Annotated in this window: 101 protein-coding genes, 2 tRNA genes, 4 pseudogenes and 1 CRISPR repeat array (1 of these 108 running past the window's edge); of the genes and pseudogenes, 53 read left to right on the top strand and 54 right to left on the bottom strand. The window is 41.0% G+C overall.

Annotated elements, in window-relative coordinates; translation table 11 throughout:
• From C3007_RS04070 to C3007_RS04055, 4 genes are all read right to left on the bottom strand, one after another.
• On the bottom strand, nt 1-471 hold the 5' portion of the coding sequence (locus tag C3007_RS04070) for a DUF4198 domain-containing protein (protein ID WP_103853222.1). Its footprint begins 324 nt before the window's first position; only the first 471 of its 795 coding nucleotides appear in the window; the start codon lies at nt 469-471; its stop codon lies beyond the left edge, outside the window.
• Between the two features lie 87 nt (nt 472-558).
• Nucleotides 559-2,472 (bottom strand): Fe(3+)-hydroxamate ABC transporter permease FhuB, encoded by a 1,914-nt coding sequence (gene fhuB, locus C3007_RS04065; RefSeq protein WP_103853221.1) that lies wholly within the window; start codon nt 2,470-2,472, stop codon nt 559-561.
• On the bottom strand, nt 2,466-3,332 hold the full coding sequence (locus tag C3007_RS04060; protein ID WP_103853220.1) for an ABC transporter substrate-binding protein: 867 nt from the start codon (nt 3,330-3,332) through the stop codon (nt 2,466-2,468). Before C3007_RS04060 ends, fhuB begins: the two co-directional genes overlap by 7 nt.
• Nucleotides 3,333-3,341: 9 nt before the next feature.
• Nucleotides 3,342-4,106 (bottom strand): ABC transporter ATP-binding protein, encoded by a 765-nt coding sequence (locus C3007_RS04055; protein ID WP_103853219.1) that lies wholly within the window; start codon nt 4,104-4,106, stop codon nt 3,342-3,344.
• A 191-nt stretch (nt 4,107-4,297) separates the two neighbouring features.
• Between C3007_RS04055 and C3007_RS04050 the strand changes: the two genes are divergently transcribed.
• Nucleotides 4,298-5,242: a sigma 54-interacting transcriptional regulator gene (locus tag C3007_RS04050; protein ID WP_370445377.1), complete on the top strand. Its 945-nt coding sequence runs from the start codon at nt 4,298-4,300 to the stop codon at nt 5,240-5,242.
• Nucleotides 5,243-5,263: 21 nt separating this feature from the next.
• Here C3007_RS04050 and hflX read toward each other — a convergent pair whose 3' ends face one another.
• The 11 genes from hflX to tyrS form a co-directional block, all read right to left on the bottom strand.
• Nucleotides 5,264-6,655: a ribosome rescue GTPase HflX gene (hflX, locus tag C3007_RS04045; protein WP_243397661.1), complete on the bottom strand. Its 1,392-nt coding sequence runs from the start codon at nt 6,653-6,655 to the stop codon at nt 5,264-5,266.
• A gap of 2 nt (nt 6,656-6,657) precedes the next feature.
• On the bottom strand, nt 6,658-6,951 hold the full coding sequence (hfq, locus tag C3007_RS04040) for an RNA chaperone Hfq (RefSeq protein WP_103853217.1): 294 nt from the start codon (nt 6,949-6,951) through the stop codon (nt 6,658-6,660).
• A 103-nt stretch (nt 6,952-7,054) separates the two neighbouring features.
• Nucleotides 7,055-7,981 carry a tRNA (adenosine(37)-N6)-dimethylallyltransferase MiaA gene (gene miaA / locus C3007_RS04035; protein WP_103853216.1) on the bottom strand — a complete coding sequence of 309 codons (927 nt, stop codon included), beginning with the start codon at nt 7,979-7,981 and terminating at the stop codon, nt 7,055-7,057.
• The gene (mutL, locus tag C3007_RS04030) at nt 7,981-9,954 is read right to left on the bottom strand and encodes a DNA mismatch repair endonuclease MutL (RefSeq protein WP_103853215.1); all 1,974 of its coding nucleotides are present in this window, start codon (nt 9,952-9,954) and stop codon (nt 7,981-7,983) included. Before mutL ends, miaA begins: the two co-directional genes overlap by 1 nt.
• Nucleotides 9,955-9,962: 8 nt before the next feature.
• On the bottom strand, nt 9,963-11,294 hold the full coding sequence (locus C3007_RS04025) for an N-acetylmuramoyl-L-alanine amidase (RefSeq protein WP_103853214.1): 1,332 nt from the start codon (nt 11,292-11,294) through the stop codon (nt 9,963-9,965).
• A gap of 51 nt (nt 11,295-11,345) precedes the next feature.
• Nucleotides 11,346-11,822, bottom strand: a complete 477-nt coding sequence (tsaE, locus tag C3007_RS04020; RefSeq protein ID WP_103853213.1) for a tRNA (adenosine(37)-N6)-threonylcarbamoyltransferase complex ATPase subunit type 1 TsaE — start codon at nt 11,820-11,822, stop codon at nt 11,346-11,348.
• A gap of 94 nt (nt 11,823-11,916) precedes the next feature.
• On the bottom strand, nt 11,917-12,258 hold the full coding sequence (locus C3007_RS04015) for a type II toxin-antitoxin system HicB family antitoxin (protein WP_103853212.1): 342 nt from the start codon (nt 12,256-12,258) through the stop codon (nt 11,917-11,919).
• Nucleotides 12,255-12,503, bottom strand: a complete 249-nt coding sequence (locus tag C3007_RS04010; protein ID WP_103853211.1) for a type II toxin-antitoxin system HicA family toxin — start codon at nt 12,501-12,503, stop codon at nt 12,255-12,257. Before C3007_RS04010 ends, C3007_RS04015 begins: the two co-directional genes overlap by 4 nt.
• A gap of 56 nt (nt 12,504-12,559) precedes the next feature.
• Nucleotides 12,560-14,011: a glycoside hydrolase family 32 protein gene (locus C3007_RS04005; RefSeq protein ID WP_103853210.1), complete on the bottom strand. Its 1,452-nt coding sequence runs from the start codon at nt 14,009-14,011 to the stop codon at nt 12,560-12,562.
• Nucleotides 14,012-14,029: 18 nt separating this feature from the next.
• On the bottom strand, nt 14,030-14,959 hold the full coding sequence (locus C3007_RS04000; protein WP_103853209.1) for an aminoimidazole riboside kinase: 930 nt from the start codon (nt 14,957-14,959) through the stop codon (nt 14,030-14,032).
• Nucleotides 14,960-15,134: 175 nt separating this feature from the next.
• Nucleotides 15,135-16,334 (bottom strand): tyrosine--tRNA ligase, encoded by a 1,200-nt coding sequence (gene tyrS, locus C3007_RS03995; protein WP_103853208.1) that lies wholly within the window; start codon nt 16,332-16,334, stop codon nt 15,135-15,137.
• Between the two features lie 346 nt (nt 16,335-16,680).
• Here tyrS and C3007_RS03990 point away from each other — a divergent pair, with 346 nt between their 5' ends.
• From C3007_RS03990 to C3007_RS03980, 4 genes are all read left to right on the top strand, one after another.
• Nucleotides 16,681-18,309 carry a sulfatase family protein gene (locus C3007_RS03990; RefSeq protein WP_103853207.1) on the top strand — a complete coding sequence of 543 codons (1,629 nt, stop codon included), beginning with the start codon at nt 16,681-16,683 and terminating at the stop codon, nt 18,307-18,309.
• Between the two features lie 284 nt (nt 18,310-18,593).
• Nucleotides 18,594-18,977 (top strand): GNAT family N-acetyltransferase, encoded by a 384-nt coding sequence (locus C3007_RS11710; protein WP_243397660.1) that lies wholly within the window; start codon nt 18,594-18,596, stop codon nt 18,975-18,977.
• Complete coding sequence (locus tag C3007_RS11705) at nt 18,955-19,290, top strand: GNAT family N-acetyltransferase (RefSeq protein WP_243397659.1); 336 nt, start codon at nt 18,955-18,957, stop codon at nt 19,288-19,290. Before C3007_RS11710 ends, C3007_RS11705 begins: the two co-directional genes overlap by 23 nt.
• A 157-nt stretch (nt 19,291-19,447) precedes the next feature.
• The gene (locus C3007_RS03980; protein ID WP_103853206.1) at nt 19,448-20,134 is read left to right on the top strand and encodes an alpha/beta hydrolase; all 687 of its coding nucleotides are present in this window, start codon (nt 19,448-19,450) and stop codon (nt 20,132-20,134) included.
• A gap of 119 nt (nt 20,135-20,253) precedes the next feature.
• On the opposite strand, the gene C3007_RS03975 is transcribed toward C3007_RS03980, so the two are convergent.
• Together C3007_RS03975 and C3007_RS03970 are read right to left on the bottom strand one after the other, a co-directional pair.
• A complete protein-coding gene (locus C3007_RS03975; protein ID WP_207763689.1) occupies nt 20,254-20,481 on the bottom strand; it encodes a hypothetical protein in 228 nt (75 codons plus the stop codon).
• A gap of 196 nt (nt 20,482-20,677) precedes the next feature.
• The gene (locus C3007_RS03970) at nt 20,678-21,532 is read right to left on the bottom strand and encodes an MBL fold metallo-hydrolase (protein ID WP_103853205.1); all 855 of its coding nucleotides are present in this window, start codon (nt 21,530-21,532) and stop codon (nt 20,678-20,680) included.
• A 108-nt stretch (nt 21,533-21,640) separates the two neighbouring features.
• Here C3007_RS03970 and C3007_RS03965 point away from each other — a divergent pair, with 108 nt between their 5' ends.
• Nucleotides 21,641-22,594, top strand: coding sequence for a GlxA family transcriptional regulator (locus tag C3007_RS03965; protein WP_103853204.1), 954 nt, complete (start codon nt 21,641-21,643; stop codon nt 22,592-22,594).
• Nucleotides 22,595-22,761: 167 nt separating this feature from the next.
• On the opposite strand, the gene sfsA is transcribed toward C3007_RS03965, so the two are convergent.
• The gene (gene sfsA, locus C3007_RS03960; protein WP_103853203.1) at nt 22,762-23,478 is read right to left on the bottom strand and encodes a DNA/RNA nuclease SfsA; all 717 of its coding nucleotides are present in this window, start codon (nt 23,476-23,478) and stop codon (nt 22,762-22,764) included.
• Between the two features lie 286 nt (nt 23,479-23,764).
• Between sfsA and pntA the strand changes: the two genes are divergently transcribed.
• Together pntA and pntB are read left to right on the top strand one after the other, a co-directional pair.
• Nucleotides 23,765-25,294, top strand: coding sequence for a Re/Si-specific NAD(P)(+) transhydrogenase subunit alpha (gene pntA / locus C3007_RS03955; protein WP_103853202.1), 1,530 nt, complete (start codon nt 23,765-23,767; stop codon nt 25,292-25,294).
• 12 nt (nt 25,295-25,306) lie between these two features.
• Complete coding sequence (gene pntB, locus C3007_RS03950) at nt 25,307-26,758, top strand: Re/Si-specific NAD(P)(+) transhydrogenase subunit beta (RefSeq protein WP_103853201.1); 1,452 nt, start codon at nt 25,307-25,309, stop codon at nt 26,756-26,758.
• An 807-nt stretch (nt 26,759-27,565) separates the two neighbouring features.
• Here pntB and C3007_RS11700 read toward each other — a convergent pair.
• From C3007_RS11700 to C3007_RS03905, 8 genes are all read right to left on the bottom strand, one after another.
• The gene (locus tag C3007_RS11700; protein ID WP_243397658.1) at nt 27,566-28,006 is read right to left on the bottom strand and encodes a stealth conserved region 3 domain-containing protein; all 441 of its coding nucleotides are present in this window, start codon (nt 28,004-28,006) and stop codon (nt 27,566-27,568) included.
• Complete coding sequence (locus C3007_RS11695) at nt 28,003-28,626, bottom strand: stealth family protein (protein ID WP_243397657.1); 624 nt, start codon at nt 28,624-28,626, stop codon at nt 28,003-28,005. Before C3007_RS11695 ends, C3007_RS11700 begins: the two co-directional genes overlap by 4 nt.
• The gene (gene wzy, locus C3007_RS03935) at nt 28,616-29,998 is read right to left on the bottom strand and encodes an O-antigen polysaccharide polymerase Wzy (protein WP_103853199.1); all 1,383 of its coding nucleotides are present in this window, start codon (nt 29,996-29,998) and stop codon (nt 28,616-28,618) included. The genes C3007_RS11695 and wzy overlap by 11 nt, the downstream gene beginning before the upstream one ends.
• 558 nt (nt 29,999-30,556) lie before the next feature.
• On the bottom strand, nt 30,557-31,264 hold the full coding sequence (locus C3007_RS03925; protein WP_165779951.1) for an oligosaccharide flippase family protein: 708 nt from the start codon (nt 31,262-31,264) through the stop codon (nt 30,557-30,559).
• Nucleotides 31,265-31,400: 136 nt separating this feature from the next.
• The gene (locus C3007_RS03920) at nt 31,401-32,411 is read right to left on the bottom strand and encodes a glycosyltransferase (RefSeq protein WP_103853196.1); all 1,011 of its coding nucleotides are present in this window, start codon (nt 32,409-32,411) and stop codon (nt 31,401-31,403) included.
• A 181-nt stretch (nt 32,412-32,592) separates the two neighbouring features.
• A complete protein-coding gene (locus C3007_RS03915) occupies nt 32,593-33,279 on the bottom strand; it encodes a sugar transferase (protein WP_103853195.1) in 687 nt (228 codons plus the stop codon).
• A 1-nt stretch (nt 33,280) separates the two neighbouring features.
• A complete protein-coding gene (locus C3007_RS03910; protein ID WP_103853194.1) occupies nt 33,281-34,477 on the bottom strand; it encodes a DegT/DnrJ/EryC1/StrS family aminotransferase in 1,197 nt (398 codons plus the stop codon).
• A gap of 24 nt (nt 34,478-34,501) precedes the next feature.
• Complete coding sequence (locus C3007_RS03905; protein WP_103853193.1) at nt 34,502-36,382, bottom strand: polysaccharide biosynthesis protein; 1,881 nt, start codon at nt 36,380-36,382, stop codon at nt 34,502-34,504.
• Nucleotides 36,383-36,614: 232 nt separating this feature from the next.
• Between C3007_RS03905 and C3007_RS11690 the strand changes: the two genes are divergently transcribed.
• From C3007_RS11690 to glyA, 9 genes and pseudogenes are all read left to right on the top strand, one after another.
• Nucleotides 36,615-37,301 (top strand): hypothetical protein, encoded by a 687-nt coding sequence (locus C3007_RS11690; RefSeq protein ID WP_243397656.1) that lies wholly within the window; start codon nt 36,615-36,617, stop codon nt 37,299-37,301.
• Nucleotides 37,274-37,855: an O-antigen ligase family protein gene (locus C3007_RS11685; protein WP_243397655.1), complete on the top strand. Its 582-nt coding sequence runs from the start codon at nt 37,274-37,276 to the stop codon at nt 37,853-37,855. Before C3007_RS11690 ends, C3007_RS11685 begins: the two co-directional genes overlap by 28 nt.
• Nucleotides 37,852-38,592, top strand: coding sequence for a glycosyltransferase family 25 protein (locus C3007_RS03895; RefSeq protein ID WP_103853192.1), 741 nt, complete (start codon nt 37,852-37,854; stop codon nt 38,590-38,592). Before C3007_RS11685 ends, C3007_RS03895 begins: the two co-directional genes overlap by 4 nt.
• 7 nt (nt 38,593-38,599) lie before the next feature.
• A complete protein-coding gene (locus C3007_RS03890; protein ID WP_103853191.1) occupies nt 38,600-40,249 on the top strand; it encodes an LTA synthase family protein in 1,650 nt (549 codons plus the stop codon).
• On the top strand, nt 40,250-40,837 hold the full coding sequence (locus tag C3007_RS03885; protein ID WP_103853190.1) for a DNA glycosylase: 588 nt from the start codon (nt 40,250-40,252) through the stop codon (nt 40,835-40,837). It begins immediately after the preceding gene.
• A 158-nt stretch (nt 40,838-40,995) separates the two neighbouring features.
• Nucleotides 40,996-41,403 (top strand): annotated as a pseudogene (locus C3007_RS03880) (DoxX family protein).
• Between the two features lie 231 nt (nt 41,404-41,634).
• A complete protein-coding gene (gene purH / locus C3007_RS03875) occupies nt 41,635-43,239 on the top strand; it encodes a bifunctional phosphoribosylaminoimidazolecarboxamide formyltransferase/IMP cyclohydrolase (protein ID WP_103853189.1) in 1,605 nt (534 codons plus the stop codon).
• 20 nt (nt 43,240-43,259) lie between these two features.
• Nucleotides 43,260-44,567 (top strand): phosphoribosylamine--glycine ligase, encoded by a 1,308-nt coding sequence (gene purD / locus C3007_RS03870; RefSeq protein WP_103853188.1) that lies wholly within the window; start codon nt 43,260-43,262, stop codon nt 44,565-44,567.
• 112 nt (nt 44,568-44,679) lie between these two features.
• On the top strand, nt 44,680-45,945 hold the full coding sequence (gene glyA, locus C3007_RS03865; RefSeq protein WP_103853187.1) for a serine hydroxymethyltransferase: 1,266 nt from the start codon (nt 44,680-44,682) through the stop codon (nt 45,943-45,945).
• A gap of 134 nt (nt 45,946-46,079) precedes the next feature.
• Here the strand turns inward: glyA and C3007_RS03860 are convergent, their stop codons facing one another.
• The 5 genes from C3007_RS03860 to C3007_RS03840 are packed head-to-tail and all read right to left on the bottom strand — an operon-like array spanning nt 46,080 to nt 51,493.
• Entirely contained in the window at nt 46,080-46,880 is an 801-nt protein-coding gene (locus C3007_RS03860) for a peptide ABC transporter ATP-binding protein (protein WP_103853186.1), read from the bottom strand.
• Nucleotides 46,881-46,889: 9 nt separating this feature from the next.
• Nucleotides 46,890-47,948, bottom strand: coding sequence for a peptide ABC transporter ATP-binding protein (locus C3007_RS03855; protein ID WP_103853185.1), 1,059 nt, complete (start codon nt 47,946-47,948; stop codon nt 46,890-46,892).
• Nucleotides 47,949-47,956: 8 nt separating this feature from the next.
• The gene (locus C3007_RS03850; protein WP_103853184.1) at nt 47,957-48,844 is read right to left on the bottom strand and encodes an ABC transporter permease subunit; all 888 of its coding nucleotides are present in this window, start codon (nt 48,842-48,844) and stop codon (nt 47,957-47,959) included.
• The gene (locus C3007_RS03845; RefSeq protein WP_103853183.1) at nt 48,834-49,799 is read right to left on the bottom strand and encodes an ABC transporter permease; all 966 of its coding nucleotides are present in this window, start codon (nt 49,797-49,799) and stop codon (nt 48,834-48,836) included. Before C3007_RS03845 ends, C3007_RS03850 begins: the two co-directional genes overlap by 11 nt.
• The gene (locus C3007_RS03840; protein ID WP_103853182.1) at nt 49,796-51,493 is read right to left on the bottom strand and encodes an ABC transporter substrate-binding protein; all 1,698 of its coding nucleotides are present in this window, start codon (nt 51,491-51,493) and stop codon (nt 49,796-49,798) included. The genes C3007_RS03845 and C3007_RS03840 overlap by 4 nt, the downstream gene beginning before the upstream one ends.
• 65 nt (nt 51,494-51,558) lie before the next feature.
• Here C3007_RS03840 and C3007_RS03835 point away from each other — a divergent pair, with 65 nt between their 5' ends.
• Nucleotides 51,559-52,962, top strand: a complete 1,404-nt coding sequence (locus C3007_RS03835) for a YcjX family GTP-binding protein (RefSeq protein WP_103853181.1) — start codon at nt 51,559-51,561, stop codon at nt 52,960-52,962.
• Between the two features lie 32 nt (nt 52,963-52,994).
• The gene (locus C3007_RS03830) at nt 52,995-54,071 is read left to right on the top strand and encodes a TIGR01620 family protein (protein WP_103853180.1); all 1,077 of its coding nucleotides are present in this window, start codon (nt 52,995-52,997) and stop codon (nt 54,069-54,071) included.
• A 63-nt stretch (nt 54,072-54,134) separates the two neighbouring features.
• On the opposite strand, the gene C3007_RS03825 is transcribed toward C3007_RS03830, so the two are convergent.
• From C3007_RS03825 to C3007_RS03805, 5 genes are all read right to left on the bottom strand, one after another.
• The gene (locus tag C3007_RS03825; RefSeq protein WP_103853179.1) at nt 54,135-55,445 is read right to left on the bottom strand and encodes a nucleobase:cation symporter-2 family protein; all 1,311 of its coding nucleotides are present in this window, start codon (nt 55,443-55,445) and stop codon (nt 54,135-54,137) included.
• Nucleotides 55,446-55,803: 358 nt separating this feature from the next.
• Entirely contained in the window at nt 55,804-56,895 is a 1,092-nt protein-coding gene (gene ychF / locus C3007_RS03820) for a redox-regulated ATPase YchF (protein WP_103853178.1), read from the bottom strand.
• A gap of 22 nt (nt 56,896-56,917) precedes the next feature.
• Nucleotides 56,918-57,541: a Link domain-containing protein gene (locus C3007_RS03815; protein WP_123772522.1), complete on the bottom strand. Its 624-nt coding sequence runs from the start codon at nt 57,539-57,541 to the stop codon at nt 56,918-56,920.
• Between the two features lie 21 nt (nt 57,542-57,562).
• The gene (gene pth / locus C3007_RS03810) at nt 57,563-58,147 is read right to left on the bottom strand and encodes an aminoacyl-tRNA hydrolase (RefSeq protein WP_103853176.1); all 585 of its coding nucleotides are present in this window, start codon (nt 58,145-58,147) and stop codon (nt 57,563-57,565) included.
• 50 nt (nt 58,148-58,197) lie between these two features.
• Nucleotides 58,198-58,614, bottom strand: a complete 417-nt coding sequence (locus C3007_RS03805; protein ID WP_103853175.1) for an EamA family transporter — start codon at nt 58,612-58,614, stop codon at nt 58,198-58,200.
• A 100-nt stretch (nt 58,615-58,714) separates the two neighbouring features.
• Between C3007_RS03805 and C3007_RS03800 the strand changes: the two genes are divergently transcribed.
• From C3007_RS03800 to xseA, 4 genes and pseudogenes are all read left to right on the top strand, one after another.
• Complete coding sequence (locus C3007_RS03800; RefSeq protein WP_103853174.1) at nt 58,715-59,146, top strand: type II toxin-antitoxin system RatA family toxin; 432 nt, start codon at nt 58,715-58,717, stop codon at nt 59,144-59,146.
• Nucleotides 59,146-59,421, top strand: a pseudogene (locus C3007_RS03795) (RnfH family protein); the annotation flags it as partial. The gene C3007_RS03800 and the pseudogene C3007_RS03795, both read left to right, overlap by 1 nt.
• A 127-nt stretch (nt 59,422-59,548) precedes the next feature.
• On the top strand, nt 59,549-60,745 hold the full coding sequence (locus C3007_RS03790; RefSeq protein ID WP_103853173.1) for a ribosomal protein uL16 3-hydroxylase: 1,197 nt from the start codon (nt 59,549-59,551) through the stop codon (nt 60,743-60,745).
• A 2-nt stretch (nt 60,746-60,747) separates the two neighbouring features.
• A complete protein-coding gene (xseA, locus tag C3007_RS03785) occupies nt 60,748-62,301 on the top strand; it encodes an exodeoxyribonuclease VII large subunit (RefSeq protein ID WP_103853172.1) in 1,554 nt (517 codons plus the stop codon).
• A 1,247-nt stretch (nt 62,302-63,548) separates the two neighbouring features.
• Here xseA and trpA read toward each other — a convergent pair.
• The 8 genes and pseudogenes from trpA to fumC form a co-directional block, all read right to left on the bottom strand.
• Nucleotides 63,549-64,355, bottom strand: coding sequence for a tryptophan synthase subunit alpha (gene trpA, locus C3007_RS03780; RefSeq protein WP_103853171.1), 807 nt, complete (start codon nt 64,353-64,355; stop codon nt 63,549-63,551).
• Entirely contained in the window at nt 64,355-65,551 is a 1,197-nt protein-coding gene (gene trpB, locus C3007_RS03775) for a tryptophan synthase subunit beta (protein WP_103853170.1), read from the bottom strand. Before trpB ends, trpA begins: the two co-directional genes overlap by 1 nt.
• A 21-nt stretch (nt 65,552-65,572) precedes the next feature.
• A pseudogene (gene trpCF / locus C3007_RS03770) lies at nt 65,573-66,996 on the bottom strand (bifunctional indole-3-glycerol-phosphate synthase TrpC/phosphoribosylanthranilate isomerase TrpF).
• 15 nt (nt 66,997-67,011) lie between these two features.
• Nucleotides 67,012-68,016: an anthranilate phosphoribosyltransferase gene (gene trpD / locus C3007_RS03765; RefSeq protein ID WP_103853169.1), complete on the bottom strand. Its 1,005-nt coding sequence runs from the start codon at nt 68,014-68,016 to the stop codon at nt 67,012-67,014.
• A gap of 54 nt (nt 68,017-68,070) precedes the next feature.
• A complete protein-coding gene (locus C3007_RS03760; protein ID WP_103853168.1) occupies nt 68,071-68,457 on the bottom strand; it encodes a tautomerase family protein in 387 nt (128 codons plus the stop codon).
• A gap of 10 nt (nt 68,458-68,467) precedes the next feature.
• The gene (locus tag C3007_RS03755; RefSeq protein WP_103853167.1) at nt 68,468-69,049 is read right to left on the bottom strand and encodes an aminodeoxychorismate/anthranilate synthase component II; all 582 of its coding nucleotides are present in this window, start codon (nt 69,047-69,049) and stop codon (nt 68,468-68,470) included.
• Between the two features lie 9 nt (nt 69,050-69,058).
• The gene (trpE, locus tag C3007_RS03750; protein WP_103853166.1) at nt 69,059-70,603 is read right to left on the bottom strand and encodes an anthranilate synthase component I; all 1,545 of its coding nucleotides are present in this window, start codon (nt 70,601-70,603) and stop codon (nt 69,059-69,061) included.
• Nucleotides 70,604-70,802: 199 nt separating this feature from the next.
• A complete protein-coding gene (gene fumC, locus C3007_RS03745; RefSeq protein ID WP_103853165.1) occupies nt 70,803-72,197 on the bottom strand; it encodes a class II fumarate hydratase in 1,395 nt (464 codons plus the stop codon).
• A 242-nt stretch (nt 72,198-72,439) separates the two neighbouring features.
• On the opposite strand from fumC, the gene C3007_RS03740 reads away from it, so the two are divergent.
• The 15 genes from C3007_RS03740 (at nt 72,440) to cas2 (ending at nt 85,912) form a co-directional block, all read left to right on the top strand.
• Nucleotides 72,440-72,883: a DNA polymerase III subunit chi gene (locus tag C3007_RS03740; protein WP_103853164.1), complete on the top strand. Its 444-nt coding sequence runs from the start codon at nt 72,440-72,442 to the stop codon at nt 72,881-72,883.
• Entirely contained in the window at nt 72,883-73,317 is a 435-nt protein-coding gene (locus tag C3007_RS03735) for a GNAT family N-acetyltransferase (protein WP_103853163.1), read from the top strand. The genes C3007_RS03740 and C3007_RS03735 overlap by 1 nt, the downstream gene beginning before the upstream one ends.
• A 17-nt stretch (nt 73,318-73,334) precedes the next feature.
• Nucleotides 73,335-73,511, top strand: a complete 177-nt coding sequence (locus C3007_RS11530; RefSeq protein ID WP_165779949.1) for a hypothetical protein — start codon at nt 73,335-73,337, stop codon at nt 73,509-73,511.
• 37 nt (nt 73,512-73,548) lie between these two features.
• Nucleotides 73,549-74,118: a DUF5358 family protein gene (locus C3007_RS03730; protein ID WP_103853162.1), complete on the top strand. Its 570-nt coding sequence runs from the start codon at nt 73,549-73,551 to the stop codon at nt 74,116-74,118.
• A 20-nt stretch (nt 74,119-74,138) separates the two neighbouring features.
• On the top strand, nt 74,139-77,003 hold the full coding sequence (locus C3007_RS03725; protein WP_103853161.1) for a valine--tRNA ligase: 2,865 nt from the start codon (nt 74,139-74,141) through the stop codon (nt 77,001-77,003).
• 118 nt (nt 77,004-77,121) lie between these two features.
• A complete protein-coding gene (gene pgsA, locus C3007_RS03720) occupies nt 77,122-77,670 on the top strand; it encodes a CDP-diacylglycerol--glycerol-3-phosphate 3-phosphatidyltransferase (protein WP_103853160.1) in 549 nt (182 codons plus the stop codon).
• A gap of 263 nt (nt 77,671-77,933) precedes the next feature.
• Nucleotides 77,934-78,009, top strand: a tRNA-Gly gene (locus tag C3007_RS03715).
• A gap of 2 nt (nt 78,010-78,011) precedes the next feature.
• Nucleotides 78,012-78,098: transfer RNA gene (locus tag C3007_RS03710), tRNA-Leu, on the top strand.
• A gap of 222 nt (nt 78,099-78,320) precedes the next feature.
• Complete coding sequence (locus C3007_RS03705; RefSeq protein WP_103853159.1) at nt 78,321-80,540, top strand: CRISPR-associated helicase/endonuclease Cas3; 2,220 nt, start codon at nt 78,321-78,323, stop codon at nt 80,538-80,540.
• Between the two features lie 38 nt (nt 80,541-80,578).
• Nucleotides 80,579-81,256, top strand: a complete 678-nt coding sequence (cas5c, locus tag C3007_RS03700; RefSeq protein WP_103853158.1) for a type I-C CRISPR-associated protein Cas5c — start codon at nt 80,579-80,581, stop codon at nt 81,254-81,256.
• Complete coding sequence (gene cas8c, locus C3007_RS03695) at nt 81,253-83,055, top strand: type I-C CRISPR-associated protein Cas8c/Csd1 (RefSeq protein ID WP_103853157.1); 1,803 nt, start codon at nt 81,253-81,255, stop codon at nt 83,053-83,055. The genes cas5c and cas8c overlap by 4 nt, the downstream gene beginning before the upstream one ends.
• Nucleotides 83,056-83,058: 3 nt before the next feature.
• Nucleotides 83,059-83,922, top strand: a complete 864-nt coding sequence (gene cas7c / locus C3007_RS03690; RefSeq protein ID WP_103853156.1) for a type I-C CRISPR-associated protein Cas7/Csd2 — start codon at nt 83,059-83,061, stop codon at nt 83,920-83,922.
• A gap of 3 nt (nt 83,923-83,925) precedes the next feature.
• Nucleotides 83,926-84,537 (top strand): CRISPR-associated protein Cas4, encoded by a 612-nt coding sequence (cas4, locus tag C3007_RS03685; RefSeq protein ID WP_103853155.1) that lies wholly within the window; start codon nt 83,926-83,928, stop codon nt 84,535-84,537.
• 58 nt (nt 84,538-84,595) lie between these two features.
• Nucleotides 84,596-85,609 carry a type I-C CRISPR-associated endonuclease Cas1c gene (gene cas1c / locus C3007_RS03680; RefSeq protein ID WP_103853154.1) on the top strand — a complete coding sequence of 338 codons (1,014 nt, stop codon included), beginning with the start codon at nt 84,596-84,598 and terminating at the stop codon, nt 85,607-85,609.
• 9 nt (nt 85,610-85,618) lie between these two features.
• A complete protein-coding gene (cas2, locus tag C3007_RS03675) occupies nt 85,619-85,912 on the top strand; it encodes a CRISPR-associated endonuclease Cas2 (protein ID WP_103853153.1) in 294 nt (97 codons plus the stop codon).
• 189 nt (nt 85,913-86,101) lie between these two features.
• A CRISPR array of direct repeats spans nt 86,102-88,971; the repeat unit is 32 nt; unit sequence CGGCCATCTCCCAGATGGCCGTGAATTGAAAC.
• Nucleotides 88,972-89,104: 133 nt separating this feature from the next.
• On the opposite strand, the gene prfC is transcribed toward cas2, so the two are convergent.
• Nucleotides 89,105-90,694: a peptide chain release factor 3 gene (prfC, locus tag C3007_RS03670; RefSeq protein WP_103853152.1), complete on the bottom strand. Its 1,590-nt coding sequence runs from the start codon at nt 90,692-90,694 to the stop codon at nt 89,105-89,107.
• A gap of 187 nt (nt 90,695-90,881) precedes the next feature.
• Between prfC and C3007_RS03665 the strand changes: the two genes are divergently transcribed.
• The 4 genes from C3007_RS03665 (at nt 90,882) to C3007_RS03650 (ending at nt 95,070) form a co-directional block, all read left to right on the top strand.
• Nucleotides 90,882-91,742 carry a phosphoribosylaminoimidazolesuccinocarboxamide synthase gene (locus C3007_RS03665; protein ID WP_103853151.1) on the top strand — a complete coding sequence of 287 codons (861 nt, stop codon included), beginning with the start codon at nt 90,882-90,884 and terminating at the stop codon, nt 91,740-91,742.
• A gap of 82 nt (nt 91,743-91,824) precedes the next feature.
• Nucleotides 91,825-92,664 carry an SDR family oxidoreductase gene (locus C3007_RS03660; protein ID WP_103853150.1) on the top strand — a complete coding sequence of 280 codons (840 nt, stop codon included), beginning with the start codon at nt 91,825-91,827 and terminating at the stop codon, nt 92,662-92,664.
• Nucleotides 92,665-92,755: 91 nt separating this feature from the next.
• Nucleotides 92,756-94,096, top strand: coding sequence for an argininosuccinate synthase (gene argG, locus C3007_RS03655; RefSeq protein WP_103853149.1), 1,341 nt, complete (start codon nt 92,756-92,758; stop codon nt 94,094-94,096).
• Between the two features lie 101 nt (nt 94,097-94,197).
• Nucleotides 94,198-95,070 carry a VirK/YbjX family protein gene (locus tag C3007_RS03650; RefSeq protein WP_103853148.1) on the top strand — a complete coding sequence of 291 codons (873 nt, stop codon included), beginning with the start codon at nt 94,198-94,200 and terminating at the stop codon, nt 95,068-95,070.
• 50 nt (nt 95,071-95,120) lie between these two features.
• On the opposite strand, the gene C3007_RS03645 is transcribed toward C3007_RS03650, so the two are convergent.
• From C3007_RS03645 to C3007_RS03630, 4 genes are all read right to left on the bottom strand, one after another.
• Nucleotides 95,121-95,588: an Lrp/AsnC family transcriptional regulator gene (locus tag C3007_RS03645; protein ID WP_103853147.1), complete on the bottom strand. Its 468-nt coding sequence runs from the start codon at nt 95,586-95,588 to the stop codon at nt 95,121-95,123.
• 139 nt (nt 95,589-95,727) lie between these two features.
• The gene (locus C3007_RS03640; protein WP_103853146.1) at nt 95,728-97,251 is read right to left on the bottom strand and encodes a YfcC family protein; all 1,524 of its coding nucleotides are present in this window, start codon (nt 97,249-97,251) and stop codon (nt 95,728-95,730) included.
• Between the two features lie 75 nt (nt 97,252-97,326).
• Nucleotides 97,327-98,256, bottom strand: a complete 930-nt coding sequence (gene arcC / locus C3007_RS03635) for a carbamate kinase (protein WP_103853145.1) — start codon at nt 98,254-98,256, stop codon at nt 97,327-97,329.
• Nucleotides 98,257-98,275: 19 nt separating this feature from the next.
• Nucleotides 98,276-99,280 (bottom strand): ornithine carbamoyltransferase, encoded by a 1,005-nt coding sequence (locus C3007_RS03630; protein ID WP_103853144.1) that lies wholly within the window; start codon nt 99,278-99,280, stop codon nt 98,276-98,278.
• Between the two features lie 327 nt (nt 99,281-99,607).
• Here C3007_RS03630 and cmk point away from each other — a divergent pair, with 327 nt between their 5' ends.
• The 7 genes from cmk (at nt 99,608) to yciH (ending at nt 104,980) form a co-directional block, all read left to right on the top strand.
• Entirely contained in the window at nt 99,608-100,285 is a 678-nt protein-coding gene (cmk, locus tag C3007_RS03625) for a (d)CMP kinase (RefSeq protein ID WP_103853143.1), read from the top strand.
• 110 nt (nt 100,286-100,395) lie between these two features.
• Entirely contained in the window at nt 100,396-102,039 is a 1,644-nt protein-coding gene (rpsA, locus tag C3007_RS03620) for a 30S ribosomal protein S1 (RefSeq protein ID WP_103853142.1), read from the top strand.
• Between the two features lie 66 nt (nt 102,040-102,105).
• On the top strand, nt 102,106-102,390 hold the full coding sequence (locus C3007_RS03615) for an integration host factor subunit beta (protein WP_103853141.1): 285 nt from the start codon (nt 102,106-102,108) through the stop codon (nt 102,388-102,390).
• A gap of 68 nt (nt 102,391-102,458) precedes the next feature.
• Nucleotides 102,459-102,755: a LapA family protein gene (locus tag C3007_RS03610; protein ID WP_103853140.1), complete on the top strand. Its 297-nt coding sequence runs from the start codon at nt 102,459-102,461 to the stop codon at nt 102,753-102,755.
• Complete coding sequence (gene lapB / locus C3007_RS03605) at nt 102,755-103,945, top strand: lipopolysaccharide assembly protein LapB (protein ID WP_103853139.1); 1,191 nt, start codon at nt 102,755-102,757, stop codon at nt 103,943-103,945. The genes C3007_RS03610 and lapB overlap by 1 nt, the downstream gene beginning before the upstream one ends.
• A gap of 17 nt (nt 103,946-103,962) precedes the next feature.
• Entirely contained in the window at nt 103,963-104,658 is a 696-nt protein-coding gene (gene pyrF / locus C3007_RS03600) for an orotidine-5'-phosphate decarboxylase (protein ID WP_103853138.1), read from the top strand.
• A gap of 1 nt (nt 104,659) precedes the next feature.
• A complete protein-coding gene (gene yciH / locus C3007_RS03595; RefSeq protein ID WP_103853137.1) occupies nt 104,660-104,980 on the top strand; it encodes a stress response translation initiation inhibitor YciH in 321 nt (106 codons plus the stop codon).
• 47 nt (nt 104,981-105,027) lie between these two features.
• On the opposite strand, the gene C3007_RS03590 is transcribed toward yciH, so the two are convergent.
• Both C3007_RS03590 and C3007_RS03585 read right to left on the bottom strand, forming a co-directional pair.
• Entirely contained in the window at nt 105,028-106,329 is a 1,302-nt protein-coding gene (locus C3007_RS03590; RefSeq protein ID WP_103853136.1) for an L-cysteine desulfidase family protein, read from the bottom strand.
• 27 nt (nt 106,330-106,356) lie between these two features.
• On the bottom strand, nt 106,357-107,475 hold the full coding sequence (locus C3007_RS03585; RefSeq protein ID WP_103853135.1) for a pyridoxal phosphate-dependent aminotransferase: 1,119 nt from the start codon (nt 107,473-107,475) through the stop codon (nt 106,357-106,359).
• A 99-nt stretch (nt 107,476-107,574) separates the two neighbouring features.
• Between C3007_RS03585 and C3007_RS03580 the strand changes: the two genes are divergently transcribed.
• From C3007_RS03580 to qseC, 4 genes are all read left to right on the top strand, one after another.
• Nucleotides 107,575-108,105, top strand: coding sequence for a YgiW/YdeI family stress tolerance OB fold protein (locus tag C3007_RS03580; protein ID WP_103853134.1), 531 nt, complete (start codon nt 107,575-107,577; stop codon nt 108,103-108,105).
• 126 nt (nt 108,106-108,231) lie between these two features.
• Complete coding sequence (gene tenA, locus C3007_RS03575; RefSeq protein ID WP_103853133.1) at nt 108,232-108,882, top strand: thiaminase II; 651 nt, start codon at nt 108,232-108,234, stop codon at nt 108,880-108,882.
• 19 nt (nt 108,883-108,901) lie between these two features.
• Nucleotides 108,902-109,567: a response regulator gene (locus C3007_RS03570; RefSeq protein WP_103853132.1), complete on the top strand. Its 666-nt coding sequence runs from the start codon at nt 108,902-108,904 to the stop codon at nt 109,565-109,567.
• 1 nt (nt 109,568) lies between these two features.
• Nucleotides 109,569-110,954, top strand: coding sequence for a quorum sensing histidine kinase QseC (qseC, locus tag C3007_RS03565; protein ID WP_103853131.1), 1,386 nt, complete (start codon nt 109,569-109,571; stop codon nt 110,952-110,954).
• Between the two features lie 35 nt (nt 110,955-110,989).
• Here qseC and C3007_RS03560 read toward each other — a convergent pair.
• From C3007_RS03560 to gyrA, 3 genes and pseudogenes are all read right to left on the bottom strand, one after another.
• Nucleotides 110,990-111,484: pseudogene (locus C3007_RS03560) on the bottom strand (hemerythrin domain-containing protein); the annotation flags it as partial.
• Nucleotides 111,485-111,732: 248 nt separating this feature from the next.
• Nucleotides 111,733-112,080, bottom strand: a complete 348-nt coding sequence (locus C3007_RS03555; RefSeq protein WP_103853130.1) for a SirB2 family protein — start codon at nt 112,078-112,080, stop codon at nt 111,733-111,735.
• A gap of 102 nt (nt 112,081-112,182) precedes the next feature.
• The gene (gyrA, locus tag C3007_RS03550; protein ID WP_103853129.1) at nt 112,183-114,831 is read right to left on the bottom strand and encodes a DNA topoisomerase (ATP-hydrolyzing) subunit A; all 2,649 of its coding nucleotides are present in this window, start codon (nt 114,829-114,831) and stop codon (nt 112,183-112,185) included.
• Nucleotides 114,832-115,343 lie beyond the last annotated feature (512 nt).

The raw sequence follows: 115,343 nt of genomic DNA, 5'->3' as shown, positions 1-115,343 counted from the left end.
CAGTGGCAAGCCCACAGGGGCAATGGCGAAATCGCTTACTTCAACCCCGTTGTTCACATAGGTTGTGGCGAACATACTGGATTCTTCACAGTAATTGGCGTCTGTCATTTGAGTGAGATTTTCACGTTTCCAGCCCTTTTCATTTTTTGACCAGAAAGTTGGTTTGTAGCTTCCTGAAATTTTGAATTCGCCCTTACCCAATGGGGTTTTGGTGACATAATGATAATTTTCTCCTTGCTGAGTGAGCGTGGTATTTTTGCCGTCAGCTTGGTGTAACACCAATGGATTGAGGATATTTAAACGGCCTTCCGCAATTTTTTCGCCTAATGGGAATTTATCCCCATAGCCTAATACGGCAAGCAACGGCTTGTCTGCTTCTGCGTGTTGTGCATAAGCCCATAAATCGTGTGCTTGGCTGGTGAAAGGTAAAGCTAATCCGCAAAGCAAGGTGAGTTTAGTCAGTTTTTTCATTTGATTTCTCCTATTTGTTGATAAAAAATTTACGTTTTTTGCACCGCACTTTGCTGAACAGCTAGCCGAAAGTGCGGTGTAAATTTGTTACATTTTTCGCATTAACCATAAAAAATAAGTTCCGCCAAGCAGGGTTGCTACTAAACCTGCAGGGATTTCATAAGGGAACAATAATTGCCGTCCGAGCCAATCTGCCATTATCATCACCGTGCCACCTAATATGCCTGCGGCAAGTAGCTGGGTTTTGCTTTGACGAAAGCCTAAGCTGTATGCCAAATGTGGCGCAAGCAAGCCGATAAAACTGAGCGATCCCACAATTAAAGTGGCAAGCAAGGTGAGTAAGATGGCAAATAAAAACAAAATGCTACGCGACTGTACGAGGTTCACCCCAAGGGATTGAGCCACTACGCTATTTAAGCTGAGTAAATCTAGCCAGCGAATAAAAATAAAGCTCAAGGCGAAAAGTGCCGCCACGATAATCAGCATAGGGATTGCTACCTCATTGTTGGCGTAATAGGTTGAACCCGAACCCCAGCTTAATAATTGCCACGCTCGGGGATCGCCGCTAGCGATAAGTATGCGTTGCACGGCGTCAAATAAGGCGGAAATGCTGATTCCTGTGAGCAACACTTGATCAGGTTGCAAGCCGTTGCGGCGATTGATAAGCCAGATTAATCCTAAGATCAATAATGCTCCCAACGCCCCCCATAATACATATTGGCTAAGTACGCTCGCCCCTGCAACAAAAATCGCTAATAACACGCCAAAGCTCACGCCGGAAGTAATACCCAGTAATTCAGGGCTTGCCATTGGATTGCGGCTTAAGCGTTGTAAGATCGTTCCCGCCAAAGCGAGCATTATGCCTGCACAAAGGGCATAGGCAAGGCGTGGGAAACGCAAGTTGAACAGGCCTTGATCTAAGTAAACTTGCCAGCCGTTTACGCCTTGAGCTAAAAATAAAGAACAGCCTAACGCGGCAGCCAAAAACAGCGGTAAATAAAGTGCGGTGCTTTTTTTGTCAGAATTTTTCCACGCACTTTGGCTTTCTTGTACGCGTCCATATTGCTGACGATGTTTGAACACGAGCCATAATAACAAAGGCGTGCCGAATAATGCGGTAATTGAGCCTGTTGGCAAGGAAATGCCTTGCCATTGTTCAATCAGTTGCAGACAGAGATCGGCAATCAACAATAAAATGCTAGCAAAATAGGCACTTCGCCATAATAAAATTTTAAAGCGATAATCAGGATATTGCCGCGCGAGCGTGGTAGCGGCTAAGCCAATAAAGGCGATCATTCCTACGCGGCTGACAATAATGGCGACTAAATAAGCGGCAAGCAACACACCGAGCAGGCGGATTCTTTTCACATTTACGCCTAAACTTTGTGCGTTACTTTCTTGTAATTGCAGAATTTGCAACGCAGGGCTAAGTAGCACGATGCCGACAATGGCAGGGGCGAGTAACGGCAGCAGGGTTAGGCTGTCATACCAGCTTTCTTGTACCAGTGAGCCGCTGCCCCAAACGAGCAAGCCACGGCTTTCTTCAGGGTAAAACAGCATTAAAAGGGAAGAAAACGCCCCAAGATAAAAACTCACCACCAGCCCTGCAAGCACGATCAACAACGGCGAAAGCATTTGCCGCCACGCCAGTAATAGCACTAAGCCTAAGGCGAATAATGCCCCAATAAAGGCTATCGGCGTGGTGCCGAATTGCAATAAATTTGGCAAAAACAGGGTAGCCAGAAACAGGGCGAATTGTGCGCCACCGCTTACGGCAAGGGTGCTGTCGGAAGCCAGCGAATTATTCATAATTTGTTGTAATAATAGCGAAGCCACACCTAGGCTTGCCCCTGCCAAAATTGCCATTAGCACGCGCGGCAAGGTAAAATTGAAAATCAGCAGTTGGCTGGTTTCACTTTGTTCGGGCTGTTGCCAAAGTAGCAACGCAAATAATGCCAGTGCAATCAGCCCAAGGCTTGGCATTAAACGAATTTTCACCATTGGCTTTCCCCTTGTGGCTGACGTAATCCTTGGCTTAAGGCAAGGGCTAAACGCTGAGCGGAGGGCAGAGCGCCGAATGTCCAAATGGCAGGTAAAATCAAGGGATCTTTCGCTAAAGGCAAAGCTTGCCATAGGCTATTACTTGCCAGTTCTTGTGGCACATTTTGCGGATAAGGCTTGATGATCACTAATTTTGCGTGAGGGAATTGTGCGAGCTGATTTAGGCTAATTTGGCTAAATCCCCATAAATTTACTGCTTCTTGCCACGCATTTTGTAGTCCAAGTTGGGTTAGCACCACACCGGGCAGACTTTGTTTGCCGTAAACACGCAAATGACGACCATCAATAAATTGCACAATTAACAACGGGCGTGCTTGAAATGGGGTGAGCAAGGCTTTTTGTGCGGCAAAAAGGGTTTCGGTTTGATGAATTAACGGCGTGGAATCCGCCCCCACCACATTGGCAAGTTGGCGTGTTGCTTGAAGTTGATTTTGCCAAAAATCGCCTGCTTGGTAGAAATTAACGAGATCCAAGGTTTTTACGTTGGACAAATAAGGCAAATTGGCTTGTGCGGTGGAGAAATACATATCGCTATTGGGGAAAATTTCAATATCAAGTTGTGCCAATAATTCTTTATTAGGTTGTAATCTTGTACCTAAATCCACCGCACTTTGTGGTAACGCAGGTTCGCTCACCCAGTTCTGATAACTTTGTTTATCCCCTACGGCAACAGGCGTTACGCCTAGTCCGAGCAAGGTTTCGGCGATCGTCCAATCTAAGGTGGCAACCTTTGGTGTCGCTAATGCGGGCAAAGTAACAATAAGCCAAAGGGCGTGCAATAAGTAAGCATATTTTTTCATTATTGCCCCCTAAAAGAACGCCACTGGAACCTGATCCACAGGGTGGGATAGCACTTGCAGATCAATATGATAAATTTGCTCAAGGGCTTGTGGAGTCATAATCTCTTGTGGCGTGCCTTGCATTAATAATTTGCCTGATTGTAAGGCGATGAGTTCATCACAAAAACGTGCGGCAAGATTGATGTCGTGGATCACAATGATCACGCCTAAATTGAGCTGCTTCACCAGCTTTTGGATAAGTTGCATTACTTCCACTTGATGAGCAATATCCAACGCTGCCAAGGGTTCATCTAATAATAAAAAACGGCTTTGCTGTACCAATAACATTGCCAGCCACACACGAGAACGTTCGCCGCCTGAAAGGGTATCCACAAATTGATCGGCATAGGCTTGCATATTCGTCCATTGCAACGCATTTTGAATGGCTTGCTCATCTTGTTTAGGATTACGCCCTAACAGCCCATTCCACGCATAACGCCCCATTTGTAGCAGCCCTTTTACCGTTAAATTTTGTGCGTTCGGCAAATATTGTGGTAAATATGCCACTTCACGGGCAAAGGCTTTGTTTTTCCATTGTTGAATAGGTTGATTAGCGAAATGCAACGTACCGCTCGAAGGAAATTGCTGACGTGCCAAGAGTTTAATCAGGGTGGATTTACCCGAACCATTTGGCCCAATAATGCCATAGATTTTTCCCGTGCCGAATTGCAGCGAAATAGGCTGCAACAACACTTTTTCAGGTAACGCAAAAGACACTGAATCTAATTCAAACACAAGATTTCCTACGGCGAATAAAATAAAGGTGGTGGATTTTAATTGATAACCGTTATCATTTCAATAGATGTATTCTTAAAAATAAATGGGTATCTTAAAAGACGATTAAAATTGTAAATTTTTCTTTCCATTTTTACGGAAAAGTTTACAATACTTGCCAGTTTCATCAAAAAATGGCGTGGAGGCAAGCAATGTCAGCAGAAAAAGATCTTTTTTCACAAGTGGTTACGCAAAGCCACAAAATGCAAGAATTAGTGGAAAAAGCCAAAAAATTTGCCCTGCTAGACGCGCCTTTGCTGATTCAAGGTGAAACGGGAACAGGCAAGGATCTCATTGCGAAAGCCTGTCATTTTTATAGTCCGCGGCGAAAAAATCAATTTATTGCGGTGAATTGCGCAGGGCTGCCAAGTGAAGATGCTGAAAGCGAAATGTTTGGACGCGCCAATGCACAAGCGGAAAGCCAAGGCTTTTTTGAATACGCCAACGGTGGCACGGTGTTGCTTGATAGCGTGGCTGAATTGCCGTTGAGCTTACAAGCAAAATTATTGCGTTTTCTAAATGATGGCACGTTTCGCCGCGTAGGCGAGGAAAAAGAGCATTATGCTGATGTGCGCGTGATTTGCACTTCGCAAATTCCCCTTAGCCATTATGTGGAAAAAGGCAAAATGCGCGAAGATTTATTTCATCGCTTGAATGTGCTGAGTTTAACCATTCCCCCATTGCGCGAGCGTAAAGAAGATATTCCACAGCTAACAGAAATGTTTGTTCAGCAAATCAGCCAAGAATTGGGTATTTCTGCACCGCACTTTGATGAAGCCTTTCTTAATTATCTTACCCATTACACTTGGGCAGGCAACGTGCGAGAGTTGCACAACGCCTTGTACCGCGCTTGTTCATTGGCTGAAAATAATCAACTGGCTATTGCCGATTTACACTTGGTGGAACAAGAAATTCCGTTGCCAAGCATTGAACAATTTGGCAATCAAACCCTTGATGAAATTATGAATAATTTTGAAGCAATGGTATTGCAGAAATTTTATGAAGAGTATCCAAGCACTAGAAAACTGGCTTCCAGATTGGGTGTTTCACATACCGCCATTGCCAATAAATTAAAACAATACGGCATTGGGAAATAGCAAGCAACAGAAAGGCTTTGTTTATTTGCTTACATAGTCCGATAAGTGCGGTTGTTTTTTCAGTAATTTTTGCCATTCGCTTTGTTCAATATTCACCTTCAGCAAAAATTCCCCTTGCTCACTGATTTTTTCTTCACGGATACAATCCATTTCATACAACCAATGGCGAATTTTGCCCGCTTGCGGCGGCAAGCAAAGCTGTAGTTGCACAATGCTTTTGCTTAATTTTTGTCGAATGGCATCGAATAATAGGGCAATGCCTTGTTGCAAATGGGCGGAAATATACACCGCAACAGGGCGATTTTGTTCATCATATTCAATATGCGGAGCAAGGTTTTCCACTTGATCAATTTTGTTATAAACCAGCAAGGTTGGCACTTGAACCGCATTGATTTCTTGCAAAACTTCGTTCACCGCGTGGATATTTTCTTCTTTTCGCACATCGGCACAATCTACAATGTGCAACAACAAACTGGCTTCCGTGGTTTCTTGTAGTGTGGATTTAAAGGCAGAAACCAAATCGTGCGGCAGATCTCGGATAAAGCCCACGGTGTCTGCCAAAATCGTTGTGCCAATATCGGGAATGCTTAGGCGGCGTAATGTGGGATCAAGGGTGGCGAAAAGCTGATCCGCCGCATAAACCTCTGCATTGGTGAGCAAATTAAACAGCGTGGATTTGCCTGCATTGGTATAGCCCACCAAGGAAATGGTTGGAATATCCGCTTTCTTTCTGGTTTGACGATTTTGATTGCGCTGTTTTTCCACTTTATTCAAGCGATTTTGTAACTGAGCAATGCGAACTTTGATCAAACGGCGATCGCTTTCCAGCTGCGTTTCACCCGGGCCACGTAAGCCTACCGCGCCTTTTTGCTGATCTAAGCCTGTTTTACGCCGTACTAAACGAGTGGCAAGATGTTTTAACTGAGCCAACTCGACTTGTAATTTCCCTTCGTGAGATCGTGCACGCTGAGCAAAAATATCTAAAATCAGCCCCGTGCGATCCACTACGCGACATTCACAAAGGCTTTCTAAATTTCGCGTTTGCGCTGGTGTAAGGCAATGATTCACCAAAATCACATTGGAGTTGTGATCTTTTACCGCTTGGGCAATTTCTTCCGCCTTGCCCTGACCGATAAAATACTTCGCTTGCGGTGTGGCACGGCTGGTGGTGATAATGGTTGCAATCTCCACCTGAGCGGATTCTGCTAAAAGCTGAAATTCAGCTAAATCGTCCAGATTTTTATCCGCAGAAAAAAACGCTTGCACAATAATGCCGCGATCTTGAAGTGGATTCGGTGATGAGAGAGATTGTGAAAAAGGCGAAAGTGCGGTAGAAATTTCGTCTAAATTTTCTACCGCACTTTTTTCTATTGTGCTTTGTTCTAATAAGCTTGAAATGGTTGGATTATCCAAAATTATTCAGCTTGTGCGTCTGCGGCAGCTTCTGCAACAACTTCTTGGTTTGCATTGTGCTGTTGTTGGTGAGCTTGGTTATTGTGATGAGAAACCGCACGCGCAGGCACAACCGTAGAAATTGCGTGTTTGTAAACCATTTGGTTTACGGTGTTTTTCAATAAGATCACAAATTGATCGAAGGATTCAATTTGTCCTTGTAATTTAATGCCGTTGACTAAATAAATGGATACAGGAATACGCTCGCGGCGTAACGCGTTTAAATAAGGATCTTGTAATGATTGTCCTTTTGCCATCTTTTTTTCCTTCTTATATTAGTTATAGGGTATTATGGGAACAAAATTGTCTCCGATGTTCAATATAGCAATAATCTTTATTAATGTCATCATTGCACAAGAATTATTTTAACGTTTGCGTCATCTGGTCGAAGGACTTATCGGGTTGTAAGCTATCAAGCCAAGTGAGCGGACTTTTCCAGCCTCGTAGCCAAGTAATTTGCCGTTTCGCCAACTGCCGTGTCGCACAAATGCCACGAAAAACCATTTCATCGTGATCATAATCGCCTTGCAAATATTCCCACATTTGACGATAGCCCACACAGCGAATGGACGGCAAATCCGCGTGCAAATCGCCTCGCTGATAGAGTTTTTCCACTTCTTGTTGAAAGCCTTGCTCGATCATTTTATGAAAACGCTGTTCAATGCGTTGGTGCAAAATTTGGCGATCTTGCGGAGCAATGGCAAATTGCGTGATCTCATAAGGCAGTGCTTCGCCTTTTTGCTCGGTGAGTTCGGTGAGTGATTTGCCTGTGAGATAAAACACTTCTAAGGCGCGGTTGATACGCTGGCTATCGTTCGGATTAATGCGTTGCGCAGAAATAGGATCAATTTTCGCCAGTTCTTGATGCAAGCCATTCCAACCGATTTGTGCGGCTTTTTGCTCAATTTCTTGACGCAAATTTTCATCTGCCGATGGCAACGGTGAAAGTCCTTCAAGCAGGGCTTTGTAATAGAGCATTGTACCGCCCACTAACAAAGGAATTTTGCCTTGCGCCGTGATGTCCGCCATTTCACGCAGCGCATCTTGGCGAAAATTTGCCGCAGAATAGCTTTCGCTGGGATCTTTAATATCAATCAAACGGTGCGGGGCGAGTGTTAGTTCTTCAGCATTGGGTTTTGCCGTGCCAATATCCATTCCACGATAAATTAATGCAGAATCCACGCTGATCACTTCCACCGGGAAATGTTGGCGTAATTTGATCGCTAAGTCTGTTTTGCCTGAGGCCGTTGGCCCCATTAAGAAAATCGCGCGAGGTTTGGCTGACATTATTGTTCCTGCTCTAAATAGATTTGCCAATTAATGGCGATAAATAACTGGGATAAATGAAATTCTGCCTGTTGCTGAGCCAGTTGTTCCGTTTCACTGAGCAAATTTACCGCATCGCTGAAAATCTCAATTTCCGCATAATCCAGTTGCTGACAAAGTGTGGTTAAAAATTGCGTGAAATTATCCACGTTTTGATTGAGCAGATTGCCCACACATTGCTGTAAATTTTGCTGACGCAAACAGTTCGGCACTTTGGTTAAACTGATGCGATGCAGGGCAAGATTTTCATTAAAATCAAAACCTGCTTGCACAAAGAACGCTTTTTGTTGCTGCCAATGGGCTTGTTGTTCCGTGTCCAAGCGAAACATTATGGGAATCAGCAGCGCTTGCTGCGGCACATTATTTTGCTGCAGGCTTAATTGAATATGCGTTTGTTGTAATTTTTTAATTGGCAACAGATAAAATTGCTGATTTTGTTGTAATAACAAGGCCTTATTTTCCACTAAGGCTAAGGCGCGTAGTATATGGTTAGATTGTGCAAGGGGCATTTCAGGCGCAGACTGAATATTGCTCGGTGCAGCTGTTTGCGTGGTTTTTTGCAATTCCCCTGTTCGTAGTAATTCACCATAGGCTTGGCGTTCTTTTTTGGATACCGCAGGCGTTTTGGCGTAATGCTCAAAGTGCGGTGTAAATTTTGCTGATTTTTCTACCGTACTTTCTACCGTACTTTCTTTTGACGCTTTTGGCATATTTTTTTCAGCTGTGCTTTTCCCTGCGGTGTTCTGCTCATTCCGTTCTGAATAATCAGGCATTGGCTGAAAAATATTGCGTCCTGCTGCCGCACGGTTTGCCGAACCCTGATTAGGCTGCCATAAGCCTTGTGGCTCTTGTACTTGGAAAGTCTTTTCTTCTCGTTGTGTGGCGGTTTCTGAGGGCGACATTTGTTGCGCAGTAATCTCATTACGCCCTAATTCAAAGCTCGTTTGTAAGGCATTTTGTACACCCTGATAAATAAAATCGTGTACCAAACGGGCTTGCTGAAAACGCACTTCGTGCTTGGTAGGGTGAACGTTCACGTCCACTTCGTTAGGGTTGAGATCAATAAACAGAATATAAGCAGGGTATTCTTCCGCGCCTAAATAATCGGCATAGGCCTGACGAATAGCGTGGGTGATCACTTTATCACGTACCATTCGCCCATTCACATAGCAATAAGTGAGATCGTTTTGCGACCGCTTAAAATGCGGTTCAGCTACCCAACCAGAAAGGTGCAAATCATCGTGCTTCCAATCAATATGCAGGGCGTGAGCAATAAACTCATCGCCGCAAATGGCAGCAATGCGCTTTAATTTTTGCGAAAAATCCACCGCACTTTTGTATTGACGCACGATTCTGCCATTATGCGTAAGCGTGAAAGCAATATGCGGTTTGGCAAGCGCGATGCGGCGAATCACTTCATCAATATGGGAAAATTCCGTTTTATCGGTGCGTAAAAATTTACGTCTGGCAGGCGTATTAAAAAATAAATTGGCGACTTCAACGGTGGTGCCAACAGGGTGAGAGGCGGGCTTGATGGTGGTTTCCATTTCTCGCCCTTGAGCGTAAACCTGCCAAGCTTCTTTTTGCTTTTCCGTGCGCGAGGTGAGTGTAAGGCGTGAAACTGAGCTAATACTTGCTAATGCCTCGCCACGAAAGCCTAAACTTAGAATGGTTTCTAAATCTTCAATGCTCGCAATTTTGCTGGTGGCGTGGCGTGCAAGGGCAAGGGAAAGTTCGTCTTTCGGAATACCTGTGCCGTTGTCGCGAATACGGATAAGGCTTGCGCCACCATTTTCAATATCCACTTGGATTTTATTCGCACCTGCATCTAGGCTGTTTTCCACTAATTCTTTCACCACAGACGCAGGACGTTCCACCACCTCGCCGGCAGCGATTTGGTTAGCAAGTTGCGGTGGCAGAATTTGAATTGGCATTGGCGTTCCTACTTTTGTAATTGGATTTTTTGCCCTGTTTGCACTTTGCCGTCTTTCAATTTAGGGTTGAGCTTCAACAGCGTTGGAACAGGGATGTTATATTGACGCGAAATCGCATACAGTGTTTGATCTTTTTGTACAGTATGGAATTTCGGCGTTGTTTTATCTTTTCCGTTATTCTCGCTTTTTATCTTTTTATTCGCTGTTTTATCCGCTTTTTTGTTGCCGGTTTTTGACTTATCTGTCTTTTTATTATCTGCTTTTTTGTTTTCTGTTTTGCTTGTTGCTTTACTATTTTTCGGCTCGGCTTTACTTGTTGCAGCTTTGCTATTTTTACCATTGTCAGGAATTTTAATGGTTTCACCAATCCATAATTCACGGCGTTTGAGCTTGTTTAAGGCGATAATATCGCTCATTTTTACATCATATTTTGCCGCTAATCCACCAAGGCTTTCACCATTTTTAACTTTATGACGAAGTCCGCTATCTTTAATTTGCGTTTGTGATTTTTCGTTTGAGTTTTTGACCGCACTTTCTTTCACCGTAGGCGTCTTGGCTACATTAATGTCACTTTTCACATAACGGCGGCGGAAATCCACAAGGCTTTCATAAATCACCTGAGCCAGTTTTTTACGATAAGCAGGGGAGTTGAGCTTCTTTTCTTCATCGGGATTGGACAAAAATCCTGTTTCCACCAAAATAGACGGAATATCGGGCGAACGTAGCACCCCAAGGCTGGCGTGTTGTGGTGTGCTGCGGCTTAAGGTGGTGATTTTGGCAAAACGGCGCAATACAATCGAACCAAGCTCATAGCCCACACGTTGGCTATGGCCAAATTGTAAATCTAGCACTGTTTGATCTAAATATTTCTCTTTATGTGAAGCTAGCACCGAACCTGCGCCGCCTAATAACTCAGAACGCTTTTCATGATCTTCCAACCATTGCCCCATTTCGCTGTTGGCGCGGCGGTTGGATAGCACCCACACGGACGCACCGCGTAAATCAGGGGAAACAGACGAATCGGCGTGAATGGAAACCAGATAATTCGCTTTATATTTGCGTGCAATCTCTGAGCGTTCTGGCACAGAAATATAATAATCGCCTTTGCGCGTTAGTACCGCGCGGAAATTGGGATCTTTATCCAACAAGGCTTTAAGTTCTCGCGCAATAGAAAGCGTTACATTTTTTTCATAAATGTGTTGGGTACGGCTAATTGCACCGGGATCTTTTCCGCCGTGTCCGGGGTCAATGGCGATCGTCCAAACATTGGCGAAAGCGTTTGAAACGGCGACAAATCCGCATAAGAAAAAAAGGTAAATAAATCGGTAAAGGTTTCTCATTCTAAAACTTCACAAAAAAATAGCTTAGGTTAAATGGTATTATCAATCAGTTTATGCGATGAGCTGTTGAATAATCTGCTCGCCTTGCTTGCTTTTGGCGTGCAAAGTGAGATTGCGTGCATCATCAACATAATCAATTTGAATGATCAAATCAGGCTCAGCAAGTAAACCACGCCCTTTTTCAGACCATTCAATTAGGCAAATACTTTGCGCATTAAAATAATCACGAATGCCCATAAATTCTAATTCTTCGGGATCACTTAAACGATATAAATCAAAATGATAAATGGATTTTCCCGCTAAATGATATTCTTCCACCAAGGTGTAAGTTGGGCTTTTCACCTTACCTTCATAGCCTAACCCTTGGATCATTCCACGGCTTAGGGTGGTTTTCCCTGCGCCAAGATCACCGTTTAAATAAATCACAATGCCTTTTTCTGTCGCCATTTGGCTAACAATTTGCATTAATTTCGCTCCAAAGCGACACATTGTGATTTCATCAGGAATATATTGATTAAACTGTTCCATATTTTCTCGGTGATTGGCTAATTTTAGATAAAAATAGTGCGGAATTGTACCGCACTTTTATTGTATTTTGTAGGGGAAATGATACGAGATTGTATTAATTTGTAATGCCAGCACGCTCTACTTTTTCTTTAATTGCTTCGGCAACAAAGGCATTCAAGCTCAGATCGCCCGCAGCCAACACGGCATTACGGTGAAGTTCTTCGCTAATTCTCACATTAAATACGCCTTTGAAAGGTTTGTCAGGCGTTCGCCCAAGTTCTTGGCAATCTTGTAAATACAGATCCACAGAAGTTTGAAATTCTTTCTCTAATTGTGGCAAGGTTTCTGCTTCGTAGGTAACCACATCTCGGATATATGCCAATTTGCCAAATAGCACATTATTTTCTAAATCTGCTTCTATAGTGCCGACATAGCCTTTGTATTTGAGTAATGTCATAGTAATCCCACTCCTTTTAATCCCTCTTTAACTGATTTTAACGCCCCACCTTTGATGTAATTTTCAGGGTGCGGTTTATGTAACAAGATTAAGTGATCAAGCTCTGCGTTGTAAAATCTAACGCGCGAGCCAGCCATTTCACGTTTTTCATAGCCTAACCGAGCTAATAAGGTGAGTAAATCTGTCCAAATAAAGGTATTTTTAGCGTTAGCTAATTTTTCTAATAATTTTTCAGATTTTCCCATATCCACCTTATTGATACTAATTATAGTTACATAAATTAAAAAAACAGATCTATTTGCTATTTTGTATAATCAACCTCAATTTTCTTTGGATACCCCACCTGCAATGTAAGTGGCTTATCTGTACAAAGTTGATTTTCTCTTGCGCAGATGAAAAAGCGTGAAGTCATTGCTTTTTCGCCTTGGTTGAGAAAAATTTCAGCCACCGAACGATCGAAGAAAATTTCCACTTGGCGTAAATCTTCAATGCGGCAATAACGCTTGTCGCCAAAGGATTTCATTGAATCCGTTTGTTCCGTTTGGCTGCGATCTAAGCACAGCATTTCCCCATCATAGCTCAGTATCAAACGCTGATTTTGTGCATTATTAAAGAATTTCAGGCTGAACGGCTGGGCGTTTGCATCAAATTTGAGATAAGCGCGATCTAAATCAGCAATCTCTGCCTCTTTTTCAACCGTAATAGATTGCAGTGCGGTGAGATTTTTATAAATATTTTCAATCGGTTGCTGATAGATTTTGCCATCTTGTAAGCGTAATTGACGTGGCATTGAAAGCATTGAATGCCATTTGTAGAGATCCGTAGGGTAGCTTAAATCAGGCAACCCCACCCAGCCTAACAGCATTGTTTGCGTGCCTGAAAAGGTTTGTGGGGCATAGAAATCAAAGCCTTGATCCAGTTCTGCAATCTGTTCTGCGTGGAATTGGCGATCGGCAAGCTCTCCCAGAGCATAGACCGCGTGGTAATTATTTTGATATTGCTCGAGCTCACGCGCTTTGCCCTGTGGCGACCAAATAAAGAGCGATTTATCGCCCATTTGCGATAAGTCAGGGCATTCCCACATAAACACGCCTTGATTATCAAAAGCGGGTAGGGCAAGTTCACCTAATAAACGTGGGGTGTCGGCTAAATTATCCATTTCAAACACGAGTGCCGTACCGGTGAGATTTTCCCGTTGCGCACCGCAGATAAAGCGGATTTTGCCGTCTTTAGTGAGAAACGGTTTGGGATCGCGAACGTGTTCGGTGTAGCCTTGGGGGGCTTGTTCGATAAGCGGACGCTTGCTTAATAATTTTCCGTCTTTGCTGAAAATCGCCAGATTTTGATAAGGCACGCGCTGATTATCGCTTGGACGCCTAGTGTTGCCCGTGTAGAAAACAGCGATTTGATCGCCAATTTTCACTGCACCGCCTGAATAGCAGCCGTGGCTTTCATATAATTCGCAAGGCACAAGCAAATCTGCTTGGCTAAATTGTTTGAAATCTTGCGTGATGAAATGCTGCCAATGTTTCATTCCGTGTAGGGCATCAAAGGGATACCATTGATAGAAAAGATGATATTTTTCGCCATCAAAAATCAAACCGTTCGGATCGTTAAGCAGGCCCGTTGGTGGTGCAAGATGATAAACAGGGCGAAAATCCTGATCTTGCGCCACGGTTTGAGCGATTTTTTCTAACTCGCCTTGCTCGGCAGCGTAAAGGCTTTTATATTTCCCTTCATTGAAAATGATCATTGGCGTTCTCCTTATTCGCTATTCGCTTAAAAACGCGTGTAATTGTTCGTGGTTCGGTAGGGCAGACATCGCGCCTTTTGCCGTGGTGGCTAATGCACCGCAGGCATTGGCTTGGCGTAAGATTTTCACGAGCGTTTCGTGATTGCTTTGCCAATCAGGATTTTGCGAAAGCCCTGCTAATAAACCGCCCACAAAGGCATCACCTGCGCCTGTGGTATCCACAGGTTGTAACGCTTTGCCTGCCACAATTTCTTTTGTGCCGTTGAAATGGTAAAGCGCCCCTTCTTTGCCTAGGGTCACGATAATCAGTTTTTGCGGATAAAGTGCGGTGATTTTTTCAAAGGCTTTTTCAAGGCTGTCAGTTTGGGTTAGGAAAGTGAGTTCTTCTTCCGAAAATTTCAGCACATCGGCTAAAGCGACCGCTTGCATCACCACTTCACGCATTTCATCAAGGCTTTGCCATAGGCTTTCACGCAAATTGGGATCGAAAGACACATAACCTTGTGCCTGACGAATATTTTTCATCGCAGTGAAGGTTGCCGTGCGGGAAGGATCGTTGATTAATGCAATGGAACAGCAGTGCAGCCATTGCCCTTGCGAAAAGGCAGGTAATTCAGAAACTTGCAAAAATTGATCCGCACTTGGATTAACCATAAAGGTAAAACTGCGTTCACCTTGATCTAATCCCACCACCACGGTAGAAGTGCGTTGCGCGGGATCTAAGGTCATAAAAGTGGTATCCACTTTTTCTTGCTGCAAGGTTTGTTGCATAAATTCGCCTAAGGGATCTTTGCCCACTTTGCCGATAAAACCGCTTTCACCGCCGAGCCGTGCTACTCCCACTGACACATTGGCTGGCGCGCCACCGGCACAGCGTAAATAATGCTGTTCGCCATCGGGGATTAAATCCACCACCGCATCGCCTAATACCCAAATTTTTTCTGACATAATTCCACCTATTGATAATATTAAAAATGGCTAATTTTTTTACCGCACTTTTATTTTACGTTTTATTACACTGTATTTTTATATGGAAATGTTGCTGATCTTTCAATGACTTGCAAAATCCATTTAGCTTGCTGGTAAAAAGAAGGCGTATTTTCATACGCCTAACATTCAACTTTTATTTCACGGTAACGCGTGCAAATTTGCGTTTGCCCACTTGATACACCGCAGTGGATGCTGAAATCACAGCTTTCGCATCTTCAACTTTTTCACCGTCAATTTTCACCCCACCTTGGTTTACCATACGAATGGCTTCTGAAGTTGAGCTCACTAAGCCTGCTTCTTTTAACAGGTTTGCCAAGCCGATTTCCCCTTCAAAAGTAAATTCTGGTATTTCATCTGGGATCGCCCCTTTTTGGAAACGGTTAATGAACGCCTGTTCTGCGGCGTCTGCCTCGGCTTCGGAGTGGAAGCGAGCAGTGATTTCTTTCGCTAATAACACCTTAATATCACGCGGGTTGCGTCCTTCTGCTACTTCTTGTTTGAACTGAGCAATTTCGCTGAGTGGACGGAAAGAAAGCAAGTCGTACCAATCCCACATTAATTCATCAGAAATCGACATAATTTTGCCGAACATTTCATTAGGTGCTTCCGTTACGCCGATGTAGTTGCCGAGAGATTTCGACATTTTTTTCTCGCCGTCTAAGCCCACAAGCAGTGGCAAGGTGATGGCGACTTGCGGTTTTTGACCGTCTGATTTTTGCAGTTCACGCCCGATCAGCAAATTGAACGTTTGGTCTGTGCCACCTAATTCCACATCGGCTTTCAAATGCACGGAATCGTGGCCTTGTAATAATGGATAGATAAATTCGTGAATTGCAATCGGCTGATTATTGCTAAAACGCTTTTTGAAATCATCACGCTCAAGCATACGCGCCACGGTGTAATTGGAGGCAAGGCGGATCATTCCTACCGTGCCTAATTGTCCTAACCAATCAGAGTTGAACACGATTTCTGTTTTTTCAGGATCAAGGATTTTGAAAATTTGCTCTTTATAGGTTTCCGCATTGCGTAACACATCTTCGCGAGAAAGTGGCGGGCGGGTTGCGTTTTTACCCGATGGATCGCCCACGGTGGCCGTGAAATCACCAATCAAAAACATCACGTGATGCCCAAAATTTTGGAATTGGCGTAATTTATTCAACACCACAGTATGTCCTAAGTGAATGTCGGGTGCGGTTGGATCAGCACCTAATTTAATGCGTAACGGACGGTTTTCTTTAAGTTTTTCGATTAAATCTTGTTCTGAAAAAAGTTGATCTGTGCCGCGTTTAAGTTCAGCAAGCTGCTCGGCAAGCAAAGGTGAGAGATCAGTCATTGAGGTATCCTATATGTGTAAATTATTTTCTTGAATTTCATTATTATAGATAGGAAAAAACAATATTCAAATGAAATCTATGAAATAAAGACGCGTAGGTGGAATCTTTCTCGCCTAAAGTATAGCTATAGTGCCATTAAAAGAAGACGATGATACATTGTATCAAAGTATTATTTCTAACACTCTTTACTTTGTTTCATTTTTACTAATGCAATGATATTTATTGAAATGCTTTTTCAAAAAAAATAATCATATATTTTATATTATGTGAGCTATTTCACAGTTTTAAAATGAAAAGTGTCATATCATTTTCTACAGGGTTTCACTTAAATATCTTGGAGGAACGATGAGTATTACACGTAGAAAATTTATTCGTAATGTCGCATTAGGTTCTGCTGGTATGGTGGTAATGCCAGAAACTATGGCTAAGGATACCTGTAGTAATGAAGGCGAAAAATTATTAAATGCTAAAAATATTGTCATTATTACCGCTGATCAGCTAGCTAAACGTGCGGTTGGGGGATATGGAAATAAGGTCGTAAAAACGCCGAATATTGATGCGTTAATGGCTCAAGGTGTCAGTTTTGAGAATGCTTATTGTAGTTATCCGCTATGTGCGCCTTCGCGATCGAGCTTTTGGACAGGATGTTTACCTCATCATACGGGAGTTGTTGCCAATGATAATGCGGATATTCCTGAAACATTGGCAACCGTGGGATCCATTTTTAGTGAGGCGGGCTATGAATGCTACCATTTTGGAAAACGCCATGATCACGGTGCGTTGAGAGGTTTTATTAGTGCGGAACAAATTGAAAAAGATTTTCCCGCTGAACCCGCTTTTCCTGTGAATTATGACACTAAAGAAGATGTATATTGCTTAGAGGAAAGCTTAAAATTTATTAATCGATTGAATCAACGAAAAGAGAAAAAACCATTTTTATTAGCGGTTGAATTCAATAATCCGCACAATATTAACGGCTGGGTAGGCAAATTTGCAGGAGAACACGGCGATATTGAAGGGATCGGCGAATTGCCTGAGCTTTTAGATAATTTTGATACAAAATCAGATTTAATTAATCGACCAAAAGCGGTTCAATATGCTTGCTGTACTCATACAAGAGTCAAACAGGCAGGTAAATGGAATGAAAAGAATTTTCAACAATATCTTAAAGCTTATTATTACTATACAGAACTTGCGGATAATTATATTGGGCAAGTCATTAATGCATTGAAAGAAAACGGGCTTTATGATGATACGCTCATTGTCTTTTTCTCTGATCATGGCGATGCAATGGGGGCGCATCGGCTTGTTACAAAAATGAATTGGTTTTATGAAGAAGCGATGAATGTACCTTTTACCTTCCTCGGGCCAGATATTCAAAAAAATCAGCATAAAAAAGAGCTGGTATCCTTATGTGATTTATTGCCAACACTTTGTGATTATGTAGGGTTAACCGTTCCTAATCCGATTTATGGGCGTTCCTTGTTACCGTTATTACAAAATAAACCGACCGAAGAGTGGCGAGAATATGTTGTTGCCCACTGGAATACGGATCGAAATCTTGATCTTCAACCAGCACGAATGTTAAGAACGAATGAGTTTAAATATGTGCTTTACAAAGAGGACGAGGAAGAAGAACTCTATGATATGGTCAATGATCGCGGTGAAACACGTAATTTAGCAAATGATCCAAATTATCGAGAGATTAAGCGGGAATTACGTGCGAAATTAGACAAACATATCCAAAATAATTCTGATCCTTTTTATTCTCAAGATGTGTTAATTGATCCTCAACGTTGGCGTAGCCATCCATTGGGGTACGAACATCATACAGGGGAAACAAGTACCGAAATTTATTTACGGGAAATTCGCCCATTATTAACGAAGAAAGATTGGGAGAAAGCACATAAGGTAACGCTTGAATTACAGAAACAATTACGTTTGAGTAAAAGTGTGCTTGTTGTGGATAAGTAATATCACAATGCTGTATGGCTGAGTGTTGTTTTGACATTCCACAGTTATACAAAAAAGGCTAAAAAAACACCGCACTTTTTAAAAGTGCGGTATTAATTGAAAGATTTTTTAACTGGCTTAATTGAAAGTTTTCAGGCTATCGACAGTATTATCACAACCAGAGGTTGTGCAATAAAACAAGTCATTATGCAGTACAACAGCTGTATTGAAATTAGCATTTAAAGCTTTAACATCAAGTATATCAATTATTACAGGTGTTACGCCTATTTTTATGAGGGAGTACAATGCCAATTAACCATCTCGGTCAGCCTATCGGTGAACTTATTGCAGATTTTACAGTGGGAGAGTTGCCGAATATTCAAACGTTAGAAGGGCAATATTGCCGTTTGGAACGGCTTTGTGTATCTCGTCATTTTAGCGATATTTATGATTTTTTTGGGCCAAATAGCCCTGAAAGCCAATGGACTTATTTGTCTATTGATGCGCAACCTAACGAACAAGCCGCACGGCAACTTTTGCAACAATGGGAAAGCCTGTCAGATCCCTATTATTTGGCGATTATTGATAAGGCGAGCAAAAAAGTGGTAGGGACATTTTCTCTAATGCGTATTGATACGAAAAATCGTACTATCGAAATGGGGCTGGGTGATTTATTCAGAAAGCCTTAAACATTCCCGTGTTGCAACCGAAGCCCAATTTTTAGCAATGCAATATGTGTTTGAAACCTTACATTATCGCCGTTACGAATGGAAATGCGATAGTCTAAATCAGCCGTCTTTCAATGCGGCGAAGCGCCTTGGCTTTCAATTTGAGGGGATTTTTAGGCGTGCGCTGGTGTATAAAGGGCGTAACCGTGATACCGCGTGGTTTTCAATGTTGCAAGAAGAATGGCAGGCAATGAAACCTAAGTTCCAACGCTGGCTTTCGGCTGATAATTTTGATGCCACAGGCAATCAATTACGCGCATTAAATGACTGCTAAAAATTTGCCAAATTTTGACCGCACTTTGTTATTTCTTATTGGTAAAGCCTATTGAATTTAGAGAGATGACCCTATTTTTACCTATTGTTTTTGCTTATGATGAGCGTATGATTGCACAAAATTTATCATAAACTTTATGTAAACTTAGGAGTAAAAAATGGAAAAACCTGCAATTGTTTTAGTACACGGTTTTTGGGGCGGTGCAAGCCATTGGAATAACGTGATTAACGCGTTGAAAGCACAGGGGTATTTTGATGTGTATGCGGTAGAAAATCCGCTCACTTCATTAGCTGATGATGCAGCGCGTACACGCAAAATGGTGGCACAAATTCAGAAGCCAGTGGTGTTGGTAGGGCATTCTTATGGGGGTAAAGTGATCACAGAAATGGGCGATTTACCTAATGTGAAAGCTTTAGTTTATATCGCCGCCTTTGCTCCTGAAGTGGGTGAAAGTGCGGGCGGAATTAGTCAACAAAATCCACCTGAAGCATTTTCTGCCATTGTTGGCGATAGTGATGGTTATTTATGGATTGACCGCAGTCGTTATCAGCAAAGTTTTTGCCAAGATGTGAGCGAGGACGAAGCGTACCCAATGGCGATTACACAAAAAGCCCCATTAGCTTCCACTTTTGCGGATACCGTCAGCCAAGCCGCTTGGAAAGTGAAACCAAGTTTCTATCAAATTTCTACGCAAGATAGAATGATCTCTCCGGCTAACCAAAAAATGATGGCGGAACGCATTTCCCCACGTAAAATTATCAGCCTTGATGCAAGCCACGCTTCGCTAATGTCGCAAGCCGAAGCGGTAACGAAACTGATTTTAGATGCTGCGACAATGGCATAAAATAAAGAAAAAAGCACCGCACTTTGAATTTTTAAAATCACATCAAAGTGCGGTAATTTTTTCAAAAAAATACCGCCTAAAATTAGACGGTATAAAATAAAAAGACACTCATTAAAAGTTTATTTTTCAGAATCTAAAACTTCGTGGTTTTTCTCAACTTCACGGGCTTTTTGATAGCTTTCGATTAATAGTTGATATTCAGGGAAAACGGCTTGATAAGCCTCTGCCCATTTTTCTGCATCAGGACGATTCCAAGTTTGTTGGATTTCAGCGCATAGCCTTATATTTCCGTACGCAAAGAAATACAACATAACCAACTCAAGATTGCCCTTGCCGATCCTTATCATTTACCGAGTGGAATGATCCACGCAGTTTATCCGTCAAGAAAAAGCCTATTACCCACCGCAGCCGCCTTGCTAGAATATTTAGCGCAATGGTTTAAAGAAAGTGATGTGGAATAGGGGGAAAATTTGTGAAATTTTGACCGCACTTTGAATGGCTTATCAAGGTAGATCAAAGTGCGGTGATTTTTTTCAATATTTTTTAGAATGCGATGTTCTCGCCATCATTTGGCACACTAACGCGATCGGTTAATTTTTCTTTAGCGATAAATTCGCGTAAATCTTTACGGCTTACCGCAGTGTGATTGACTGAATCCATATGTACCGCAATGATTTTGGCATTTGGCACGGCTTGGTAAGCGTGAGCCACGTCTTCTTTGCTCATAATAATGCCGTTATTTGGAAAGGCATTAACGCGCGCATCACCTGTATTCATCACTAACACATCAGGGTTGTAATTGATTAAGGCTTTGTTTACATCTGCCGTCCACAGTGTATCGCCCAAAATATAGAGAGTTTTGTGATCTTTGGCGGTGAATACCACACCCATTGCATCGCCTAAGAGCTTACCCAATGGGGCAACGGCATACATTTCAGGCGTGCCGTGTGCGCCCCCTGTTTTGTGTAGCGTTACTTTGCCGATTTTTAGGCTTTCATCTAGCACGCGAACATCTTTAAACCCTTGATCTTTAATGAGTTTTGCATCGGCTTGATTTTGTACGATGATAGGCAAATTTTTCGGTAAGATTTGTTGTGCCACAGGATCCCAGTGATCTAAATGGGTATGAGTAACCACCACCGCAGACACGCCTTTGAACACGTCTTCAGCAGGCATAGGTAACTCAATCAATGGATTACGCTTTTGGCTGTTGAGCGTGCCTTCAAAACCTTCATAAGTGCCTTTTTTGGCAAGCATTGGGTCGATTAAAAAGGTTTCGCCCGCATAAGTGAGCTTAGCGGTGGCATTGCGAATATGTTGATAGACATCTTGCGCCAAAGCGTTAGTTGCCAATACGGCGCTAAGTAAAAAGCTAGAAAATAAGTGTTTAATCTTCATAAAATTTCCTTTGTTGATGAAAAATGCCATTATCGCTATTTTGCTAAATCAAAAATATTGGCTTATTATTCATATAACGAAAAGATTGACTCAAAAATCGAGAAAAATATGACCGCACCTGTTGTTGCTTTGGTTTTATACCCTAACTTTAATCCCTTTCAATTTGCCATTCCGAATATGGTTTTTTCGCTAAATATTGGCGAAGCTCCCTTATTCAAAGTGAAAATCGTGGCAGAAAATACCCAAAGTTGCTATGGCGAAAAGGGCATTTTTGTGCCTGCTGATGGGGATTTATCCTTGTTGGAAACAGCTGATGTTATCGTTCATTTTGGTTGGCACGATTTAACCCAACCGCCTAGCTTAGCAATGCAGAACGCCTTGCAAAGTGCCTTGGAGCGTGGCGCGTTATTAGTGGGGCTATGTTACGGTGCGTTTCCATTGGCATACAGTGGCGTGTTAAACGGCAAACGTGCCACAACCCATTGGCTAGGGGAGGCGGCTTTTCGTCAGCGTTTTCCAAACGTAAATTTGGATATTCAAGCGATTTATGTGGAAGACGGTAAGGTGATGACTTCAGCAGGCACGGCGGCAGGGCTAGATTGCTGTTTAGCCATTGTGCGGCGGATTTATGGGGTGAAAATAGCCAATCAGTTGGCTCGAATGTTGGTGATCTCACCACACCGAGAAGGTGGGCAGGCACAGTTTATCGAACGCCCTGTGGCAAGAAAATCTGCCAGTGAAAATATCAATGAATTATTGCAGCATATTCAGCAAAATTTGACGCAGGATTATTGCATTAATGATCTTGCTCAGCGTTTAAATATGAGCCGTAGCACCTTTACCCGTCATTTTCGCCAAGCCACAGGAATGGCGTTTACAGAATGGTTGATTGAAATTCGCTTGCAACAAGCACGCATTTTATTAGAAAGCACAGATTTAGAAATTGAACGCCTTGCGGCTCAAGTGGGATTTCATTCTGCCACCGCCTTTCGCCAACATTTCAAGAAAAAACATCAAATTAGCCCAAGCCTTTGGCGGAGAAGATTTAAGGAAAAATTGTGAAAAAAGTACCGCACTTGTCAATTTCACACACAAAAAAAGTGCCTCTTTCTGTGGGGGGAGAGGCACTAAAGTGTTGGAGTGATTATCTATTATTGTTTGAATGGTTAGATGATAATAGTTCTCAAATACAAAGTCAATAGATAAATGAAAATAATTCTCAATATTTTTTATTCGATGTAAGGCACGCAATGGGTCAAAGAAAGTGCGGTAGGAATTTGACCCGAAAATTCAAATTCGCCTGCATAGGCATACACCTCAACCCCTTCTTTTATCGCTTGGCTGAGCAATTTGGCGTACTCAGGATCGATGTATTCTGCCACTTTGAAATGATCAAAACCGTTGTGCAAGCCCGCGAAAAAAATCACCGCACGATGCCCGAGCTTTTTCATCGCCATTAATTCACGCAAATGTTTTTGCCCTCGTGTGGTTACGGCATCGGGGAACATTCCAAGATTGCCTTTTACCAGCGTGACGGATTTCACTTCAACATAGCAATCGGGCAAGCCTTCGCCTTTGAGCAGAAAATCAATGCGGCTGTTTTCTTCGCCATATTTCATTTCAGGCAGAATTTCGCTGTATGCGGCTAATTCTTTGATTTGCTTATTTTGCAAGGCTTCAAAGGTGAGCTGATTGGAGCGGTGCGTGTTAATGCACACCATTTGTCCATTTTTAAGCTGGGTGAGTTCCCACGAATGGGGATATTTACGGGTTTTGCTGTCGGAGGTGGAATACCAAATGGTATCGCCTTTTTCGCCACAGCCTGTCATTGCGCCCGTGTTGGCGCAGTGAATGGTAAGGATTTCACCGTTCGCCAGTTCTACATCGGCTAAAAAACGTTTGTAACGGCGTATCAGCGTGGCGGATTGAAGTGCGGGTAATTGCATTTTGTGTTCCTGTTTTGATTAAAAAGGGAAGTGTATCATTTTGTAAAATTGTGAAAAAGTAAAGTGCGGTGCTTTTTTATTCGTTTTTAATTATTGATTCTATGGCTTTTTTAGATGATTTTTAAAAATTTGATTTATAGGTAAATTTTTTCAATGAAATTTGCAAAATCTTTTTGTATCTTTTTTGCAATAAATGGTACAGTTAGGGCAGTTTGACTTTTGTCATTTATGGGCTGGAAAGCGTGGTTTTCCAGATTGTATCATCAACCAATTTGAAGGAAACATTATGTTAATTGGTGTACCTAGAGAACGGCTTGATAATGAAACTCGCGTGGCGGCAACGCCAAAAACGGTGCAGCAAATTTTGAAGCTTGGCTTTGAAATTATTGTTGAACACGACGCGGGCTTTAAAGCCAGTTTTGAAGATCAGGCATTCATTGAAGCGGGTGCGAAAGTTGGCACTGAGCAAGAGGTTTGGAATGCCGATGTGATTATGAAAGTGAATCCGCCAACTGATGAGGAAATTGCCTTAATTAAAGAGGGGGCAACTTTAATTAGCTTTATTTGGCCAGCCCAAAATGAAGCCTTAATGCAAAAATTATCGGCTAAGAAAATCAATGTGTTAGCAATGGACGCCGTGCCGCGTATTTCCCGTGCGCAATCCTTAGATGCCCTTTCGTCAATGGCGAATATTTCAGGCTATCGTGCGGTGGTGGAAGCCGCCAATGCGTTTGGTAGCTTCTTCACTGGGCAAATTACAGCTGCAGGTAAAGTGCCACCTGCGAAAGTGTTGGTGATTGGTGCGGGTGTGGCAGGTTTGGCGGCGATTGGTACCGCAAATAGCCTTGGTGCGATTGTGCGAGCCTTTGACTCTCGTCCAGAAGTGAAAGAGCAAGTGAAATCAATGGGCGCAGACTTCTTAGAAATTGATTTTGAAGAAGAAGGTGGCTCAGGTGATGGCTATGCGAAAGTGATGTCGGAAGAATTTAACCGCCGAGCAATGGAACTTTACGCTGCACAAGCTAAAGAAGTGGATATTATCATCACCACCGCTGCGATCCCGGGTAAACCAGCTCCGCGTTTGATCACCAAAGAAATGGTGGATTCAATGAAACCGGGTTCGGTGATTGTGGATTTAGCGGCATTAACAGGCGGTAACTGCGAATATACCAAACCGGGTGAAGTGTTCGTTACGCCTAACCAAGTGAAAATTATCGGCTATACGGATTTCCCTGCACGCTTGCCAACGCAATCTTCCCAACTTTACGGTACTAACTTGGTGAACTTGCTCAAGTTATTATGTAAAGAGAAAGACGGCACAATCAATATTGATTTTGATGATGTGGTATTGCGTGGTGTAACGGTTATTCGTGATGGTGAAATCACTTGGCCTGCGCCACCAATTCAAGTTTCAGCCCAGCCGCAGCAAAAAGTGGAAGTAGTGGTTGAGAAAAAAGAAGAAAAACCGCAAGACCCACGCGTGAAATACGGCATTATGGGCGCAATTGGTGTGTTGTTCCTATGGTTAGGTTCAGTGATGCCAGCGGCATTCTTATCACACTTTACCGTATTCGTACTTGCTTGTGTGGTGGGGTACTATGTGGTTTGGAATGTGAGCCACGCCTTACATACGCCATTAATGGCGGTAACCAATGCTATTTCAGGCATCATCATTGTGGGGGCGCTATTGCAAATTGCTCAAGGCAGTTTCTTTATTAGCCTGCTCGCGTTTATTGCAATTTTAGTAGCAAGTATCAATATTTTTGGTGGCTTTAAAGTTACCCAACGTATGCTTGCAATGTTTAGAAAAGGTTAAGGAGAAAAAGCAATGTCAGAAGGTTTAGTACAGGCTGCATATATTGTAGCGGCATTACTTTTCATTATGAGCTTAGCAGGGCTTTCTAAACACGAAACTGCTAAAGCAGGTTGTTGGTATGGCATTGTGGGTATGACCATCGCCCTTATCGCAACCATTTTTGGCCCACAAACTTCAGGGCAAATTTGGATCTTAATCGCTATGGCGATTGGCGCGGTGATTGGTATCCAACGTGCATTAAAAGTAGAAATGACCGAAATGCCAGAACTTGTTGCAATCCTACATAGCTTTGTGGGTTTAGCTGCGGTGTTAGTAGGCTTTAACAGCTTCGGTTTACACGTTACCCCTGAATTTGTTGCACCAGAAGGTACCGCATTTATTAGCGAAGCCGCATTAGAAAACGCGAAAGCCGCCTTTGATGCAGAACAAGCAACCCTTGCTACAATCCACAATGTGGAAGTGTTCTTAGGGATCTTTATCGGTGCGGTAACCTTTACAGGATCTGTGGTCGCATTCGGTAAATTACGCGGCATTATTAACTCTAAAGCGCTAATGTTACCGCATCGCCATAAATTAAATTTAGCGGCGTTAGTGGTGTCTGCCTTATTAATGATTGCGTTTTTAAGCTCACCAGAAAATATTTTCCCAGTGTTATTGATGACGGTCATCGCACTTGCTTTCGGTTGGCACTTGGTTGCCTCAATCGGCGGGGCGGATATGCCAGTGGTGGTGTCAATGCTGAACTCTTATTCTGGTTGGGCAGCGGCAGCGGCAGGCTTTATGCTGAATAACGATCTCTTGATCGTAACGGGTGCATTAGTTGGTTCATCGGGTGCGATTCTTTCTTACATTATGTGTAAAGCGATGAACCGTTCATTTATCAGCGTTATCGCTGGCGGCTTTGGTAATGACGTGGTTGCAAGTGGTGATGAAGAACAAGGCGAACACCGCGAAACAACGGCAGAAGAAGTGGCGGAAATGCTGAAAAATGCAAGCTCTGTGATCATCACTCCAGGATATGGAATGGCGGTGGCGCAAGCGCAATATCCAGTGGCTGAAATCACACAAAAATTGCGTGATCGTGGTGTGAACGTGCGTTTTGGTATTCACCCAGTAGCAGGACGTTTACCGGGCCATATGAACGTGTTGCTCGCTGAAGCCAAAGTGCCTTATGACGTGGTATTAGAAATGGACGAAATCAACGATGATTTCGCAGATACGGACGTCGTATTGGTGATCGGTGCAAACGACACTGTAAACCCAGCGGCGATGGACGATCCAAACAGCCCAATCGCAGGAATGCCAGTACTAGAAGTGTGGAAAGCCGCTAACGTGGTGGTCTTCAAACGCTCAATGGCAGTGGGCTACGCAGGCGTACAAAATCCATTATTCTTCAAAGAAAACACCCAAATGCTCTTCGGCGATGCGAAAGAGCGTGTTGATGATATTTTGAAGGCGTTGTAGGGATTGCTGAAAATACGTTAAAAATAGACCGCACTTTTGGTAAAGTGCGGTTTTTTCTAGGCATAGTAATAAGTGTGGAATATCTAGATTCAATATTGTTACTTTTAGATTAAGCAAGTAGGATATAAAACTATGATGCAATGTTTTCCCATCAATCGCAATTAACTCCTTGCTCTTATCTCATTGATAAAATCAATAAAAATCTCGTTAAAAGCTTTTGGAACGATGTGTTTGATAATACGAGCAATAGTATCATAGACATGAATGCCATGTTCGAGAGGACGATATCTGCTCAACTAATCCTGATGCTATTCTCCGAAAAGTTTAATGCCCGCCAAGCTATTAGCACCAGAAAACACTGCGGTAATGACAAGAAAAACAATATCGAGAAAGTCATATTTTTTGGGGTAAGGTCTGGGGGGAAGTCATTGCGAAAACTGAAGACATTCATATAGCCTCAATAGGTTTTGTAGGCTGAGACTATATGACTATATTGGATCATAAAATTGGAGAAAATGCGATCTTACCCTGTGAATTAGGATATTTACTCTTGAATAAAAATGTACAAGATTTAACTACGCAAGTTTTATTCGTGAGTTAGGGGCCGTAATAATAATCTCCGTTTTTGGGATACCAGAAGTTTTCATCTTCTAATAAATAGTTTAACGATATTTTAACATTATACCTTTCACATTCAAAATAAATAAAAGCTTATAATAGGGTAGTGTTAGTAGTATTATTCAATAAACTTAACTCATTTCTTATTTAATAAAAGATAATCTTTTTACTAAAAATTTAGCAAAGATTTTATATTTCAAAACTTGCCTTTTCAGGAAAAACTTTTTCCAATTCATTTAATAATCGTTCTTTTACTAGATAAAATTCTTGCTCAGTTAAGTCAGGACTATCATTAAAGCATACAAAATTAATATGTGGATCTTTTTTAAGTTTTTCGAAAATTTCATTGACATCTTTCACTGAGGAAATATTTTTATCACCTATTCCATCATTAAATTTTAGTGGATAAAACTCACCACTTAACAGATGCCAATATCGATATAAATACGGTGTTAGATCAGTTTTATCCCTAAATTTATTTTTAGATACTCTCTCTAGTTGTAGCTTAAAAATTTCTCTTACTTTTTCTAAAGTATTTATTAAGTAGGGTTGAGGATGGTGCCAATGTTTTAGACTAATGGCTTTTCTATATAAATTTTTCATTAAGAAGTTATTTAATTTTTCGGTCATAGAATAACTAGCATGATATATAAGATCTTTAGAAATAGTTTGAATATTTTTTTACTATTTACTAAAGTTATATCATTCAATAATGAATAACTCCAGGAATCAGTTATCCCCCGTAATTTTAATAAAAACTTAGATCTTGGAATTAATGTATGACACAAAAAGTCAACTGGAAGATTATTTATAAAAAACCTAGAGGCATCAACCTTTCGGAATATTAGCATATCATCATTTAAATATATAAATTTTTCAGTAAGCCCTAAGTTTTTTAAGGAGGATAAATTGCATTCTATAGAATTACTATTAAAAGTAGGTAGATCTGTTTTATCATAAAATAGTTCTTCATGGCTAATTAGGCGTATTTTATGGTGTTTTATATTTAGCCATTTTGGATAATGGCCTTCTGTTATTAAAAATATATTATTGTACCAGCTGCAATTCTTTTCAATTGAACGTAAAACGTATTTTAATATTTCCATATCCCGATATCTAGCAGATGTATTAGAACCTAAGTCGACGTTTCTCTCATTACTAAAATGCTCTTTTTTTTCTTGCCATAATTCGTCTGATGGGTCAACCCAAGGTAATACAAAATCAATCTTATCAAGGTTATTATTGTTCATATCCACTCCTTAATCTATGAGATACTATATTTAAAAAATACCATACTAATGAAAATAATATAAATTCATAAAAATACTCAAAAAACTCTCCTCTAGGTAAAAATAATAGTGTCATAACAAAAAGCAAGGATAGGTATTTAATATATGGAGTATTTTTTCTTATTTCAATAAAAATGACTAACATTCCTAGAAAAGCCATTCCTAGAAAAACAGAAGCTTTCCCACCTTCATATAATTCTACAATATAACTTGCTCCTACTCCTTCTCCATTTAAATAGGCTTCATGGGAAATCGCATAGGTAAGTTCATAAGACAAGTAATTTGTATTATTTATTACTCTCATACTTGCTCCTCCTCTATGCATCCTATCGATAATTGGTGCCATTATATAAGGATAACTATCTCTATTAATTATATCTTTATATTCTATGTAGTAAGGTAAAACAATACCGCTAACACCTTGGGAGGCTAAAAAATTTATTATTGAGATATCTTTGGTGCTTTTATTAGTCTCTGAATCAGTTCTATAATAATTTATATATTGAAAAATAAAGGAGAAAGAAATTAAACCAACTAATATTAGTAGTGATAATTTTATATTTATTTTTCTCTCTCTATGCAAATAAGAAAACCAATACCATATAAGAAATATAGTTGAAATTCCAAACTCTGCTCTTTTTCCTAGAGAAAGATATACCCCGGATATAACCACCATTAATATTGCTAAAAAATAAAATTGTTTTTTATTAAGATTACAAGATAATAATAGACTTATTCCTAAAAGATACAATTTATAACTGGTAAATTCAATAGTTCTAATTAAATCTGATGGATTATCTATTTTATATAAAGAAAGGTAACCAAGTTCATTGACCATACTAATTAGTAAATACATTTTATAAATTAATCCTGGAGCAGATAAAATTAAAAATAATATGCCTATTTTATATATAAATTTTTCATTTGCTAATTTTTTTTTGAGCGTTTTTTTATTATTTGAATCCATGATTAAAAATCCACTCATTAGTCCCATTATTGAAATAATATAAATTATAATAGTTTCACTTATAGTTTTATCCTCAAAATAATTATGAACAAATCGAGTCTGAGATCTTATATCATAAGGTAATAAATTCCATAAGTCCAAGATAAATCTAGAGTAAATAAAAAGCCCAAATAAGGCTGTTATAATAAATGCAAGTGGATACTTATTTATGTTGAATATTGTCCAAATAATACAAACTCCATAAAGTAAAAATAAAAATAATTCAAGTAAAAAAATAGAAATATCTGAGTTGATACTTATATATAATGATAATATTAAGTATGGTAAAAAAATAAAGTAATGTGATGTGAGTTTTTTTAGTTTCATATTAAATAATATATCCAATTAAATTTTTATTTTTGCAAACATATATTCTATATATAAGTTCAACTAAAACACTAGCATTGTATGCGATAATTAAGGACTCTATAGAAAATATTTTCGTAATATATAAAAACAAAATTAAGAAAAAATAACTTATGGAAGTAATCAATAAACTTTTTAAATATAATTTTTCTAGATTATTTGTAATCAAAACAAATTGTCCTATGCAAGAACTAAAAGTGGCTAGGAAAAGATAGATTCCCATCAAATGGATAAAAGAATTAATAAAGAGCATATTTTCATCTCTAGATATAAAATAAATTATTTTATCTGAGAATAAATATAAAATAGCATATAGAAAGCAACTGCATAAAAATATAGCCCAAATAATTTTTCTTACTTTTCCTTTAATATTATTCTTCACTACGTATGGGAAAAATACTACATTCATATTATATAATATAGATCTAAAGGCCCATATTATCTTTTCAGCTAGATCATAATATGTAACATATGACATACCTAAGAACATTCCTATTATAGTAATATTTCCTTTATCTTTTATAATTGATGAAAAATCAGAAAATAAAAAACATATCCTTCTTTAATTCTCTCTATAATATTTTTCTTTTCAACAAATATCAAACGTACATTTTCTTTCTTGATAGCAATATAGAGTGAAATTATAGAGCCTACTAAATTTCCAATAAAGTATAAAAAAGGTATAAATATATAATCATATTCATTTCTTACTATTAATATTATAAATATTGCTCCCAGTATTCTTGATAATACATTAACTATGGTTATATATTTCATTTTTTCAATTCCCTGAAAAAACCATATTGGTAATAAAGCATCAGAAAAACAAATAAAGAGAGAAGCTATATAAAGAACCATATCATTCTGGTTTATACCAGATATAATACAGAATAAGATAGTAATTAATAATGAAATAAAAAATAAGATTAATTTAGCGTATATTGTTGAAGAAAAAATAATGTTGGTTTTCTCTTGGTTATCCTTATTTAGACTAATAGATTTTGTGCTAGAAATGTTAAATCCGAAATTGGTGAATACTAGAAAATAATTGGCTATTGTTTGTGCAAAAATAATTTTCCCATACAAGCCTTCTCCTAATCTGTGTAATAAAAAAGGAAACAGAACTAGAGGTAAAAAAATATTTACTCCATAAACAATAGACAGGTACAAAAAGTTATTGATCTGAGTTTTGTATTCTATATATATTTTAATCATTAAAATTTTCAATTTAAATATTAATTAGTTATCATAAAAAAATAATAGTATAACTAAATGCAGATTCTATAATGAATATCTACATTTATACAAGTAAGAATAATATTTCTAATATATGTCAGTATTGAGTTTTGCAAGCTTTAACTTTTTATTCCTTTTTCAAATATACTACGTGACGCCATCTTGGCATACTGATTAGTCCCCAAATGGTACCTATCCCATAAGAAAAATGTAAAAGTATAAAGATGATTGGAAGAAAGATATCCCCTATCCAGAAATTTTTTTTAAAAATAGATGTTATTGTCATTATGATATTAGCTATACCGTATAGCACTGTTAATAATATAATGAAAATAGGGCAACCTATAGTCGCTAAGATTAATGAAGCCAAAATAGATAATACGAATATTGCAGGTACAAAATGAAAAATAGAAAAACATTTAGGACAAATTCCTATTGTCCGTCCGATCCAAAATCCATTTCCATACTTTTGTTTCAGCATGGCTTTTAAAGAGCTTCTTGTATGGTGATATGAAATGCAGGAAGGCTCAAAACAAATTCGATATCCAGATTTCCTAATACGATAGTGCATTTCATTATCTTCTGTTCGTCCGAGTTTTTCATTGAATCCCCCAGTTTTATCAAAGACTTCTCTACGATAGATTCCGTGTGAAATCGATTTTACATATGTTCGAGTTGAATTTCTTCTGTAAGGAGCTATACCACTACCGAACATTGAAGATTCCGCTGTCGAAAGCGTTTCTTTCCATTTTGTTTGTTCATCGACAATTCTATGACAGGGCCCTCCTGCAACGTATTCCCCATCTTTGATAACTCTGACTCGACGACTTACAAAATCAGGAGGAGCACAGCCATGAGCATCAAATCTAATTATAACATCTCCACTAGCATTTTGAATTGCTATATTCCAACCGGGGGCTTGTTTTATCTTTTCATTTTCAATCACTTTCGAGTTATAGAATCCTCTTGCTTTTGCTACAAATTCATCCATATATTTTTTTGTTTTATCTGTAGACATTGAATCCACAAAAATAATCTCAATTTTTTCATGAGGATAATCTTGGGCCATGATCATATCAAAAATGGCAGGCATATTTTTTTCTTCATTGTGTGCAACAATACAAAAAGATACAATCATTGTTTAGTCTCTCTTAATTGTAACTAAAAAATTATTAATAATATCAATATCCTACATATATAATGGTTAATTCGTCTTAAGATATTGTATTTCTTATTATAATAAAATATCTAAATAAAAGTTGAGTTTTTATATTAAATAATACTGTCTAATTTAGAAAATTATTTTAGATATATCTCTATTACTTAATTACCGCTAATACTGTTTTTATCATTGTAAATAGATCTCTACTAAACGAATAATTTCGAATACTCTCTAAATTCCATTTCATTTTTTCGGGAAGTACTTTTTCAATGTATTCTTTATCTGAATCTTCAGCATTAGATAAAAGTCTATCTTCATTTTTATATTCAATACTCGCTTCACTTGTAATGCCTGCTGGCAAGAGTAATGTTGACATCATTTCCGCAGTATAGTTATTTACGTATTTGGCTACTTCAGGTCTAGTACCAACAAAACTCATTTCTCCTTTGAGAACATTGATTAATTGAGGGAGTTCATCTAAACGAGTTTTTCTGAGCTTTTCTCCAATAGTTGTAATCCGTTTGTCATTATCCACTGTGACTTGTGAACCTAAAGACTCCGCATTTGCTACCATTGTGCGAAATTTATAAATTTTAAACTCTCTGCCATATTGAGTTATTCTTGTTTGTCTGAAGAATATCTCGCCTGGACTATCCTTATTAATTTTATAAGCTATATATAAAAATAAGGGAGATAGTAAAATCAATAAAATAGTAGCTAAACATCTATCAAGAGCAAATTTAAACAGTAGGCTAATTTTCTTTTTCTTCAAGTAGTCATAATACGGCTTCACTGATTCATTTTTTATTTGTGAAGGTAAATCATTCCAATTTCTCAAAATCATATTAATCACTCAAAATTCGCTTGAAGTTTTCAATAACATAATCAATTTCCTCATCAGTTAGCTGGGTATGTAAAGGTAATGTTACCTCATTACAATATTGTTGATAAGCATTAGGGAATTGCTCTATTGAAAAGCCGAGTGATTTATATGCTGTATGCATAGGTAAAGGCTTGTAATGAACATTAGTCGCGATACCAGCTTCTGCCATTTTTTCGATAAATTGGTTACGGGATACTTCATCTTTATTTAATAGGCGTGTCAAAAATAAATGTCCACTACTTGAATATTCACTCGTAAAATGAGGAAGAATATCAATATTAGAATTTTTTAATCCAGAAATATATTTCTTAATAATTTCTTTTCGTTTTTCTAATAGGCTAGGATAACGGTTGAATTGCGCTAGTCCAATAGCAGCACTAATATCTGTCATATTACATTTATAGTAGCAGCCTTGGATATCATATTCCCAAGCACCTAACTTAGTTTTAGCTAACGCATCTTTGCTTTGACCATGCAAAGATAGTAATTGAAACTGGCGGTAAAGATCCTGATTATCTATACCATCAATATTTTTCCAAGTAGCACATCCACCTTCAGCTGTAGTAAAATTTTTAACTGCATGAAAAGAGAAACTGCTAAAATCAGCAATATTTCCCGCCATTTTATTCTTCCATATACTACCTAAAGAATGTGCGCAGTCAGCAACAACCGCAATGCGACCTATTTTCTGCTGTAAATCATTAGAAGGTTTAAATAGGGATTTTTTGCGTTCTACTATTTCGAAAATTTTATCGTAATCGCAAGGAACTCCAGCTATATCAATGGGAATAATTGCTTTTGTTTTATCGGTAATGGCATTTTCTAATGCCTCGTAATCCATTTGATAGGAGTTTGGGCTTGTATCTATTAGCACAAGTTTTGCTCCAATATGGATAACTGGGCTTGCGCTGGCCGTATAGGTATAGGCACAGGTGATGACTTCATCACCTTCTTTAATACCTAATATTCTAAGGATAAGTTCTAAAGCTGCTGTTGCTGAATTTAAACAAACTACTTTCTCTGTACCTATGTAGGAGGCAAGTTTATTTTCTAATTCTTTTGTTTTAGGGCCTGTAGTTATCCAACCGCTCTTTAAGGCAGAAATTACTTCGTTAATTTCTAAATCTGTAATATCAGGAGGAGAGAAGCTAATTTTCACCGTTTATTCCTTAATGTAAATATATTATTGAGATAAATTTTGATATACCATATCACAATTTTCTGTTGCTGGGCTAAAAGCTGTAGATGAAGAAATCAATAAATCCCTAATCTCATCAATCTTGTACTCTGAACATAATATGTCTAATCGCTGCAAGATGTTATTCAAGTCATTCCAATCAAGCATTGTTTCGATAGCTGTCATAATTCTTGGATGTTGTGTTCCCTGTACGTTATCACCGATAAGTAGTTCTTCATATAATTTCTCACCAGGTCTTAATCCTGTAATTGAGATCTCAATATCTCCGTTCGGATTTTTCTCATTTCTTAATGTTAGACCGCTTAAATGAATCATTCTTACGGCTAAATCATAAATTTTTACTGGTTTACCCATATCTAAAACAAAAACATCTCCACCTTTTCCCATTGCACCAGCTTGGATAACTAGTGAGGCGGCCTCAGGGATTGTCATAAAAAAGCGCGTGATTTTTTGATGTGTTAATGTTATTGGGCCACCTTCTTGAATCTGTTTATTAAATAATGGAACCACAGAACCCGAAGAACCTAAAACATTTCCAAAACGAACCATACAAAAACGCGTTGTATTTTGCGTTTTGGCCAATGCTTGTAGAATTAATTCAGCCATACGCTTTGTTGTACCCATTATATTGGTTGGACGAACCGCTTTGTCAGTAGAAATCAAGACAAAAGTAGAAACTCCTGCTTCAATAGCTGCTTGGGCACAATATAAGGTTCCAAAAATGTTATTACGAATCCCTTCAACAACATTGTATTCAACTAAAGGAACATGTTTATATGCCGCAGCATGATAAACCGTATCTACTTTGAACGAACGCATAATAATATCTAGCCTATGCTTTCTTTGTACCGAACCCAATAGTGGAATCAATTCAACGTGTTGAAAATCAGCATTCTTTAATAATTCTTGGTGTATTTGATATAACGAAAATTCATTTAACTCAAATAGAATTAATTTTTTAGGTGATTGCTTAATAATCTGACGGCATAACTCAGAACCGATAGAACCACCAGCACCAGTCACCATAACAATTTTATTTTCTATATCCTGCTTCAATAAGGACTCAATGGGAGTTACTGGATCACGCCCTAAGAGATCAGAAATTGAAACTTGATTTAAACTAGTTAAATGTGCTTTACCGCTGACAATATCTTCCATTCCTGGTATTGTAAGTACTTCACATTTATATTTACTAATTCGATTAATAATCGCTTTACGCTGACTTTGCCTTGCACTAGGCATTGCTAATAGGATTTTTTTAATGTTTTTATTGTCTATTAATTGGCCTAATGATTTAGAGCTATAAACAGTAATGCCATGTAATATGGTTTTATGCAGAGCTTTATTATCATCAATAAAGCCAACGACTGAATAATGAGAACCTTGATTTAAGGCTGTTAGTAGTTGTCGGCCTGAATAACCAGCTCCATAGATCAAAACTTTAGTTCTAGAATCTTTATTATGACTAAGTAACATTCTCCATAAAAAACGAGTATATGTAATAAAAATAGATATAAAGATAAAATAGAGAAAAGGAATTGATCTAGGTAAATTAAATTGAAATATAAATACAACAGCTAATAGCGTGGCTGTTGATAAAATTGAAGCAAGAATAGCAACTTGAGTAAATTTTATTGTAACAAAACGAATAATAGCCCGATATAATCCTAATCGCATAAAAAATAGAATAGAAATACATCCAACTAATAAGATAATATACCAATTTTGGGTCAGTTTGAGTTCTTCACCAAGCTCAAGGCGAACTCCTAGTGCCAAAAAGTACGAAAATATAATAAGGAAGACATCAATAGTTATTGATATAAATCTTTTTATACTGCGTGGCAAGGATAAAATGTAATCAAGCATAAATTTATGAACTCTCGCGACAGATTTTGGTCCGTTTGTTATTGAAAAAATTGGTCTTGTGAGAATTGAATTTTAACTAATAAGCAGTGAGTTGTCAAAGTTAGAAGACTATGTAAGGGAGCTATTAGCAGAGTGAGATTCTATCTATGCATTATGCAAAATAGTCTTAACAGTAGAGGTTTTATAAAAAAAAGTGTATCATATGTAGATATGTTCTTTAAAGGAAGTGTTTATGATCAGAAAAAGTTTTTTCTTATATAGCATTAATGTATTGGTTCTATGTTTCTTTTTGGCGCTTTTATCAATAAAAAGATCTTATTATGTTGCGCCTGCTATCTTGGTGCTTTTTTCATTTATTTATATTTTTTATACTTATAAAAGTATAGAGTATGAATATGATGCTAAGAAGTATGTGAAATTTTCTTTACTTTATTATATTGTTGGATTGTTTGTTGCTACTCTTAATGGTGATGCGATTCCAAGTTCTTTTAAGGCAGATCATTTTTTATTATTGTCAATTCCTATTCTTTTCCTTCTTATTAGATATAGACCAAACTTTAAGTTTTTGACAATTGTTTTTGGTGTTAGTTGCCTCTTCTTCGGTATTCAGGCTTTATATAATAAGTTTTATCTTGGAATCGATAGAGCATTTGATCCTGATATTATAAATCCTATACCTGCTGCTGCAATTATAATGACGGTTACATTATATTGTATAGCATTAGGATTCCATTATTTAGAAAAAAAAGAAGTTAAAATAGGAGTATTTTTACTTTTTTCTTCTTGTATAGGTCTTTTGGGAAATATTGCAACAGGAAGTAGAGGAAGCTGGATTGTCTTTCCCTTTGTACTTTTTTTCTATTTTTTAAATATAAAAAGTCTCTCAAAAGAGTGGTCTACTCATTTTTTATGTTACTAATCTCAATTATTATAGTTGTAAGTATTATACCTCAGTTTGGCGTTAGCAAAAGATATCAAGCTGCCCTGGATAACATTACTCAGTATGTAGATGATTCTAATGCTCATAGCTCTGTTGGTGTCAGATTTGATTTATATAAAGGTGCTTGGTACGCAATTCAAGAAAAGCCTATCTTAGGATGGGGACGAGATGGCATGTTGCACAAACGTCATGAGCAGGCAGAATCTGGCGTAATTCCAAACTACACTAAAGATTATACCCATTCTCATAACCAATTTATTGAACAAACTTATCATAGGGGTATTATTGGGTTATTTGTATTATTATTGCTAATATATACTTTCTTAAAATACTTTATTGATGTTTATAAAAATTCGAGTGTGGAAGATAGAAAGATTATAGCATTATTAGGAGTAATAAATATTTTTGGATTAATATTCTTTAATCTAACGGATTCTTTATTAATAAATAAAGAATATGCAATGTTCTTTTATATGTGTAATGTTATTTTTTATGCAATGACAATTGACAATAATTGGAGATTAACCGAATGATACCTATTTATGTGATTCATATTGAATCAGCAAAAGAGAGAGAAAAACTCATCAAAGAGCAATTTGAAAATTTAGGTATTGAGTTTCAATTTTTTACAGCGATTAATGCAAGAGAGAATCCTGAACATCCTTTATTTTATCATTATAATGCGAAGAAACATTTTCAAAGAAAAGGAAGAACTCTTTCCTTGGGCGAATTAGGATGCTTTGCTAGTCATTATTCTTTGTGGAAAGAATGTGCAAATAACAATACACCTATTATTGTATTAGAGGATGATATAAGTATTCTTGATAACTTTAAATCTGTTTATAGTAATTTAGATGAGATTTTAGAAAGTTATCCTTTTTTATGGTTACATAAAAATTATCGTAATGCTGAAAGAGTTGAAGTAGAAAAATTTGGTGATTTTTCAGTAATGAAGTTTTATAAAGATTATTTTTGTGCCCAAGGTTATGCCGTAACACCTGAAGTTGCTAGGAAATTGCTTGATTATTGTAAAGTTTGGATTTTTCCTGTGGATGATCAGATGGCGCGCTTTTATGAAAACAAAATTGAGAATTTTGCAATTTATCCCCCTTGTATCGATCGAATTGAAGGAATTGATTCTCTTATAGGAGAGGATAAACGAGGCGAAAAGAATCTGTCTCTGTTTTCGAAAATCAGACGTGAATACTTTAACTTAAAAGATCGTATTAATCGGTTTATACATAATTTTTTATTTAGGCTAAAACATTAATTTCACTATGCAATACCTCCTACTCTCCCTTTTCACCCTCGCTGCGGTGATTTTTGTGATTAACTCGCATTATCGCTGGACGTATTTCTTTGCGATTGCACAGTTTGTGTTGTTTTTCAGTTTAATGTTTAGCCTTACGGGGCAGTGGCAGCGTGGGCTGAATTTTGCTGCGGTGCTGTTTGTGGTGCTGATGCTTTTTCATCGTCTGAAAATACATTTTTATAAACAACCGCTCTTAGTGTCTGATTTCTTTTTAGTTCTGGACTGGCGAAATTGGGAAACTTTGCTGCATTATCGTTCGGCGATTTTCGCCATTGCAGGCTTGATCGGATTGGTAGTTTATGCCGTGATGGGCTGGTCATCAGCAGAGGTGGCAAGCATTGAATGGCGAATTTTGGCAAGTGCGGTGCTTTTTCTCACGATTTTTGCCATTTGCCATTACAGCAAAAATAAATCTGCTATTAAGCAATGGCTTGATTCCTTGCCTGATGATGGGCGAGATGTATTTTTAAACCTACCAATGTCTTGCCGAGGTGTGTTTTTTAAACCGCCTGTTTTTGATGGTGATGCGGATTATTTTCTTAAACAAAAACAACAGGTTGCTGATTATCCACTGACTGCGCAGGCTGAGAAACCAGATATTGTGGTATGGCTTCAGGAATCTACCCTAAACCCGCACAGCTTTGTATTTGAAAGCGCCGATATTCCGCCAATTACAATGTATGAAAATCAGGCTGATACCAAGTTTAACAGCCATTTGCGTGTGCATACTTTAGGTGGAGCAACCTGGAAATCGGAGTTTGCGTTCCTGTCTGGACTGCCCTCAACGGATTTTGGCGCAATGGCAAATGCCGTGTTTTATTCTGTTGTGCCGCATTTGCAATACAGCTTTATCCAAAATCTGAAAGCACAGGGCTATTATTGCGTGGCTTTATCGCCGTTCACGAAAGGCAATTACAACGCCAAGCCAGCTTATGATCATCTTGGTTTTGATCTAATGTTACAGCCGCAAGAGTTAGGCTATCCCGCACCATTAAGCAAAAATTTATGGACGATTGGCAGTGATGAAATGAGCCAATATGTGCAGAAAATTTTGCAAAAAGAAGGTATTCCTGCACTTGAAAAGGTGAATCAGCCTTTATTTGTTTATGTTCTTACAATGCGTGAGCACGGGCCTTATCATGATGTTGGGAATGTATTTAATTTGCAAAATCAAGGGTTTACTGCTAAAGGAACGGGCGAGTTAAACGATTATATCCAGCGAATTGTGAAGCTCAATGATGTTATCGAAGATTTCAATCGCTATATGCAAAATCGTCATAAACCTTATGTGCTGGCTTATTTTGGGGATCACCAAATTTCTATTAGTGGTGCGCAGCCAGCTTATCAATTTGATTATCCAAATCCAGATTACATTACTCAATTTGTGGTGCGTAGTAATATGCAAACTGACTTTGAGCAACAACAGGATTTCCTTGATTTAGCGCAGGCTGGCGGTTTGATTTTAGAAATTGCTGGATTGCCAGCTGATGAATTTATGCAAGCCAATATTGCAATGCGCAAACTGAGCGGTGGAAAATTGCAAGATTGCCAAGATGAGCAATTATTGGCAGGCTATCGTCACTATTTGTATCAACAATTAAAGGTGGCGAAATAGATGAGCAAGCAAATCGAAACCCACCCATTTCCTGCGATATTGCCACCGCACGCCACAGTGATGATGATGGGAAGTTTTCCCCCTAAGGCGGAAAAACGCTGTATGGAATTTCATTATCCCAATTTTCAAAATGATATGTGGCGTGTGTATGGCGAAGTGTTTTTCGGGCGTGCAGATTATTTTCAAGTGCCAAATGAAAAACGCTTTGATCCCGCACGAATTAAGGATTTTTTATGGCAAAAGGGCATTGCATTATGTCCAACGGTGCGCAAAGCCATTCGGGAGCAAGATAATGCTTCAGATAAATTTTTGAAAGTGGTGGAAAGCGTAAATCTTAGCGAAGAGCTGCCCCAAGTGCCGCAATGCCACTGGATTTTCACCACAGGGGGCAAAGCCACTGAGATTTTGCTTTCTCTATTGCCTGAAAAGGTCAAAGCACCGAAAACCAACAGCTTTATCTCTTACCCTTATCCCGATTTTTCGCTCAATTTATATCGTCTGCCGTCCACTTCAAGGGCTTATCCACTTGCCTTTGACAAAAAAGTGGCGGCCTATCGGGCGTTTTTTGAAATGATGGGATTGGTTTAATAAAATACTTTGATCGATTATATATGAATAATTGTTTCATTATTAACAAATAAGAAAAAGTGATTTTCATTATTATGAATTGTATCGATAATGCAATTCCGTTATGATACGCGCTCTTTCGCTCCTACTGGAGTAAGATTATTTTTAAAGGAAACATTATGAATTCATTAAATAAAATTAGCCCTTACGCACTCGGATTATTACGCATTATTGCAGGCTATATGTTTTTATTACACGGCACTTAAAAATTCTTTGAATACCCAGTTTCAATGACGGGTGGCAACGGTGCAGTGGAACTCTTTTCAATGATGGGCATCGGCGGTGTGTTAGAAATCGTTGGTGGCGCATTATTGATTTTAGGGTTATTTACCCGCCCGGTGGCATTCATTCTTTCTGGTATGATGGCTGTGGCATATTTCCAAATTCACGCATCTTTGGATAACGTGTTATTGCCAATCGTTAATAAAGGCGAGCTTGCTGCATTATATTCTTTAGTTTTCTTAAACTTTGTTTTCTTAGGTGCAGGGGCATTTGCATTAGATAACAAAGTTTGTAAGAAGAGCTAATAAAACTAATTTGTCTTTTTTAGAGTTGTTGATTTTAACCCGCATTAGCGGGTTTTTTTGTATTTTAAGAAAAATAAGTCAAAAATGCACCGCATTTTTGGCACGCCTTGCCTATGGAAATCTTGAATTGTTGGTTTTTTGTTAAGAAATTTGATTTCGTGCTACATAAAAGCAAACGATTGCGTTATAATGCGGGCGTTTTTTCATTTCATTAAATTAAAGGAAATCTCAATGCAACCAAATCGCCCAATTCGTCAGGCTTTACTTAGCGTTTCAGACAAAACTGGTATTGTGGAATTTGCTCAAGGCTTAGTACAACGTGGAGTGAAACTGCTTTCCACTGGTGGCACGGCAAAATTATTAATGGAAAAAGGTTTGCCCGTTATCGAAGTATCCGATTACACAGGCTTTCCAGAAATGATGGACGGGCGAGTGAAAACCCTGCACCCGAAAGTTCACGGCGGTATTTTAGGACGCCGTGGGGTTGATGATGAAGTAATGGCGCAGCACCAGATTGCTCCTATTGATATGGTGGTGGTGAATCTTTATCCTTTTGCACAAACCGTGGCAAAACCAGATTGCACCCTTGAAGATGCAGTAGAAAATATTGATATTGGCGGCCCAACAATGGTGCGATCTGCAGCGAAAAATCATAAAGATGTGGCGATTGTGGTGAATAATCAGGATTTTTCTGCGATTTTGGCAGAAATGGATCAAAATCAAAATAGCTTAACCTTAGAAACACGTTTTGATTTAGCTATCAAAGCCTTCGAGCATACCGCACAATATGATGCGATGATCGCCAACTATTTTGGTAAGTTGGTGAAACCTTATTTTGCTGCAGATGAAGAAGAGCAAAATGCCCTGTGCGGCCAATTCCCACGCACTTTGAATTTGAATTTTATCCGCAAACAAACAATGCGTTATGGGGAAAATGGTCATCAAAATGCCGCATTTTATGTGGAAAAAGAACAAAAAGAAGCCAGCGTATCCACCGCAAAACAGCTACAAGGCAAAGCCCTTTCTTATAACAATATTGCCGATACGGACGCCGCACTGGAATGTGTGAAAAGTTTTAATGAACCTGCTTGTGTGATCGTGAAACACGCAAACCCTTGCGGTGTTGCTTTAGGCGAGGATATTTTAGACGCCTACAACCGCGCCTATCAAACCGATCCAACTTCTGCTTTCGGCGGCATTATTGCCTTTAACCGTCCTTTAGACGAAGCCACCGCACAAGCCATTGTTGATCGTCAATTTGTTGAAGTGATTATTGCTCCAGTGGTGCAAGAAGGGGCGAAAGCGGTATTGAAAGCGAAGAAAAATGTGCGTGTTTTAGAATGTGGTGAATGGCATAGCGAGCCACAGCAACGCTTAGATTTTAAACGAGTTAATGGCGGATTATTAGTGCAAGATAGCGATTTAGGAATGGTCGATCTTGCTGATTTACAAGTGGTGAGCAAACGTAAGCCAACAGAAAAAGAACTGCAAGATTTACTATTTTGCTGGAAAGTGGCGAAATTTGTGAAATCGAATGCCATTGTGTATGCCAAAGATAATCAAACCATCGGCATTGGCGCAGGACAAATGAGCCGTGTTTATTCCGCCAAAATTGCGGGCATTAAAGCACAAGATGAAGGCTTGGAAGTGAAAGGTTGCGTAATGGCGTCCGATGCGTTCTTCCCATTCCGTGATGGCATTGATGCCGCTGCTAAAGTCGGCATTGAATGTGTGATTCACCCAGGCGGTTCAATGCGTGATCAAGAAGTGATTGATGCCGCAGATGAACACAATATGGTGATGGTGCTAACGGGAATGCGTCATTTCCGTCATTAATTAAAAGTGGGGTAGAAAAAATGAATATTTTAATTATTGGAAATGGTGGGCGTGAACACGCCCTTGCGTGGAAAGCTGCACAATCCCCTTTAGCCAGTAAAGTGTTTGTTGCCCCAGGCAACGCAGGCACTGCGAGAGAAAAGGGCTTCGGCAAAAGTGCGGTGGAAAATGTGGCAATTTCTGCGACAGATATTCCAGCATTAGTGAAATTTGCCCAAGAAAATCAAGTGGGCTTAACCATTGTTGGGCCAGAAGCCCCGTTGGTAGCAGGCGTTGTCGATGCTTTTGAAAAAGCAGGTTTAACCATTTTTGGCCCAAGCCAAGCCGCTGCACAGCTGGAAGGCTCAAAAGCATTTACCAAAGATTTCTTAGCACGTCATCAAATTCCAACGGCAGAATATCAAAACTTCACAGACGTGGAACAAGCCCTTGCTTATGTTCGCCAAAAAGGCGCACCGATTGTGATTAAAGCAGACGGCTTAGCGGCAGGTAAAGGTGTGATTGTGGCAATGACGTTAGCGGAAGCAGAAGAAGCCATTAAAGATATGCTTTCAGGCAACGCCTTTGGTGATGCAGGTTCACGCGTGGTGATTGAAGAGTTTTTAGATGGCGAAGAAGCCAGTTTTATCGTGATGGTGGACGGCAAAAATGTTGAGCCAATGGCAACCAGCCAAGATCACAAGCGTGTGGGGGAGGGCGACAAAGGCTTAAATACGGGCGGAATGGGCGCTTATTCGCCAGCCCCTGTGGTTACCCCTGAAATTCATCAGCGTGTGATGGAGCAAATTATTTATCCAACCGTGCAAGGAATGGCGGCCGAAGGCAATGTATATAAAGGCTTTTTATATGCAGGGCTAATGATCGATAAAAATGGTCAGCCAAAAGTGATTGAATTTAACTGCCGTTTTGGTGATCCTGAAACGCAGCCTATTATGATGCGAATGGATTCTGATTTGGTGGAACTTTGCTTAAAAGCCTGTGAAGGGAAACTAGATCAAGTTAAATCGCAATGGAAAAAACAAGCTGCGTTAGGTATTGTGCTTGCTGCAGAAGGCTATCCTGCGGATTATCGCAAAGGTGATGAAATCCAAGGGTTACCAACTACTGAGCAGGCAGATGAAAAAGTTTTCCTTGCTGGCGTGAGTGAAGAAAACGGCAAATTAGTGACCAACGGCGGCCGCGTTCTTTGTGCCACCGCATTAGGTGATTCCGTGCTTGATGCTCAACAGAAAGCCTTAAAACTCGCCGAACAGATTCAATGGCAAGGACGTTTCTTCCGCCGTGATATTGGCTGGAGAGCTATTGCGCGTGAGAAGTCATCGTCATAGATGAAAAAAATTCATTAAGATGATGAGAAATTAACAATTAAATTTTCATTAAAAAGTGTAACAGAACAGGGTAAACTATCCCCTATATTTTGAAACAAAGAGGACAAACACAATGTTAAAAAGAAGTATGAACATCGCTGATTACGATCCCGTATTATGGCAGGCGATCCAAGATGAAAATCGCCGTCAAGAAGAACATATTGAATTAATCGCATCAGAAAACTATGCCAGCCCACGCGTAATGGAAGCGCAAGGTTCTCAATTTACCAATAAATATGCGGAAGGTTACCCCGGCAAACGCTATTACGGCGGTTGTGAATATGCAGACATTGTTGAACAACTTGCGATTGACCGTGCGAAAGAATTATTTGATGCAGATTATGCCAATGTGCAACCGCATTCTGGTTCGCAAGCTAATGCGGCAGTATATATGGCATTGTTAAATCCGGGTGATACTATTTTAGGTATGAGCTTGGCACACGGCGGACACTTAACTCACGGGGCATCAGTGAGCTTTTCAGGCAAAATTTATCACGCAGAACAATATGGCATCACCGATGAAGGCGTAATTGATTATGACGCATTGCGTGAACAAGCGTTACGCGTTAAGCCAAAAATGATCGTGGGAGGCTTTTCTGCCTATTCTCAAGTAGTTGATTGGGCGAAAATGCGTGAGATTGCTGACGAAGTGGGCGCTTATTTATTCGTGGATATGGCGCACGTTGCAGGCTTAATCGCTGCAGGTGTTTATCCAAACCCATTACCGCACGCGCACGTTGTAACAACCACAACACACAAAACATTGGGCGGCCCGCGTGGTGGCTTGATTTTAGCAAAAGGCGGTGATGAAGAGCTTTACAAAAAATTAAACAGCGCTGTTTTCCCAGCTGGTCAAGGTGGTCCATTGGTTCACGTTATTGCAGCCAAAGCAGTATGTTTTAAAGAAGCCCTCGAGCCAGAGTTTAAAGCTTATCAGCAACAAGTGGTGAAAAACGCAAAAGCGATGGTGGAAGTGTTTAAACAGCGTGGTTATAACGTGGTGTCTAACGGCACAGAAAACCATTTATTCTTAGTGGATTTAGTGAGCCACGGTTTAACAGGAAAAGCCGCCGATGCCGCATTAGGCAAAGCGAACATTACGGTAAACAAAAATGCCGTACCAAATGATCCACAAAAACCGTTTATCACTTCAGGGATTCGTGTAGGCACACCTTCTGTGACTCGCCGTGGTTTTAAAGAAGCGGAAGTGAAAGAGCTAGCAGGCTGGATGTGCGATGTGCTTGATGCCGTGGGTAAAGAAAACGAAGCAGAAGTTATCGCAGCAACAAAAGCGAAAGTGCTAGATATTTGTAAGCGCTTGCCGGTTTATCCTGCGTAATTTTTTAGTATCGTGCGAAACAGGCTGGATAGGGTATCCAGCCTGTTTTTTATTGGGAGATAAAATGAGGTAATAAATAGTTCTTTAATTACAAAAACTTTGCAAAAAAAACACCGCACTTTATTTTATAAGGGTTATCTGATTCGCCAAGATTCATCGGTTAGTAGTCGGCCAAAATGGCTTTCAACTAAACGTTTGGTAATATCATTTTGTGGATGAGTGAAGACATCACGGGTTGTGCCGTATTCGATCATTTTGCCTTCGTCCATCACCAACACATCATCAGAAATATGCTTAATAATGCCCAAATGTTGCCCCACATAAATATAAGAAATACCTAGTTTTTCTTGGATTTCGAGCATTAAATTCATTAGCTGGGTTTTCACCGTGGCATCGAGTGAGCCAAGGGCATCATCGGTGATGATGATTTCAGGCTCAAGGATTAAAGCACGAGCAAGGGCAACACGTTGTTTTTGGCTTACGGACATCGTGTTGATTTTTATGCTAGCGTGATCGGGATAAAGTCCAACTAGCTTAAGTGTAGAAAAGATTTTTTCATCACGCTCTCTTTCAGTTAAATCGGTGGCAAGGCGTAGTGGGGTATCCAAAATTTGCCCGACATTGAGTTTTGGATTGAAAGAACTGTTCGGATCTTGGAAAACCATTCGAATATGCTGCGAACGGTAGTGATAATCGCCAAACTGTAAAGGATTATTTTTAAACAAAATTTCCCCCGCACTTGGTGCGATAATCCCCACGATCATTTTTACTAAAGTGGATTTCCCCGAACCATTTTTACCAATAATTGCTAAAGTTTTTTTACGCTCTAACTGGAAGCTGACATTTTCCACAGCAACGAACTGGCTAGATGAAAAAATGCCGACATTATCATCAAAGGATTTGGATAAATTTTCAATTTCTAATAAGGCACTCATTCGCTTTTCCTATTCTTCGTTATTTTCATCCGTATTAATGATAAGTGGTGTTGCGACATCTTCTCTTTCTTTTCGCTGATTTTCACGTAAATTCAGTGGAAAATGGCAGGCAAATTCGTGATGTTTTATGCGTCTTGTTGGCGGTTTATTAATACATTTTTTCTGCGCAAATGGACAACGTGGGCCAAGGCGACAGCCAATAGGCAGCTGATCCAACAGGGGAACACTTCCACGCAATGTACCTAAACGGCTTTTGAGTGGCAACGGCTGTTTAAAATCAGGAATAGAATGCAGCAGCGCATTGGTGTAAGGGTGATGTGGTGTGCTGAGTACACTTTCTTTCGGCCCAGATTCCGCATTTTGCCCACAATAAAGCACGCTGAAACTGTCGCACCATTCACGGATACTATTAATATCATTGCTGGCTAGCAAGATAGATGTGCCTTGGTTTTGATTCATACTCAACAGCAGGCGGAAAATTTGCACCTTAGTGATGGATTCCAACGCATTGGTCGGCTCATCAGCAATTAATAAGCGTGGCTGATTGGCAACGGCAGCGGCGATCATCACTTTTTGCCCTTCCCCTTCGGTGATTTCATCGGGGTAGCTGTTCATTATGTCTTTATGATCTTTAATCCCCACACGGTGCAATAATTCAATGGCGCGGCGTTTTTTCCAGCCAAACCATTGCCACCAGCGGCCTTTGAATGTCCAAGAGGGAATATTTTGGATCAACTGTTTACCAATTTTGCTGCTGGGATCTAAATTCGTCAGCGGCTCTTGGAAGATCATTGAAATTTCTTTGCCCACCAATTTCCGCCTTTTATGTGGGCTAAGTTTGAGCAGTTCCACATCATTAAACCGAAAGCGATCAGCGGTAACAACCCACGAATCCTTAATGGTGTTACAAATCACTTTTGCAATCAGACTTTTTCCTGAACCCGATTCCCCGACTAAACCGCAAATTTCCCCTTCATTCAAGGTGAGATTGACGTTATCGATGATTTTTACTCGACCATTTGGCGTTTTTATTTCTATGCAAAGATTACGAATATCAAGTAGTGCCATAGGAATCCCTATTCATAATATTTTTCAATGGCTTTATTAATGCCGTTGCCGAGTAATAGCGCAACTAAGATCACCGCCATAATGGCAAGCCCTGGTAGGATTACCGTCCAAGGTGCAAGGTAAATCAATTCGAGAGAATCCTTAATCATCACGCCCCATTCTGGCATTGGGCTTTGCGCACCGAGAGAAATAAAACTTAATGCACTAATATCCAAAATGGCGATGGTAAAAGCGCGGGTGATTTCTTGGATATATTTCACCCAAATATTGGGGAAAATGGCGTCTTTTAATAAAATCCAATTTGATGCCCCTTCAAGGCGGAGCATTAAAATGTATTCTTTTTTCAGCTCTTTTTGAATGGCTTGGTAAATCTCGTGAATAAAATGTGGTAATAATGCCAAGGTAATGGCAAGCATTGCGTTAATCAGGCTAGGCTGCATTAAGGTGGCAATAATAATGGCAATCAACAAAATGGGGGTAGAAAGGAAAGCATCAAGAAAATGCCCAAGTACACGCGATTTAATCCCTTGCGACATTCCAGCCCAAACGCCCATAATGCCGCCTAAAATAGCGGTGAAAATCACCACGATTAAGGCAGAACCCAAGGTGTAGGTTGTTCCTGTAATTAAGCGGCTTAGCACATCACGTCCAATGTCGTCTGTGCCGAAGAAGTAGGCGATTTTTCCGCCATTTACCCAAGAGGGGGGCATTAGCTCAAAACCGATAAACTGCGTTTCAGCGGGATAAGGGGCAATGAATCCGCTAAAAAGTGCGGTCAAAATAAACAGCAAAAATAGATAAAAACTGGCAAGTGCCACTTTATCTTGGCGGAATAATTTCCAAATGGTGGTTAATGTTGCTGTGTGGCGAAATTCTGCCGGATCTTTATCTTGCATACCAACCTTTCTTATTTAACGGATCTAACACAAAGGTGAGCGTTTCTACCAATAAATTCACCACAATAATACATAATCCAATCACGATAATGCCTGCGGAAATACTGTTGTAATCTTGCTGGGCAACGGCATTAATCAGCCAATGCCCAATGCCAGACCAACCAAAGGTGCCTTCAACCAACATACATTGTGCAATCACAAGGGTGAATAATCGCGTCATTTGTGGCACTAATAATGGTAGGGTGTTGCGTAAAATATGCGTACGCAAAATCTTGCACATTGACCAGCCTCTTGTCATTGAAATTTTGATGTAAGGCTGCTCAAACAAATAGGCGGCACGCTCTTGTACGATACGAATAATTTCCATTGTTGGCCAAATGGTTAGCACTAAGGTCGGTAAAATCAGGTGTTGCAGCACATTTTGGATCACCTTAATGCGATAGGGCTCATCAATAAACCAAACGTCAATAATGGGAAATCCCGTGATGGGCTGAATTTCATAAAGCAAATTATATTGCCCAATGGCAGCAATCTCCCAGCCATAAATAGCGGCCGCATAAAGCAACAGAGGCGCAAGCCAAAACACGGGCAGAGAAAGCCCTATGACAGACAAAGTGCGGATGATTTTTCCGAAGAATTTTTTACGATAAATTGCCCCAATTAGCCCTAAAGGAATGCCAAAGAGCAACGCCAGTAAAATGGCGGTAAAGCAAAGTTCAAGGGTAGGGGGGAGCACGGTGAGAACCAAATCACTTAAGGAATCACCGCCGTTATAGCTAATCCCCAAATCCCCATTGAGTAAATTTTGCACATAGAAAAAATAGCCCGAATAAAAATGCGGTGTTGCCAGCACTTCATTGAGTGGATCGCGCATTAGCACCGCATAGCTAATGATAGAAAGAATCACTAAGGTGATCACCAACAAGATAAGATGTCTGAAAAACGACAAAATCATTTTTTCTCTCCTTGTTGATAGGATAGCGTCGTAAAGTTAATGCTGCCAAAAGGCGCAAGCTCCAAGCCTTTCACCCGTGAATTAGCAATTAACATTCGTTTTACATTCGCCACAGGAATGATGGGTAATTCTGACAAAATAATTTCTTGCGCAATATTATAATAATTGGCGCGCGAACGTAAATGTGTGGTATTTAAAGCACGGTTCATTGCATCTTCAAAAGGCGCATAGCACCAGTTGGAAAGATTTGTGATGTCATTGACCGTGCCGCAGCTTAAAATCGGGCGCATAAAGCTATCGGGATCTAAATTCCCCGCAAGCCAACCAGTGAGAATCAAATCGTAATCTTCCGAGCCATTTCGCAGCTGCTCAATTAAATAAGTGCGAGTTATAGGGCGAATGGCTAATTCCACGCCCACTTGCGCCAAATCCCATTTGATTAATTCTGCCATTTTAATTGGCGAAGGGTTATACACCTGCTCTTCGTTTAGCACCCACATTGTGAGCTTGAGCTGTTTATCTTGTAAAAAGGCCTTGGCGGCTTTTGGGTTGTAGTCATAGGCAAAATCAGGCGTGTTTACCGTTGCCGCCCAAGAAATATTAGGAATAATATTATTCGCTACACTTGCCGTATTATGATAAATCCGATGAATAATGCGTTCCCGATCAATACCTTGTGAGATGGCACGGCGCAAATCCAGATCTTTCATCGTAGGTTTCAGGAAATTAAAGGCCAAATAGGATAAATTCATTCCTTCCGTGGACTTCAAATAATAGCGCTCATCAAACTGTTTTAAAATCCCCAGTTGGCTCACATCAGGGCTAGAGGTGATCTGACATTCGCCATTTAAGAATTTAATCAAACGCCCCGTTCTGTCTGTGGAAAGATCAATAATAATATGCTCAATTTTCCCTTTTTTACGCCAATAATCTTCATTCCTTGCTAAGCGAACATATTGATTTCGCACGAAATTTTGCACTTTATAAGGGCCTGTTCCCACCGGCAAGGTGTCTAGCTGAGAAAGGTTGTCGTCAGCGTTAAGCTGCAAAGCATATTCTTGCGAGAAAATAATGGCGTATTGACTGGCAAGGTGAGAAAGAATGGACGCATCAGGCTGAAAAAGCTGGATTCGCACTTGATAGGGCGAAGTGGCAACCACAGACTCAATTTTTTCGCTCAATTTAATGCTTTCAAAATAAGGAAAACGCACTTTGCGCGCTTGCTCGTGGAAAATACGGTATTGCGGATTTTTGTAGTCCACTAGGGTTTCTAAAGTAGGCAAATCCGTGTTATGTCCTAGCACGCGATTGAGCGAAAACACCACATCTTCCGCATTAAAATTACGCGTTGGGGTAAACCAATCTGTTTGATGAAATTTAATGCCTTTGCGTAAATTAATGGTGATGGTTTTGCCGTCTGCGGACAGGCTATAACTCTGTGCCAGCACTGGCTCAACGGTTGCGCTGTTATTTTTGATTTCAAATAATTTATTGTAAATCTGCTCGGTTACCACATTCATACTGGTTCCCGCATCGCTCGTTTGCGGATTGAAGGATAAACCGTTTGCCTGCGTGCAATAAATTAATCCATTTTGCGTGAGAATTTTTGGCACTTTAGGGGCGCTAAAACTTGGCAAACTGATTAGGCTTGTACTCAGCAAAATAGCAGAAACAACGATTTTTCTTATAAACATAACAGGCATATTTGTGATAAATTATGACGAAATTTTAAAGTATATTAGCGAAATTTAGAAATAAAATGTTTGATTATATTCAAAAAGAACTGGATAACCTAATTGACCGTGGGTTTGACCGCACGTTACGTTTAGCCGTAACAGGGCTAAGTCGTAGCGGCAAAACGGCCTTTATTACCAGCCTTGTGAACCAACTTTTGCATATTAATGCGGTGGATAATGCCCATTTACCCTTATTTGATGCGGCGCGCGATAAACGGATTTTAGCCGTAAAACGCATTGAACAGCGCACAATGCACATTCCCCGTTTTGAATATGAAAATAATTTGAAATGTTTAACAGACGAGCCACCGCACTGGCCTGATTTCACCCGTGGCGTGAGTGAAACGCGCTTGGCCATTCGTTACCAACAGCGTGGCTTATGGCGTCATTTAAAAGAAACTAGCACCCTTTATCTCGATATTTTTGATTATCCGGGGGAATGGCTATTAGATTTACCCTTGCTCGAATTAGATTTTCAACAATGGAGCGAACAACAGCGTCAGCTTATGCAGGGGCAACGCCTTGAGTTAGCACAAAAATGGTGCGAAAAACTCGAGAAAATCGACTTATTTGCGAAAGCCGATGAAGAAGTGCTAGCGCAACTGGCAAAGGATTACACGGAATACTTACTTGCTTGTAAAGCGCAGGGCTTGCACTTTATTCAACCGGGGCGTTTTGTGTTAATGGGCGAGCTGGAAGGCTCGCCTGCGGTGCAGTTTTTTCCCTTGGTTCATCTTAATGCGGAACAATGGCAAGCCTTGAAAAAAGCCGATAGCAATAGCTATTTTGCTTTTTTAACAAAGCGTTACGATTATTATTGCCAACATATCGTCAAAGGTTTTTATCGAGATTATTTTTCCACCTTTGATCGTCAAGTGATCTTGGCAGATTGTCTTACCCCGCTTAATCATAGCCAACGTGCTTTTTTAGATATGCAAGAAGGTTTGCAAGCATTGTTTAAGAGCTTTCATTATGGCAAACGCACCTTGCTTAACCGTTTGTTTTCACCAAAAATTGATAAATTAATGTTCCTTGCCACTAAAGCGGATCACATTACCAAAGATCAACGCCATAATTTGGTTAGCTTGTTACGCCAGCTCGTACAAGAAGGCGGCCGTTATGTGGAATACGAAGGCATTGAAACCGCATACAGCGCCATTGCTGCCATTCGCGCCACGCAACAGGTTACGGTAAATCAAAATGGCAAGTTTTATCCTGCGATCCAAGGTGTTCGACAAAAAGATCAGCAAAAAATCACCCTTTACCCTGGGGAAGTGCCAAACCGCTTACCAAATGCACAATTTTGGCAAACTCAACATTTTGAATTTGATCAATTTGAACCCCAGCCCCTTGAACAAGGCAACCCTATTCCCCATTTACGAATGGACGCCGTACTGCAATTTTTGCTCGCGGATAAACTGGATTGATCGCACCGCATTGATCGTAACGGAGATAAGCAATGAAAAAACAAATTTTTCACACCGCACTTGAAGATCAAGAACAACAAGCCTTTGCGCCGAAACAAACTTTTTCGCAAGAGAATTTAATTATTGAAGCGGAAGTGGAAGATGAACTGGGCGATCTCGCGCCACAGCTTGAGCAAGCGATACAGCCGAAACCCCGTTGGTGGAAAAAATGGCTGGCAGGTTCTGCGCTCTTTTTTGGCGGTGCTGTGATTGCGCAGTCGGTGCAATGGTTGATTGATAGCTGGCAAAATCACCAATGGATTTATTTCTCTTTTGCCGTGGCAAGTTGTTCCTTGGTGGCATTGGGAATCAGTGCCATCGTCAGCGAATGGCGTAAGCTGGTGAAGTTAAAAAAACGAATGATCTTGCAAGAGCAAAGCCAAACCTTGCTTAACCGCCAATCTGTACGCCAGCAAAGTGCGGTGGATTTTCAGCAAGATTTTTCCCCACAAGAAAGTGAAAAAGTCCAACAGCTCTGTCAAGATATTGTGAAAGCAATGGATATTTCGCCACAATCGCCAGAATTTATCCAGTGGCAAAAACAGGCTAATGAAGGGCATTCCGCCAGTGAAACCGCCTATTTATTCAGCCAAACGGTGCTAAAACCCATTGATAAACAAGCCCAAAAATTAATTAGCAAAAATGCCATCGAAGCTGCGGCCATTGTTGCAGTTAGCCCTTTGGAGGTGGTCGATGTGTTTTTTATTGCGTGGCGAAATATTCGCCTAATCAATCAGTTAGCCAAACTTTATCATATTGAGCTGGGCTATTTCAGCCGCCTGCGTTTATTGCGAATGGTGCTATTAAATATGGCGTTTGCCGGAGCAACAGAAGTGATCCAAGATATTGGAATGGATTGGCTTTCACAAGATGTTACGGCGAAATTTTCCGCCCGCATTGCCCAAGGTGTCGGCGTGGGGCTGCTTACCGCAAGGCTTGGCATTAAAGCAATGGAATTCTGCCGTCCGCTTGCCTTTAAGCAAGAAGAACGCCCACGCTTAAAGCATATTCAAAAAGAAGTGTTATCGAATTTAAAGGGCTTATTGTTGCCAAGTAAAAAAGCAGATTAATCGATAAAAATTGCCCCTAGCGTTGATAACTAGGGGCAATTTTTTTATTCATAAAATGAACCTTTAAGCATTCTCTTTTGGTTTTTTATCTTGTGGCAGCACTAAGTTCAAAATCAACGCTAATAAGGATCCCACAGTAATGCCTGAACCGAGCACCTCTTTGAAAAAGTGCGGTAGTTTTTCGAGCAATTCTGGACGAGTGGTTACGGCTAAGCCACAACCAATGGAAATGGCGATGATTAAGCCGTTACGTTTGCTACGTTCAATGCTATCGAGCATTTGGATTCCTGCGGCAATAATCATTGCGAACATTATCAGCCCTGCGCCGCCAAGCACTGGTAGTGGAATTGATACGATTAACGCACCAAATACTGGGAATAAGCCTGCTAACACCAATAATGCCCCAGTTAAGGCAACAACATAGCGGCTTGCCACGCCAGTGAGAGAAATTACACCGATATTTTGTGAGAAAGAAGAAAATGGCGTGGTGGACATAATCGCCGCAAGGGCTGAACCTAAGCCATCACACAACACGCCGCCGCGTAAATGTTTCCCTGTTATTTCCGTTTTCGTGGCGTTCCCCAAGGCTAAGAAGTTACCGCTTGATTCCACAATGGTTACCAAATAGGCGATGGACATACCAATAATTCCCGCAATAGGGAAAGATAAACCAAAGTGCAGCGGTTGTGGCACGGCGAAAATTTGCGCTTGTTTCACCCCATCAAAATTCACCCAACCTAGGGCGAGTGCCACCACATAGCCTGTCATCATTCCAATCACAATGGCTGCGGCGGAAAAAATGCCTTTACCCCATTGTACTAAAATCACCACGATGACTAATACGAAACTTGCCATCATCAGGTTTTCTGGCGTGGCATAATTCGGATCGTTGCGTTGTCCACCTGCGAACCAGTCCACTGCCACAGGAATAAGGCTAAGGCCGATCATCATCACCACGGTTCCTGTTACCACAGGCGGGAATAATTTACGGATATAAGGCATAAAGAAACTACCGATGATCATCACCAACGATCCCACCAGCGAAGCCCCTAAAATCCCCGCAACGCCATCTTCACTAAAGCCAATGGCAAGAGCAGCGGCCACAAAGGTGAAACTGGTTCCCATTACGCTTGGCAAGCGGATACCGATTGGGCCTAAACCACGGCATTGAATAATGGTTACCACACCTGAAATAAGTAGCGCGGCATTTACTAAGGTGATGGTGTCTTCGGTGGGTAATTTTAATACATTCCCGATCACCAACGGCACAGCAATAATCCCCCCTAAGGCGGCAAGCAAATGCTGAGCGGCTAATAATAGACTTAACCCGAAAGGCGGTTTGTCTTCAACGGAATAGAGTAGGTTGTTGTTCATAAGCTTTCCTGAGTAATAAAAAATAGCGCGCATTATACTTGAAAATGGATTTTAAGCAATCGTTTGCTTTTGCATAGCTAAAACTTAGTAAAATCGCACCGTACTTTGTTTTTCTATCTTTTATATAAATTAAGCTTTAAGCCGTTGTATCAGTTTGTTCATTGGGCGAGTAAGGGGGCAAGATAATGTAAAGGGCAGCTAACTGGAGTGAAATAAATGACCTAACGCCAGAGAATAAAAAATCTATAAGTTGTATAAGGGGATTATTCAGGGGACGAAAAAAATCTCACTACATTTTAAAAAGTGCGGTGAGATTTTTCATTATTTTTTCGATTAAAAAGCGTTATTTAGCAGAAAATTACACATTAAAACGGAAGTGCATGACATCGCCATCTTGCACGATATAATCTTTTCCTTCTAAACGCCATTTACCCGCTTCTTTTGCGCCGTTTTCGCCTTTGTATTGAATAAAATCATCATAAGAAATCACTTCAGCGCGGATAAAGCCTTTTTCAAAATCCGTGTGAATGACAGCAGCGGCTTTTGGTGCGGTTGCGCCTACGGAAACTGTCCACGCACGCACTTCTTTTACACCAGCAGTGAAGTAGGTTTGAAGATTTAATAAGGCATAACCTGCGCGGATTACGCGGTTTAAACCTGGTTCTTCAATGCCAAGATCTTGCAAAAACTCCACTTTTTCTTCATCGTCAAGCTCAGCGATTTCCGATTCAATGGCGGCACACACAGGCACAACCACTGCGCCTTCTTTTTCTGCAATTTCACGCACGCGATCCAAATAAGGGTTATTTTCAAAACCGTCTTCGTTTACGTTAGCGATATACATTGTCGGTTTTAAGGTTAAGAAGTTATAGCTTTTAATGGCGTGTAATTCGTCTTTGTCTAAATCTACTGAGCGAATCATTCCTGCATTTTCTAACACAGGCAGAATTTTTTCCATTACGCTTAATTCAAATTTGGCTTCTTTATCGCCACTTTTAGCGCGTTTTTGTAAGCGTTGAATAGCACGCTCACAACTGTCTAAATCAGCCAGTGCAAGCTCGGTGTTGATGGTATCGATGTCTTCAGCAGGATCGATTTTCCCTGCAACGTGAACGATGTCATCATTTTCGAAACAACGCACAACGTGGCCGATAGCGTCCGTTTCACGAATATTCGCAAGGAATTTGTTGCCCAAGCCTTCGCCTTTACTTGCGCCAGCCACAAGGCCTGCAATATCCACAAATTCCATTGTGGTAGGCAATACACGTTCAGGTTTAACGATTTCCGCTAATGCGTCCAAACGCGGATCAGGCATTGGCACAACGCCCGTGTTTGGTTCAATGGTACAAAACGGATAATTCGCCGCTTCAATACCAGCTTTTGTTAATGCGTTAAAAAGGGTGGATTTACCCACGTTTGGTAAGCCCACGATACCACATTTGAATCCCATAATGTTTTCCTATATTTTTTAATTAATTAAGTGTGCAACGTTGGTATTTAATCTCATTAGCTCTTTCCGCTTGCACGCCATCTTCTCTTGCTACCTTTAATGACGCTAATTCATAAATAAATAGTCTGCATCCTTCATTGGAATGACTAAATCCAACTTCATAATCTTTGCCTGCTTTAGGAATAAATTCACCAATTATTCTACAACTCATAGACTGAGTGCTATTCATTCCTTCATTAGTAAAGTGAAAACCTGCTTGTATAGTAACAGGTTTATTGGCGGTAATGACTTGTTCTCTGAATGAATCTGTATCTGTATAGCTATCCCTTTTTAGGGCAGAAACACTTCTTTCCGTCGCAGGAATGCCAATGGTTACATTGCTAAGTGTTCGTTTAGGTAGACCAATATACATATTTTCACGGCTAAATGGATTTCGGCTCCGTTTTTTTCTTGGATCTTGAGCCAAGTCTTGACAACTTGTTTCATTTCTTACTTTTGTTGTCGAGTTGCCATTGGAATTATAAACACGAACCCGAGCTTCTTGTGTTGGATCGTAGTTTACTTTTTTATGAACTAGTACGGCTCTAGCAGAACATCCGCTAAGAATGATTGCAAAAAGGATAATACCTATTGATTTTTTCATCATTTTTTCCTTCTGATGGTTTATTTACGCTTTAAAGCTATTGAGTCGATTTGTTGCTTTTGTAATGCCTTCTTTGATGAGAATTTCCACGCACGCAGCGGCTTCATCTAAGGCTTTGTCAATCAGTTGCCAATCGCTTGGCGAAGGTTTGCCTAGCACATAGGCAGAAACCAGATTTTTATCACCAGGGTGTCCAATTCCTACACGCAGACGGTAGAAATTTTTATTATTACCCAACTGAGCAATGCTATCACGCAAACCGTTATGTCCACCGTGTCCGCCCCCTTGTTTAATTTTGGCAACACCAGGTGGGAGATCAAGCTCATCGTGAATAATCAGAATTTCTTCAGGTTTAATACGGTAAAAATTGGCTAATGCACTCACCGCTTTACCGCTTAAATTCATAAAGGTAGTAGGAACGAGAAAACGAATTTCTTCGCCAAAAATCACCGCTCTTGCCGTTTTACCGAAAAATTTACTTTCTTCTTTTAGTTGAAAATTAAATTGGCGAGCAAGGCGATCAATCACCCATTCCCCTGCATTATGGCGCGTGTCGGCATATTTATCGCCGGGGTTAGCCAGCCCAACAATGAGTTTAATTTCTGACATACTTTCTTTAACTGGACAAAAAATAGTGGGCTATTGTAGCGAAAAAACGGCTACAACGCCAACACCAATACACCGCTCAAAATTAAAATTGATCCGATGATGAGTTTTAAGCTGATTGGTTCGCCTAATAGCACCACGCCTAGCACAATGGCGATGACGACACTCAGTTTATCAATCGGGGCAACCCAAGAAGCAGGGGCGAGTTGTAGGGCGCGGTAGTAACAGAGCCAAGAAAGCCCAGTGGCAACGCCAGATAATAGCAGGAAAATAAAGGGTTTGGTGGCGATATGTTGGGGCAGTTGCCATTCGTTGCGCAGAGTAATAATGCCGCCAGCGACCGCAAGTACCACAATGGTGCGGATAAAGGTCGCAAGGTTGCTGTTAATGCCTTCCACGCCGAGCTTGCCTAAAATGGCAGTTAGCCCAGCGAAAAATGCTGATCCAATGGCGAAAATGACCCAATTCATCGTTTTCCCTTATTTTTTCGTGCGTTTATCACCGCACTTTTGTTTGATATTCGCTATAATAGCAAAGTTTTTTTACAGAAAAATACTAAGTATAAATAAAATGCCAAGTGTTAATCAAAGCGCCTTAGTGCCTTACAGTGCCAAACAAATGTATGATTTGGTGAATAATTATGAACGCTATCCTGAGTTTGTGCCGGGCTGCGTGGAAAGCCGAACCCTAAGCCGTCAGCAAAATCAGCTCACGGCAGAATTGGTAATCAGCAAGGCAGGCATTCGCCAGCGTTTTACCACGCAAAATACCATGGTGGAAAATCAGCAAATTCAAATGCAGTTGGTGGAAGGGCCTTTCAAGTTTTTACAAGGGGAATGGCAGTTTGTGGAAATTGATGAGCAGTGCTGCAAAATTGCTTTAAAACTGGATTTTGAATTTTCTAATCCAATTATTGCAATGGCATTCGGGCAGATTTTTACCCATCTTACCAGCAAAATGATCGATGCGTTCAAGCAACGCGCTAAGGAGGTTTACGCCTAATGTCTAAATTAAAAATTGAAATTGCTTATGCCTTGCCTGATCGTTATTTTTTGAAAACCTTGCATATGGAGCAAGGCACAACGGTGCAAACGGCGATTTTACAATCGGGTATTTTGCATCAATTTAGTGAAATTGATTTACGTGAAAATAAAATTGGCATTTTCAGCCGCCCTGCGAAGCTCACCGATGTGCTAGAAAATGGCGATCGCATTGAGATTTATCGCCCTTTATTGGCTGATCCTAAAGAGATCCGCCGTAAGCGTGCGGCACAGCAGCTGCAAGAACAGCAAGCGCAAAAGCAAGCTGAAAAAGAAGCGAAAAAACGCGCAAAACAATTAGCCCAAGATCAACAATCTGTACCCCAATTGGCAACCCCATCTTCAACTCAAGAGGAACAAGGCAATGATTAAATTTTGCTTACCCGATCACATTAGCCCAGAACAATTTTTGCAAGAATATTGGCAAAAGAAACCCTTATTAATTCGCAACGGTCTGCCACAAATTGTGGGGCAGTTTGAGCCAGAAGATATTATTGAATTGGCACAAGGTGAAGAGGTTACCGCTCGCCTCATCAAACAGCATAGTGATGAAAATTGGGAACTCAAAGTTAGCCCGCTGGCAGAGCAAGATTTTGCTGATGTGCCAACACAATGGACGGTGCTGGTGCAAAATATGGAACAATGGTCGCCAGAATTAGGCCAGCTTTGGAACGCTTTTGGCTTTATTCCGCAATGGCAACGGGACGATATTATGGTGTCTTACGCGCCACAAGATGGCTCGGTAGGGCGACATTATGATGAATATGATGTGTTCCTTGTGCAAGGTTATGGACATCGCCGTTGGCAGCTTGGCAAATGGTGCGATCCAACCACCGAGTTCAAACCGAACCAGCCGATTCGTATTTTTGATGATATGGGCGAATTGGTGCTTGATGAAGTGCTTGCACCCGGCGATGTGCTTTATGTGCCTTCGCGTTTATCCCATTATGGCGTGGCGCAAGATGATTGCCTGACGTTCTCTTTCGGCTTACGTTATCCTAATTTGGCGGATATTTTTGAAAATGTGGGCAAAGCCTTTAATCAACCGAATTTAGAATTGGATCTAAGCGAATTTTTAATTCCACTGCGCCTTAGCCCAGATCTTCAACCCACAGGTTTATTGGCACAGCAAAATATTGCTACCATTAAGCAACAATTTCTTGCCAGCCTTGCGGAAAGCCCGCAATTTGACGCGTTATTTAAACAAGCCTTAGCAAGCACAGTAAGTAGCAGACGTTATGAATTATTGCCAACAGAAGGGGAGTACGACCCTGACGAAGTGCGGTCGCTTTTGGAAGAAGATTGTTTGCTTTCACAAGATAATAATTGCAAATTGCTTTACACCGAGCATCCGTTACGCATTTATGCCAACGGCGAATGGCTTGATGAACTCAATCCCCTTGAAGCACAAATTTTAAAACGCTTAGCAGATGGTGAAAGCCTTGGCTTAGGCGATTTACAAGCCTTAATGCTTGACGTGCAAGATAAAGAAAGCGTAATGGAATTATTGTTAGACAGCCTATGCAACTGGCTCGATGATGGCTGGGTATTGTTGGATTAAAAATGGAAAATAGTGCGATTTATTCCGTTTCACAGCTCAACCAGCAGGCTCGCCAATTATTGGAAGGGCAGCTTGGGCTAGTGTGGCTCACGGGGGAAATTTCCAATTTCACCCAACCTGTTTCGGGGCATTGGTATCTCACCTTGAAAGATGAAAATGCCCAAGTGCGTTGCGCAATGTTTCGAATGAAAAATCTGCGCGTGCCGTTTCGTCCGCAAAATGGAATGCAAGTGTTGGTGCGTGCCAGTGTGAGTTTATATGAGCCGCGCGGTGATTATCAGCTGATTATCGACAGTATGCACCCTGCAGGTGAGGGCTTGTTGCAGCAGCAATTTGAAGCCTTGAAAATGAAATTGGCAGCGGAAGGATTGTTTGCGCAAAATTTGAAAAAAAATCTACCGCACTTTAGCCGCAAAGTGGGCGTGATCACTTCACCAACAGGGGCGGCGTTGCAAGATATTTTGCATATTTTACAGCGGCGCGATCCTAGCCTGAACGTGGTGATTTATCCCACCGCCGTGCAAGGCAAAGAAGCCACCGATGAAATTGTACAAATGATCGAACTGGCCAACCGCCGTCAAGAAGTGGACGTGCTTATTGTGGGGCGCGGTGGCGGTTCGCTAGAAGATTTATGGTGTTTCAATGAAGAAGCGGTGGCGCGCGCGATTTTTAATTCTGTGATCCCTGTGATCAGCGCGGTGGGACACGAAACTGATGTTACCATTGCGGATTTTGTGGCCGATGTGCGTGCGCCTACGCCCTCTGCTGCAGCAGAATTAGTGAGCCGTGATCAGCAAGAATTATTGCAACAGCTTAACTATAAACGTCAGCGTTTAGAAATGGCGTTAGATCGTCTTTTTAATGAAAAAAGCCAAGCCTTAAATCAGCTTGTATGGCGTTTGCAAAATCGTCATCCACAAATTCAGCTGAATCAACAAAAAGCCCAACTAGAACAGCTTGCTTACCGTTTGCAGTTTGCAATGCAACGGGCAGTGGAAAAATCGCAACAGCAAATTACCACACAGCACCAGCGTTTGCATTTGGCAATGGAACGCCGCCTTTCTGCGAAAAAACAAAAATTACAGCAACTTAGCCAACGCTTGCAAAATCGCCATCCGCAAAAACAGCTTAATCAGCAAAAAGCCCAGATCCAACAGCTAGGCTATGACTTAAGGCTGGCGATGCAGCATTATTTGGCAAAAAAACAGCAAAATTTCACCGCACTTAATGAGCGGCTGAATAATAATCCGTTGCCGTACCGCCTACAAAAACAAGCACAACATTTGCAACAATTAAAAGTGCGGTTAGATTTTAGCGCAGAAAAACTGCTGACAAATAAACAAGGGCGTTTTGCCACCTTGTGCCAACGCTTGGACGGATTAAGCCCGCTGAAAATTCTTTCCCGTGGTTATTCTATTTCTGAAAATGAACAAGGCATTGCGATTACTGATTCTCATCAAGTGCAAGTAGGGGAGCGGGTGAAAACACAGCTAATGAATGGCGTGATTTATAGCCGTGTTGAGCAAATCGAAAAACAAATCATCACTGAAAAATAAGGATTCTGAGAATTTTTCTTGATGGGGAAGAAAAGCTATTTTGGTGGTTTTCGCAGAGGGGTAAACCTGTGCGCAGTATAAGTATAATTGGTGAAAAAACGTCGTGTTTGGCTTTTTGAGCGAAATAACAAGGTTTATACCGTTGCGATGCTGATTCCCGAGTGTCAATGATCCACAAAACACGATGAAGGTTGTTTACATAATCGTTCATAGTTCACTTCTAAACAAAATGACTTATTGTATATGGGGTGATTAGCAATAAATTTCAAGCTAATTTGACACTTGATTTATGGTTTTTGGTAAAACGCAATTTTCTCTGATAGTATTTTTTATCATCTTAAAGAACATTCCATAGTGTATTTATTGTATTGGAAACAAGACAATATTACGAAAAAACAAAAGGGAAGTCCCCCAAGGGATTTTTGGGGCTTTTCAAGAGGAAAGGGCTTATCCGAAAAGGTCAAAGGGTTAAATGGCCATTTTTTATTCGCTATATTTTTTGCTAGATACCTTAATATTTAGATCACTGACTTGCTAGCTTTCATTAAGCTTTCACCTGCTTCAATAAGTACTCCAAGCAGTGTTCGCTGCTACCATTGTATTTGGTATCGCCTGCATCACAGGGATATATTTAGCGCAATGGTGAAGCCTTTTTGCTCCATAGTATGTTTGTAATGAGTTTCGTATTTATCGTTTGCTGTAAGCACATCGACTTTTTAGATCCAATATTCACACTGCAATCCAGCGAAGAAACGGCACTTGCCTGTTGTTGGTAATAAATACGCCAAACACTATCTGCATGAGGAATAAAGGCAACCAGTTCATTAGCCAAGACTTGCGTCAGGTAATATGTCTCATCAAGCCACTTAGCCTCACCACTCCCTTTTATCTTACGAAGTTCTGTATTACCATAACGTAAGGCTCAATTTTATCCGTATAAACATGAGTTCAAGGCAGATAAAGTGCAGCGGGTGTTTTTCTTCCAATCCCTTCATGTGAAGGATAGTTGTTGTAGCCTTGACGAAATTTATTTAGCACGCTTTGCTATCAAGTCAAATGCAATTTGAGTAATATTCGCCTTTAAACTACTATACATCCACTCGTGCCGACCATTTTGTTCAGACGCACAGGCTTAAGCCGTTCAGGATAAATCCCTAAGTCAATCCCACCATTTAGATAAGCAACTTATGCCGCCTAGTGCAATGAAGCGGAAGGTGCACCGTTATCGGAGTGGATAACAAAATATTCTACAAACTGGCACCTTTCATCGCTTTCACAAACTGAGCCAGTTCGCTTAAGCATTTTGCGTGGTTGTCTAAATTGCGTTCGATGATTTTAACCGTGGCAGAGCCAGAAATTGCGCCGGCTGCGCCAAGTTGTAAGGCTTCTTTCACCTGTTGGGGTTGGGCGATGCCGAAACCTTGTAGGATTGGCGGTGCTTGGTGGGCTTTAAGCTGTTCTACTAGCGTATCCAAATTCGCTGCGTGGCTTTGGTTTTCGGCACTGGTTACGCCTGCGCGGGAAACTAAATAGGTGTAGCCTTCGCTGTGTTGTGCCACGCCTTTGATTGTGGCTTCGTCTGCATTGGGTGGGCAGATAAACACAGGTTGCACGCCGTGTTTTTTCGCTGCTTGAATATAAGGTTCAGCCGCAAGCAAAGGAATATCCGCTACAAGCACGGCATCTACGCCCACTTCAGCACAGCGTTGATAGAAATGATCTAGCCCCTGTGCATAAATTAAATTAGCGCATAATAATAAACTGATGGGAATTTCAGGATATTTCGACCGCACTTTTGCCAGCAATTCAAAACTTTCCGCTGTGCTGCAACCTGCTTGCAAGGCGCGGTTGTTGGCCGCTTGGATCACAGGCCCATCTAATAAGGGATCAGAAAAAGGAAAACCGAGTTCCAACGCGTCTGCACCGTTATCCACAAGGGTACAAATAATCTCGAAAGAACGGTTTAAATCAGGATCGCATAGGGTTACGAATGGCACAAATGCACCTTGGTTTTTAGCATTCAGTTGGGTGAATAAGGTTTCAAAACGGCTCATTAGATTTTCCCCTTTTCAGTCAAGATTTTGTCCACGGTGAAAATATCTTTATCGCCACGGCCGGATAAATTCACGACGATTAATTGTTCTTTGTCTGGATTTTGTTGGATTAATTTTAACGCATAAGCCAAGGCGTGCGAGCTTTCGAGCGCAGGGATAATGCCCTCGTGTTTGGCGAGAGCTTGGAACGCGTCAAGGGCTTCATCGTCTGTAATGCTTTCGTATTCAGCACGTCCAATAGCGTGTAAATGGGCGTGTTGTGGCCCAACAGAGGGGAAGTCTAAGCCCGCAGAAATGCTGTAAGATTCTTCGATTTGCCCATCTTCTGTTTGCATAATTGGCGATTTCATTCCGAAATAAATGCCCACTTTGCCGTGGCGCAGCGGCGCGCCGTGTTGCCCTGTGGCGATGCCTTTGCCCGCAGGCTCAATGCCGATTAAGCGCACTTGGGGTTCGTCAATAAAATCGGCAAACATTCCAATGGCGTTAGAACCACCGCCCACGGCCGCGATAATCACATCAGGCAAACGTCCTTCTTTTTCTAAAATTTGGCGTTTGGTTTCTTCCCCGATCATTTTTTGGAATTCTCGCACAATGGTAGGGAAAGGGTGAGGGCCTGCCGCCGTGCCAAGCAAATAATGGGTGTTGTCATAATTGGCTGACCAATCACGCATTGCTTCACAACAAGCATCTTTGAGCGAGCAAGATCCTTTTTCCACTGGCACGACTTCCGCGCCCATTAAACGCATACGGAAGACGTTCGGCGATTGGCGCTCCACATCTTTCGCCCCCATATAAATACGACAAGGCATATCCAACATTGCACAGGCAAGGGCAGTGGCAACACCGTGCTGACCTGCCCCTGTTTCGGCGATAATGCGCGTTTTGCCCATTCGTTTGGCGAGCAAAATTTGCCCTAAAACTTGGTTGGTTTTGTGCGCACCGCCGTGCAATAAATCTTCCCGTTTTAGGTAAAGTTTGGTTTTTGTGCCTTTGGTAAGATTACGGCACAGTGTCAATGCCGTAGGGCGACCTGCGTAGTTTTTCAGTAAATCTTGAAATTCTGCCTGAAATTCGGGATCGGCTTGTGCTTCCACAAAGGCCTGTTCCAGCTGTTTTAGCACAGGGACTAAAATTTCTGGCACATACATTCCGCCAAATTCGCCGAAATAAGGATTAAGTTGCGTTTCTGACATAATCGTTATCGTTCCTTTTACTTAATAATCTAAAATTTGTTTAAATAATTGCGCTAATTTAGTGGCATCTTTCACGCCTGCGCTGCTTTCTGCCCCTGAATTAATATCCAACCCTAAGCAATGTTGCGATAGGGCAAGGGCTAAATTTTCCTGATTAATGCCGCCAGCGAGCATTGCGTTGTTTTTGATTTTCGCAGGAATGAGCGACCAGTCAAAGGCTTGTCCCGTTCCGCCTTGTTGCTGGGCGAGCTGGCTGTCTAATACATAGCGATCAACCTGAGAAATTGGCTCAATTTGCACCGCACTTTGTTCTTCCTTCTGATGTTTTTCCACCTGAATGGAAATGGCTTTCCAAATTTGACATTGTTCAGGCAGTTGTTGGCGGAGTTGGGCAATAAATTCCGCATTTTCTGAACCGTGTAGCTGCACCGCAAAGAGATTTAATTGCGAGGCAATTTTTACAATAAAATCAATCTCTTGATTTTGAAATACGCCGACAAAACGTAACGGAGCTTGCGTCACAAGTTCTTGCGCTTGGCGTAAGGAAAGTTTGCGTTTTGAGCTTTCGGCAAAAATCAAGCCACCATATAACGCGCCTTGGTTGTACACCGCTTGCACATCTTGCGGACGAGTTAAACCGCACACTTTATTTTCGCCAAAAATCACCGCTCGCACCGCATTATTCAAATCATCGCTGCCCATCAGGCTGCTGCCGATTAAAAAGCCGTTTACATAAGGTTTTAATTGCTGAACTTGTTGATGAGAATAGATGCCCGATTCACTAATCACAATGCGATCCGCAGGAATTTGGCGAGCGAGCGGTGGCGTGCGACCAAGATCCACAGAAAGATCGTGCAAATCACGGTTATTGATGCCAATCACTTTCGCCCCCAAAGCAATGGCACGTTCTAATTCTTGCTGATTGGAGGTTTCCGTCAGCACACCCATTCCCAATTCGTGAGCTAAATCGGCGAGCTGGACATAGGTTTCATCGTCAAGCACGGAAAGCATTAGCAAAATCGCGTCTGCTTGATGATAGCGAGCCAAGTAAACCTGATAAGGACTAATCATAAAATCTTTACACAGCACGGGCTGGCTCACCTGATTACGCACTTGTTGAATGTAAGCAAAATCCCCTTGGAAATATTTTTCGTCCGTCAGCACGGAAATGGCTGCTGCATAATGTTTATACACTTGAGCGATTTCATCAAGGTTAAATTCCGAGCGGATTAAGCCTTTAGAAGGGGAGGCTTTTTTACATTCTAAAATGTAAGCAGGGCGTTGATGCGTGCCTTGCGCCAACGCTTGATAAAAAGAGCGGTCGGATTTTTCCAGTTTTTTTCAAAATCCTGCAAAGGGAACGCGCGTGATTTTGCGTCCACCCATTGCGCTTTATCTTGCACGATTTTCTGTAAAATCGTTGGAGTTTGGTTGTTGATATTCATTGTTTTTTCTCTTTTTTATTCTACCGCACGCAATGCGACTAAGGTTTCAAAGGCTTTGCCCGTGGCAAGCACATCAAGCACTTTCTCGGCGTTATGTTTGAGATCTTCATAGCCGAATAATTTCATTAATAGCGCCGTATTCATTGCTACGGCTTGGGCGTGTTCTGCCTTGCCTTTGCCTTGTAAAAGTGCGGTCAAAATTTTTGCATTTTCTTCAGGTTCACCGCCACGCAGGCTTTCTAATGGTTGTGGCTCAAAGCCGAAATCATAAGGGCTTAGGCTATAACGTTCAATTTTACCATCACGAATTTCCGCTACTTCTGTTTTACCGTGAATGGCCACTTCATCTAAGCCAGCACCGTGTACCACAATGCTGTGTTTATGCCCTAAACGCAGGGCGGTTTCTGCATAAGGAGCAATGAGATCGGGGGAATACACGCCTAATAATTGATGTTTCGGGCGAGCGGGGTTACACAATGGCCCTAAAATATTGAAAATAGTGCGTGTTTTTAGCGCTTGGCGAACTGGTACGGCGTGCTTAAAGCCGGGATGATATTGCTGCGCGAATAAAAAGCAAATGCCAATTTCATCAAGGGCTTGGCGTGCTTGTTCGGCACTGATATTGATATTAACCCCTAAGGCACTTAGCACATCGCTTGCGCCTGTTTTGCTCGATACACTACGGTTGCCGTGTTTCGCCACTTTCAAGCCACAAGCTGCGCCAACAATGGCGGAAGCGGTGGAAATATTAATGGTGTTTGCGCCATCGCCGCCCGTGCCAACAATATCCGCAAAGACATAGTCTGGCGTTGGAAAACTGTTGGCATTAGCGAGTACGGCATTCACCGCACCGCTGATTTCTTCCGCCGTTTCGCCACGCAATTTTAACGCGATTAAGGCAGCAGCAAGTTGTTCATTGCTCAATTCCCCTTGCAACACCGCATTGAACAGGGTTTCCGCTTGGGCTTGAGTTAAAGGTTGTTTCTCAAAAAGTTGGTTAAGAAGTTGTTCTGTTTGCATAGGGTATTCCTTTTCTTTTTATTAAAGCATAAGTGCGGTGCTTTTTTCTTAAATTTAACGATAAATGCTGTAACTGAGATCTTTGGCTTCATCACCTGTCATTCCGCGAAATCCCCAGCAGTGGGCAGGTTGCTCTTTGATGGTGATTTCCACGTCAATCGGGGCGAGATTGAGTTTATTTTCTAATTCACAAAACAGCATTTTGATTAGCCGTTTTTTGGTAAATTCCGTGCGACCTTGCATTAAATTAATTTCAATGGCAGTGAAATTTTCGCTGCGGCCGCTAGGCAGGTATAAATCTTCTGCCTCTGCACCTTGAAAGTAAATAAAATGCTTGCCTTTGGGAATGTCCATTTCTAAGTTTAGGCAATGGTAAATAATCTCTGCCAGCTGTGTTTTGCGTGCGGTAAGGCGTTCTTTTAATCCATACACAATAATCATCGCTTTATCCTTAATCGCGGTGAAGCAACCAATTTACCGAGTTTTCTAACAATTTCCCCCCTTGCACGGTGAGAATACTTTCTGGGTGAAATTGAAATCCACAAATCGGCAGCGTTTTGTGGCGAATTGCCATAATAATGCCGTTATATTCCGCGTTTACGATAAATTCATCAGGCAAATTTTCACCCATTAAGGAATGATAACGAGCCACAGGCATTGGGTTGTTTAAGCCTGCGAACATTGCTTGTTCATCGTGTTGAATATTAGACACCTTGCCGTGCAGCACTTCACCAGAATGCACCACATCGCCGCCAAAGGCTTCGATTAGTGCTTGATGTCCTAAACAGATGCCAATAATCGGCACTTTACCTTTAAGGCGTTGAATAAGTGGCAGCAAAATGCCTGCTTCTTGCGGATTGCCCGGCCCCGGTGAAAGCGCCAGAATGCTATTTGGCTGCAATGCCATTTTTTCCACTAGCGCAATATCGCAATCATTACGGTAAATTTGCACTTGATGTCCAAGTGTGCGGAATTGATCCACCAAGTTATAGGTGAAAGAGTCAAAATTATCTAAAAAAACAATGTTAGCCATAATCTGTCCTTATTGAGCAAGCTGGTTGGTTTGCATAATCGCATTAATCACAGCACGGGCTTTGTGGCGTGTTTCGTCTGCTTCCATTTGTGGATCGGAATCCAGTACTTCACCGCAGCCTGCTTGGATATAAGCAATGTCGTTTTGCACAAAGGCAGAGCGGATCACAATACAGGTATCAAAATTGCCGTCAGATGAAAGATAGCCCACCGCACCGCCGTAGCTATGGCGTTTTTGTTGCTCCACTTGGTAGATTAATTGCATCGCTTTGATTTTTGGCGCGCCTGTGAGTGTGCCCATATTCATACAGGCTTGATAGGCGTGTAGTGCATCAAGTTCAGGGCGAAGTTTGCCCACCACGCGCGATACTAAGTGCATAATGTGCGAATAGCGATCCACCTGCATTAAATCTTTCACTTGGCGCGTGCCACTTTGGCAAACGCGAGCCACATCATTACGGGCTAAATCCACCAGCATTAAATGTTCCGCTAGCTCTTTTTTATCTAACCGTAATTCCAGTTCTAAACGTGCGTCTAATTCAGGATCGATATTGCCTTGGGCATCAAAGCCGCGTGGACGCGATCCCGCAATCGGATAGATTTCTAATTGGCGTGAATCTTGGCTATATTTCAACGCACTTTCAGGGGAAGCGCCAAATAAGGTGAAATCTTCGTCCTGCATATAAAACATATAAGGGCTTGGGTTGTTCACTTTTAATTGACGATAAGTGGCAAGGCTGTTTGGACAAGCCAAAGAAAAACGGCGCGAAGGCACGATCTGGAACACATCGCCAATATTGATATGATGTTTTAAGCGGCGAATAATGTCTTTAAATGGCTCATCTTCAATGTTTACACTCACTTCCGTGGAAGCTGGTTGATTTGTTAAGTGCGGTTCAATTTTTTGTAATTTTTGCGTAATTTGCACCGCACTTTGCTCCGTGGCGGAAAGCGTATTTTGATTAAAACAGAAAGTTTGTAGCTGAGCTTGTTGGCGCTGGTGATCAAGAATCAATAAATTTTCTGCCAAATAGAAAACGTAATCAGGACAGCTTAAGCCATCATTGTGCAGCACAATATTTTCCATCGGGATAAAATTCGCCACTAAATCATAGGCAAATAATCCACCAAGAAAAATTGGCGTTTCACTTGTTTTGTAAAGATCCGTTAAACAACGCAAACCGTCAAAAATTGTTGGCGCTTGTAATTTGCTGTCTTCATCTAAATTCGGGTTAAGCGGCGCAAATTCTGCGATCATTTGATTATCTTGGCGAGAAAGGCGCAGAGTAATCGGCTGCAATTTTTCTTGCACTAAAGGCAACAATGCCGCACCGTTTTCATTTAATGCAGTAAAGGTAACGCATTGCCCTAAGCAGCTGATTTTTAATGCGGCGTTAATTAATAACAGGCTTTTTAAGCTATTTTTACTGCTGATTTCTGCTGATTCAAGTAACAGCGTATTTTTTTGATCTTGGCACAAGGTAGCAAATACCGCAGTGGGATCGCTGTGATAAGCCACTTCTTGTGAAAAAACGTGGAGAAAAGGCGTTGTCATTGGAATTCCTTTTTTGCATAAAATAATTATGCACTATTAAACTAGTACAGAAGGATTTTGTCAAGGATTGTTTTCTATCAAAAAGGAAAATTTAGTCAGAATGGCCTGTTCCATTGATTTCGCCAATAAAAATAAAAAAATGCTGGCAAAGAATATTCTTCACCAACATTTTACATTTAGATGAATGCTAAAATTAGCCTTATTTCAAACTGCCCACCATATCTTCAGGGCGAACCCATTCATCAAATTGCTCTGGGGTAACCAAACCAAGATTAATGGCTTCTTCTCTTAATGTTGTACCATTTTTATGCGCAGTTTTTGCGATTTTCGCCGCATTTTCATAACCAATATGGGTATTTAACGCCGTTACTAACATCAAGGAATTTTCAAGTTGTTGCTTAATGCGTGGGTGATTTGGTTCAATACCGCTTGCACAATGTTCATCGAACGAAACACAAGCATCTGCCAATAATTGGGCAGATTGTAAGAAGTTATATGCCATTACAGGTTTGAATACATTAAGTTGGAAATGTCCTTGCGAGCCAGCAAAGGAAATGGTGGTGTCGTTACCTAACACTTGTGCGCAAACCATTGTGAGCGCTTCGCACTGCGTTGGGTTCACTTTACCCGGCATAATAGAAGATCCTGGTTCATTTTCAGGAATTAAGATTTCACCAATGCCTGAGCGCGGGCCAGATGCCAATAAGCGAATATCGTTAGCAATTTTAAATAAGGATACCGCAAGCTGTTTTAATGCACCGTGGGTTTCCACAATGGCATCGTGGGTGGCGAGAGCTTCAAATTTGTTTTCTGCGGTGATAAATGGCAAGCCAGTGAATTTCGCGATGTATTCAGCCACTTTCACATCATAACCTTTTGGCGTATTTAACCCTGTTCCTACCGCAGTTCCACCTAAAGCTAGTTGCGCAAGGTGTGGCAGGGTGTTTTTCAATGCACGCAAGCCGAAATCTAATTGTGCGGCATAGGCCGAAAATTCTTGCCCAAGAGTGAGTGGTGTGGCGTCCATTAAGTGAGTACGCCCGATTTTTACCACATCTTTAAAGGCTTCTGCTTTTGCCGCGAAGGTTTTTTGTAAGCGTTCAATGCAAGGAATCGTTACCTCCACCACTTTTTTATAGGCGGCAATGTGCATTGCGGTTGGATAGGTATCGTTAGAAGATTGTGATTTATTCACATCATCATTTGGGTGAATAATGGATTTTTCCCCTAATTTTCCACCATTGATAACGTGCGCACGGTTAGCAATCACTTCATTTAGGTTCATATTGGATTGCGTGCCTGAACCCGTTTGCCAAATCACCAAAGGGAATTGATCATCAAGTTTATGGGCTAAAATTTCATCGCAGGCTTGCGCGATTAAATCGCGTTTTTCCACTGGCAATACACCTAGCTCATTGTTTGCGTACGCAGCAGCTTTTTTCAAATAACCAAACGCCTCAATAATTTCGTGGGGCATTGAAGCCGCAGGGCCAATTTTGAAATTGTTGCGCGAACGTTCTGTTTGTGCCGCCCAGTATTTATCCGCTGGTACTTTCACTTCGCCCATTGTGTCTTTTTCAATACGAAATTCCATTCTAGTTACCTCAAATGATTGAATTAATAATAAGAAAACGCCTTGAGTTTAACACTTTGGGAGTAGGAATGGAACGTAAAGGGCAGGGCGAATTTTTTGTTTTGTGATATAGATCATAAAGAGCGGTAAGATTTTTTTGAATTTTTTGCTAGCGTAAAAATTAATGTTTTCTATTTAGCAGATTTTTCGTTAAAATTATGCGTTTAAAAATTTGATTTCATACAGGCAAAAGACGCATTTTTATGGCAAAGCAAGCACAGTTTTACATTTTACAAAAAACACAACCCAAAGCACCATTGTCCGCAATGGAAACCTTGGCTTGTGATTTGGCTGCGCAAGCTTGGCGATTAGGCAAAAAAGTGCTGATTAGCTGCGAAAGTGAAGAACAAGCTTTTCGCCTTGACGAAGCCCTATGGGCAAGAGAGCCAGAAGAATTTGTGCCGCATAATTTATCGGGCGAAATCACCCAATATGCCACGCCGATTGAAATTAGCTGGGCGGGAAAGCGTAACGCACAACGCCGTGAGCTGTTAATTAATTTACAAGCTCAAGTGCCTGATTTTGTTGCAAGTTTTACTCAAGTGATCGATTTTGTTCCGAGCGATGAAGCACAAAAAGCCATTGCCCGTGAACGTTATAAACAATACCGCCAATTAGGCTGGCAACTTAGCACGGAACAAGCCTGATGACGTGGAATGTGAAAACCTTTGCTGAACTCAGCACGGCAGAATTATTCGCCATTTACCAAGTTCGCACCGCCGTATTTGTGGTGGAGCAACAATGCGCTTATCAAGAAGTAGATCACTGGGATCAAAGTGCGGTGCATTTTTGGCAAGAATTTGACGGCAAAATTTGTGCTTATTGTCGCATCATTCCGCAGACTGATTGTATTCACATTGGCAGAGTGCTAGTAGCACAACAGGCCCGAGGCAAAGGCTTAGCCAAAGAATTAGTGCAACAAGCGTTGGCTTATTGCCAACAACATTGGGCCACAGAGCCAGTGTTAATCCAAGCACAAACTTATTTGCAAAATTTCTACCGCACTTTTGGTTTCCAGCCCACTTCAGCAGAATATTTAGAAGACGGCATACCGCATTTGGATATGGAATTAGTGAGCTAAGGTTGGAGGAAGAAATAATGAAACCAATGACAAAAGAAGAAATTATCGAACAACAACGGCAATTAGCCATTCGCTTTAAGCCTTGGATGGAAGATAAGAAAAAACGTGAAATTCTCACCTTCCAGCGTCCTAATGGCGATATTGTCGATCATTATCCTGATGGACGTGAAGAAGTGATTAAATATGCGAAATAATTTATTTCAATTAAAGTTTAATGAAAGAGGAAATGTTATGAAAAAGTATTTACTGTTTTCTTTATCAATCGCTATTTTAGTAGGATGTGCTAGCCCAAAATATAGAATTTCGGATCAAGATTTGAAGGCTTGGATTGCCATTTCGAATGATATGGAGCAATGTATTAATCCCAATTTGACAAATCAAGTATCTTATTCTTTATTATCTAAAGATGAGCATACATTAATTTATCAATATGGGGAGAGTATTCTAAGAGAAATGATTGGAAGTTATAACTACGATGTTATGATGAATGATCATGATAGCTACGTATATTATCAAAAAAAGTTTAACGAACTAAATAATAATATAAAAGGAAATGTTTTAACGCCAGAACAATGCCAAGGATTTAAAACAAAATTCCATAATGATTTAGCAAATATTCAAGCTCAACGATATGCGCAAAAGCAGGCTAAAGTTCGTCAAGAACAAGAAAAATTACGTCAGCAAGAAGAACGAAGACGGCAAATTCAAAATGCACCGAAACCGAAAAGACAAACTACCGTAAATTGTACAAGCGGTACTTTAGTATTTGATCATCGAAATTGCGTAATTACAGAATATTAATAAGCAACAGAGAAAAACCAATGACACAAAAATTTGAAATGGCAGCTCGTTTTGATCCCTCTGCCGTAGAACAAGCACTTTATAAACACTGGGAAGAAGCGGGCTATTTTAAGCCGAATGAAAACCCAAATGCCCCAAGCTATTCTATTGCGATTCCACCGCCGAATGTAACGGGATCTTTGCATATGGGACACGCTTTCCAGCAAACCTTAATGGATACCCTGATCCGTTTCCACCGTATGGAGGGGGATAACACCCTTTGGCAGGCGGGGACTGACCACGCAGGGATCGCCACGCAAATGGTGGTGGAGCGTAAAATCGCAGCGGAAGAGGGCAAAACTCGCCACGATTACGGACGCGAAGCCTTTATCGAAAAAATTTGGGATTGGAAAGCCTATTCAGGCGGCACGATCAGCCAGCAAATGCGACGTTTGGGTAACTCCATTGATTGGGAACGTGAGCGTTTCACAATGGACGATGGTCTTTCTGATGCGGTGAAAGAGGTGTTTGTGCGCCTGCACGAACAAGGCTTGATTTATCGCGGGAAGCGTCTTGTAAACTGGGATCCTAAATTGCACACCGCCATTTCTGATCTAGAAGTAGAAAATAAAGAGAGCAAAGGCTCGCTCTGGCATTTCCGCTATCCGCTAGCCAATGGCGGAAAAACGGCAGATGGCAAAGATTATTTAGTGGTTGCTACTACTCGTCCTGAAACAATGCTGGGCGATACGGCGGTAGCGGTACACCCTGAAGATGAGCGTTATCAATCTCTTATCGGCAAAACCGTGATCTTACCGCTGGCGAATCGTGAAATCCCGATTATCGCTGATGATTATGTGGATCGTGAATTTGGAACGGGAGTAGTGAAAATCACACCTGCTCACGATTTCAACGACTACGAAGTGGGCAGACGTCATCAATTACCAATGGTAAATGTGATGACATTAAATGCGGATATTCGTGATGAACCTGAAATCATCGGTGTGGACAACAAACCCTTAGCGGATTATTTGGCTGAAATTCCTGAGAAATATCGTGGAATGGAGCGTTTTGCAGCGCGTAAACAAATTGTGGCGGATTTCGATGCCTTAGGCTTATTGGAAGAAATCAAACCGCACGATCTCAAAGTGCCTTATGGCGATCGTGGTGGCGTGCCGATTGAGCCAATGCTGACTGATCAATGGTATGTGAGCGTAAAACCGTTGGCAGAAGTGGCGACCAAAGCGGTGGAAGAGGGCGAAATCCAATTTGTGCCGAAACAATATGAAAACCTCTATTTCTCGTGGATGCGTGATATTCAAGACTGGTGTATTTCTCGCCAACTGTGGTGGGGACATCGCATTCCTGCGTGGTATGACGCAGAGGGCAACATTTATGTGGCACGCAGTGAAGCTGAAGTGCGGTCAAAATATCAGCTAAATTCTGATGTGGTGCTGAAGCAAGATGAAGACGTGCTAGACACTTGGTTCTCATCGGCGTTGTGGACATTCTCTACCCTTGGCTGGCCGCAGCAAACAAAAGAGCTGAAAATGTTCCACCCAACAGATGTGTTAATCACAGGATTTGACATCATTTTCTTCTGGGTGGCACGAATGATTATGTTCACAATGCACTTCATCAAAGATGAAAATGGCAAACCGCAAGTGCCGTTCAAAACCGTGTATGTAACAGGTTTAATCCGCGATGAAAACGGACAGAAGATGTCAAAATCAAAAGGTAACGTGCTTGATCCGATTGATATGATTGACGGCATCAGCCTTGAAGATCTGTTAGAAAAACGCACCGGCAATATGATGCAACCGCAATTAGCGGAAAAAATCGCTAAAGCCACCCGCAAAGAGTTTGCCGACGGCATTGCCGCTCATGGTACTGATGCCTTGCGTTTCACCCTCGCCGCCCTTGCGAGCAACGGACGCGATATTAACTGGGATATGAAACGCTTGGAAGGCTACCGCAATTTCTGTAACAAGTTATGGAATGCAAGCCGATTTGTGCTCACCAATGACAAATTGGATCTATCAGAGGGCGAAGTGGAGTATAGCCTAGCGGATTGCTGGATCAATTCTGAGTTTAATCGTGCGGTGGAAGCGGTGCGTGCTGCGTTCGCACAATATCGTTTTGACTTGGCGGCGAATGCTATTTACGAGTTCACTTGGGATCAGTTCTGCGACTGGTATTTGGAGCTGACTAAACCAGTATTTGCACAAGGTAGTGCTGCACAAAAACGCGGTGCAAGCCGCACCTTAGTGCGTGTATTGGAAAAATTATTGCGTTTAGCGCACCCAATTATTCCATTTATTACCGAAGAAATTTGGCAAAAAGTGAAAGGTTTTGCGGGTGTGAGTGGCGATACCATTATGCTACAACCTTATCCGCAGTATGAGCCGAGCGAAATTGATGAGCAAGCTGAACAGCAAATTGATTGGTTGAAAGAAATCATCATCGCCGTGCGTAATATCCGTGCGGAATGTAATATTGCACCAAGCAAAGGCTTAGACGCATTATTACGCCATTTAACGCCAGAACAGCAACAAATTCTTGCCGATAACTGCACATTATTAGCAAGTATGGCGAAATTAGACAGTGTTGAAGTGTTAAATGATGGGGTAGAAGCGCCATTCTCAGTAACCAAATTGGTTGGCAACACGGAGCTTCTTATTCCAATGGCTGGCTTTATTGATAAAGCGACCGAGCTAGCACGCTTAACCAAAGAGCTAGAAAAACTCAACGGTGAAATTGCGCGTATTGAAAACAAATTGAGCAATGAAGCCTTTGTGGCGAAAGCCCCTGAGCAAGTGATTGCGAAAGAACGTGAAAAAATGCAAGGCTATCAAGAAGCGATTGCAAAAGTTCAAGCGCAATATCAGGCGATCGAAGCCCTTTAATTTCGAGCAAAAATATCCCTCTTTTCAGAGGGATATTTTTTTAAATAGTGTTTTCTAATTAGAAAAATATGCTTTAAAATAATCAATGATTATCTATTTTCTGTGATTGTTACGCTCTATGAAATTAAACTTCCCAACAATTCTGACCTTATTCCGTGTGGTGCTTATCCCATTTTTTGTCTTGGCGTTTTATCTCCCTTTTGCTTGGGCGCCATTTTTAACCACCGCGATCTTTTTTGTCGCTGCCGTTACAGACTGGTTTGATGGCTACTTAGCACGAAAATGGAATCAAAGCACGCCCTTTGGCGCATTTCTCGATCCCGTTGCGGACAAAGTGATGGTGGTTGCTGCACTGGTGTTAGTGGTGGAATATCAACACAGCTTTTGGGTAACCTTGCCTGCGATTGTAATGATCTCAAGGGAAATCATCGTTTCCGCCTTGCGTGAATGGATGGCGGAAATCGGCAGCCGTAGCAAAGTAGCCGTGTCTTGGCTGGGCAAAGTGAAAACTGCTTCACAAATGCTGGCATTAGGCGGATTGCTATGGCGTTATAATGTTTTAATGGAAATTGCAGGCATCGTATTCTTATATATCGCTGCGATTTTAACCGTGTGGTCAATGCTACAATATCTCAAAGCCGCAAAAGATAATTTATTAGAAGAATAAAATTCTCAAAAATTACACCGCACTTGGGTTGAATAGATAACTAAGTGCGGTGTTTTTTTATGAATTTTTTTGTGGAAGAGCCAAGCTAAAAATAATATCGAAGTGGAAATCATCAAGCTCTGCTTTCAAAATAAACAAATTTATAGAAAGTGAATTTTTTTTAGTCAATCAAACACAAAGTAAGAAATTTCTATTTGACTAATCGGCGTAAATCCGTAAAATGCACCTCGTTATTTAGCAAGACCGAATGGTTAGCTAAGTATGCGGGAATAGCTCAGTTGGTAGAGCACGACCTTGCCAAGGTCGGGGTCGCGAGTTCGAGCCTCGTTTCCCGCTCCAACGCCCGAGTGGTGAAATCGGTAGACACAAGGGATTTAAAATCCCTCGACTTTCGAGTCGTGGCGGTTCAAGTCCGCCCTCGGGCACCATTTGAAAACCAAAATAAATCAATAAGATAGTCGCCAAGAGCGGCTTTTTTTATATCTATCATTTTCCTTTCAGCTGCGTAATTTACGTTTTCCCTAGCTTAAACTTAAGCATTTTCAAAAACAATGTGAAATGTATCACAAAATTTTGTTTTACTGATTGAAAGATAAGGGGATTTTTATATACTTCCGTCTAATGATGAGCATTTTAAAGCGGTAGCGTGTATGGTTTTTTTCGCACATTCGACAGAAGATCCGACAGAGAAAGATTGGCAGTTGTTAAGTGATCATTTGATCAATGTTGCGAAAATGGCCGCTTGTTTTGCGCAATACTTTGGCGCTCAAGAGATTGCCTATCATATGGGATTGCTACACGATTTTGGTAAGTATAGTGAGCCATATCAAGCGCGTTTGCGTGGTGGGCCGCGGGTTGATCATTCAACTGCAGGAGCAAAATTAGCCGTAGAAAAATACCCTCAACTAGGTTGGCTGATGGCATTTTGTATTGCAGGACATCACGCTGGGTTAGCGAATGGTTCGCGAGAAGGGGATTTAACAACCTTAGCCCAGCGCTTAGAAAATATCATTCCTGCTTTAGATAAGGCTTGGCAAGATGAAATTCCGTTAGCCGATAAACTTTCTTTTCCTGCTATCACGCCGTCGAAAACAGAGCAATTTTTCTCTTTGTCTTTTTTTACCCGAATGCTTTATTCTTGTTTGGTCGATGCAGATTTTTTAGAAACAGAAGCTTTTTATGCCAAAGGGCAAAATGTTCCCGTTGAACGGGGTAATTATCCTGATCTTATTACCTTACAGCATCATTTTAATCAATTTATTCAGTCAAAATTTAGACAATCTTCAGCTAATCAGAAAGTTTCTTCGCTGAATCAACTGCGCAGTCAGATTTTTGATTATGCGGTACAGCAAGCCGCACTACCACCTGGACTCTTTACTTTAACCGTGCCAACTGGTGGTGGAAAAACTTTTACCTCAATGGCATTTGCTCTTGAGCACGCTAAGATTCACCAACTTCGCCGTATTATTTATGTGATTCCTTTTACGAGTATTATTGAGCAAAATGCTGCACAATTTCGTCAAGCATTTGGCGAGCTTGGTGAGAAGGCGGTGTTAGAGCATCATAGTACCTTTGATGATGGAAAATTGGCGGATAAACATAGCAAAGATAAATTGCGCTTAGCTTCTGAAAATTGGGATATGCCTGTTGTGGTAACTACGGCGGTGCAATTTTTTGAATCTTTATTTGCAAATCGTTCATCTCGTTGCCGTAAGTTACATAATATTACGGGAAGTGTGATTATTTTAGATGAAGCACAAATGTTACCGCTCAATTTATTGCGTCCGATTATGGCTGCCATTGATGAACTTGCGCGTAATTATCGCTGTTCGGTGGTAATGTGTACTGCGACTCAACCAGCGATCCATCAGCAACACGGTTTTTATAAAGGGTTTGAGAATTTACGCGAAATTGCACCAAATCCTGAGCAATTATTTGAACGATTGGCGCGTACTACTGTACAGCATATTGGTGAACAAAAAGATGAGTCTTTACTCAATTATTTAACTGAAAATCCACAAATTCTGATTATTGTCAATAATCGCAAGCACGCGCAGCATTTGTATCATTTAGCGAAATCCCTGGAGGGATGTTTTCATCTTTCCACCTTGATGTGTGCTAAACATCGTACGCAAATACTTGATGAGATTCGTCATTGCTTGAAAGAAGGCAAACCTTGTCGGGTGATTTCAACATCCTTAATAGAGGCGGGTGTGGATGTTGATTTCCCGCTGGTAATGCGTGCGGAAGCGGGCTTAGATTCCGTTGCCCAAGCAGCAGGACGTTGTAATCGCGAGGGTAAACGGGCGCAGAGCGAAAGTTTAGTCTTTATTTTTAAGCCAGAAGAGCAGTGGAAGCCGCCAGCGGAGTTAAACGTACTTTCGGCCTGTATGCGCTCGGTTGTGCGCTCACATCAGTCCGATTTACTGGCACCAGATGCTATTTTAAGTTATTTCAAACAGGTTTATGCTTCAAAGGGGAGTGAACTCGATAAAGCTGGCATTTTAGCAGATTGCCATAATGCAAGGCTAAATTTCCCTTTTGAAACCATGGCGAAAAAATTTCAAATGATTCAAAGCCATCTTGTGCCTTTGATTATTCCTTTTAATGAAGAGGCCGAAAAACTTATCGATATCCTACAAAATACCGAACAAATTGGGGGGATTTTACGCAAGTTGCAACCCTATACGATCCAAATTTCTGAGAAAATTTTGACCGCACTTTATCAGCGTGGTGCGGTTGATTTAATTAATAGAGAACGTTTCGGTGAACAATTTTATTATTTGATTAATCGGGATTTATATAGCGAACATTCTGGATTAAATTGGGATACACCAGAATTTATTGCTGCGGAAAATTGTGCTTGGTAACTTGTCATAGCATAACCATAGAATAAATGGAGTAGTGAATGAAGAATAAAGTGAGATTACATATTTGGGGAGATTATGCCTGTTTCACCCGCCCAGAAATGAAGGTGGAACGGGTATCTTATGACGTGATAACCCCTTCAGCTGCGCGGGGGATATTATCAGCGATCCATTGGAAGCCCGCAATAAACTGGGTGATAGATAAGATCTATGTGCTGAAACCTATCCAGTTTGAATCTATTCGCCGAAATGAATTGGGGAGTAAGCTGCCCGCCACTAAAGTAAGTGGGGCAATGAAGCGTAACAGTGTTGAAGGACTTTATACTATCATAGAAGAAGATCGTCAACAACGTGCTGCTACTGTATTAAAAAATGTCGCTTATGTTATTGAAGCCCATATTGTAATGACGGATAAAGCAGGTGAAGGTGATAATTTAACCAAGCATTTAGAAATGTTTAAACGCCGAGCAATGAAAGGACAATGCTTCCAGCAACCTTGTATGGGGGTGAGGGAGTTTCCTGCTGAATTTGCCTTTATTGATGAAGATGAGGCGTTACCAGAATGTTTGTTAGATGAAAATGATCGTCAGCGTGATTTAGGTTGGATGTTGTACGATATTGATTTTCAGAATAAAAATACACCGCACTTTTTTAGAGCTAAAATGCAAGATGGCATTATTACTGTGCCCCCTTTTATGGCCGAGGAGGTGGTATCGTGATTTTATTATCGCTTGTTCGTTATTATCAACGTTTATCTGCACAAAAGGATCGTGATACCGGTGAGCCTAAAGTCCCTTCTTATGGATTTAGTGAAGAAAAAATTGGCTATATCTTAGTGTTAAATCCAAAGGGAGAGTTGGTTGATGTCATTCCTAATTTTACTGATGACAAAAAGCCAAGACCGAAGTTAATGAATGTTCCCCAAGCAGTGAAACGAACATCTGGCATAAAACCGAATTTTTTATGGGACAAAACCGCTTATGTGCTTGGGGTGGAAGCCAATCAGGATAAAGCCAGTGCGAAAATGCAGCCTGCGTTGCTTTCGCACCATACTTTCGATGCGTTCAAACAGTTTCATTTAGAGGCATTAGCGGATACTCAAGATAAAGGCTTGCAAGCCTTGGTGAAATTCTTAACAACTTGGGAGCCTGAAAAATTTACGGACTCTCTTTGCCCAATTGAAATATTAGATGCTAACCTTGTATTTAAGTTAGATGGTGAAAATCAATATATTCATCAAAGTGTTGAAGCGCAAAATTTATGGGCTGGTTTATTATCCAAGAACGATAAGACGGAAGGAATTTGTTTAATTACGGGGGAAAAAGCCCCTATTGCACGTTTGCATCCTTCAATTAAAGGTATTCAGGGCGGGCAAAGCTCGGGCGGCTCAATTATTTCTTTCAATAAAGATGCCTTTACTTCTTTTAATAAGGATCAAGGTGATAATGCACCTGTTTCAGAACAAGCAGCGTTTGCTTATACCACAGCGTTAAATTATTTATTACGCAATAAAAATCATCATTTAATGATCGGCGATACAAGTACCGTTTTTTGGGCCGAAGCAGAAGATGTTGAACAAGCGGAGCTGGCGGAACAATTTTTTGCAGGTTTTTTGACACCGCCTGATGATGAGCAAGAGAATAGCCCTATTTTTGATATGCTAGAAAAAATGAGTAAAGGCAGACCTTTGCAAGAGATTAATCTTGGGATAGCACCGAGTACCCGTTTTTTCATTTTAGGTTTAGCGCCAAATACCTCAAGAATTTCTATTCGTTTTTGGTTGGAAACCAGTTTTGGCGAGCTAGCCAATAACTTAGCGATGCATTGGCAGGATCTTGCACTTAATCCTCGCCCTTGGAAGACTCCGCCTTCTATTTGGCGTTTATTATTGCAAACAACGCCATTAGATCGCACTGGTAAAGGTAAATCTGAAAATATTTCCCCTGTACTCGCAGGAGAGCTGGCTCGAGCTATTTTTACTGATAGTCTTTATCCGATGAATTTATTATCTCAATTACTGATGCGATTTAGAGCGGATGGGCAAATAACAGGATTAAGAATTGCAATGGTTAAAGCCGTACTTCAGCGGCGATTTAGAAAAGGTTTGATAAAACAAGGAGTTCCTATGGAATTAGATGAAAATAGTGATCACACAGCTTATCTTCTTGGACGATTGTTTGCGTTGTTAGAACGCGTTCAATACCAAGCGTTAGGCGATCTCAATGCAAATATTGTCGATCGTTATTATGCTTCTGCATCTACTGTGCCATATTCAGTTTTCCCACGTCTTCTCAAAGGGGGTCAGCACCATTTTTCCCGTTTAAAGAAAGACAAAATGGGTATGGCGATTAATTTAAGTAAGGATCTTGCTGCAATTTTAGGGAAGTTACCAACCGTTTTCCCGCGTCATTTGAACATTGAGGAACAAGGACGCTTTGCATTAGGCTATTATCAAGAAAAAGAACGTTATTTCAGCAAAAAAGTTAATGCTGATGAAACAGAATCAATCAAGGAGTAAAAAATGACTATCCAGAATCGTTATGAATTTGTATATTTTTTTGATGTTACTAACGGGAATCCAAATGGTGATCCTGATGCAGGAAATTTACCGCGTATGGATCCTGAAACCAGCAAAGGCTTGGTTACAGATGTTTGTTTAAAACGTAAGATCCGTAATTTTATTGAATTATGCTATGAAAATGAGCCAGGCTACGAGATTTATGTGAAAGAGAAAAGTGTACTGAATTTACAAAATAAACGTGCCTATGAAGCTTTATCCATCAAGCCTGAAGCGAAAAAACTACCGAAAGATGAAGCCAAAGCACGCGAAATTACCGCGTGGATGTGCAAAAATTTCTTTGATGTTCGTAGTTTTGGCGCAGTAATGACGACAGAAGTTAATAGCGGTCAAGTTCGTGGCCCTGTGCAATTTGCCTTTGCACAATCAATCGATCCGATTGTTCCAGTGGAACTTTCTATTACGCGTATGGCAGTAACCAATGAGAAAGATCTTGAAAAAGAACGTACTATGGGACGTAAAGCCATTGTTCCTTACGGACTTTATCGTGTTCACGGCTTTATTTCAGCAAAATTAGCAGAGAAAACGGGCTTTAGCGAGGAAGATTTACAGAAGTTATGGCAGGCTTTACAGCTGATGTTTGAACATGATCATTCTGCCGCGCGTGGTGAAATGGTGGCGCGCAAACTGGTGGTATTTAAACATCAAGACGCTTTAGGCAATCAGCCAGCGCATAAATTATTTGAGCGAGTTACCATTGAGCGCGTGAATGGTGATATGGCAATGCCTGCACAGTCATTTGATGATTACCGTATCTCAGTGAATACCGATGGGTTAACAGGCGTGACGGTTGAAGAATTAATTTAACCAATGTATATCGTTTCCCTTTCGGCATTACAGCATTATGCTTTCTGCCCACGCCAATGTGCGTTAATCCATAACGAGCAAGCGTGGGAAGAAAACTTGCTTACGGCACAAGGAAGAACCTTGCACGAGCGTGTCGATTCAGGCGAGCCTGAAAGCCGTAAGGGAATTCGTTTTGAGCGAACAGTCCATGTTTGTGCGCAACAGCTTGGATTAACGGGAATTTTGGATCTCGTAGAGCAAGATCTTAGCTCAGGTCAATTAAAGCCTGTAGAGTACAAACGTGGAAAACCCAAACTTGAACCTATTGATGAAATTCAACTTTGCGCTCAAGCATTATGTTTAGAAGAAATGACAGGGCAGCCTATTACGGAAGGGGCGATATGGTATTTACAAACTCGACATCGCTTGCCTGTTCTGTTTTCAGCTGAATTAAGAAAGAGAACATTAGATACCATTGCGAATGTACAAGCATTGTTAGAAAGCGGCATAACACCTGCACCACAATATGGAAAACACTGTAAGGCTTGTTCTTTAATTGAGCTTTGCCAGCCTGCATTATTGGAAAAAGATAAATCGCAATCTTATATCAAAAGGTTGTTTGATGAGAAAGAATAAAAGCAAAGTGCGGTATAAAATGATGAGTTTTTTAATCTTAAGTAGGTGAATTTTTACGATGAAAAAACTACAAAATACCATTTATATCACGACACAAGGCAGTTATTTGCATAAAGAAAGAGAAACGCTTGTGATTGAACAAGAGCGTAAAAAAGTGGCACAGCTTCCTATTCATTCTATTGGACATATATTCTGTTTTGGTAATGTGCTGGTATCTCCATTTTTAATGGGATTTTGTGGCGAAAATAATGTAAATCTTGCCTTTTTCACTGAAAATGGACGCTATTTAGGGCGTTTGCAAGGCCGACAAAGTGGAAATGTATTATTACGTCGAGCGCAATATCAATATTCAGCAGAAAAACCTACCACCATTGCTCGTCATATTATCGCAGCTAAAATTCAATCATCTAAGCGTGTGTTGCAACGCCAGTTACGAAATTATGGTGAAAATCAAGAAATTCAACAGGCTATTTATGGTTTAAATGCACGTTTAAGGGAGCTTAAGCAAGCTGACGGGTTGGAGACTATTCGTGGCATTGAGGGCGAAGCTGCATCTCGTTACTTTAGTGTTTTTCATCATTTATTGCGGGATAAGAACGGTTTTGCTTTTCACGGACGTTCACGCCGTCCACCGCGTGATGAAGTGAATGCGTTGTTATCATTTTTATATAGTATTTTAGGTAAGGAAATTAGCGGTGCTTTGCAAGGTGTGGGGCTAGATCCGCAAATTGGCTTTTTACATGCTGATCGTCCGGGCAGAGATAGTTTAGCACAAGATATATTGGAAGAATTTCGTGCTTGGTGGGTGGATAGAACCGTATTAAGCCTAATTAACCGTGGGCAAATTAAACCAAGTGATTTTGTAAAAGAAAGTAGTGGTGCAGTTAATTTGAAACCTGAAATGCGAAAAAGCCTATTCCAAGCTTGGCAAGCGAAGAAGCAAGAAAAAATACTCCACCCATTTTTGCAGGAAAATGTTGCAATAGGATTATTACCCCATATACAAGCAATGCTACTAGCACGGCATTTACGCGGTGATTTAGCGGAATATCCCCCATTTTTAATGCGTTAGGATAACAATATGTTAATGCTGATTACTTATGATATTTCTCTTGATGATCCACAAGGTCAAGCGCGTTTGCGTCGTATTGCGAAACATTGTCTTGATTATGGTGTTCGCGTGCAATATTCCGTGTTTGAATGTGATATTGCCCCAGATCAATGGGTAGTATTAAAATCCAAACTATTGGATACTTATAACCCTGAAACTGATAGTTTGCGCTTTTACCATTTAGGAAGTAAATGGCGCAGAAAAGTAGAGCATCACGGTGCCAAACCATCAATTGACATTTTCCAAGATGCCATAATTCTATAATCGCTAACCTATTGTTCTCATCAAATCCCTGCTAGCTTAGCGAAGTATCATTGTTCTTTAAAAATCAAATAATTAATTCTGAATTTTATTTAGCAATGATTATGCTATAATCTATCTTCGCACAGAAAAGAATGATTAGCGAAATACCAAGGTTAATACCTTATTTTTGTTATATTTTTTCCCTGTGCTCGGCCATCTCCCAGATGGCCGTGAATTGAAACTTATTTCTTTGCAAGAATTGAAGATCTGTTTTTTCCGGCCATCTCCCAGATGGCCGTGAATTGAAACGGCTTGTAAAGTTAAATAATAACTTTTGCAGGGCGGCCATCTCCCAGATGGCCGTGAATTGAAACAAGAGTCATTGCAATATTGCCTTTTAATTTGATACGGCCATCTCCCAGATGGCCGTGAATTGAAACGTTTTGAGTGTTAAAAGTTAAAAATTGCCATTTCGGCCATCTCCCAGATGGCCGTGAATTGAAACGATGACCCTATCGCATTCCAGCCTTTCAGGTCTTACGGCCATCTCCCAGATGGCCGTGAATTGAAACAAACCTTAACACGTCAAAACCTAAAAAATTTTTACGGCCATCTCCCAGATGGCCGTGAATTGAAACCCGTTATCAACTTAAGCATCAGAAAACAGCTGTTCGGCCATCTCCCAGATGGCCGTGAATTGAAACCCTCGGGTATCTAATCCTTTAGATAGTCTTTTGATGCGGCCATCTCCCAGATGGCCGTGAATTGAAACTAGTATGGATATTTAGATGAGGACTATAGATGCAACGGCCATCTCCCAGATGGCCGTGAATTGAAACCCATAGGGGGGTGTGCCGCCCTACCGTTCAACCGCCGGCCATCTCCCAGATGGCCGTGAATTGAAACACGCCTTGCAATTGTGCAGAAGATATGCTCTTTAACCGGCCATCTCCCAGATGGCCGTGAATTGAAACGTCAATACCCAAAAACTAAATTTCTAAAAATTTTTCGGCCATCTCCCAGATGGCCGTGAATTGAAACTAAATAGATAACGAAAAAAACTATAAAACAGTGTAACGGCCATCTCCCAGATGGCCGTGAATTGAAACAAGCATCAGAAAACAGCTGTTTTTTAATTAGATAACGGCCATCTCCCAGATGGCCGTGAATTGAAACTTGTTCGCTTGTTTTTTGTACAATTTCCATCTTTTCGGCCATCTCCCAGATGGCCGTGAATTGAAACCCGTTATCAATCCAAGCATCAGAAAACAGCTGTTCGGCCATCTCCCAGATGGCCGTGAATTGAAACATAGGATGATACTTCACCGCCTGTCGATCCCACATACCGGCCATCTCCCAGATGGCCGTGAATTGAAACCCGTTATCAACCCAAGCATCAGAAAACAGCTGTTCGGCCATCTCCCAGATGGCCGTGAATTGAAACAATTGCCAAGCCGTGCAAATTTTGCGAGATTTTTCGGCCATCTCCCAGATGGCCGTGAATTGAAACGTTATCTATTAAAAAAACAGCTGTTTTCTGATGCCGGCCATCTCCCAGATGGCCGTGAATTGAAACTTAGGGCTGGCAATCCCCGCAAGGATTGTACCTAGGCGGCCATCTCCCAGATGGCCGTGAATTGAAACAGCTTGCAAAGTTAAATATTAACTTTTTATTGGGTCGGCCATCTCCCAGATGGCCGTGAATTGAAACACAGCACGGATCGGCTTTTCCTTTCTATTTTAGCCGGCCATCTCCCAGATGGCCGTGAATTGAAACAGAATAGGCATTCTTTCAACAAGAGGCTATTTCTTGCCGGCCATCTCCCAGATGGCCGTGAATTGAAACCATTTCCAGCTTTTCAATGCCAAGATCGATGGCAACGGCCATCTCCCAGATGGCCGTGAATTGAAACTTAAGTCTGGGCGTAATATATTAATGTAATATAAACGGCCATCTCCCAGATGGCCGTGAATTGAAACAAAATCAGATTTTATTAAGTGATGAGCGAACAAGACGGCCATCTCCCAGATGGCCGTGAATTGAAACGCCTTTTGTTAGGGTCGCGATATGCTCGCCCACGTCGGCCATCTCCCAGATGGCCGTGAATTGAAACTCTCATTTCGTGCCTTTATTATATTTTATTCTGTCCGGCCATCTCCCAGATGGCCGTGAATTGAAACAAGAGGCAACAAATAATGGCAATTATAATTGATAACGGCCATCTCCCAGATGGCCGTGAATTGAAACTAAACATCCTATCATCAACACAAAAGCAAAAAAGGCGGCCATCTCCCAGATGGCCGTGAATTGAAACAAGAGGCAACAAAAAACGGCAAGTAGAATAGATAACCGGCCATCTCCCAGATGGCCGTGAATTGAAACTCTTGGTGAGCAAATGGCGGTGATTGGTCAGCTTCGGCCATCTCCCAGATGGCCGTGAATTGAAACATCAATAATAAATAATGTTTTATCATACCTCGTTCGGCCATCTCACAGATGGCCGTGAATTGAAACATCTTCACGTTGTAATCGCCCTTTTTTGCCTAACGGCCATCTCACAGATGGCCGTGAATTGAAACTGCAGGCGGACACTGTTTTTATGCGTCCAGCGACGGCCATCTCACAGATGGCCGTGAATTGAAACGTGGACAAAATGTAAGCCCCGACCAAATGACTGCCCGGCCATCTCACAGATGGCCGTGAATTGAAACAATGGCAAGCGTTGTATCAATTATTGCGTGAATTGAAACAATATCCTTGTTGGCTTTGTTGATGTTACTGCGTCGGCCATCTCACAGATGGCCGTGAATTGAAACGCTGTTTTTGGCTCTCGACCGCCCTACCAAAAATCGGCCATCTCACAGATGGCCGTGAATTGAAACAACCCAATTTCTCGCCGTGATATTAATTTAGATCGGTCATCTCCCAGATGGCCGTGAATTGAAACTACTTTACTCTTTCCCCACACAGAGCAATGATGTCGGCCATCTCCCAGATGGCCGTGAATTGAAACATTACCTCTCGTTGCGTTAGCCCGATATAATCTTCGGCCATCTCCCAGATGGCCGTGAATTAAAGAACATTCACATCCGCTACTCTAGAGAAAGCCATTACCGGTTATCCCTTAGATAGCCCTGAATTGACACATTGTAACTAAGAACACTATTAATCTTTATACAAAAAGTAGTAATCATTTATTCCCATTTTAGTTTTTAATGTTCTCTTGTTTTAAAGAACGCGACATCAGGATAACGATCTTGGGCAAGATTGAGATTGACCATTGTTGGCGCAATATAAGTGAGATTATCTCCCCCATCTAGCGCAAGGTTTTGTTCATTTTTGCGTTTAAATTCTTCGAATTTCTTCGCATCATCACATTCCACCCAACGGGCAGTGGCAACATTTACGGTTTCGTAAATGGCTTCCACGTTATATTCCGATTTTAAGCGCGCAACTACCACATCAAACTGTAGCACCCCAACCGCACCAACAATTAAATCATTATTAGTTAATGGGCGGAAAACTTGCACCGCACCTTCCTCGGAAAGCTGCACCAAACCTTTGAGCAATTGCTTTTGTTTGAGTGGATCTTTAAGACGAATGCGGCGGAATAATTCTGGCGCAAAGTTTGGAATGCCAGTGAATTTTAATTCTTCGCCTTGAGTAAAGGTATCGCCAATTTGGATTGTTCCGTGGTTATGCAAGCCGATAATATCACCAGCATAGGCTTCATCTGCGTGGGTGCGATCGCCAGCCATAAAGGTGAGTGCATCAGAAACCACCACATCTTTGCCAATACGAACGTGGCGCAGTTTCATTCCTTTTTCATATTTACCTGAAACAATACGCATAAACGCAACACGGTCGCGGTGCTTAGGATCCATATTGGCTTGGATTTTAAATACAAATCCGGTTAATTTTTCTTCGCTACTTTCTACAATGCGTGTATCTGCTTGGCGAGCTTGTGGCGCAGGCGCCCATTGGGTTAAGCCATCAAGAAAATGATCAACACCAAAGTTACCCAATGCCGTTCCAAAGAACACAGGGGTTAGTTCGCCACTTAAAAAGAGTGGCAGATCAAATTCGTTAGACGCACCTTTCACTAGCTCTAATTCATCGCGTAATTGTTGCGCTAAATCTGAACCTACGGCGTCATCTAACTCAGGATTATCAAGGCCTTTCACCACACGCACTTCCTGAATGGTATGCCCTTGTCCTGTTTGGTAAAGATAGGTTTCGTCTTTGTATAAATGATACACCCCTTTGAAAAGCTTTCCGCAGCCAATTGGCCAAGTGATAGGCGCACAATGGATATTTAACACGCTTTCCACTTCGTCCAATAATTCCATCGGATCACGAATATCACGGTCTAACTTATTCATAAAGGTGAGAATTGGCGTGTCGCGCAGACGGGTAACTTCCATCAATTTAATGGTTCGTTCCTCAACCCCTTTTGCGCTGTCAATGACCATTAAGCAGCTATCTACCGCGGTCAAAGTGCGGTAAGTATCTTCCGAGAAATCTTCGTGTCCGGGGGTATCAAGCAAATTCACCAAGCATTCGTTATAAGGAAATTGCATTACCGAGGTAGTAATGGAAATTCCCCGTTGTTTTTCCATTTCCATCCAGTCGGATTTCGCGTGCTGGGCTGAGCCTTTTCCTTTTACTGAGCCTGCTTTTTGAATGGCATTTCCGTAAAGCAACACTTTTTCCGTAATGGTGGTTTTACCCGCATCGGGGTGGGAAATAATCGCAAAGGTTCTGCGCTTATTGACTTGTTGTGGATAATTGTTCAAAGACATTGTTCTCTAAGTATATCGTCAAAAAATGGGCTCTATTTTCCCTGATATTTAGCCTATTCTCAATCTTTTATTTTGTCTTTGCGTGATTTTTCGAGGAATGAAAAAAATTAAGCAATCGTTTGCTTCAAAAGAGGAAAAGTGCGGTACAATATGCAACAGTTTTTTCACGAATTAAAAAGAGGCCAAAATGAGCGAGCTAAGTTTAAAAAAAATCTATTCGGGCAAAGTGCGCGATCTCTATGAAATTGACGATAAACGAATGCTGATGGTTGCCACCGATCGTTTGTCTGCATTTGATGTGATTTTAGATGATCCTATTCCGCGCAAAGGCGAAATTCTTACCCAGATTTCTAATTTTTGGTTTAATAAATTAGCCTCAATTATGCCGAATCATTTCACTGGCGATACGGTGTATGATGTGTTACCAAAAGCGGAAGCGGATTTAGTCAAAGATCGCGCGGTTGTCTGTAAACGCTTAACGCCGATTAAAATTGAATCTATCGTGCGTGGCTACCTTACAGGAAGTGGCCTAAAAGATTACTTACAAACAGGCACGATTTGTGGCTTGGAATTACCAAAAGGCTTGCAAGAAGCGAGCAAATTACCCGAACCCATTTTCACCCCATCAAGTAAAGAAGAAGTGGGCAATCACGACATTAATATCAGTTATGCAGAATGTGAACGATTGATTGGCGCAGAACTGGCAGCCCAAGTGAAAGAAAAAGCGCTCGCCCTTTACAAAGCAGCGGCAGAATATGCGCTGACTAAAGGAATCATTATTTGCGATACCAAGTTTGAATTTGGCTTAGATGAAAACGGCACGCTCACCTTAATGGACGAAGTGCTAACACCAGATTCTAGCCGTTTTTGGTCGGTGGATACCTATCGAGAAGGCGTCAATCCCCCGTCTTTCGATAAACAATTTATCCGTGATTGGCTAGAAAACAGCGGTTGGAATAAAGAACCCCCAGCGCCAAAAGTTCCCGCAGATGTCATTCAAAAAACCGTGGATAAATACCAAGAAGCGTTGGATTTATTGACGAAATAATGAATCCGCAAGCAAATTATTTTTAAGTGCGGTGCTTTTTCGGCTAGAATTGGCCGTACGATAATTTGATAATTGAGGTAATATGCGATCTGTTGCAATCGTTGGATTGGGTTGGTTAGGGTTGCCCCTTGCGCGCCATTTAAAACATTTAGGCTGGACAGTGAAAGGCACGAAACGCACGCACGATGAAGTGGAACAAATGCGTTTAATGCGATTTGAAACCTATCATTTGTTACTTGAGCCTGAAATTAACGCGGATCCTGATGATTTATCAGCGCTGTTGTCGGTGGATAGCCTTGTCATCAACATTCCGCCAAGTCAATATTTCTTCAATGTGCAGGATTATGTGCAGGGCATTAAAAATTTGGTGAATGAAGCGTTAAATCACGGCGTTCAGCATTTTATTTTTATTAGCTCTAGCTCTGTTTTTCCGATGCAAAATGGGCATTTTGATGAAATGCAGCTCCCGCAGCCAGACAGTGAAATCGGGCAGGGATTGCTTGAAATTGAACAATGGTTGGCGGCATTGCCGAATGTGGATTGTGATATTATCCGCTTTGCTGGACTGGTTGGATCAGATCGTCACCCGGTCTATTCATTGACAAATAAACAAGCAGTACAGCAGGGCAACACGCCAGTGAATTTGGTGCATATTGATGATTGCGCGCGCGCCATTCAGCTTTTGCTTGAAATCCCGAGCGGACAGCGGTTGTATCATCTTTCTGCACCCGAACACCCGATCAAAGCACAATATTACGGGCAAATGGCGGAAAAACTCGGGCTAATTGCACCGCACTTTGTATGTTCTTCTGATGATCCTGTGCGTATTGTAGAGGGGAATAAAATTTGCCAAGAGTTGGATTTTGTTTATCAATATCCCGATCCAGATTTGATGATCCCAACGCAAGAAAAATCTCTTTAATATCGCATAGACTTTAAAGGCAATTTCATTGATAATAAGCCGATTTAAAATCACGCAAACGATAACTTAAATAAAACCATAAGGTATTACTATGTCAAACACGATTTTACAAAGCCTTCCAGTAGGGCAAAAAGTGGGAATTGCCTTTTCAGGCGGATTAGATACCAGTGCAGCATTGCTTTGGATGCGTCAAAATGGCGCGATTCCTTACGCATATACCGCAAATTTAGGTCAGCCTGATGAAGAAGATTACAACGCGATTCCGCGCAAAGCGATGGAATACGGCGCGGAAAACGCACGTTTACTCGACTGCCGCAGCCAGCTTGCACACGAGGGGATTGCCGCAATTCAATGTGGTGCATTCCATATTTCTACTGGTGGCGCAACCTATTTCAACACCACGCCATTAGGCCGCGCGGTAACTGGCACAATGCTGGTTTCTGCAATGAAAGAAGATGATGTAAATATCTGGGGCGATGGTAGTACCTTTAAAGGCAACGATATTGAACGTTTTTATCGCTATGGCTTATTAACCAATCCACATTTAAAAATCTACAAACCTTGGTTAGATAACCGTTTTATTGAAGAGCTTGGCGGTCGCCACGAAATGTCTGAATTCTTAATCGCGAATGGTTTTGAATACAAAATGTCGGTAGAAAAAGCCTACTCAACAGATTCCAATATGCTTGGTGCAACGCACGAAGCGAAAGATTTAGAATTATTAAGCCGTGGCATTCGCATTGTAAACCCAATTATGGGCGTGCCATTCTGGCGTGAAGACGTAGAAATCAAACCTGAAGAAGTAACCGTACGCTTTGAAGAGGGCGTGCCAGTGGCGTTAAATGGCAAATCATTTAGCGATTTAGTGGAACTCTTCCTTGAAGCCAACCGCATTGGTGGTCGCCACGGTTTAGGTATGTCAGATCAAATCGAAAACCGCATTATCGAAGCGAAATCGCGTGGTATTTATGAAGCGCCGGGAATGGCATTATTACACATTGCTTACGAGCGTTTACTCAGTGCTATCCACAACGAAGACACCATTGAACAATATCGTATTAACGGCTTACGTTTAGGGCGTTTATTGTATCAAGGCCGTTGGTTTGATCCGCAAGCGTTAATGTTGCGTGAAACCGCTCAGCGCTGGGTTGCTCGCGCGATCACTGGGGAAGTTACCCTTGAGTTACGCCGTGGTAACGATTATTCCATCTTAAACACTTCATCTGCGAACAGCACTTATCACCCAGAGCGTTTGAGTATGGAAAAAATTGAAAATGCGCCATTTGATCCATTAGATCGTATCGGTCAATTAACAATGCGTAACTTAGACATTGTGGATACTCGCGATAAATTAGGGATTTACACCCAAACTGGGTTACTCAGCATTTCAAAAGAATCTTTCTTACCGCAATTAAGCCATAAGAAAGATTAATTAAAATCTTGTGAAAATTTGACCGCACTTTTATTACATTGAAAGTGCGGTCATTTTTTATTAAAATCTCCGCCTTATTTTGGCTTTTTATCGGTGTTTTTATGTCCAGCTTGTTTTCTTTTCCTGATTTTAAAACCTTGCAACCTTATGATAAGCGATTCCTAAAAAGATTACGTTCTCGTATTCGTTACTATTTCTATCGTTTGCAATGTTATAAAGAATGTAATCAGTTTGTTCATTTTCTTAATCAGAATCCGCAATGGTTGCCTATTTTTAAAAAAGTACCTTATCGCTGCAATGCTGTTTTAAGAAAGTATTGCGATACTCGTTTTAGCAAGAAAGCTCGTATTCAAGCAATCTTAAATAACTTCGAATTAGCAGAAAAATTTTTGGGAACATCCATTGTTGATAAGTTGGCAAAACAAAATCACATTTTATTATCCGAGTTACCTGATGGTCTGAGGCTTTATCTAAACATTAATTCCATAGATCCTTTTGAAGGTTTTTTATCTATTAATATTAAGAATCAGGACAATGAAAGTGTGTATGATTCATCTTTCACTTTTTTATCTCCAAATCAATTATTAATTGCTTCAATTCAAGGGCCTAATGAGGAGAATTCTCAACAATTGGTTAAATCAGCAACCAAATCATTACATGGGATTCGCCCGATGTTTATGATTGTTAATGTATTTAAATTATTAAGTCAGCTCTGGGATTGTGAATTAATTGCTATAGCTCATAAGAACCAATCTAAATACCGCTGGAATGATTTTAATCGACTTTTATTCAACTATGACGAATTTTGGCAAGAAAACAATGGAAAGCTAAATACACAAGGTTATTGGGCGTTACCGTTAGAGATTGAGCGTAAATCTTTGGAAGAAATCCAAAGTAAAAAGCGTTCTATGTATCGTAAGCGCTATGAAATGTTGGATAAACTGGAAACCGATTTAAGCGCAGTATTTAACTAAAAATAAGCCCAAAAGTTACCGCACTTTTGGGTTTTGTTTTTTTATGGAAATTAGAGTGGAAGCTCGGTGGTGTTTTTGACGGTTTTTAGGGCGATTTCAGATTTGATATTTTTAATGCCAATTTCTTTGGTGAGATAACGCATTTTGATGGAATGAAATTCTTCAAGGTCGGAAACAAATAATTTTAGAATAAAATCATAATCTCCCGCCATTAAATGACATTCTGCAATCTGGGGCAGGGATTTCATTTCAAACATAAAGCGTTCTCGGACTTTGAGATCCTCTTCAAAAAATGAACCTAGCACATAAATCACCAGATTGCAGTTAAGTTTTTGCGGATTAAGCAAGGCGACATAATTATCAATCACACCACTTTGCTCTAATATATTAACTCGGCGTAAACAAGCAGAATTAGATAATCCTACTTCTTTGGCTAACTCGTTATTTTGCAAGCGTCCATTGCGTTGTAATGCTCTTAAAATGCGAGTATCAATATTATCAAACACTTTCTTAGCCATACGTTATCCTTGTGTAGCTTTGTGCGAGATCGATTATAACAAGATAATCTGGGTAAAACTGTGATCTAGGTTATTGTTTGGCAGATTCTTTGTAAAAAAGCACTTGCGTACAATTTGCTTGTACGCAAGTGTATAGATGTTAGGTGTAAAGTGAAACTTGCACAACGAGTAAGATTGAACCTATCACTAGCAAGCATCCGATCATTGGCATCACAAAACGCACCCATTTGTTAAATGGAATGTTGAGCATTTGCAGAGTAACTAGAACAAGTCCTGTTGGTGCAAGGAATAACATTGCGTATTGTCCCCAGTTGTAGGCAGATACAATGATGTGTCTTGGAATGCCTACGGTGTCTGCAAGTGGCGCCATAATTGGCATTGCAAGCACCGCCAAACCAGATGAAGACGGCACAATCAAACCAAGGAAGATGAAAATCACAAGTTGCGCCAAAATAAACACACTACCTGGTACACCAGAAACCAGTTCTGATGCGTAGGCAAGAATGGTGTCGGAAATCATTCCTTCATCAAGTACAAGGTTTACCCCACGTGCTAAACCGATGATAAGAGAAACCCCTACAAGTTCTGATGCCCCTTCAGTAAAGGCATTGACGATTTCTTTTTCTTTCAGTTTAGAGATAAACATAATGATAATTGTGATGGTAAGGAAAGAAGCCGCCATTTGTGGGAACCACCAGCCTCCGAACATCACTCCCCAAACCATAATTGGAAACGCGATACAGAACAGCATTAAAATGATTTTTCTGCGCGTAGTGAACCCAATGATTTGGGTTGTATCAATGTTTTTCATATATTTTTGGACAAATTCTTCGCGATCTTCATAGGTGTAAGATGCAGTTGGATCGGCTTTTACTTTTTTGCAGTACCAGTAAAGATAAGCGATAACACAAATTGAGCCGAGAATTAGCCCCGCAAATCGCCAAGTAATCCCTTCTGTAAATGGAATACCTGCTGCATTGGAAGCGATCACCACAGAGAATGGATTAATGGTAGAAAATGCCGTTCCCATTGATGCGGCAAGGAAAATTGCCCCTACGCAAACTATTGCATCATAGCCCAAAGCAAGAAATACGGGAACGAGAATAGGATAGAAAGCAACCGCTTCTTCTTCAATACCGCAAGTTGTACCGCCAATAACCATTAGCACAGATACGCAGAAAACAATTAAAAATTCATTGCCTTTGGTGCGATTGGCCAGTGCGGTTAGCCCCGCGTTAAAAGAGCCTGTGCGGTTAATCACCCCGATCATTCCCCCTAAGACGAAGATAAAGACCATAATATCTGCGGCATCAATCGTACCTTGCACCATACTGATAGCAATATCTTGCGGTGTTTTAGGATTTTGTTGAACACGTTGATAAGTTCCCGGAATGGCAATCGGTTTTTTGATTGTGCCTTCGGTGAAGTTTGATAATTCAATTTTAATATTTAAATTATCAAGGGATTCTTTGGTGGCTGGTAAAACGGTATCTTCTTGCTGATAAGTTTTTACCACAAAGACATTATTTGCTGAATTATAAGTAAGCTTGGAATAAGAACCAGCTGGAATAATCCAAGTGAGCGCTACAGCAATAATTAAAATGACAAATAAAATTGAAAATGCTGACGGAAAGTTAAAGGTCTTTTTATGTGCGTTTTCCATAATATACTCCTTTATATACAGCAAGTTATGGTAAGAATACGCTTTATACTGAGATAAAGCGTATTCATTGCTCACCTAATAATAGGTGATGTCTTTGGCTTTTGTTGTAATACGCGTACCCGCTTTACCTTTCACAATGTCCACAATATCAGAAAGTGAACCTATCACAGCATCTTTACCCGTATGTTTAACAAAATTCACCGCTGCTTGCACTTTTGGCCCCATTGAACCAGAAGGGAATGGCATTTCTTCGATCACATTTGGTGGCGCAGTGGCAATAGCTTGCTGATTTTCTTTGCCCCAATTTAGATATACCGCAGAAACATCGGTAGCGATGATAAAGAGATCCGCATCTAAATTCTCGGCTAATAAAGCCGAACAGAGATCTTTATCGATTACGGCTTCAACCCCACAAAGATTATGTTGATCATCATAGTAAGTTGGAATACCACCGCCGCCTGCGCAGATAACAATACTGCCTTTTTCAAGCAACCATTGAACAGGACGAATTTCAAAAATCCGTTTTGGTAATGGACTTGGTACAACGCGGCGATATTTATCGCCATCTTGGGCAATTGACCACCCTTTTTCTTTGGCTAATTTATCCGCTTCTTCTTTGGTATAAACTGGCCCAATCGGTTTTGTTGGATTTTGGAACGCAGGATCATTTTTATCCACTTCAACCTGAGAAAGCAAGGTGGCAAACGGCACTTCAAATGGTACAAGATTACCTAATTCTTGTTGAATCATATAACCGATCATTCCCACTGATTCTGCACCCAGTACATCAAGTGGATAAGTTGGCACATCTTTATAAGCCGCGCCTTGTAAGGCTAATAAACCGACTTGTGGGCCATTACCGTGCGCAATGACCAATTCATTATTAGGCCAAATCTTGGCAATTTGTTCGCACGCAATTCTCACATTTTGCCGTTGATTCTCAGCGGTTAATGGCTCACCACGGCGGAGTAGGGCATTGCCTCCTAATGCAATCACTATTCGCATAATATGCTCCTTTTATTCGCTAGGTTAAACTCGCATAAAGCACCGCTTTAATGGTGTGCATACGGTTTTCAGCTTGTTCAAAAGCAATATTCATTGGAGATTCAAACACGTCTTCTGTTACTTCAATACCATTTGCTAATTCAGGATAGGTTTCGGCAATTTGACGTCCTACTTTGGTTTCACTGTTATGGAAAGCAGGTAAGCAGTGCATAAATTTCACTCTTGGATTGCCAGTGCGTTTCATTAATTCTGGGGTAACTTGGTAAGGTAAAAGCAATTTAATACGTTCGCCCCAGCTTTCTAATGGCTCACCCATAGAAACCCATACATCAGTATGTACAAAATCCACATCTTTCACCGCAAGATCAATATCTTCCGTTACGGTAATGCGTGCGCCACTTTCTTGGGCAAATTTTTCGCACATCGCCACTAATTCAGGTTCTGGTAAAAGTGATTTAGGACTACAAATACGCACGTCCATACCTAATTTTGCGCCGATTAATAATAAAGAATTGCCGACATTGTTGCGTCCATCACCAATATAAACATATTTAATTTGAGTGAGTGGTTTATCGCAATTTTCGATCATAGTGAGAACATCGGCGAGCATTTGGGTTGGGTGGAATTCATCGGTTAAACCATTAAATACTGGCACGCCAGCATATTTTGCCAGTTCTTCAACCACAGTTTGTTTGAAACCACGATACTCAATGGCATCATACATTCGTCCGAGTACACGCGCGGTGTCTTTCATACTTTCTTTATGGCCAATTTGTGAAGATGTTGGATCAATGTAAGTAACATTTGCACCTTGGTCATAAGCGGCCACTTCAAATGCACAGCGAGTGCGTGTTGAGGTTTTCTCAAAAATTAAGGCAATATTTTTACCTTTTAATTTTTGTTGTTCTGTTCCAGCATATTTTGCTCGTTTCAAATCACGAGAAAGATCAAGCAAATAATTAATTTCACGTTCAGAGTGATTAACTAGACTAAGTAAATGTCTATTTTTAAGATTAAACGCCATAATATTTCTCCTTATATGATTGAGAGGAAAGAACTGCATAAAATTATGCAGTGGATACAACACCTTAATTTGGTATGAATTATAAAAAGAGTGATTTCGAATAGGGTGCGTAATTTACTGTTTGAATGTAAATTTTTCGTACAAAATTCTAAAAAATAAGCAAAATTTATTATTTATTTTCAACAAAAAGCCAAAGGTTTATGTTGTATGGAAATAAAGCAAAAATTCCATAAAAAAGCACCGCACTTTATAAATCACAATGCGAAATGTACGCAGCTGTGCTATCATTAGCGCACTTATAAAAACACAATAAGAGAACGAATAACTATGCAGAAAAATCTCGTGATCACCGTTGATGGGCCGAGTGGCGCAGGTAAAGGGACGCTATGTTATGCCTTGGCGCAAAAGCTAGGCTTTGCCTTGTTAGACAGCGGGGCGATTTATCGTGTTACCGCGTTGGCGGCGTTAAAAAAGCAAGTGCCGTTAGATGATGAAGCGGCGTTGGCAAATTTAGCTCGTCATTTAGATGTCGAATTTTTGCCTGAAGATAATGAAGTTAAAATTATTTTAGAAGGTGAAGATGTGAGCCGTCAGATTCGCACGCAAGAAGTGGCAGAGGCAGCGTCTAAAGTAGCGGTATTCCCACAAGTTCGTGCTGCATTATTGCAATTACAGCAAAGTTTTGCCAACGAAAAAGGGCTTATTGCTGATGGGCGTGATATGGGAACCGTGGTTTTCCCTAATGCACAAGTAAAGTTATTTTTAGATGCTAGCGCAGAAGAAAGAGCGAAAAGACGCTATAAACAGTTGCAAACTAAGGGAATTAGTGGTAACTTTGCACAGATTTTAGCCGAGATAGAAGAGCGTGATTTTCGCGATAGAAATCGCCCAATCGCCCCTTTAAAACCTGCTGAGGATGCGTTGTTGTTAGACAGCACGGAATTAAGTATTGAGGAAGTGATTGCTCAAGCCCTTGATTATATCCGCCAAAAGGTTGATTTTTAAGGCTTAAATTATTTTCGTCAGTTTATTCAAGGAAGGATAAACATTTATTATCAGCCCCACTTTTTATGGATATAAAGTGGACGTTATTAACTAAATTTAGAAGATTAATTATGTCAGAATCTTTTGCTCAACTCTTTGAAGAATCATTAAAAGACCTTGAAACTCGTTTAGGTTCAATCGTTAACGGTACTGTTGTTGCTATTGAAAAAGGCTTCGTATATGTAGATGCAGGTTTAAAATCTGAAGCGCGTATTCCAGCTGAAGAATTCCAAAATGCACAAGGTGAATTAGACGTTAAAGTTGGCGACGTGGTAAACGTTGCGTTAGATGCTGTTGAAGATGGTTTCGGTGAAACTAAATTATCTCGTGAAAAAGCAGTACGTCACGAATCTTGGATCGAATTAGAGAAAGCTTACGAAGATCAAGCAACTGTTATCGGTTTAATCAACGGTAAAGTGAAAGGTGGTTTCACAGTTGAGTTAAACGGTGTTCGTGCATTCTTACCTGGTTCATTAGTAGATACTCGCCCTGTACGCGATGCAGATCACTTATTAGGTAAAGAATTAGAATTCAAAGTAATCAAATTAGATCAAAAACGTAACAATGTTGTTGTTTCTCGTCGTGCTGTAATCGAATCAGAAAACAGCCAAGATCGTGAAGAAATCTTAGCAAGCCTTGCAGAAGGCGCAGAAGTTAAAGGTACAGTTAAAAACTTAACTGACTACGGTGCGTTCGTTGATTTAGGTGGCGTTGATGGTTTATTACACATCACAGATATGGCTTGGAAACGTGTTAAACACCCAAGCGAAATCGTGAATGTAGGTGATGAAATCACAGTTAAAGTATTAAAATTTGATAAAGATCGCACTCGTGTTTCTTTAGGCTTAAAACAATTAGGTCAAGATCCTTGGGTTGCTATCGCAGAAAATCACCCAGTTGGCAGCAAATTGACTGGTAAAGTAACTAACTTAACAGATTACGGTTGTTTCGTTGAAATTTTAGAAGGCGTTGAAGGTTTAGTTCACGTTTCTGAAATGGATTGGACAAACAAAAACATTCACCCATCTAAAGTAGTTAGCTTAGGTGATACTGTTGAAGTGATGGTATTAGAAATCGATGAAGATCGTCGTCGTATTTCTTTAGGTTTAAAACAATGCAAACCTAATCCGTGGTTACAATTTGCTGAAACGCACAACAAAGGCGATAAAGTTACTGGTAAAATCAAATCAATCACTGATTTCGGTATCTTCATCGGTCTTGAAGGTGGTATCGATGGCTTAGTTCACTTATCTGACATTTCTTGGAATGTACCAGGTGAAGAAGCAGTTCGTAACTACAAAAAAGGTGACGAAGTTTCTGCCGTAGTTCTACAAGTGGATTCTGCAAAAGAGCGTATCTCTTTAGGTATCAAACAACTTGAAGATGATCCATTCAATAACTTCATCGCAGCAAACAAAAAAGGCGCTATCGTAAGTGCTAAAGTTGTTGAAGCAGATGCAAAAGGCGCTAAAGTTGAATTAGACGGCGGTGTTGAAGGTTATATCCGTGCAGCTGACTTAACAAGCGAAGTTGCAGCAGGCGATGTTGTTGAAGCGAAATACACTGGTGTAGATCGTAAAGCGCGTTTAGTTCACTTATCAGTGAAAGCGAAAGATCAAGCTGAAGAAGCGGCAGCAGTTGCAAGCGTGAATAAAGAAGAAGTAGTTATTCCAAACGCAATGGCTGAAGCATTCAAAGCAGCTAAAGGTGAATAATTTTAGTTCCCTTTAAAGTTGGCGTGGGGAAACTCACGCTAACTTCTTGATAGTTAGGAGAATATTATGACTAAATCAGAACTCATTGAAACATTAGTTCAACAACATCCTTCTATTTCAGTTAAAGATGTAGAAAATGCAGTCAAAGAAATTTTAGAGCAAATTGCACAAACCTTGGAAAATGGAGAGCGTGTTGAAGTTCGTGGTTTTGGCAGTTTTTCACTACATTTCCGTCAGCCTCGTGTAGGACGTAATCCTAAAACGGGTGCCAAAGTTGAATTAGACGCAAAATCTGTACCGCACTTTAAAGCAGGTAAAGATCTTAGAATGCGTGTAGATGCTCAAGCATAATAGTCAGCTAACTAAACGGCACCTTTTGTGTCGTTTTTTGTATTTATATAAATCTTTTGGAGTGCGTAATGATTAAGTATATTTTTGGTTTTATTATTTTACTCGCTGTTGTGCTTGTCGCTATCACCATTGGGGCGAATAATGATCAAGTCATTACCTTTAATTATATTGTTGCTCAAAGCGAATTACAGCTTTCCACGTTGGTGGCTATCTTATTTGGTTTTGGCTTGCTGTTAGGTTGGTTTATCACTGGCTTTTTCTATCTCAAATTAAAACTAAAAAATATGGGATTAGCACGCAAGGTAAAACGCCTTTCCGCACAAGTTACTGAATTAACATCAAGCCGAGATAAGGCTCCACAATAATGCTTGAACTGCTTTTTCTACTGCTTCCTATTGCCGCAGCTTATGGTTGGTATATGGGGCATCGTAGTGCGAAAAAGGATCAGGAAGAAATCACCAACAAATTATCCCGTGATTATGTAACGGGGGTGAATTTACTTCTTTCTAATCAGCAAGAAAAAGCAGTTGATTTGTTCTTGGACATTCTACAAAAGCAAGAACAAGAAAATGAAATTGAACAAAGTTCACAATTTGAAGCCGAACTCACCTTAGGAAATTTATTCCGTTCCCGTGGCGAAGTGGATCGTGCATTACGAATTCACCAAGCCTTAGATCGTAGCCCTAATTATAGTTTTGAACAAAAACTGCTTGCTAAACAACAGCTTGCGCGCGATTTTATGACCGTTGGTTTTTTCGATCGTGCTGAAGCATTGTATATCCTTTTGGTTGATGAGCCAGATTTTGCGGAAAACGCATTACAGCAACTGGCAGTCATTTACCAAAAAATGAAAGAATGGAAAAAAGCCATTAATGTGGCGGAAAAACTCGCCAAAATTTCACCGCACTTTGATCCTATCCCCTTGGCACATTATTATTGTGAATATGCCCAAACCCTTGATGCTGAGCAAAAAAAAATGGCTACAGCACTTTTACAGCGCGCTTTAACCGTTTATCCAAATTGTATCCGAGCGTCATTATTACTTGCGCAAAATGAAATGTTGCAACTGGATTATCAAAGTGCGGTAAAAAATTTAGAAAATATTTTGCAGCAAAACCCCGCTTACATTGGTGAAGCGCTGTCGGCTTTAAAATATTGCTATGAAGAATTACATCAGCAAGATAATTTTGAGCTTTTTCTCATTAAAGCGAGCCAAGTGTGCAAAAGCAGTGCCGTTGATCTTGTTTTAGCTGATTTTATTGCAGAAAAAGATGGTCTTGTAGCTGCGCAAGCAAAACTTTATCAACAACTCAATCAGAACCCCACAACCATTGTTTTCCATCGCTTTATCCAATATCAAATTGAAAGTGCCGAAGAAGGACGCGGTAAAGAAAGCCTGATTTTGCTATCAAAAATGGTGGGTGAGCGAATTAAGCAAGGTTTTGATTATCGCTGTACGAATTGTGGTTATCAAACAAACAAACTTATTTGGTGCTGTCCTTCTTGTCGTCAATGGGAAAGCATCAAACCAACGCCAGATATTGAATATAACTAACCAACGAGGAAGAGAAAATGAGCAGTAAAGTGATTGTTGCCCTAGATTATGAAAAAGAAGAGCAGGCGCTTGCTTTGGTGGATCAGCTTGACCCAAGCCAATGTCGCTTAAAAGTGGGAAAAGAAATGTTTACCACCCTAGGCACAAATTTTGTCAAACAGCTACACAGCCGTAATTTTGACGTTTTTCTTGATCTCAAATTTCACGATATTCCTAACACCGTAGCAAGAGCGGTGCGTTCTGCGGCAGATTTAGGCGTTTGGATGGTCGATTTACACGCCAGCGGCGGTTTACGAATGATGGAAGAAGCCAAAAATATTCTCGAGCCTTATGGCAAAGATGCACCGATTTTAATTGGCGTTACCGTGCTAACCAGTATGGAAGATCTTGATTTGCTACAAATTGGTATTAACGCATCGCCAATGGAGCAAGTGATTCGTCTCGCCAATTTAACCCAAAGAGCAGGGCTTGACGGTGTGGTATGTTCGCCACAGGAAGTAGAAATTTTACGCGCACATTGTGGTAAAGATTTCAAACTGATTACCCCAGGTATTCGCCCGATTGGTTCTGATTTCGGCGATCAACGCCGTGTAATGACGCCAGCAGCGGCAATTCAAGCGGGTTCTGATTATTTGGTTATCGGACGCCCGATTACGCAAGCTGAAAATCCAGCAGAAGTGTTGCGTGCGATTAATGCGTCTATTGCGGGGTAATATGTCAGAAAGCACCTTAGTTTATTCCACCGAAACAGGCCGAATTAAAGCAGAAAAATCACAGCCTGAACGCCCTAAAGGTGATGGCATCGTTCGTATTGAGCGCCAAGTGAGCGGAAGAAAGGGCAGTGGTGTTAGCGTAATCAAAGGCTTAGATTTGCCCGATAATGAATTGAAAAAATTAGCCGCCGAATTGAAAAAACGCTGCGGCTGCGGTGGCTCGGTGAAAAATGGCTTGATTGAAATTCAAGGCGAAAAACGAGAGTTACTCAAACAATTATTAGAGCAAAAAGGCTTTAAGGTTAAGTTAGCAGGGGGATGATGGTTCCCCCTTTATATTCTATTGAATAAGATAATTTTGATTATTTGCTATATTTTATCCTTTGGTTTACTCACCATAATCTCAATAACTTGGCGATCGGTGTATTGCATACTGCGTGAAGCAATGTTGCAAAGGTTATTAATTGAACGATCGATACAATGTTCTACAATGCCCTCGTTGCCAGTAACTTGCATATTATCCAATGCCATTAGTACCGCTTTATAGCTTGAGGTTACACTGGTGGATACTTTCATTGCACAGCTATTTGCCGCGCCATCGCAAATAATGCCGCTAATATCGCCAATCATACTGCTGATTGCCATACTTACGGTTTCAAATTTGCCCGTAAGCAACCAAGCAATGCCTGCACTGCTGCCCATTGCTGCGGTGGTCGCCGCACACAATGCGGAAAGTTTTGGCAGTTTGCTGTGGATATAAATCGCCATTAAGTGCGAAAGAAATAACGCACGGGTGAGCTGTTCATCAGTCGCGTTAATATGTTTTGCAACCACCACAACAGGCATTGTCGCTGCAATCCCCTGATTACCAGAGCCAGAATTACTCATTGCAGGCAGATTTGCACCGCCCATTCGTGCATCGGAGGCTGCGGTGGTTTCGATAATAATGCGGTTCATTAAATCATCACCGAGCAATCCTGTGGCAATTTGTTTTTGCAATGTGCGCCCAATGTGCAAGCCATAATCTTGTCGTAAGCCCTCTTGTGAAAGGGCTGAATTTAGCCTTTCAGCTTCATCAATAAATTTGATCTTGGCCAGATCCACTTGGGTGGAAAAATCAAAAATCGCTTTCGCTGAAAGTGCGGTGAAAATTTCGTACAAATTTTCACTTTCTACCGCGCAAGGTTTGGTGAAAATCACCTGATCATTTTTGGCAATATAAATCACATTGGTATGATGTGCCGCAATGCGCACGCACACTTTGTCCTGCTGATGAAAAAGCGTAGCTTCAGAATACAAAATATGCTCTGTTTCAAAAATTGAAACGGAAACTCTGCCTTCCTTGATCATTTGTTTCGCTTGTTCGGTTTGTTCTGGCGTGATGTTTTTTAACACTTCCAATCCAGCATTCGGATCACCACCAATCGCCCCAATCGCTGCTGCCATTGTCAACCCTAAAGTTCCCGTCCCCGGTACGGTTACGCCCATTCCATTTTTCATTAAATTCGGCGAAACTTTTGCTTCAATACGTTCAGGCATTGCGTTTAAATATTGTCGTGCGGTTGCCGCCGCTAACGCAAGAGAAATGGGTTCGGTGCAGCCTAAGGCTGGCACAACTTCTTGTTTCACAATATCTAATAGGGCTTGTTCGGTATCTGCTTGAAAATTCATAATGTTCCTTTATTTTGCTGTCGGTAATTATTTCTGTTCAGCGAGCCATTTTTTCATTCGCTCTACGCCCTCGCGTAAATGGGCAATCTCTCTGGTGTAGGCAAAGCGGAGATAATGCTTGGTGCCATTTTCCCCAAAATCGATCCCCGGGGTAGCGGCCACTTGAATTTCAGCCAGCATTTTTTTCGCGAATTCATAGCTATCTTGCGTGTAATCAGACACATCAGCCCAAAGATAAAATGCCCCTTGTGGTTTAAATTCGATCTTGAATAAGGCTTTTAATTCGTTATACAGAAAATCTCGCCGCTCTTGGAAAATGCCTTTAATTTCATCAAGATAATCATAATCAAAGGCAGCTAGCGCACCATATTGGCTCAATGTAGGCGCGGAAATAAAAATGTTTTGCGCCACAATTTCCGCTTCTCTTGCCTTTTCTTCTGGCACGATAATCCAGCCTAAACGCATTCCCGGCATACAAAAATACTTAGAAAACCCATTAATCACATAAGCATTCGGATTAAATTGTAAGGCGGTCGCGGCTTGCTCATCATAAACCAAGCCGTGATAAAGCTCATCGGAAATAAAGGCAATTTGATTAGCAATGCAATATTCATTCAGCACTTGCAGACGTTCAGGCGTATAAATATTGCCCGTTGGATTAGCGGGGGAAGAAATTTGCAAGGCTTTAATTTGGCGATTTTCAAGCTGTTGTGGTGCAAGCTGATAATAATCTTGCTTATCGACAGGGATAAATTCAGGCTGAATATCCATCATATAAGCGAAATTTTTATAGCACGGATAAGCCGGATCTGTCAGCCCCAGTTTATCGCCTTGATTAAGGGTTGAGGCATAGGCGACAAGAAATGCGCCACTTGTGCCGGGGGTAAGAATAATGCGATGCGGCGCAACGTCCACTTGATAAGTGCGGTGGTAAAATTCACGAATTTTTTCACGCAATGCAGGCAAGCCAAGACTTTCCGTATAACTAAATTGATTGTCTTCAATGGCTTGTTGCAAGGCTTGTTTGACTTTCGGTGATGGCGGTAAATCAGGTTGGCCAATTTCAAAATGAATGGCATTAGGGTATTTCACCGCTTCACGCACAATATCCATCACAATAAATGCCGACATATTTTCACAACGCATTATTTTTTCCTTTTTGCCTATCTTAAGATTCTCTTAATATTTCTTTGTTTTAATGTTCCCAACAAGACAGCCGTCTTGTCATTTGAAAGGAGTTTAACAATGAAAAAACTTAGTTTAGCAACAATTTTACTATTATCAACTGCTAGCCTTGTGGTTAGTGCAGAGAATTTACCAGCAGCCAATCAACAAGCTGCCGCAGTGGAACAAAAAGCGCAAATCGTACCAGATGCTGAAAAAGCAGAAAAAGCGCAGAAAAAGCATCATCATAAACATAAAAAAGAGCACAAAAAACGCGGTGGATTTGTGGATCCAGCTAATCCACAACCGCAAGCCAATGGTAAAAAATCCTTTGCAAATAATTTACCTGTAAGCCAAATTAGCGAGCAAGCGACTTGGAAAGATGATCAACGCATTGTTTTACAAGGAAATATTGTTAAACAATTAAGCAAAGATGATTTCTTATTCCGCGATAAGAGCGGTGAAATTGAAGTGGAAATTGAGCCGCACGCGTGGCGTGGTAAAACGATCACGCCAAATGATGAAGTGAAAATTCTTGCGGAAGTGGATAAATCCGATAAAAAATTAGAATTGGAAGTTCAACGCGTTGCAAAAGTGGCAAAAAGTAATTAATTGCGAAAAGATTCCATTCGCAAATTTATCTTTTTAGGCTAAACTCAATGGGCATTTTGCTCATTGGGTTTATGTGGTAAATGGGACAAGATGGCATTATTTACTTCAACATAAAAGGAAAATCAAATGCTTACCGTAGAAAACCTGATCGCCCAAAGCCAGCCTTATTGGGATAATTATATCCAACATTCCTTTGTACAGCAGCTCGCTGCAGGTCGCCTGCCACGCCAATGCTTTCAACATTATTTACAGCAAGATTATCTCTATCTCTTTCAGTACAGCCGTGCATTATCGCTAGGTATTTTCAAAGCAGATAATTTTGCTGAAATTCACACCGCTCACCAAGCCAATGAGGTGTTGCTGAAAGAAATTCAGTTGCACATCGCATTCTGTCAAGAATGGGGCATTTCCGAGCAAGATCTGCAAAAAGTGCCTGAATCTACCGCTTGTGTAGCCTACACGCGTTATGTGCTAGATTGTGGCATCAAAGGTGGGCTTGCGGAACTTTATACTGCCCTCGCGCCTTGTATGTTGGGCTATGCGGCAATCGGCAAAATGCTCGGCAGCCAAGCGCCAACACCGAATAATCCTTATCAGAAATGGATCGATACTTACGCCGCACAAGATTTTCAACAAACTACGGCGGAGTTTAGCGCAATGATCAACGGATTATTTGAAAATGTTTCAGCAAAGCAACAGCAACAATTACAACATATTTTCACCACGGCGACACGAATGGAAATTGACTTTTGGCAAATGGGGCTAGATTTAAGCTAACTAAAGTGCGGTTAAAATTATGCGAATTTTATTAATTGAAGACGATCCTTTGATCGGTGATGGGCTTAACATTGGGCTCGGCAAATCAGGTTTCAGTGTCGATTGGTTTCAAGACGGCGAAAGCGGTATGCAGGCCTTGGCTTCCGCCCCTTATGATGCCGTGGTGCTCGATCTCACCTTGCCGAAAAAAGATGGCTTGCAGGTGTTGCAACAATGGCGCAAAGCTAATCAAGATGTGCCTGTACTTATTTTAACCGCACGAGATAGCTTAGAACAACGTATTGAAGGTTTGCAGCTCGGCGCGGACGATTATCTCGGCAAGCCCTTTGCGCTAGGCGAAGTGGTTGCTCGCTTACAAGCGCTCATTCGCCGCCGTTATGGGCAAACGCAATCGCTGCTCACCCACGGTGTAGTGAGCCTTGATCTGGGGCAGCACAAAGCCTTTTTGCGTAATCAAGAAGTTTCGCTCACGGCGACGGAATACAAACTACTTGAACTGTTTATGCATAACAAAGAGCGGGTGCTTTCTCGCGGATTTATTGAAGAAAAACTCTATACTTGGAACGATGAAGTGAGCAGCAATGCATTGGAAGTGCATATTTACAATTTACGCCAAAAGCTCGGCAAACCGTTTATTCGCACGGTACACGGCGTAGGCTATGCCCTTGGCACAATCGAGGAATAAAATGAAACCACGCAGTTTACGTCTTCGCCTAATTCTCATTCTTTCCCTGTTAGCTAGCGCTATTTGGCTGGCTTCTACGGCGATTGCGTGGTCGGCAGCGCGTAGCCAAGTAAACGAAGTTTTTGATACACAACAGATTTTATTCGCCAAACGGTTAGCTACTTCGCATTTAAGAAGTATTTTAATTGAGCGCTACCGTCCTGAAGGAAAAAACTATCGCCAAAAACCACCGCACTTTCGCAAAAGACAAAATTACGATGATGACGCCCTTGCCTTTGCGATTTTTAATCACGATGGTGAAATACTGCTCAGTGATAGCGAAAACGGCAACAATTTTATTTATGAACCGAAAAGGGGCTTTAATAACACCACCTTGCAAGGTGATGACGATGAATGGCGAATTTTTTGGCTGCCTGCGGCGGAAGGCAGATTAATGATCGCCGTGGGACAAGAGCTGGAATATCGCCAAGAATTAGTCGAAAAAATGGTGCTAGGTCAAATGTGGATTTGGTTTGCTAGTCTGCCTGTGTTACTTGCCGTGATTATTTGGGCCATTAGCCGCGAACTGTCCATATTGCGCAATGTGAGTGAACAAGTGAGCCAGCGTAACCCTGATGATGAACAACCGCTCGACACGCAGCAAGTGCCAAAAGAAATCTTGCCATTAGTGCAAAATTTGAATCAATTTTTCACCCGCACCGCAACCAGCCTACTCAGAGAGCGGCGTTTTACATCTGATGCAGCGCACGAATTGCGTAGTCCGCTCACTGCGTTGCGTATTCAAACTGAACTCGCACAAATGGCAGGCGATGATGAAACAATGCGTAATCAAGCATTGCAAAACCTTACGCTAGGCATCGATCGCGCAAGCCAATTGGTGGAACAGCTGCTTACACTTTCGCGCTTAGATAATCTCAATGAATTAGCCCATCTTAACACCATTGAATGGGATAAATTAATCACCGAGCTTGTAGCTGAGCGTTATTTAAAAGCCGAAAAAGCAGGGATCACATTAATTTTTGAACAGCTGAGCAAACCCAATACGCAACAAGGCGAACCATTATTGCTTTCTTTAATGCTACGCAATCTGATCGACAACGCCATTGCCTATTGCCCTAAAGGCAGCGAAATTCGCCTTATTTTACAACAAGATAAACTCATCATTGCCGACAACGGTGGTGGCGTCCCTGATGATGCCCTAGATAAACTCGGCCAACGCTTCTACCGCCCCGCAGGCCAAAATGAAAAAGGCAGCGGTTTGGGATTATCTATCGTACAACGGATCGCCCAATTACATCACTACCAAGTGTGGTATAAAAATGCCGAGAATTTGCGTGGGGAGAAAGGGTTTTGGGTGGAGATTTTATTGAATAAAAAAGCACCTTAAACCGCCTTAAGGTGCTAACATTATTATTGCTGTGACTATTGTTCGCTTAATACACGCGGGAATAAGATATTATTTTCTGTGTGAATATGTTCTTGCAGATCATCACAAAACTCTTGAATACCTTGGTAGAGATTGCGCCAAGAAGTGCAAGCATCAGCTGGTGGCGTCATATTGTGAGTAAGAGTGCGTAGCACTTCAATCGTTGCGCCATGTTCATCGTGTTCAAATTCCATTACCTGAATAGGCATTCGAGCCATCATATAATTACCTGCTTGGATCATTGGAAACAAGATTTGTTCTTCTTTCATCATATGGCTAGACAAATCCGCATAGGCATTTTTTAGCGCGTCAGCTAAACCTTTTGGACAATCAGGGTGATCAGCGTGACGTTCTTCTACTTTTTCTGCAAGGGGAATTAGCTCTTGCAATTGTTCACGATGACGTTGATGAAAACGCGACAGGATATGCGAGATAGTATCTTGATAACTAGCACTTTGCCATTGTTGATCGGCTTGTTTCATTCTATTTTCTAATGACATAATTTGACCTTAATATTGTATTGTTAAACCTGACAAAAATACTAAGGTATTTGGTTGATAATCCCAACTTCTTTTTAAGAAAAGGTGGTCGGCTTATGATCTAAATCAGATTTTATAACTCAAAATAGGTGGGAAAATTTTACAAAATACCACCGCACTTTGAATTATAGAGAATGAAAGGCAGGGGGAAGTGAAAAAGCGGTTTAAGCTAAACCAAACCGCTTGAGAGTTTGATGAGATTAATGGTTGTAGCCGAGTAGCATTGCGCCAATAAATGAAATTAATGCAAGCAGAAATGCCACTGGGTTATTAGCTGTGCCACGTTTGAAAAACTTAGCGGCAAAAATGATGTAGCTAATTAATAAGGCAAATTTGGCGATAATCCACCAAGGGAAGCCTATTCCTAGGGAGAATAATAAGATTGCACCGCTTGCGATAATTAGCGTATCAGATAAGTGCGGTAGGATTTTGAGTAATTTTATGGCGCGCCAATCTTTTCCAGCAAATTGCATTAAGGCTCGAATAATAAATAGCCCTAAGCTAATAAAAGCACAGAAAAAGTGGGTGTAAATAGCATAAAAAATCATTGTCTAAATTCCTATAGAATGGTTTGGGATTTTAAAAGTCCAGTGTGAAAAAAGGTTTCAGCTTTGGGTAAAGAGAAAGTGGGCGAATTGCCCACTTTGTTTTTATTCTACATTGTCTGTTTCAATGTCCGATTCTTCATCGTCCACATCACAAACACGCTCAAGGCTTACTACTTGCTCGTCTTCGGCGGTGCGAATTAAGCGAACCCCTTGGGTGTTTCGTCCAACAATGCTTACTTCGCTAACGCGAGTTCTTACTAAGGTTCCCGCATCGGTAATCAGCATAATTTGGTCATTTTCTTCCACTTGGGTCGCGGCAACCACTTTACCGTTACGCTCGCTCACCTTGATAGAAATCACCCCTTTGGTGTTACGCGATTTGGTTGGATACTCCGCTAAATCGGTACGTTTACCATAACCGTTTTGCGTTGCGGTAAGGATTGCGCCGTTATCTTTCGGGATCACCAGCGACACCACTTTGTCGATATTCAGATCAAGGGTTTCTTCGCTGTTATCGTCAGAAATTTCTTCAATTTCCACCGCACTTTCATCTTCCACTAGATCGTTAGTTAGGGCTAATTTAATGCCGCGCACCCCTGTTGCGGTACGTCCCATTGGGCGCACTGCGCTTTCTGCAAAACGCACCACGCGTCCTTGTGATGAGAACAGCATAATCTCGTTTGAACCGTCTGTAATGTCCACGCCGATAAGTTCATCTTCATCACGCAAGTTAAGGGCAATAATCCCGTTTGAACGTGGGCGGCTGAATTCAGTTAGGGCGATTTTTTTCACCATACCGCCTGCGGTTGCCATCACCACAAATTTATTTTCTTCATAAGCAGAAATTGGCAAGATTGCGGTAATACGCTCGTTTTCATCTAATGGCAGAATATTGACGATTGGACGACCACGCGCGCCACGGCTGGCTTGCGGTAATTGATACACTTTGAGCCAGTATAAACGTCCACGGCTAGAGAAACATAAAATCGTATCGTGGGTGTTGGCGACCAGTAATTTTTCGATGAAATCTTCTTCTTTCATCTTGGTTGCAGATTTACCTTTACCGCCACGGCGTTGTGCTTCGTAATCGGTAAGTGGTTGATATTTCACATAACCTTCGTGAGAAAGGGTTACCACCACATCTTCTTGTGCGATTAAATCTTCTAAATTAATATCGCCTGATGCCATTGTGATTTCAGTGCGGCGTTCATCGTTAAATTCCGCTTTAACGCGTTCTAACTCTTCACACACCACTTCTCTTAAGCGTTCAGTGCTATTTAAAATGCGTAATAATTCGCCAATTTCGACCAAAATTTGTTGATATTCAGTAACGATTTTTTCGTGTTCTAAGCCAGTCAAACGTTGTAAACGTAAGTCTAAAATAGCGCGGGCTTGTTCTTCAGAAAGGTAATATAGCCCATCACGCACGCCAAATTCTGGCGCAAGATCTTCAGGGCGAGAAGCATTCATTCCTGCCGCTTCTAACATTCCACTCACGTTGCCTAAATCCCAACCGCGTGCAAGCAAGGCTTCACGGGCTTCATCACCGGTTTTTGATGCACGAATTAATTCAATAACTGGATCGATATTGGCTAAGGCAATGGCTAAACCTTCTAAAATATGCGCACGTTCACGGGCTTTACGCAGTTCAAACACTGTACGGCGTGTCACCACTTCACGGCGATGCTTCACAAAGGCTTCAATGATTTGTTTTAAATTGAATAATTTCGGCTGACCGTGATCCAACGCCACCATATTGATACCAAAGGTCACTTGCATTTGGGTGAGTGCATAAAGGTTGTTCAACACCACTTCGCCTACGGCATCACGTTTCACTTCAATTTCAATACGGAAACCTTCTTTATTGGATACATCAAGCACGTTGCTAATGCCTTCGATTTTTTTATCACGCACCAACTCAGCGATTTTTTCCACCAATTTCGCTTTGTTTACTTGATAAGGAATTTCCGTCACGATAATGGTTTCGCGGCCTTTTTCGCTAGTTTCAATTTCCGCTTTGGCACGCACATAAACCTTTCCACGCCCTGTTTTATAGGCATCTTCAATGCCTTTGCGACCATTAATTAACGCAGCCGTTGGGAAATCTGGGCCAGGAATAAATTGCATTAATTCATCAATGGTGATGTCTTCGTTGTCTAAATAAGCCAAACAACCGTCTAACACTTCACCTAAATTATGTGGGGGAATATTGGTTGCCATACCCACCGCAATCCCCGATGAACCATTGACTAACAAGGCTGGAATTTTGGTTGGCAACACATCAGGGATCATTTCTTTGCCATCATAGTTTGGCGAGAAATCCACGGTTTCTTTGTCTAAATCCGTTAATAATTCCTGCGTGATCTTTTGCATACGCACTTCGGTATAACGCATTGCCGCTGGCGCATCGCCATCAACTGAACCGAAGTTACCTTGACCGTCCACCAACATATAACGCAATGAAAACGGCTGCGCCATACGCACAATGGTGTCATAAACCGCACTATCACCGTGTGGGTGATATTTACCGATTACATCACCCACCACACGGGCAGATTTTACATAGGCTTTATTATAGGTAATGCCACTTTGATCCATTGAATATAAAACACGGCGGTGTACCGGCTTTAACCCATCACGCACATCAGGCAACGCACGCCCAACAATCACGGACATTGCGTAGTCAAGATAGGAAGATTTCAGCTCTTCCTCAATACTCACAGGGGTAACGTTTGAAACCAAATTCGTCATTGAAATATTCCCTAATTAGATAAAAAATTAGGCGAGATTGTAGCATAATTTCAATGATTTCTCTAATCGTTATGTTGGTTTTTTGTTTGGGATTGATAACGAGTTTCGCCGTTTGCGATTTCCTTTCTTTTGCGTTTCCCCGAATGGAATCAAGTAAATAAATTGCTTTTTTCTTTGTGATTAATAACGAGTTTCGCTCGTTGAGCGACCTACTTTCTTTTGCTTGCTCAAAAGAAAGTAGGCAAAGAAAAAAGCACCCGACTAAATTGCTTATCTTCATTTTTAACAAATTTTCTTAACGAAAAGTAAGCCCATACTCGCTATGCTGCGTTCAGGCGTTACTTTTCTAAAAATTTGTTAAAAATGAAGGCAATTTACATGGGAAGTTATGAGACGGCTTCATATCTAGTAGGAGGGGCTTTAGCCCACCATTTTGCCGTTTTCACACCGTGGAGGTGCCTATGCTTTTGTTTTAGGTGGGCTAAAGCCCACCTACAATGCTTAATCACATT

The organism is Avibacterium gallinarum (genome assembly GCF_002921135.1).
Classification (GTDB): Bacteria; Pseudomonadota; Gammaproteobacteria; order Enterobacterales; family Pasteurellaceae; genus Avibacterium; species Avibacterium gallinarum.
This window is presented reverse-complemented; position numbering and strand designations above follow the sequence as displayed.

Coding starts and splice junctions, on each gene's coding strand:
- C3007_RS03835 (WP_103853181.1), top strand. CDS start 51,559: ATGTTTGATTATATTCAAAAAGAACTGGATAACCTAATTGACCGTGGG.
- trpE (WP_103853166.1), bottom strand. CDS start 70,603: ATGACAACGCCTTTTCTCCACGTTTTTTCACAAGAAGTGGCTTATCAC.
- cas2 (WP_103853153.1), top strand. CDS start 85,619: ATGTTAATGCTGATTACTTATGATATTTCTCTTGATGATCCACAAGGT.
- C3007_RS03805 (WP_103853175.1), bottom strand. CDS start 58,614: ATGAATTGGGTCATTTTCGCCATTGGATCAGCATTTTTCGCTGGGCTA.
- C3007_RS04000 (WP_103853209.1), bottom strand. CDS start 14,959: ATGTCAGAAAAAATTTGGGTATTAGGCGATGCGGTGGTGGATTTAATC.
- C3007_RS04050 (WP_370445377.1), top strand. CDS start 4,298: ATGTCAGCAGAAAAAGATCTTTTTTCACAAGTGGTTACGCAAAGCCAC.
- pntA (WP_103853202.1), top strand. CDS start 23,765: ATGTTAATTGGTGTACCTAGAGAACGGCTTGATAATGAAACTCGCGTG.
- C3007_RS03905 (WP_103853193.1), bottom strand. CDS start 36,382: ATGCTTGATTACATTTTATCCTTGCCACGCAGTATAAAAAGATTTATA.
- pgsA (WP_103853160.1), top strand. CDS start 77,122: ATGAAATTAAACTTCCCAACAATTCTGACCTTATTCCGTGTGGTGCTT.
- cas4 (WP_103853155.1), top strand. CDS start 83,926: ATGTATATCGTTTCCCTTTCGGCATTACAGCATTATGCTTTCTGCCCA.
- C3007_RS03970 (WP_103853205.1), bottom strand. CDS start 21,532: ATGAAGATTAAACACTTATTTTCTAGCTTTTTACTTAGCGCCGTATTG.
- trpD (WP_103853169.1), bottom strand. CDS start 68,016: ATGCAAACAGAACAACTTCTTAACCAACTTTTTGAGAAACAACCTTTA.
- C3007_RS03815 (WP_123772522.1), bottom strand. CDS start 57,541: ATGATGAAAAAATCAATAGGTATTATCCTTTTTGCAATCATTCTTAGC.
- C3007_RS03585 (WP_103853135.1), bottom strand. CDS start 107,475: ATGCGTTGTGAAAATATGTCGGCATTTATTGTGATGGATATTGTGCGT.
- purH (WP_103853189.1), top strand. CDS start 41,635: ATGCAACCAAATCGCCCAATTCGTCAGGCTTTACTTAGCGTTTCAGAC.
- C3007_RS04010 (WP_103853211.1), bottom strand. CDS start 12,503: ATGGGAAAATCTGAAAAATTATTAGAAAAATTAGCTAACGCTAAAAAT.
- C3007_RS03665 (WP_103853151.1), top strand. CDS start 90,882: ATGAGCGAGCTAAGTTTAAAAAAAATCTATTCGGGCAAAGTGCGCGAT.
- sfsA (WP_103853203.1), bottom strand. CDS start 23,478: ATGCAATTACCCGCACTTCAATCCGCCACGCTGATACGCCGTTACAAA.
- C3007_RS03830 (WP_103853180.1), top strand. CDS start 52,995: ATGAAAAAACAAATTTTTCACACCGCACTTGAAGATCAAGAACAACAA.
- C3007_RS03725 (WP_103853161.1), top strand. CDS start 74,139: ATGACACAAAAATTTGAAATGGCAGCTCGTTTTGATCCCTCTGCCGTA.
- C3007_RS03580 (WP_103853134.1), top strand. CDS start 107,575: ATGAAAAAACTTAGTTTAGCAACAATTTTACTATTATCAACTGCTAGC.
- C3007_RS03965 (WP_103853204.1), top strand. CDS start 21,641: ATGACCGCACCTGTTGTTGCTTTGGTTTTATACCCTAACTTTAATCCC.
- C3007_RS11695 (WP_243397657.1), bottom strand. CDS start 28,626: ATGAACAATAATAACCTTGATAAGATTGATTTTGTATTACCTTGGGTT.
- C3007_RS03895 (WP_103853192.1), top strand. CDS start 37,852: ATGATACCTATTTATGTGATTCATATTGAATCAGCAAAAGAGAGAGAA.
- pntB (WP_103853201.1), top strand. CDS start 25,307: ATGTCAGAAGGTTTAGTACAGGCTGCATATATTGTAGCGGCATTACTT.
- miaA (WP_103853216.1), bottom strand. CDS start 7,981: ATGTCAGCCAAACCTCGCGCGATTTTCTTAATGGGGCCAACGGCCTCA.
- C3007_RS04060 (WP_103853220.1), bottom strand. CDS start 3,332: ATGAAAAAATATGCTTACTTATTGCACGCCCTTTGGCTTATTGTTACT.
- C3007_RS03920 (WP_103853196.1), bottom strand. CDS start 32,411: ATGATTGTATCTTTTTGTATTGTTGCACACAATGAAGAAAAAAATATG.
- glyA (WP_103853187.1), top strand. CDS start 44,680: ATGTTAAAAAGAAGTATGAACATCGCTGATTACGATCCCGTATTATGG.
- C3007_RS11690 (WP_243397656.1), top strand. CDS start 36,615: ATGATCAGAAAAAGTTTTTTCTTATATAGCATTAATGTATTGGTTCTA.
- mutL (WP_103853215.1), bottom strand. CDS start 9,954: ATGCCAATTCAAATTCTGCCACCGCAACTTGCTAACCAAATCGCTGCC.
- C3007_RS03570 (WP_103853132.1), top strand. CDS start 108,902: ATGCGAATTTTATTAATTGAAGACGATCCTTTGATCGGTGATGGGCTT.
- C3007_RS03845 (WP_103853183.1), bottom strand. CDS start 49,799: ATGATTTTGTCGTTTTTCAGACATCTTATCTTGTTGGTGATCACCTTA.
- C3007_RS03800 (WP_103853174.1), top strand. CDS start 58,715: ATGCCAAGTGTTAATCAAAGCGCCTTAGTGCCTTACAGTGCCAAACAA.
- C3007_RS11700 (WP_243397658.1), bottom strand. CDS start 28,006: ATGACCGAAAAATTAAATAACTTCTTAATGAAAAATTTATATAGAAAA.
- lapB (WP_103853139.1), top strand. CDS start 102,755: ATGCTTGAACTGCTTTTTCTACTGCTTCCTATTGCCGCAGCTTATGGT.
- cmk (WP_103853143.1), top strand. CDS start 99,608: ATGCAGAAAAATCTCGTGATCACCGTTGATGGGCCGAGTGGCGCAGGT.
- prfC (WP_103853152.1), bottom strand. CDS start 90,694: ATGTCTTTGAACAATTATCCACAACAAGTCAATAAGCGCAGAACCTTT.
- pyrF (WP_103853138.1), top strand. CDS start 103,963: ATGAGCAGTAAAGTGATTGTTGCCCTAGATTATGAAAAAGAAGAGCAG.
- xseA (WP_103853172.1), top strand. CDS start 60,748: ATGGAAAATAGTGCGATTTATTCCGTTTCACAGCTCAACCAGCAGGCT.
- C3007_RS03850 (WP_103853184.1), bottom strand. CDS start 48,844: ATGCAAGATAAAGATCCGGCAGAATTTCGCCACACAGCAACATTAACC.
- arcC (WP_103853145.1), bottom strand. CDS start 98,256: ATGCGAATAGTGATTGCATTAGGAGGCAATGCCCTACTCCGCCGTGGT.
- yciH (WP_103853137.1), top strand. CDS start 104,660: ATGTCAGAAAGCACCTTAGTTTATTCCACCGAAACAGGCCGAATTAAA.
- C3007_RS03760 (WP_103853168.1), bottom strand. CDS start 68,457: ATGATTATTGTGTATGGATTAAAAGAACGCCTTACCGCACGCAAAACA.
- C3007_RS04025 (WP_103853214.1), bottom strand. CDS start 11,294: ATGAGAAACCTTTACCGATTTATTTACCTTTTTTTCTTATGCGGATTT.
- C3007_RS03885 (WP_103853190.1), top strand. CDS start 40,250: ATGAGCAAGCAAATCGAAACCCACCCATTTCCTGCGATATTGCCACCG.
- cas7c (WP_103853156.1), top strand. CDS start 83,059: ATGACTATCCAGAATCGTTATGAATTTGTATATTTTTTTGATGTTACT.
- C3007_RS03610 (WP_103853140.1), top strand. CDS start 102,459: ATGATTAAGTATATTTTTGGTTTTATTATTTTACTCGCTGTTGTGCTT.
- cas1c (WP_103853154.1), top strand. CDS start 84,596: ATGAAAAAACTACAAAATACCATTTATATCACGACACAAGGCAGTTAT.
- C3007_RS03755 (WP_103853167.1), bottom strand. CDS start 69,049: ATGGCTAACATTGTTTTTTTAGATAATTTTGACTCTTTCACCTATAAC.
- C3007_RS03735 (WP_103853163.1), top strand. CDS start 72,883: ATGACGTGGAATGTGAAAACCTTTGCTGAACTCAGCACGGCAGAATTA.
- C3007_RS03855 (WP_103853185.1), bottom strand. CDS start 47,948: ATGGCACTACTTGATATTCGTAATCTTTGCATAGAAATAAAAACGCCA.
- C3007_RS11710 (WP_243397660.1), top strand. CDS start 18,594: ATGCCAATTAACCATCTCGGTCAGCCTATCGGTGAACTTATTGCAGAT.
- C3007_RS03640 (WP_103853146.1), bottom strand. CDS start 97,251: ATGGAAAACGCACATAAAAAGACCTTTAACTTTCCGTCAGCATTTTCA.
- C3007_RS03590 (WP_103853136.1), bottom strand. CDS start 106,329: ATGAATTTTCAAGCAGATACCGAACAAGCCCTATTAGATATTGTGAAA.
- C3007_RS03660 (WP_103853150.1), top strand. CDS start 91,825: ATGCGATCTGTTGCAATCGTTGGATTGGGTTGGTTAGGGTTGCCCCTT.
- trpB (WP_103853170.1), bottom strand. CDS start 65,551: ATGTCAGAAACGCAACTTAATCCTTATTTCGGCGAATTTGGCGGAATG.
- argG (WP_103853149.1), top strand. CDS start 92,756: ATGTCAAACACGATTTTACAAAGCCTTCCAGTAGGGCAAAAAGTGGGA.
- C3007_RS03860 (WP_103853186.1), bottom strand. CDS start 46,880: ATGAGTGCCTTATTAGAAATTGAAAATTTATCCAAATCCTTTGATGAT.
- C3007_RS03630 (WP_103853144.1), bottom strand. CDS start 99,280: ATGGCGTTTAATCTTAAAAATAGACATTTACTTAGTCTAGTTAATCAC.
- C3007_RS03915 (WP_103853195.1), bottom strand. CDS start 33,279: ATGATTTTGAGAAATTGGAATGATTTACCTTCACAAATAAAAAATGAA.
- C3007_RS03825 (WP_103853179.1), bottom strand. CDS start 55,445: ATGAACAACAACCTACTCTATTCCGTTGAAGACAAACCGCCTTTCGGG.
- C3007_RS11530 (WP_165779949.1), top strand. CDS start 73,335: ATGAAACCAATGACAAAAGAAGAAATTATCGAACAACAACGGCAATTA.
- C3007_RS03980 (WP_103853206.1), top strand. CDS start 19,448: ATGGAAAAACCTGCAATTGTTTTAGTACACGGTTTTTGGGGCGGTGCA.
- C3007_RS03840 (WP_103853182.1), bottom strand. CDS start 51,493: ATGTTTATAAGAAAAATCGTTGTTTCTGCTATTTTGCTGAGTACAAGC.
- tenA (WP_103853133.1), top strand. CDS start 108,232: ATGCTTACCGTAGAAAACCTGATCGCCCAAAGCCAGCCTTATTGGGAT.
- hfq (WP_103853217.1), bottom strand. CDS start 6,951: ATGGCAAAAGGACAATCATTACAAGATCCTTATTTAAACGCGTTACGC.
- C3007_RS03555 (WP_103853130.1), bottom strand. CDS start 112,080: ATGATTTTTTATGCTATTTACACCCACTTTTTCTGTGCTTTTATTAGC.
- C3007_RS03645 (WP_103853147.1), bottom strand. CDS start 95,588: ATGGCTAAGAAAGTGTTTGATAATATTGATACTCGCATTTTAAGAGCA.
- purD (WP_103853188.1), top strand. CDS start 43,260: ATGAATATTTTAATTATTGGAAATGGTGGGCGTGAACACGCCCTTGCG.
- gyrA (WP_103853129.1), bottom strand. CDS start 114,831: ATGACGAATTTGGTTTCAAACGTTACCCCTGTGAGTATTGAGGAAGAG.
- pth (WP_103853176.1), bottom strand. CDS start 58,147: ATGTCAGAAATTAAACTCATTGTTGGGCTGGCTAACCCCGGCGATAAA.
- cas5c (WP_103853158.1), top strand. CDS start 80,579: ATGAAGAATAAAGTGAGATTACATATTTGGGGAGATTATGCCTGTTTC.
- qseC (WP_103853131.1), top strand. CDS start 109,569: ATGAAACCACGCAGTTTACGTCTTCGCCTAATTCTCATTCTTTCCCTG.
- C3007_RS03705 (WP_103853159.1), top strand. CDS start 78,321: ATGGTTTTTTTCGCACATTCGACAGAAGATCCGACAGAGAAAGATTGG.
- tyrS (WP_103853208.1), bottom strand. CDS start 16,334: ATGACTGATCTCTCACCTTTGCTTGCCGAGCAGCTTGCTGAACTTAAA.
- fhuB (WP_103853221.1), bottom strand. CDS start 2,472: ATGGTGAAAATTCGTTTAATGCCAAGCCTTGGGCTGATTGCACTGGCA.
- ychF (WP_103853178.1), bottom strand. CDS start 56,895: ATGGGATTCAAATGTGGTATCGTGGGCTTACCAAACGTGGGTAAATCC.
- C3007_RS03730 (WP_103853162.1), top strand. CDS start 73,549: ATGAAAAAGTATTTACTGTTTTCTTTATCAATCGCTATTTTAGTAGGA.
- C3007_RS03890 (WP_103853191.1), top strand. CDS start 38,600: ATGCAATACCTCCTACTCTCCCTTTTCACCCTCGCTGCGGTGATTTTT.
- C3007_RS03650 (WP_103853148.1), top strand. CDS start 94,198: ATGTCCAGCTTGTTTTCTTTTCCTGATTTTAAAACCTTGCAACCTTAT.
- C3007_RS03990 (WP_103853207.1), top strand. CDS start 16,681: ATGAGTATTACACGTAGAAAATTTATTCGTAATGTCGCATTAGGTTCT.
- C3007_RS03740 (WP_103853164.1), top strand. CDS start 72,440: ATGGCAAAGCAAGCACAGTTTTACATTTTACAAAAAACACAACCCAAA.
- C3007_RS03790 (WP_103853173.1), top strand. CDS start 59,549: ATGATTAAATTTTGCTTACCCGATCACATTAGCCCAGAACAATTTTTG.
- fumC (WP_103853165.1), bottom strand. CDS start 72,197: ATGGAATTTCGTATTGAAAAAGACACAATGGGCGAAGTGAAAGTACCA.
- tsaE (WP_103853213.1), bottom strand. CDS start 11,822: ATGGAACAGTTTAATCAATATATTCCTGATGAAATCACAATGTGTCGC.
- C3007_RS03975 (WP_207763689.1), bottom strand. CDS start 20,481: ATGATAAGGATCGGCAAGGGCAATCTTGAGTTGGTTATGTTGTATTTC.
- C3007_RS04005 (WP_103853210.1), bottom strand. CDS start 14,011: ATGATCATTTTCAATGAAGGGAAATATAAAAGCCTTTACGCTGCCGAG.
- rpsA (WP_103853142.1), top strand. CDS start 100,396: ATGTCAGAATCTTTTGCTCAACTCTTTGAAGAATCATTAAAAGACCTT.
- C3007_RS03615 (WP_103853141.1), top strand. CDS start 102,106: ATGACTAAATCAGAACTCATTGAAACATTAGTTCAACAACATCCTTCT.
- C3007_RS04015 (WP_103853212.1), bottom strand. CDS start 12,258: ATGACATTACTCAAATACAAAGGCTATGTCGGCACTATAGAAGCAGAT.
- wzy (WP_103853199.1), bottom strand. CDS start 29,998: ATGAAACTAAAAAAACTCACATCACATTACTTTATTTTTTTACCATAC.
- trpA (WP_103853171.1), bottom strand. CDS start 64,355: ATGAGCCGTTTTGAAACCTTATTCACCCAACTGAATGCTAAAAACCAA.